A 108625-nucleotide genomic window follows, 5' to 3' on the forward strand; every position below is an offset into this window, starting at 1 on the left:
TCCAGCCGGAGCCGTCCTGAACGAGCGAGCCGTCGTCAACATAGGCGAACCCGGTGTCGTCGTGCGTGATCTTGCCTGCCACGCTCACCAGCAGGCCGATGTTGTTCACGCCGATGCCGCCGGTGACGCCGATCGTGTACGCGTTCAGCGCGCCTCCGCCGAGGTGCTTCGCGCTCATCATCGGCACGAACGGCATGACCCCCGCCCCGGCCGAGACCGCCGTCGCGCCCGCGACGTACCTCTCGCCGTTAGCGTTCGTCTGGATGACGCCCGCCACGTCGGCGGAGTTCCCGACGGCCGGGCCGGATGCCTCCACCCGGATGCCGGACGAGCCGTCCGCTTCCTCGACGTAGATCGTGCCGCCGAAGTTCGCCGTGACCGTCTTGGCGGCCAGCGCGACCTGCTGACCGTCCGAGAGCGCCTTCGCCTGCGCGATCGTGCCGGTCGGCTCGGCGTAGACGTACGGGCCGAGGTCGAGCGAGCCGTTCGCGGCGTTCTCGGCGTTGTAACCTCTCACGTGCAGGTACCAACTCCCGGCCGACGACGCGGCGAGCGGAAGCGTCCCGGCGCTCCACTGAGTCTCCGAGCCTGTCCACGCGTGCGTCGGGCTCTGGTCCCATGCGTAGCGGTAGTACTGTACCTTGCCCGCGCCGAACCCTCCGACCGCCGTGAAGACGAAGGCCGGATCGGCGTAGGCGGTGGACGACGCGCGGTCGCAAGCGACCGTGGACGTGGTGGGAGCGACCGAGAGCGTGTACCTCGACGCGCTCGCCGAGGGCTGGCCCTCGATCGTGCCGTTCCGCGCGTGGATGTGCCTCGTGTACTGGGTATTCGCGGCCAGCCCGCCCTCGTCTATGTAAGAGGCGTTCTTGCCGGCGGTCCCCTTCTCGACGTGCCCGCCGTCCTGCAGGGAGAACGCGGACTCGCAGTCCGACGCGTCGGTGAAGCTCCAGCGTATGGAGGAGGCGCTCTGCGCGGCGGCCGCGCCGATCACCGGGGCGTTCGGAACGGGTACGGAGAACCGCAGGTCGTCGAACCAGCCCTGCTGGTTGACGCTGTAGTTGTGCCCGATGTTGTTTCTCGATATGCCGTAGGTCTCCAGGTTGCCGAAGCGGTCCTGGCTCGCCTTCAGCGCGTCGTCTATGTAGAACTTGATCGCGCCGCTTCCGGAGGGCAGCACGTCAATCTGGTACTTGTGCCAGCCGATGGCCCTCGGCACGATCTGCCCGTTCCAGACCCACGCCGAGCCGTTGAAGACCCCGGCGGAGTAGGTGCTGAAGCTCCCTGGCGCGGCCGAGTACGTGCCGATGTAGATCGAGAACGCCAGCGAGGATCCGTTGTAGCCCCTCACGAACATCCCCTGCCGGCTGTCGTTGTTGGCGGCGGAGTCGTAGAAGTAGCCCTCGTACCTGCCGCTCGTGAACGGCGCCGCGAAGCCCCTGTAGCTCAGGCAGCCGTTCGTGGTGCCGGTACCCACCGTGGCGGTGGCGCTCCCGGCCCCGGTGTACGAGCCGTGGTTCGTGCCGCCGTCGTAGGCCAGGCCGCGGGTCGAGCCGTCCGCGACGACGTCCGCCGTCCACCCGCTCAGGCTGCCGACGCCGTCCTGGTAGATCAGCGCCCAGGTGGTGGCGGAGACGGGGGCGCACTGGGCCGACTCGTTGCCGGAGCCGTCGTAGGCCGAGACGGCGTAGCTGTACGGCGTGTTGCTCGACAGGCCAGTGTTCGAGTAGCTCGTGCCCGTCACGCTGGTGAGGTACGTGCCGTTACGGTAGATCTTGTAGCCGGCGACCCCGACGTTGTCGGTGGAGGCGCTCCACGTCAGGTTCACCTGGGTCATGTTCGGCGCGCTCGCCTGGAGGTTCGTCGGGACGGTCGGCGGCTCGGTGTCTATGACCGCGCTGTTCACCGTGACGTTCTTCGAGCAGGTGGCGCCGAACCAGGCGACTCCGTCGCGAACCATCCGCCAGTCGGTCGTGTAGACACCCGGCGTCGCCGGCGCGGTCATCGTGAACGTGAATGTGTACGTGTTCCCGGGCCTCACGTCGCCGGAGATGGTCCGGCGGGTGGTGCCGGTGAACGGGTCGCTGTCGCCCACCGCGCCCAGCCGGAAAGCCCTGCCCTCGCGCCAGAGGACGCCCCGGTTGCGGAAGGTGATGCTGACGCTGTAGCTCTGGCCCGCCGTCATGGTGGCCGGGATGGTGTCGCTCACGAACTCGTCGGAGTACTTGCCCCACGTCGGCGAAGTCCCGAAGTACGAGCAGATGCCGTTGTACATCCCCCACATCGCCACCGACCGGAAGAAGTCGTCCATGAGATAAAGGGCGTCCTTGTCGCACTTGTCGTGGAAGGCGAGCTCGACGAGGCAGGCCGGCCGGTTCGGGATGCGGATCTCGCCGAAGCCGCCGGCCGAGTCCTTCACGCCGCGGTTGGCGAAAGTGCCGTCGTACATGTCGTAGATGGCGTTCAGGGTGTTGTTGTGCACCGCCAGGGCGAGGTTGTAGCTAGCGGCCTCTTGCTCGGGATGTTCCATCGCCGTGTCGCGGAAGGTCTCCATGCCGGTGCCGCCGCCCGCGTTGGTGTGGTGGGCGATGTAGATCTCCGAGCCCCGGTAGTCGGCGAACAGCGGCCTCGCGCGGATGTCGTCGCTGCTCCGCCCGACGGCCGTCTCCTCGCCGCAGTTGCCGGTGTAGCTCGCCCACACCGAGCAGGGCAGGCCGTTCGACCGCAGCCACGAGTACGCCGCCATCTTCCAGTACGGAAGCCCCTCGTACGGGTTGCAGCAGTGGCTCTCATTGAGCTGCCTCGGAACGTGAACCGTCGCGCCGTCCTGCGTGAGGTACTGGTAGAGGAACTGCATCAGCCGGATGCTGTTCGTGTCTTCGAGCACGGCCTCGCCGAACCCGCACGGGTCCGACCTCTGCCAGTACCAGCCGGAGCCGTTCCAGAAGCGCCCGTGGGACGGGCCGATAGTGATGTTCCGGCCGCCGAGGCCGCTCGCCGTGATGCCCTTGACGAGCGGTTTCGCGGGCTCGCCGACGGTCGGGGCCGGCGGGAGGTATTCCGACAGCAGTTTGCCGTCGTACATCAGTTTGACCTGCGCGATCTTCGGGAAGTCGCCCAGGGTGGCGGTGAACTGCTTGTAGATCAGCTCCAGCGCACCCTCGTCGAACCCGGCGAGCACTCCCGCGGAGAGGCTCACCTCCACGCTCTCCTCGCCGATCACGAGGCCCAGGACGGTCGTTCCGCCCGGTATCGCCGAGGTGTAGCCGAGGACCTTCTCCTCCACGGTGGGCCCCTCGACGAGCCCGCGCACGGCGGCCTCGACGAGGTTCTTGCCCGCCGGCACTTCCCGCTGGACCATCTTCATCCGGTCCTGCAGGTAGAACCGCAGGCCCACGGTGTCGGCGGACGCCGCTGACGCGCACAGAAGCGCCGCGGCGGCGAGTATCATCGCGCACAGTCTGCTCATCTTCACGTCGGTCTCCTTTCCGGTACAAGGCGGAACAGCCGCCGGGACGTTTCACCGGCGGCCATGGTGAGATGCGGCCCGCGCGGGATTGCGCGGGCCGGATTGACTCCCGTTTCTACGGGTATATCACCGCGTCGGCGTCGTTTCTCGGCCTCAGGACGGGTATGTACGCCTCGCCCTGCTTCAGTATCGAGCTGACGCCGGTTATGACGCACTGCTTGCCCTCGGTGAAGGCGGCCGTCAGGCCGGTCTTGTCCACGCGGACGCCGATCCAGCCGGAGCCGTCCTGAACGAGCGAGCCGTCGTCAACATAGGCGAACCCGGCGTCGTCGCGGGTGATCTTCCCGGCGACGCTCACCAGCAGGCCGATGTTGTTCACGCTGATCCCGCCGGTGACGCCGATCGTGTACGCGTTCAGCGCGCCGCCGCCGAGAGCGCTCGTTCTGAGGAGCGGCACGAACGGCATCGCCGCCGCGCCTCCCGCGGAGACTGTCGCGCCCGCGACGTACCTCTCGCCGTTCGCGTTCGTCTGGATGACGCCCGCCACGTCGGCGGAGTTCCCGACGGCCGGGCCGGATGCCTCCACCCGGATGCCTGACGAGCCGTCCGCTTCCTCGACATAGATCGTGCCGCCGAAGTTCGCGACGACCGTCTTGCCGAGCAGGACGACCGCCTGCCCGTCCGAGAGCGCCTTCGCCTGCGAGATCGTGCCGCCCGCGCCGACTACCGTGATGCCGTCGCTGATGGTATCCGTCGAGACGTTACCGGCGGCGTCCCGGAGCTGGGCGTAGACGGTCTTCGCGCCCTCGCCCGCGCTCAGCGACCAACTCTTCGTCGGTGCGTAGGCCTGCCAGGCGCTCCACGCGCCGTTCTCGTTATTGAAGCGCATCTCAACCGCGTCGGTGAACGATACTGCCAGCGTGACGGAGCTCGAGAACGCGTAGGTGTCGCCGTCGTTGATGGTCAGCTCGCCCGTCGGGGGAGAGGTGTCGAGCGTTATCGTGTCGGAGACGGCCGCGGACCAGTTGCCCGAGACGTCCTTGTACTTGACGTAGACGGTCTTCAGCCCGTCGCCCGCCGGGAGCGTGTAGCTCTTGGTGGTCGCGTATGCCTCCGGGGTCGAGTAGTTCACGCCGTCCGCGCTGAACTGCATCTGGGACATCCCGCTCGGGAAGTCCGACGCGGAGAGGTTCAGCGTGACGGACCGGCTGGTGGCGTAAGCCGCCCCGGCGTTGATGCTGATGGTGCAGTTCGTCGGCGCGACGATATCGTAGTAGTCAATCTCGAGCCTCGGGTAGATCCCGACGGCGCCGTAGTTCTCCATGTCGTTGAAGATCTTCGCCATCAGGTTCTCTGTCTCGGCCTGGTTGTAGACCTGGACGCCGCGGTTCTGCTCCGGCAGCCCGCCGGTGTACCCGTTCCACGACCACGTGTAGTCTCCCACCGCGCCGACCGAGCAGGTGGCGAACGTGGTCGAGTAGTTCGCCGCCATGTTGTTCCAGGTGGCGGACCCCTCGTTCCAGTCCGCGGTGACCTTGCGGAGGTCAATGTTCCTCGCGGTGTTCGACGAGCGCAGGTAGCAGTACAGTTTCACCCGCACGCTTCCGGCGGCGTTCACGACGGCGGCCTGAGCGGGCGCGCCGGTCATGTCCCAGCGAACCAGGCCGCGGCGGGCCGCGATGGTCGTCGTCGAGCTCCAGCCGGTCTGCACGGCGGTGTTGTCACCGGCGGCGTCCGGGGCGCCGCTCCGGATGTAGCAGTCGGCGTTGCTCGTCGAGCGCGTCCATGTGTAGTAGGACGGGGTCTGCGTGCTCAGAACGACGGATGCGCTCTTGGCCGAGTAGCTCGGCACGCCGTCATAGGCGTCCACCTGGTAGGTGTAGGACGTCGTGTAGTTCAGGCCGGTGTCCGTGTAGGTCGTGCCGGCGGTCGTTCCCACCTGCGCGCCGTTCCGGTAGACCCTGTAGCCGACGACGCCTATGTTGTCGGTGGAGGCGTCCCATGCCAGCGAGATGCTGCTGGTGGTCGAGCCGGTGCCGCGCAGGTTCTGCGGGACTGTCGGCGGCGACGGGACGGGCGTGGTGGCCTGCGCCGGGTCGCTCCTGCCGGACTCGTTGAAGAAGTCGTCGTAGGCGCTCACCTCGTAGGTGTAGGTGGTGCTCGGCACGCAGCCGCCGTCCGAGTAGGAGGTCGTCGCGCTGGTGCCTATCTTGACGTTGTTCCGATAGATGTAGTAGCCGATCACGCCCCTGTCGTCGGTCGAGGCGTTCCACGTCAGGTTGACGTGCATCTCGTCCTGCGCCGCCGCGGAGAGGCCGGTCGGCACGGTAGGCGCCTGGGTGTCCGGCGTGCCGGTGACGTTTATCGTCTGAGAGGCGACCGGGCCGAACCACTGGAAGCCGTCGCGGACCATCCGCCAGTCGGTGGTGTAGGTCCCGGTGGAGAGCGGCGCCCTCAGCACGAAGGTGAACGTGTAGGTCGAGTTCGGGCCGACCTCTCCGGAGATCGGCTGTCGGGTGGTCGTCGTGCACGGGTCGGAGTCGTCCACCGCGCCCAGGTGGAAGCCCTTCGCGTCGTTCCACAGCACGCCGCGGTTCCGCATCGTGACGTGAACGGTGTACCGCTCGCCGACCGTCATGTTCGCCGGGATGTCGTGGCTCACCAGCTCGTTCGAGTAGTAGGCCCAGGTGGGCGTGGTGCCGAAGTAGTCGCAGACGCCCTTGTACACCGCCCACATGGTGGTGGATCGGAAGAAGTTGTCGCGCAGTTTCACGGCGTCCGTGTCGCAGGAGTCGTGGAACGCCAGCTCGATGAGGATCGCCGCGCGGTCCGGGATGCGTATCTCACCGAACCCGCCGTCCGAGTTGAGGACTCCCCTGTTCGACCAACCCGCGTCGGGGTACTTCGTGCGGATGGCGTCAATCATGGAGTTATTCACGTTGGTGGCGAGAGACTGGCTGACCGCGCCCCAGGCGGCGTGCTCCGTGCCGGCGTCGTAATAGGTGCAGGTGCCGGTGGGGCATCCCGTTCCGAAGCAGTCGCCGGCCGAGCCGTTCGTGTGCATGGATATGTAGATGTCGGAGTTGTCGTAGTCCGACGACAGCGGGCGGGACTGGATCTCGTTCGTGTCGTCGCTGCCGCCCTCTCCGAGGTTGCAGCCCGCCGGGCCGTACACCGAGCAGGGGTACCCGACGTGCTGGAGCCAGTAGCTGGCCCCCATGTGCCACCAGTCGTCGCCGCCGGCCCAGGGAGACGCGCCGTAGCTCTTGTTCGTGCAGCGGACCATCTTGACGGTCGTGCCGTCCTGCGCCAGGTAGGTCTCCAGGTACTGGCAGAGTTCGAGGTTGTGGTAGTCCTCCTGGTTCAGGGGCGAGCAGTAGACCGGCCGGGCCGTCGCCCAGCTGCTGCCGTTCCAGCGCTTGCCGTGGCCGGGGGAGACGGTGATCTTCCGACCGGAGAGGCCGCTCGTGGTGACGACGCGGTCCTTCCCGTCCGCGAGTGCCTGCGCGCTCGGCTGAACCGGGGCGGGCGCCGGGACGAACTGCGAGAGCGCGGTCCCCTCGGCGAGCACCCTGACTTCGCCGGGTATGCCGAACTGCCACAGGGTGCCGCGCACCTGCTCGTAGACCGCCTCCAGCCGGACCTCGTCGAGGCCCGCGCCGACGACCTCCTTCGAGAAGTTGACGACGGTCGTACCGCCGTCCTGGTGCATGCCTATGAGTTTCGTGCCGGGAAGCACCGCGGAGGTGAGCTTCTTCCCGGCCTCGGCCTCCGACGGCGGCGACGCGAGCAGGCTGAGCGCCGAAACGGGATCATAGGCGTCAGCTCGCTCGTAGAACGTCGGGTAGCCCGTCTCGTCGAGGTACATCACCGCCGCCGAGCGGGCGCTCGCGGCCGGCAGCAGCAGGCACAGACAGATCAGCAGCAGCGGCCATTTTGACCCGTGCTTCATTCCGAAACCCCCTTGTACTCCGAAACCTGCGGCCCGCGGCTTCCCTCCCGCCGAGGAGAGGGGCCGCGAGCCGCACGTCGTGTTGATTGCCGGGAGAGCCTTGCGGCCGTCCCTACGGATATATCACTGCGTCGGCGTCGCCTCTCGGCCTCAGGACGGGTATGTAGGCCTCGCCCTGCTTCAGTATCGAGCTGACGCCGGTTATGACGCACTGCTTGCCCTCGGTGAAGGCGGCCGTCAGGCCGGTCTTGTCCACGCGGACCCCGGTCCAGCCGGAGCCGTCCTGAACGAGCGAGCCGTCGTCAACATAGGCGAACCCGGTGTCGTCGTGCGTGATCTTGCCTGCCACGCTCACCAGCAGGCCGATGTTGTTCACGCCGATGCCGCCGGTGACGCCGATCGTGTACGCGTTCAGCGCGCCTCCGCCGAGGTGCTTCGCGTTCATCATCGGCACGAACGGCATCGCCGCCGAACCGCCGGCTGCCAGCGTCGCATCGGCGATGTACCGCTCCCCGTTCGCGTCGGTCTGAATGGTGCCGACGAGACCGGCGGGTGTGCCGGCCGCGGGCCCGGCCGCGTCTACGCGGATGCCGGACGAACCGTCGGACTCCTCGACGTAGACCGCGGAGCCGAAGTTCGCGACGACCATCTTGTCGAACAGGCCGACTGCCTGGCCGTCGGGAAGCGCCTTGGCCTGCGCTATAGTGCCGGTATCCTCGGTGGAGTAGTAGTACGGGCCGAGGTTCAGGGTGCCGTTTGCGGCGTCCTCAGCGTTGTAGCCGCGCACGTGGAAGTACCATGCGCCGGACGCGGAGGCGGTGCGGGCCGTAGTGTCCTCGTCCCATATCTGCTCGCTTCCGGTCCAGGTGTGTGTCGGGGACTGGTCCCAAACGCACCTGTAGTACTCGACCTTGCCCGCGCCGAACCCGCCGACGGCGGTGAACGTGAAGTCGGCCGAACTGCTCCAGGAGCCGGGCGCCTTGTCGCAGGTCACGGTCGAGGTGGTGGGCGGCGCGGAGAGCGTGTACCTGCTCGCCGTGGCGCTGTAGTCGCTGTCGAGCGATCCGTTCCACGCCCGCACCTTGCGGGTGTACAGGGTGTTCGCGGCGAGCCCGGTCTCGGCCCAGGAGGTCGCGGTCCTGTTCTTCCAGCCGGAAGCCGGCCACAACGGGGACTTGATCGCCCCGCCCGCGTCGGCGATGTCGAAGCCGAACACGTTGTTGTCGGCGCGGGTCCACGTCCAGGTTATCTGGCTCGCGGAGTTGGCGGTCGCGCCGCCGACGGCGGGGGCTCCGGGCTTCGTGGCCTCGACCTTGATGTCGTCCCACCTGCGGTCGCCGGTCGTCGAGGTGAGGTTCAGGCCGAGGTACACCCGCCCGACGCCGTTGTTGAAGAAGTCGGTCTGGAGGTTCGGGGTCGCCGAGACGGTCCCTGCTCCGTCCGTCGCCTTCAGGGTGACGGTTCCGACGGGGGATGCGCCGGGGTTGCCGGGTATGACGGTGGTCTCGTAGCGGATCCACGCCGGGTTGCAGTTCGTTGTGGGGTTGCGGCTGCCGATCGCGGTCCAGGCGATGCCGCCTCCGCCTACCGTGCGGTAGTTGTAGGTAGCGTAGCTCGGCGCGTTGTATATGCCGTGCTCTATGAACATGCTGATCGTGCCGTCGGCGGTGAGCCTCAGGGATTCCCTCTGGCTGACGCCGCATACGCCCGACTTATAGCCGCCCTTCAGGTCGTAGTAATAGGCGGAGACCCTGCACTCGGCAAACGGCCTGCTCGCCGCAGTGCGCCACATCTGGCTGGCCGCTGTGCCGGGCGCGAACGCGGAGCCTGCGCCGGGGATCGTGCCTTTGCTCTGGGCCGTGTCGTACACGTAAGTGTTGACGACCGTCCAGTTGTTGAAGCTGGCGGCCCCGTCGAACCCTTCCTCCCAGATGACGGTGTAGGCGGCCGGCGTCATTACGGGCGCGGCCGAGCTCTTGCCGGACTCATTGAGCATCGCGTCGTACGCGGTGACCTCGTAGGAGTAGCCGGTCGCCGCCGACACGGTGCTGTCGGTGTAGCTGGTCCCGGCGCTCGACCCGATCTTGACGCTGTTCCGGTAGATGTTGTAGCCGGTCACGCCGTAGTAGTCGGTCGAGGCGTTCCATGCGAGCGAGACGGCGCTGGCGGTGACCTGCGTGCTGTGCAGGCCGGTCGGCACGCTGGGGGCCACCGAGTCGGGGTCCTGCGTGGTCAGCAGGGCCGCGTCGCTCCTGGCGGACTCGTTCGGCACGACGTCGCAGGCGGTGACCTCGTAGGTGTAGGTCGTGGACGGCGCGCAGGTGTTGTCCGTGAAGCTGGTCGTGGCGCTCGACCCGATCTTGACGTTGTTCCGGTAGATGTTGTAGCTCACCACTGCGACGTTGTCGGTGGCCGCGTTCCAGGTGAGGTTCATGTTGTAGGAGTAGTTCGAGACTCCCGTCAGGCCGGTCGGGGCCGCGGGCGCCTCGTTGTCGGGAGTGCCGGTGACCTCGATGTCCTGGCTGACCGTCGGGCCGAACCAGGTGAACCCTTCGCGGACCATCTGCCAGTCGGTTGTGAACGTGCCGACGGCGTTCGGCGCCTTCAGGTTGAAGGTGAACGTGTAGGTAGCGTTAGGGCCGGCCTCGGCGGTAATGGCCTGCCGGGTGACGGCGGTGAAGGGATCGCTGTCGCCCACCGCGCCGAGCCGGTATCCCTTGGCGTTCTGCCAGAGTACGCCCCTGTTCCTGAGCGTGACGTGGACCGTCCGGATCTCGTTGACCGACATGGCGGTCGGTATGTCGTGGCTGACCAGCTCGGCCGTGTAGAAGTCGTACGTGGGGGTCGTGCCGAAGTACTCGCAGATCCCCTTGTAGACTCCCCACATGGCGGCGGAGCGGAAGAAGTTATCGCGCAGCTTCATAGCGTCCGTGTCGCAGGAGTCGTGGAACGCGAGTTCGATGAGAACGGCCGCGCGGTCCGGGATGCGTATCTCTCCGTAGGCGCCGTTCGAGTTGATCACGCCTCGGTTCTGCCAGGTCGCGTCCACGTACTTCGTGCGGACGGTGTCTATGATGTTGTTGTTCACCGCGGTTGCGAGGGACTGGCTGACGGCGCCCCATGCGGCGTGCTCCGAGCCGGCGTCGTAGTAGGTGCAGCAGCCGACCGGGCAGCCCGTGCCTGAGCAGTCGCCCGCGAGGCCGTTGGTGTGCAGGGATATGTAAATGTCTGAGTTGTCGTAGTCCGACGAGAGCGGGCGGGACTGGATCTCGTTCGTGTCGTCGCTGCTGCCCGAACCGATCGGCGGTGAGGGAGCGTACACGGCCTCGGGATAGCCGATGTTCTGCAGCCAGTAGCAGGAGCCCATGCGCCACCACTGCTCGCCGCCCGCCCAGGGAGACGCCCCCTGGCTCTTGTTCGTGCAGCGCACCATCTTGACGGTCATGCCGTCCTGGAGCAGGTAGGCCTCGAGGTACTGGGCGTTCTCCAGGTTGTGGTAGTCCTCCTCATTGAGGGGGGAGCAGTAGACCGGCCTCGCCGTGGACCAGTAAGAGCCGTTCCACCGCTTGCCGTGGCCCGGGGAGAGGGTGATCTGCCTCCCGGACAGGCTGTTCGTGCTTATCAAGCGGGTCTTCGCGTCGGCAAGCGCCTGGGCGCTCGGCTTGACGTCCGGCGGCTTCGGGACGAACTGGGAGATCAGGTCGCCGTTCACGAGGATGCGGATCTCGCCCTTCATCTCGAACTGCCAGAGGGTGCCCCGGACCTGCTCGTAGAGGTCCGCCATCCGGGCTTCCGAGAGGCCCGCGCCGATGATGTCGGCCGAGAAGTTGACGACCGCGGCGCCGGCGTCCTGGTGTATGCCGATCAGCTTCGTGCCCGCGGGCACGGCTGAGGTCAGCTTCATCCCCGTCTCCTCCTCGGAGGGCGGGGCGGCCAGCAGCTCCAGCGCCGAGACGGGATCGTAGGCCTCGGGGCGCTCGTACGCGGTCGCCGTTCCCGCCTCGTCCAGGTAGACGACGACGGCGGCCGAACATGCGGGCGCGATCAGTGCGAAGGCGGCCGTCGCGGCGACGAGCGCCACGACCAGCCGGTAGAGACGGGTCTTCATCGGAAATCCTCCCTTGCTGTCAACGCGGTTGCGCACCGTAACGATGCGCTCGGGAAAGGCGGCCGGCCAGCGGGTCCTTCATGTGGCCGGCTCCACGTCATGTGCAGTCAAAAAGATCGCGGGCGCCGACTGCGGTCCGAATCGGGGTGTCGGGCCTTCTACGGCACTCTATCCCAGTATAAGTGCGGGCATCCGGGCTGTCAAGGAAACGAGACGAAAACTGGTACTTTTACCTGCGGAATCAGAGCCCCCGACCGGCATGCGCCCCGCGCGCCCCCTCCGAGAGGGATTGTTCCACATCTCCCGCCGGAATCCCAGCATTTCTGCGGGGAGGATTCGCAATCGGCCGGAGGGAGCGGGCGCCCGGGCGGCGAAGAATACCGGAAGCGGGTGCGCGACCGACATTTTCGATCCCGCCGGAGACGTATCTCATGCCGCAACCGAACCTGCGAATCGCACTGGTCATTCTCGCCGCCTTCCTCTCGACGGCCGCCCGGGCGCAGGGCCCGACGCTCCCCGCCGTGCTAGTCCCGGAGCCGCCCGCGCTCGACGGCGACCTCTCCGACGCCTGCTGGAAGCTCGCCCCGTCCGTGACCGACTTCTACGCCACCACCGACGGGTCGCCCGCCTCCGAGCAGACGACCGCGTGGCTCTGCTACGACCGGGAGAACATATACGCCGCCTTCCACTGCAGGGACTCCCGGCCCGGGGAGATCGTCGCCCAGCAGAAGAAGCGCGGGGGCGACGTGGACGGCGACGACTGGGTGGCCTTCACGCTCGACTGCTACCGGAACTACGTCGGCTCCGTCTGGTTCAAGGTCACCCCCGCCGGCGTGCAGGTCGAGTCCCTGCCGAACCGAGGCGAGGTCAGCAAGATCGAGTGGAAAGGCGACTGGAGCGCCGCCGCGAAGATGGTGGACGACGGCTACATCGTCGAGATGGCCGTGCCGTTCTCGATCCTCAACTACGACCCGTCCAGGACGAGCATGGGCGTGTCGCTGAACCGCAGACACGCGCGCTCCAGGCTCCAGTGGCGCTCGCCGGACTGCAGCCCGGACCTCGACCCGCGCAAGTTCTACGTCTGGGACGGCCTCCAGCTTCCGAAGCCGAAGATCAGGCCGATGGCGATGGCGTATGCGCTGATCGGGGCCGGGGACGGCGAGGACGTGGCGGAGGTCGGCCTCGACGTGAAGCACTCCGTCTCTCCCACCATGACGGGCGTCCTCACTCTGAACCCCGACTTCCGCAACGTCGAACAGCAGGTGGACAGCGTGGACTTCACCTACACGGAGCGCTACCTGTCGGACAGCAGGCCGTTCTTCCAGGAGGGAGGCGACTACTTCCCGGACTCCGAGATCTTCTACTCGCGGCGGATAGACGAGATAGACCTCGGCGCGAAGATGTCGGGCATGATCGGGAACTACGCCCTCGGCTTCCTCCACGCGCGCGATTTCGGATCGGACGACCACAGCGTGCTCCAGCTCCTTCACCGGTGGCCCGCGAAGGGGTACGTCGGCGTCTCAGGCGTCCGAAGCGGCGTCTCCGGCGTGGAGCGGCTCTCCGGCGCGGCTTTCGGCCAGTACCGCCTTTACGACCGGAACGACACGAAGATCAACCTCGACGCGGAGTACTTCTCAGCGGACACGGCCCTCGGATCGGGGAGCGCGTCGAAGCGCAGGTTCCAGCTCTCCTCCTACGGGCCGCCCCGCAAGCTCGAGTGGGGCCTGGGCCACTCCTCCATAGACGGCGACTTCGACCCGTACCTCGGCTACGTGCCTGAGAAGGGCATCCGCAGTTGGAACGGATACGTCGGCATAGGGGACGAACCTTCTTCCGGGAGGATACACGACTGGGGCGCGGACCTCAGCTTCCAGACCGCGGACAACGAGGACGGGTCGCTCTACCAGGAGGCCGTCTCTCTCTCGGCGGACCTCGAGTGGGTCAACGGCAGGGAGGCCTCAGTCGGCTGGATGGAGTCTCACAGGCCGCCGTACCGGGACCGGAACATCGGCTTCGGGTTCGGCTGGAACGCCACCGACCTGTACCGGAGCGGCGGGGTCGAGGTGAACCTCGGCCGGATGGCGGGCGGCGACTACCTGTCTTATGAGGTGTGGCAGGGATGGAACGCGGGCGACAAGCTGAGCGTCCAGGCGAGCTACGAGTACAGCCGCATCAGGCCGCCGAGCCCGGAGGCGTTCTCCGCGAGCCAGCTCATCGCCGGGCTCTCGTACGACCTCACCGAGGAGCGCACCGTCGGCGGAAGGCTGATAGCCGAGGACGGCGAGACGAACCTCTACCTGACCTTCAAGCAGCGCGTGCGTTCCGGCACGGACATCTGGCTCATCTTCGGCGACCCGAACGCGGACAAGACCAGGAGCACGGTACTGCTGAAGGTGATAAGATTGCTCTGAGTGCGAGAGGATTTCAGTGTGGCACGTGACCAACTGACGATGGTTCATCGAGACCTCGGCGCGCTGCCGGAGATGCAGGTACCGGAGGGATACGGCCTGCGGACCTACCTTCCGGGGGACGAGCGCGCCTGGGCCGACATCATGAACACCGGCGTCGGCGAGTGGGACGCCCGGACGGCGAGGGAGAAGCTCACCGGGATGCCGCAGTTCGAGCCGGACGGCCTGTTCTTCGCGACATTCGGGGGAAGGCCGGTCGGATCGGCCTGCGCGTGGCGGAAGGACGCCGGGGAGCGGAGGACGGGCTCCCTGCACATGGTGTGCGTCCTGCCGGAGCACCGGGGGAAGCAGGTCGGCTACGCGCTGACGCTCGCGGTGCTCCACTGGTTCCGCGGCCGCGGGTACGAGGAGGTCACTCTCTCGACGGACGACTTCCGCATCCCGGCGATCAAGTCGTACCTCCGCCTCGGGTTCGAGCCGGTGATCCCGGACGACTCCCACCGCGCGCGCTGGGACGCCGTGCTCGAGGCCGCCGGCCCAAAGGAGTGACGCGGCCCGACGGAGTATTGGGGTGGTAGGGCGGATCGGCCCGGCCGTCCTTCGATACACGCGCCGGAGCGCGCACTCAGGACCGGCGGATCTGTGATGCCGGGGGCAAGAAACCGACAGCCCTGAGTGATCCTGGTGAATGACAGGATAGTATCGAAGGGCGTTCCTGCCCGCGCGGGGCCGCGCCGCTCCGATGTCTCACTGTCGAGGAGAAACCATGGACTACCTATCCGCAGTTGCCGAAGAGATACGGGCCGAGCTGGACGCGAAGAACGCCGCGAGGGACAAGGCGCTCGTCACCTCACGCGAGGCGATCAGGTTCTGCGCGAACTCGATCCGCGCCGTCCACCGCGCCGAGTGGGAAGAGGCCGCCGAACGCCTGAACGAGGCGAAGGTGCGCGTGCTCGAGACCGCCGGGGAGCTGAAGGACTTCCCCGACCTCTACTACGCGGGCTACGTCCAGGACGCGCAGAAGGAGTACACCGAGGCATCCGCCGTCAACGCCATCATGCGCGATCAGCCCGTCCCGAGCCACAAGGACATCGGCGTCGAGTCGGCCCCGTACATGAACGGCCTGGCTGAGGCGGCGAGCGAGCTTCGGCGCGACGTGCTCGACCTGATCCGGGCGGGGAACATCGGCCGCGCCGAGGAGATCCTGAAGGCGATGGACGACCTCTACTACATGCTGGTGACGTTCGACTACCCGGACGGGATCACCGGCGGGCTGAGGCGCACCCTCGACGCGGCGCGCGCGGTCCTGGAGCGGACGAGGGGCGACCTGACGGTCACGATCCGCCAGCGGGAACTCGAACTCGCGCTCAACAAGGCGGTCGAGGCCTTCGGAAAGTGACCGTGCGTCAGTGGTGAGTGATGGGTGACGGGTGTCCAGTAACCGGTGATCAGACCCGCCAGTCCTGAGTGCGCGCTCCGGCGCGTGTATCGAAGGACGGTGGCACAGGCAAGAACGCCCTTCGATACACTCTCCGCTTCGCTCCGAGCACTCAGGGCTGTCGGTTCCCGTGCTGGGAACCCCCTCGGCCCGGAGGCCGGTCCCCCTTGGAAAAGGGGACAGCCCGGAGGAGAAGCGCTCCAGAGGTAACCTATGCCTGAGTGGAACGGGCCGCTGCAGAAAGCCGGCGAGGACCGCTGGCTCATACCGAAATCGTACAAGCCCGGCATGCGTACGGACGGCATGATCTACGCCTCCGAGCGCCTGCTCGCGAGCATCCGTGAGGACCAGGCGCCGGAGCAGGTTGCGAACGTAGCCTGCCTCCGCGGGATCCTCGGGCGCTCGATGGCGATGCCGGACATCCACTGGGGCTACGGGTTCCCGATCGGCGGGGTCGCCGCGATGGAGTGGGACGGCGGCGTGGTCTCCCCGGGCGGGGTCGGCTACGACATCAACTGCGGCGTGCGGATGCTCCGCACCGACCTCGATCGCGCGCAGGTCGAGCCGAAGATGCAGGACATCGTGAACGCCCTGTTCAGCGACATACCCTCGGGCGTCGGCTCTGAGGGGCGGATTCGCCTGAACGAGCAGCAGCTCAAGGACGTCATGCGCAAGGGCGGCAAGTGGGCGGTCGAGCAGGGCTACGGCTGGGCGGAGGACATCGAGGTCACCGAGGAGAACGGGCAGCTCCAGATGGCCGATCCGTCCGCCGTCAGCGACAAGGCGATCAAGCGAGGCCAGCCGCAGGTCGGCACTCTGGGAAGCGGGAATCACTTCCTCGAGATCCAGTACGTCGAGGAAATCTACCATCCCGACCGGGCCGCGATCATGGGGATAGACCACGTCGGCCAGGTGACGGTCATGATCCACAGCGGCTCGCGCGGGCTTGGGTATCAGGTCTGCGACGACTACCTGATGGTGATGCAGGACGCGATGAAGAAGTACGGCATCACCGTGCCGGACCGCCAGCTCGCATGCGCGCCGATCCAATCGCCGGAGGGACAGCAGTACCTCGCCGCGATGGCCTGCGCCGCGAACTACGCATGGGCGAACCGCCAGGCGATGGCTCACTGGACCCGCGAGGCGTTCTCGCACGTATTCGGCAAAGGCCCGCACAAGCTGGGGATGAGCCAGATATACGACGTGGCGCACAACATCGCCAAGATCGAGGAGCACGAGGTCGGCGACACCGTGAAGAAGGTCGTCGTCCACCGCAAGGGCGCGACTCGCGCGTTCCCTCCCGGCCATCCGGACGTGCCTGAGCAGTATCGAGGGATCGGCCAGCCGGTGATCATCCCCGGCGACATGGGGCGGTACTCGTACCTCCTCGTCGGCACGGAGCAGGCGATGAAGGAGACGTTCGGCTCGACGTGCCACGGCGCCGGCCGCCTGATGAGCAGGAAGGCCGCGACGAAGAGCGCGCGCGGCTCGGACATCCAGGCCGACCTGGCGAAGAAGGGGATCATCGTGAAGGCCGCGAGCCGAGGCACCCTCGCTGAGGAAGCGCCCGAGGCCTACAAGGACGTCTCGCTGGTCGTGGACACGGCACAGGAGACGGGCATCTCCCGCAAAGTCGCCCGCCTCAAGCCGATGGGCGTGATCAAGGGCTAGGAAGTCGATAGCGAACGCCCGCTGTTGGCATTACCATAGGAGGGACTGATCGATGCTTATGGAATCGTTCGGCTATTTTGCTCTGCAGATGGCAATCATCGGTGCAGTGTGCTGGGGATTTGGAGTCTCGGGCCTGATGGACAGGTGGTTCGGAGACAAGTGGAAGGCATTGTCGGTAGAGATACCGTGGCCTGTCATGGTAGGTATCGCCGTGGTAGCGGGAGCTACAGAGTACCTCATCCAAGGTGTGCTCCACCCGCCGTTGGTTGATGCCTCCGCTTGGCAGGTACGAGCATTTGCATTCCGATTCGCCATGGCACGATTTTCCGGAATAGCGGTGTTCGGTATACTGGGCGGATTTGCGTTCAGGAAGATCGGACTGGCTGCTGTAGGTCAGATAGTCGGTGCTGTCTTGGGCCTGGGTGGTCTCGGGTACAACCTGGCGTCACTGCTCTTTCCGACAGGATGATTCGCCAGTTCAGGCAACGACAGAGCGCCCAGCGCTCGATGAAATAACGAAAGGGGACAGTAAGTGGGAAGAAAGGTCAAAGTAGGGCTGATCGGGACAGGGTCCATCAGCCAGAGCGTTCATATTCCGGCGTACGAGAAGCACCCGGATGCCGAGGTCGTCGCCGTCTGCGACATCAACCTCGAGACCCTGAAGAAGGTCGGCGATCGGCTGAACATCCCTGAGAAGTTCAGGTTCGAGAAGTACGACGACCTCCTGAAGCTGAAAGAGATCGAGATGGTTGACGTCTGCACGCCGAACTACGTACACATGGACCCGACCATCAAGGGCCTGGGGGCGGGCAAGCACGTCATCTGCGAGAAGCCGATCGCGCTGAATGCCAAAGAAGGCCAGAAGATGGTTGATGCCGCGAAGGAGTCGGGCAAGAAGCTGATGATCGCCTACTGCTGGCGATGGAACTCAGGCGCGCAGGCACTCAAGCGGTTCGTGGACGCGGGACTGCTCGGCGATCCGTACTACGCGCGAGTCCAGGCGCTCAGGCGGAGGGGAGTCCCGAGCTGGGGCGTCTTCATCGACAAGGCCAAGCAGGGCGGCGGACCGCTGATTGACATCGGCTGCCACGCGCTCGACCTCACGCTGCATCTGATGGGCCATCCGAAGCCCGTCGCGGCGTCCGGCAAGACGTACACCAAGTTCGGCACGAAGAAGGGCACGTTCGGAGTCTGGGGCCCGTGGGACTACGACAACTACACGGTCGAGGACTTCGCGGTCGGCCTGATCCGCTTCGAGAACGACGCGACCCTCGTGCTCGAATCGAGCTTCTGCGCGAACCTCGAGAAGGACATCTTCAACACGACGATCCTCGGCACGGAGGGCGGCTGCCAGATGGACCCGCTCAAGATGTTCCGCGAGGAGAACGGCACGCTGATCGACACAACGCCCGTCTGCCTGCCGAACGTCGGCACGCACGAGGCGGAGATCTACGCGTTCATAGACGCGATCCAGACGAAGAAGCCGTCGCCCGTGCCCGGCGAGGACGGCCTGATGGTCGCCAAGATCCTCGACGCGATCTACAAGTCGTCCGAGGTCGGCAAGGAAGTGGCGATCAAGTAGGGCGGTCATTCGTGATGAGTGATGAGTGACCGGTGATTGGTGACGGGTGACCCTGCCGTCATGCTGAGCTTGACTCAGCATCCATCCGGAGGGCTCCGGATCCTGAATCTGGTTCAGGATGACGCGGCGTCGGGGGGCTCGCGGGTCCGGTCTCGGACACCGGATACTCATCACGAATCACCGATCACTTCCCCAATGGAGGTCCGCTTGCGCGAGAACATCCGAGGGCTGCTCGGGAAATACCGGGCGCTGGTCGCCCTGAGCATCGTGGCGGGGATGGCGGAACTGGGCTACGGAATCGTGAACCAGTCGGCCATCCCTCCTTACGTCAGGGAACTGGGCCTGGCGCGGCACATAGGGATCATCTTCGCGACGTTCCTCGTGGCCGAGACCCTGCTCAAGTCGCCGATGGGGAGCCTGGGCGACCGGATCGGCCGCAGGCCCCTGCTCGTCTCGGGCGCGCTGCTCTCCGCGTGCGTCTCGCTCGGGATAGTGGCGTTCCCGCGCCTCTGGTCTCTGCTCGCGCTGAGGGCGCTGGACGGCGTCGCGGCGGCGGCGGTCTGGCCGACGATGGTGGCGGCGATGTGCGCGAGCGTCCCCGAGGGCAGACGGACGACGGCGATGAGCGCGCTGACGGTCATGTACATAGGCGGAGTCGCGCTCGGCCCGCTCATCGGCGGCTACGCGAACGACGCGACCGACTCCCGGGCGACCTCGTTCTACCTGGTGAGCGGGATCTTCCTGCTGACGGCCGCGTGCGCGTACCTGCTGGTGCCCAGGCGGTTTCACGAGGAGCATCACCTTCCACCTTCCCCCTCCCTTCGAGGGGAGGCGGCGGCGGCGCCGGTACCCGAGCGGCCGTTCCGAATCGGAGACCTGCTCGTCGGCCTGAAGGCCCTGCCGGACATGATGCTGATGGCGTTCTGCGCGTTCTTCGCGATCGGCCTGCTGATGCCGATCATCAAGCTCTTCGCCATGGAGGAACTGCGCATGACCGAGACGCACTTCGGCGGCCTGATCCTTCCGATCGCGCTGGCGGTGGCGGGCGTGAGCCTCTTCTCGGGGCCGCTCACCGACCGGTGGGGGAAGGCGCGCTCGGTGAAGCTCGGGATCTTCCTTACGGCGCTGGCGATGTGGACGATAACCGTGATCAGCCGCCCGCTACACTTCGCGATAGCGGGGGCCGTCCTCGGGATAGGGTTCGCGGTGGCGATGCCGGCGTGGTTGGCGATCGTCTCGGGGATGTCGGCTTCGAGGACGCGCGGCGCGGTCGTCGGGGCGCTCGGGACGGCGCAGGGCATCGGCGCGATCGCGGGCGCGGCGGTCGGATCGTACCTATACCGGTCCGTGCCGCTTCGGCTGGGCGGGGTGGTCTGGGGGGAGCGGTACGTGCCGTTCGTGGCGAGCGCGGTGATGCTCACGGTCGCGCTCGCGCTCTGCGTGCTCTTCGTCCGGGACGGCGACCGGCGGGGCGTGCACTAGGGATGCCTGATGCCGGATGCCCGCACCGTCAGCCCTGAGCGACCCTGGTGAATGACAGGATCGTATCGAAGGGCGTTCATGCCGCACGAGGCCGTCCTTCTCCTGAATCAAGTTCAGGACCGCGCCGGAGCGCGCACTCAGGACTGGACGGTGTGCTCTCCCGTCTCCACGTCTACCTAATGCGGTATCGGCGCCGTCGTGTGCATCGCGACGATCATGATCGCAACGTAGCACGCGACGAGCACCGCCCCGTGCCACTTCACGATGCGCCCCCTCGCCAGCATCCCCGACACCAGCACCGTCATGAAGGTCATTATCAGGAACATCGGCGACATCAGCCCGTGGATGCTGCCGTGCTCCTTCGCCCAACCGACGAACGGGATGATCGCCAGGAGCAGGCTGTTGTGGTTCACCTTCGAGCCGATGAAGTTGCATATCGAGAGCTGGGCGAGCGCGCCGTTCCTCAAGACGGTGATGTACGCGGTCATCTTCTCCGGCATCTCCGAGGCGATCGGGCCGAGGACGATCGCGATGACGACCGGGCTCACCCCCATGGCCTTCGCGATGCCGATCATCGAGTCCACGAACGGCTCGGAGACGATGAAGATCGCCGCGCCGCCGATGATTATCTGCACCAGCGCCGTGTAGAGCCTGCGTTTCGGCACGTGCTCCAGGTCCTCCTCGTACTTGCCGGACATCCGCACCACCATCACGACGTAGGTCAGGAACACCGCGGCGAGGAGAATGCCTTCGAGCAGGCTCAGGGAGTGGTCGTTCCAGACGAAGAGCAGTGCGACCAGGGCGGTGATCAGCAGGAAGGCGGCGTCTATCCGGGTGGCCTTGGTCAGGCGGATCTCCTTCACGGGGTGGCGGCTGAGCTTCGATGTGGCGATGAGGATGACCAGCCCGTATCCGAGGGTCACGAGGAGCGTGCAGGAGCCGATCGCGGAGCCGATCGCCATGTCGTAGCGGCTCTTGACCGCCGCCCAGTAGACGAACGTATACTCCGGCAGTGTCGTCAGCAGGCCGAGGATCAGGCTCCCGGCGACGGTGGTGCCCCACTTCTCGGCCAGCACCTCGGCGCCGTGGCTCAGGAGGTACGAGGCGATCACTATCACGACCAGCAGGCCGGAAAACTCGACGAATGCCATGGTTTCAGCGCCCCCGTTTCATCAAAAAAGACCCTTGGCTTGCGCATCGAAATCGGTGATGCGGCCAAAGGTCTTGCATTGCATCTCGACTTGCGAGCTGCAGGAGGGACCAGCCCTATCGGGCATGATGTTGACCCCGTCCGCACCGCCGGTCGGCGGCGTGCTACTCCCCTTTGTGCGGGATGTCCGTAACGAGGTATACTTTAGCGATTCGGGTCGAGATTGTCAAATGGCAGGATTTGCCGGATTTCAGGGAGGGCACATGGCTTACTGCAAGTGGTGCGGGATGGAGAGCAAGACCGACCGGAAATGCGAGTGGTGCGGCAGGGATCTCGTGGCGGCCCCGGCGGCGGCGGGGCCTCCTCCGGCGCGGGACCACGTCGCGGAGTTCGAGGACGAGAACAGGGGGCTCCGTACGGCCTTCTACATCAGCAGCGCCGGCATCCTGATCCTTTCCGTCGTGCTGACCGGGTGGAGGTTCCTTCTTCTGCCGTGGATCGCGGTGGGCGCGCTCTTCGTGACCGGGATGCTCCTGGGCGCGCTGCGGATACTCCCGGCGATAGAGGACGAGTGGCACGAGTTCGTCATTCCCCTGGTGCTGGTGCTGGTCGCGGGGCCGGAACTCGTCTTCGTTGGCTATCTGATCTACGGACTGGTGACGAGGGAGATGGACCTGACGGTGATATGGCTGCTCGCCAGCTACTTCGGCATGCTTCTGCTGATCGAGATCATGGCGTTGGTGCTGATAGCCGCCGGCATCGGCCCCGAGCGGCTTCCCATGATGTTCATGTTCCAGATCCGCGCGGCGGCGGTTCTGGGCATGGTCGCCATCATCTTCGGGTGGGGCGCGAGCGGCCTGTTCCGCCGGATGGACCGGTAGGCGAGGGCGGGTCGCGGCGAAGGGGCTGCTCGGGGGCCTGGGCCGAATAGAGCCGGGAGCTCGGCTGATCTGTCACGCGCTTGCGGCCGGGCATCCCTCTGCTTCTTTTCGCATCCGCCTGATCGCTGTGGCTCAGGCCCCCGAAAGCGAAGGTGATTGCCGCCTGTATGACCGCTTTCGGCCCGGAGTTGTTCCATCCCCGGCGTGACCTTCCCCTCTCATTGACACCGCCGCCCCTCGAACCTATACTTAGACGCGTCATGTCCAGCACCACCAAGACGGTAACGAAGGCCGCCGGGATCATGATGGCGGCCATACTCGCGAGCCGCCTGCTCGGCCTCGTCCGGGAGATGGTCATCGCGAGCAAGTTCGGCGCGGGCGGCCAGGTAGACGCATACGCCGTCGCCTTCCAGCTTCCGGACCTCCTCTACTTCCTTCTTTCGAGCGGCGCACTGAGCGCGGCGTTCATCCCCGTCTTCACCGAGTACCTGACGAAGGGCGAGGAGAAGGAGGCCTGGAGGGTCTTCAGCATCGTCGGCACGTTCATCTTCACCGTGCTGACGGGGCTCATCATCCTCTGCGAGGTGCTCGCGCCGGTGCTCGTGCCGCTCGTAGCTCCCGGGTTCGCCGACAAGCACAGGGACCTGCTCCCGCTGGCGGTCCACCTGACGAGGGTCGTCCTGCCCGCCCAGCTCTTCTTCCTGATCGGCGGGCTGGTGATGGCGACGCTCTACTCGCGCCAGCACTTCCTCTCGCCCGCGGTCGGCCCGGTCATCTACAACATCGGCATCATCTGCGGCGGCCTGCTCCTTGCCGGGACGATCGGTATCGCCGGGCTGACGTGGGGCGCGCTGGTCGGGTCGTTCGTCGGCAACTTCCTGCTTCAGGTGGTGGTCGCCCGGAGGTTCGGCGCGACGTACCGCCCGAGCCTGAACCTGAGGCACCCGGGTGTGGTCAAGGTCGGGAAGCTCGCCCTGCCGGTGATGCTGGGGCTCTCCCTGCCGTACGTGGACGTGATCGTGAACCGGGCGTTCGGATCCCTGCTCAACGAGGGGGCGGTCGCGGCGCTGAACTACGCGAACCGGCTGATGCAGATGCCGCTGGGGGTGTTCGCGCAGGCGTCGGCGGTGGCGCTCTTCCCCACGCTCGCGGCGCACGCGGCGAGGAAAGAGATGCCGGAACTCCGGTCGAGCATCAACTTCGGGCTGAGAGGCATACTGCTCCTGACGGTCCCGTCGTCGGTGCTGATGATCGTGCTCTCGACGCCGATCGTGCGGATGCTCTTCCAGGGCGGGCAGTTCATGCCGGAGGACGCGCCTCGCGTGGGGTACGCGCTGATCTTCTACTCTCTTGGGCTCGCGGCATGGGCGGGCCAGGCGGTCATCTCGCGGGGGTTCTACGCCCTCCAGGAGTCGCTGACGCCGGTGATAAGCGGCACGGCGGTGACGTTCGTCTTCATCCCGCTGAACTGGCTGCTCATGAAGCCGCTCGGGCACGGCGGGCTCGCACTGGCGACCTCGATCGCGGTGACGCTCCACCTTCTGGTCATGCTGGAGATCCTCCGCCGGCGGCTGGGCGGGCTGAACGGCGGGCTGATACTGAAGTCGTTCGGGAAGGTCCTGCTCGCGTCGGCGGGCTCCGGTGCGGCGGCGTGGGGGGCGATCGCCCTGATCGGGCGGCAGGTGGACGTGGTGACCCGGGGCGGCGCGGGGATCGGGGTGCTCTTCGCGGGAGGCGTGGGCGTCGGGGTCTATGCCGGGCTGATCGCGCTGCTCAAGGTTGACGAGGCCGACCAGGTCTGGGGCCAGATCACGCGCCGCTTCCGGAGGAAGAAGGCGGACGCGGGGACCGGTGAAGAGTGATTAGCGATGGTTGACGGGTACGCGTTCGGGCCGGAGTTGCACTCCGGCCCGATTGCTTGCCGCTCCAGTTGCATCTGAGACGTCATCCTGAACTTGATTCAGGATCCATCCGGCGTCATGTGCGCCGGTCGGGCGCTCCAGACCCGCCGTGTCGAGCCACGGCCCGAAAAGGCGGTATCAAGCCCTAGCACTCCATGCGCCTACGCCCCGAGCAGCCCGCGCAGCTTGCCCGCCGCAAGCAGAAGCCCCAGGCCGGCCGCGCCGACCGTCGCCTCCAGGGGATTCCGTGAGGGCAGCGCGCCCGACGAGGGGTTCCCGCCCACGATCAGGCGCACCTCCGCGTCGGTGAGGTCCTCCCTGCCCTGATCGCCGATCTCGACCGCCTGGTTGTTCACGAAGACCCGCACGTTCCCGAGAGACTGGTACCGCGCCAGGTCCGGGCTCGCCGCCAGCAGCTTGAAGTGCGCGTTGCTGAACTGCTTGATCTGGACCGCCTTCAGCCCGGGGTCCGCCGCGAGGTTGTCCACCCACTGGACGCCGCGCTGATAGAACGTCCGCGTGCCGATGTTCTGCACGCGGGAGACGTTGACGGCCCCGCCCGATGCGCCGTAGTATCCGCGGACATTCCCCATCCGCTCGTCCGCACTCACGGCCCCGGGATTCGCCCAGACCTGGTTCTGGTTCCTGAGCGAACCGGAGTTGATGCTCTGAGAGACGCCCCACGAGCCGGACTCCGCCTTTCGAGCGCTGCCGATCGCTTCTTCACTTCTCCTGAACGCATCCTCCATTGCGATCTGAGGCTCGTCCACGAAGTACGAGGTGAACTCGGTCGGGATGCCCCACTCCTTCGAGAGCCGGACGATCTCCTGGATCAGCTCGTCGTTCCGATGCAGGCGCACCTGGTCGAGCAGGTATCCGATCTTCCGCGCGGCCCATATCTGCGGGATGAAGTCGCGCTCCGTATCTTTCTCCGGCAGGTTGACCCTGGCGGTCCATGTTTTGAGGCCGTCCGCCGTCTTGCCCGTCAGCTTGATGAATGCCGTGCCGGACGCGTTGTATCGGCCGAGGACGATGAGCTGCGATCCGTTGAACAGCGCCGGTATCGGATTGCCGGGGAGCATGTCATACGCGGCAACCTCGCCCGAGGCGGTCTTCGCCGTGATCTCGATGTCGGTCAACGCGGGCTGGCTGATCCCGGCGAAGAACGTGGAGACCGACGCCTCGATGTTCTCGTTCGGGAGCACGTAGGACGACTTCCCGCCGCTCTGCTCCCCCAGCAGGTCGAGGAGATGCGCGTTCACATCGTACCCGACTCCGAAGCCGAATACCCTGGCCTTCGAGCCGTTGACCTCCTTGGCATTGCCGAGGATCTTCTCGATATTCTGCTCTCCAACCGTCGGCAGTCCGTCGGTGAGGAACACGACGTAGTTCTGCGTCTGCCCGTACTGACGGAATTGCGCGAACGCCGCCCTGAGCGCGTCGTTGATGTTAGTGCCTCCGGTGGCGTCTATCCGGTCAACCGTGTCGAGCGCCTTCCTCAGCCGTTCCTTGGTCGGCTTCTCGAGTTCGGCGAAGAGCGTCTCCTGCGATTCGTTGAAGGAGATCACGTTGAACTGATCCTCCGGCTTGAGCGAGTTCAGGCAATACTTGAGCGCGGCCTTCGCCTGATCTATCTTGTCGCCGGCCATGCTACCGGTCCGGTCGAGCACGAAGACGACGTTCTTCGGGATGACCTTGCTCTCGGTGATCTTCGGGCTGGCGAGCAGCATGAAGTAGCCCTGCTTCCCGTTCTCGCGGAATGTGAGCACGTCAACCGCCATCTCGCCCGCGGCCTGACTGTAGTAGAGCACGAGGTCGGTATCCGGCTTGACGTTCTTCGCGGTCCAGTTGACGATCGCCTCCTTCGGCACGGTCTGCTCGACCTTGACGATGTGCGACGGCGAGTAGATGTTGCTGATCGGCGTCGCGGACTTCAGGCGGATGGTGACCCGCACGTCGTCGAGCGGCCTGGCGGAGAACTTCTCGGTGCTCAGAGGGTAGACGTACCGGCAGATGCTCCCGGTCTTCGGGATGACCTCGGTGTACTCGAGCCGGATGCGCGTGTCTCCGTTCGGCGGGATCGGGAAGACCCTCGCGCGGAAGGTGTTCCGGTCCATGTACTCGAGCAGCGCGGGGTCCTTCCTCTGCCGCACGATGGACTCGTAGAGCCGGCGCGCCTCATCGCGGTCGAGGATCTTGCCCTCGTGCTCCTTCTCGCCGACGAACATCGAGAACTTGTGGATCGCGGCGCCTTTGGGTAGCGGGAAGATGTACGTCCCCTCCTCCTGGCGGCCGGTCTCGTTGTGGAAGACCTGGTCCACCTTGGTGGTGGCGGCCTGTCCGTCGATGAAGATGTCCACGTGGTGGTACTTTACGGAGAAGACGTTCACCGTCGGCTGGTGGACGGGCACCATGAAGCCGTCCGCGAGCGCGGGAACGCTCATCGCGCAGAGGGCGGCGAGGATGATGCCTGTGCTGAGAAATCGTGTTTGTCTGTTCATGGAAATCGCCTCCTGAGAGTCCGGATTGGCTTTCTACCCTCTTTAGACACCCGCCCGGCGCGGAACCTTCACTATCCGTGTCCCACCCCCCTCCCCAACCCTCCCCCTCTGAGGGGGGAGGGAGCGCCTATTCCCCCTCCCCTGAGAGGGAGGGGGTCAGGGGGAGGGACGCACGTATCGGGCCGAACCACCCTTGCCCAACTTCCGCCCGCATGCTATCCTGTCCGCAGTCCGATACCGGGAGGTCACTCATGCGTATCCTGACATTGGCACTGATCCTGATCCTATCCGTGCCGTTGGCGGCAGAGGTTCCTAAGGGCGTCTCGGCGAGGGATTTCGGCGCGGTGGGCGACGGAGTCGCCGACGACACCGCCGCGATCCAGAAGGCGCTCGACTCGGTCGCGCCCGGCGGGGGAGTCGTGAATCTCCCGGCGGGGAAGTACCTGATCACCGACAGCCTGAAGGTCCCACCGCACTCGACCCTGCTCGGCGAGGGCGCTCGATGGGAAGGCGGCGCGACCCAGCTCGTCATCGAGAAGCCGGGGTTCGTGGGGGTCAGGCTCAGTCACGGGAGCGGCGTCAAGGGTCTGGCGATCGTCTATCCGAACAACGCCGACAACGCGAACCCGACGCCCTATCCGCCCGCGATCCAGCTCGACGGCATCAACCCGTCGGTCGAGAACATCGTCTTCGGCAACGCATGGATCGGCGTCTCGACTCCTCCCGGCGGCGGGAATGCGGGCCAGGGGATGTTCCGCGACCTCACCGGCTTCGTGCACCATGTCGGCATGCACCTTTCCGGCTGCCGTGACGTGAACCGCATCCTGGACGTCCACTGGTTCGTCGGCGGCAAGGACACGCCCGGCACGCAGTCGTACTATCGCAAGAATCGCGTCGGCTTCGAGTTCGGCGATGTGGACGGCGTGATGATGGACCGGTGCTTCATCATCGGCGGCAAGACGTTCCTCCACCAACTGCCGGTCAAGGACACCCCGGACGGATCGAAAGCGGGTGCGCACTCGCTCGGATTCCAGATCGACGAGTGCTGGATCGAGGATGTGGACAACGGGTTCATCTTCGAGGGCGCGTGCGGATTCACGATCAACAGCACGAACATCCTGGTCCGGGACAAGGGCTTCGGCGTGAAGGTGAATGCGAACAGCCTGTTCTACAACGCGGTGATCGAGGGCGTTCAGGTGCGGGGGTTCGGAAAGCCGTTCACCGGCTTCGAGTTCAACTGCGCAAACCCGCATCCGCGCAACCGCCTCGTGATTGCCGACTCCCAGGTGACGGACGGAGCGCCTTCCGTCCACCTCATGCCGGGCGCACAGAGGGCTCAGGTCCACGGCTGCCATCTCACGGGCGTCGACGGCCGCCCCGCCGTTCTGATCGACAAGGGCGCGGACTTGCTGACGATCACCGATAACATCCTCAACGGCAAGATCGAGGACAACTCGGGTTCGAAGACCAGGAAGACGATCCGCGGCAATGTGGAGGAGTGAGGTCCTATAAGTCCCATTCGACCCATGGGACCTATAGGACCTATAGTGGGGTCTAGAGCTTCCACCCCTTGCGATACGGCGTGTTGATGAAGTAGTCGGCCTTCGGGCAGTTGATCGCCCGCATGTTCTTCGAATCCCAGTAGATCGGCTCGCCGACGATGACCGCCAGGTTGCCGAGCAGCGCGAACTCCGTCAGCGCGGACGCGTAGTCGAAGTTCGACATCGCGGGCTCCCCGCCCTTGCAGGCCCGCAGGAACTCGGCGTAGTGGCCGGGCGAGCGGGGTAGCGTCGGGACGGGCTTCTTGTAGCCGTCGAACTTCTCCTGCGGCAGGAGCTGGTACTGCGAGCCGTAGTCGTCCGGCGTGAAGAGATAGCCTTCCTCGCCGATGATCACGCAGCCGCTTCCGGGCATGTCCCTGCCGGGGAGAACGCGGGCCGGCGGCTTCATCCCTCCGTCGTACCAGGTCAGTCGGCGCGGCTGGAGCGCGTTCGCCCGCGCGAACGTGTAGCGCACGGCCGATTTCGCCGGGTAGCTCTCCGCCGTCATCTCGTGGACTTCGGCCTCGACGGAGATCGGGTCGCTGAGATCGAGGGCCATGAAGGGCATGTTCATCGTGTGGCAGCCCATGTCGCCGATCGCGCCGCAGCCGAAATCAATCCAGCCGCGCCACTTGAAGGGCAGATAGTCGGGGTGATAGGGCCGCACGGGAGCGGGGCCGAGCCAGCAGTCCCAGTCGAGATCCTTCGGCACGGGCGGCGTATCGGTCGGCCGGTTGAGCCCCTGAGGCCACACGGGCCGGTTCGACCAGATGTGCACTTCCTTGATCTTCCCCAGCGCGCCCGCCTGGATGACCTCGACCGCCTCCCGGAGGCCGCTCTCCGCGGTGCCCTGGTTGCCCATCTGCGTGGCAACCTTGTACTTGCGGGCGGTGTCGCGCAGGAGCCGCGCCTCGTAGATCGTGTGGGTGAGCGGCTTCTGGACGTATACGTGCTTGCCCATCCGCATGGCGGCCACCGCGGCGACCGCATGCGTGTGATCGGGCGTACTGACGTTCACGACGTCTATCTGGTCGTCCATCTCGTCGAGCATTCGCCGGAAGTCGTGGTACTTCTTTGCGTTCGGCCAGTCGCGGAAGGCGCCCGCGGCGCGGTCGAAATCGGCGTCGCACAGGGCCACGACGTTGCCGCCGTCGCTGGCACAGCCGGCGACGTCGCTGTGGCCCTTGCCGCCGACTCCGATGCCGGCGATGTTGAGCCGCTCGTTCGCCTCGTAAGTGAAGGCCGTGCGGCTGTTGGTCAGGAACAGGATGCCCATCCCGCCCGCCGTCAGCGCGCCTTTCAGGAAATCTCTGCGTGTCGTTCCAGACATATCAAATCCCTCCGTAGTCGCGTCTACGCGTCCGGCGTTTCCGCCGACTCGAGGAATCATTCCATGCGTCGGAAGAAGAGTCCTGCTTCGGGGAGACGCGGGGACCAGTAATCAGTGATTAGTGATGGGTGATGGGTGATGAGTGATTGGGAATTGGTGACCGAAAAAGAACCCGCTAGTCCTGAGTAGCGCAGCGTATCGAAGGACGGCGGCATCCGTAGTGGCCGTGCCTCCGTGCCGGCCAAGACGCCTGTCACCTCGCCCCGGGAAGCTCAAGCGCCCAGGGGATGGCTTTGAGCGCCTCGGCGCGCTCCCTGGTCGGGTGGTCGAGGCATTCGAGGATCGCCGCTCCGCGCACCTGCCTGTTCGGGCTCTGCAGGAGGTCGCGGACCTCCGAGGCTGACAGTTTCTGCTTCATCAGCGACTTGGTCGCGCCGACATACATCTGAATGCCCAGCTTCCTCGCCGATTCCTCGTCGAGCCGCACGTATGCCGAGAGCGCCGACTTGCCCGCGCCGCACGGAAGTTCCCCCAGCGCCTGCACGATCGCGCCCTTGATCCGCCAGTCGAGGAACGCGGGCGGGGTGTCGGGGTACTCGGGGTTCCGAGCCTTCGCGAGCGCAGGGTCAACCTTCATCAGCACGTCCGCCAGCATCGGCGCGGACTCCACCGCCCCGAGCGAGGCCAGCGCGTAGACGGCCATTGCCCCGTCCATGCCGTGATACCGCCAGTCGCGGTCGAGGCTCCGGTGCCGCACCTGGTACTCGAGCAGTTGGACGATTTCCGCCCGCGGTAGACCCTGAATCAAGTTCAGGGTGACGTCGGTGTTTTGTCCGATCTCTCCGAGCCGCTGAGCCGCCCACGCCCGCGCGAGGATCTTCTCCCTGTGCGCCCGGCCACCATCGGCGTCCTCGCGCCCCGCCTCGCTCCGGTCTAGCAGTTTCAAGGGGTCGGTCCCGGCGAGCGACGCCACATATCTCGAAGGCACGAGTTCGCCGTCCTCGGGAGTATTCGGATGAGACGGCGGCCAGTACCTTCGGAGGCCCTTAGGCAGCGGGACGGGCGCATACCCCGGCCGTCCGAGTTCCTTCGCCGCCACCCGCGGGTCATCGAGGATGATCATCTCCCCCGGTTTAGCGAGCGCCGCGCGAACCGCCTCCGGGTCAACGTCGGACATATCTTCATAGAGGCCCGGCGCCTTGAACGCCAGCAGCTTCAGCTTCGGGTTGTCCATCAGCGCGCCGGCGTTCGAGGTGTTGACCGCGACCACGGCGTCCCACATGTCGGCCTCGTCGAGCAGCCCGGCGATGTCATTGTCCAGGCCCGGCTCTTTGATGTCGAGGTGGAGTAGCATCGCCCGCCGGCGCGCCAGGGCGAGCAGGGAGGCGAACGTGGGAATCCGGGCATCGCGGGCCGCCGTTCCGTAGACCGACCGGCGCTCGAGGCAGAGAAGCTCGTAGTAGGTGAGATGGTTGACCGACCCGAAGCCGGTGGTGAGGTTTTCGAGCATGTCGTCGTGGAAGAGAACGAGCACCCCGTCGGCGGTCCGGCGGATGTCAATCTCGCAGCCGTCCGCGCCGTAGTCCATCGCGGCGGCATAGGCTTCCATCGTGTTCTCCGGGGCGAACGCGGACGCGCCCCGGTGCACGATCACCGCGGGGCCCTTACGCCGCTCGGCGATCTTCGCGTGCCTCGCCTCGCGGTCCTTCGCGGACTCCGCCGGAAGCGCCGCGATGTATCCCTTCACCGGCTTCTCCCCCGCGGACGCGACCCCGCCCGCGCACAGGATCAACCCGATCACCGCCGCCCGGAAACAGCTCATGCCCTGCTCCTCTCCCGCGTTGCGGGAGCCGTCACCCTGAACTCGCGACGCCGTCCTGACCCTGAACTCGATTCAGGGGATTCAGAATCCGCGCTCTCCATGAATGCTGAGACGAGTTCAGCACCGTCTCACAGGATAGCAGTATCGGGTCGGGTTTTCAAACTCATCCCTCGAAATCCGATTCCGCCGTGCAGTTCCGGCCCGAACGTCATTCCCAGAACCCTGAACCTTCAGCCTCGAACCCTCCTTTTCCCCTGTGGACACATCGCCCCCGGTAAGGTAAACTGTACCTGCCCCGGGGCTGTTAACTTTCGATGCTCCCGGACGTATACACCAATGAAGCACACGGCGGCCGATATGCGGCGAGAGACGGATGAAGAGCTGATGGCTCGGTTCCAGGCCGGTGACGCGGAGGCGATGGAAGTCCTCTTCGGCCGGTTCCAGAAGCCGCTCTTCAACTTCTTTCTCAGGATGGTGGGACGGCGCGAAACTGCCGAAGATTTAGTGCAGGAGACGTTCCTGAAGCTGTGCCGGTTCGGGCACTCCTTCCGGGGGTCCGAGGCGAAGTTCACCACCTGGCTCTATTCCGTCGCCGGGAACCACTGCCGTGACCACCTGCGGCACATGTCCCGCAGGCCGGAGAGCTCCATGGTGGAGCTCGGCGAAGAGGAAGACGACTTCCTGGAAACCCGGGTGACCGATACGGAGTCGTTCGGGAGTACCTCCTCGGTGGAGGAGCACATCCTGCGGGTGGAGCTCCACTCCATCGTGAAGGAGGCGATGGCGACCCTTCCCGAGAAGGAGCGCGAGGCGATCATCCTGCGGGAGTACCAGGGCCTCGAGTACAAGGAGATCGCCGAGGTGCTGAGCTGCCCGATAGGCAGCGTGAAGGTTCTGATCTACCGCGCGAGGCAGAGGCTTCGCGAGAAGCTCCGCGACGCGGACCTGGGGATCTGAGCCGGGTACAAGACAATGAGATGCAAGAACGCAAAGATACTCATATCGGCGGCGCTGGACGGAGAGCTCTCGGAGCGCGAGCAGCGCATCCTTGAAGAGCACCTCGCCCGATGCGCCGACTGCGCGGCGGAGCGGACGTCGTCTGCGAATCTGCGCGACGTGATGGCCGCCTGGGCGGACGACGAACCGTCCGACTGGCTGGCGCAGAGCTTCGCCTACAAGCTGCAGGATGAGATGGCCCGCGCCGGGAAGCCCGTCCGCAGGCCCGTTCGAGCGATCGGCGCGGCGGTGGCCGGCCTTGCCACGGCGCTGGTCGCGTTCGGGATCATCATGCACAGCCAGCTCGTGCCGGACCAGACGGTCGCCCCGAAGCCGCATCCCCGGATCGAGACCGCGGCCCCGGACAGCGCCCCGTCGGATGTCACCGCATCGTCGGAGGCCGCCACACCCGACACGCCCTCGATCACCACGCCTCCGAAGCCCAAGCGGGCGTCTGTGAAACCGAAGGTCTATCGGCAGGCGCGGACGACCTCGCCGAGACAGAGAGCGCCGGTACTCGCGTCGAGAGGAGCGGACCAGAGCGACGCGGAGATCAAGCGTAAGGTGATGAGGCACATCATGCTCGCCAGCGCGACCGAGGGGGACGCGGAGTCCGCGGTCGCAGACAGAATTTCCAGGGCCGATATGGCGATGAACGGCTCGATAGAGGAACTACGCGGCGTCCTCCGCAAAGCGGTGGACGTGCTCGCGACAAGCGATGCCGGAACTTACTAAGGAAGGGATTTCCGTCGCAGGGATTGCGAAGGAGGAACGCTTCATGGATTTCGAACTCATGAGAAGCGCGGCGGGCGGCCTGAGGAGAAGCCTCGCGGCGTGCCTGGTCGGTGCGGTGGCGGTCTCGCTGCTGGCGTCGGCCTTGCTCGGCGCGCCTAAGAAGAAGGGCCTGCTCGAGGAGCTCGGCCTCCCTCCGATCCCGGGCGCGAAACTCGTTGATGAGGTGAACGTCACCCCCGGCAAGCTGCTCGACGACCTCTCGGAGGAGATCGTCGGCAGGTTCGGCATCGAGCAGGTAAGGCAGATCAACACCCTCACGATCTCGACCGACAAGGACGCCGAGGAGGTCTTCGCATTCTACGAGAAGCCTTTCGCCGACCAGCAGTGGAACGTGCTGGCCCGCGCGATGGAGCGCACCGGCGAAGGGATGGGCCTGCTCTTCAACGAGAAGAAGGGCCTGCTGATCGTCGCCGTCGCCGGCTCGAAGTCCGACGAGGCGGAGACGACCTTCATCTGGATACAGGGCAAGATCAACCCGGCCAAGTTCGGCGCGGGCGAAAAAGAGATATCCGAGGAGCTGAGGAAGATGCTCGGCGGGTTCTCGGACGAGGGTCCGCTCGATCTGAGGAGCAGGTCGAAGATCCCGGTGGACCGGCCGATCTCCGTGCCTCCTTCCGAGAAGCTCGTCATCAAGGCGACCAAATCCGACATCGCCGCGACGATACTGGACAGGAACACCGCTGAGATACGGCTCGGGCGCGGCGGACCGTCGGAGCCCGGCGAACTGCTGCGGGTGGACGACCTGCTGGTGCTCTCACTGACGCCGTCGCTGGCGGTGGAGGAGTTCGAGCTTCCCGGCGCCGCCCCGATCGCGTTCGACCTGACCGACGGCTCGCTGACCATCAAGACGGGCCCGAAGCCGGCGGACACCCCCGTGCGGCTGAGTATCGTTTCGACGAGTGCGAAGATCACTCTGGAGGACTTTGCGCTCGTCTCCGGCACGCACATGATCAAGGTGCTCGGCGCGGAAGCGGACCTCGGCTTCTCCAGGATCGAGGCGGGCGAGTTCGTGATCAGCGCGACGGGCGACGACGTGACGATCGGCCTGCCGAAGGAGGCGTCGGTTAAGGTGGACGTGACCGTGTCGAACGGTAAGATCGAGAAGCTGGTCGCGGGCGAGACGCAGAAGGATGAGCCGGACCACCTGGTGTTCCAGATGGGCGCGGGCAAGGCGAAGATCGCGGTTCAGGCGGTAAAGGGCAACGTGAGGATCACGCCGTCGGACTAGGCCTGATTTTGAAGCATCAGGCAGGGGCGCTTCGAAGCAAGCTGACAGGTTTTTGGCACAAAGGCCGTCGGGAAACCTCCCGGCGGCCTTCGTTATGAGTCAGGTTGGCTACTGTCCACAAACACCATCCTACCCGCGGATATGAAGCGATTCCATGCCTCTTCTTTCCAAGCTCCACTCCGGATTGTGCCAAGCGATCACACCACGCTACCATATCTCATCGGAGATGACCGGGGGACGCCATCCAAACCCCCTGCCCAGGCACAGAGGGCTGGGGAGAGATCTGGACGCCCTGTCTCATCGAATCTTAATTCTCGAACAACTGCTTCATCCATTCACCCAAGTCGACCTGCTCTGAATGCGCTCGCACATCCGCCGAAACAGCCGCCGAGCGAGTCCTCCCGGTCAACACCATTGTGAGGTTCATGGTGAAGCCCTCGTCGGTAAAGGAAACCTGTAGTTCCTGTTTTACAGCAGTGCTGAGATGTGGAGCGTACCAGTACATGCCGATGGCCGGGTAGCCGGAGAAGCTGCCACTGGAGGTGATTCTGAACGTCTCGAACCTCCCTGCCGGTACGGAGATCGTCTCGGTACCGACAACCACGTAAGCGTTATTACTCGACTTGCCATTCGTGTAGTGGCAGTAACCCCCCCAACTCGTGCCGTTGTACATCGGGCTGGGAATGCGGAGATCCCTTCCAGCCAGCGGGACGTCTACCCAGAAGACGCCGTCATCGTCGTCTCCGCCGTAATCCCACACACAACCCGCCGCGTCTTGGTACTCGTAGCTACGTCCTGTAAAGACAATTGGGGCCAGACCCTCGGCCGCAAGGGTGATGTTGTTCAGGTGGATGTGGCACACAGTCAGGTCCGGTGCGACCGTTGTCTGCGCGCTCCATGTGTCCTGCCACGTGCCTGTGATGTCAATTGTCTCTAGTCCATCTGTTGCTGTGCCGGTGATGTCGTACGTGTACTGATCGCCGGGCAGCATCTGCCGCGTGACGTTCTCCAGCGGCAGTGTAGCGGAACCGCCACCGCCCCCGCATCCGGCCAAGCACGCCAACGTCGAGATGCACAGCAGTAGAACAATACTTCGCGTCACCTTGTGACCTCCTTCTTGAAACTCCTGCGGTAACGATGTCATTCTACAGCACTGGTATTTATCGATCATTGTGATCACCACCTCGCCCACCTGGCAGCCGATATAGCGCTGTCGGCCACGACCACCTTATCGGTAGGATGAACCAGCGAACACCTTCGGTGGACTAACTGCATAGGGGTTGTTCCAACTCTGCGAGCCGTACCGGCTTCCATATTGGCTGTAGGGATTCATCAGGTTGTTCCCAAACCGCGAACCGTACCTTCCATATGGGTTAGTTATGCTGTCAGGGTCATACTTGTTGCTGGAGAGCTTCCCCAGGTAGGTGCCATCAGCGGCGTATATTCGAGGCGTATCGGTTGCGTACGGATTACGCCATGAGTGGCTTGAGTAGGCCGAGCCGTATTCGCTGTAGGGGCTTGTTAGAGTGTTGCCGTAGGGGTTGCCGTACGAGCCGAAACGGTTTGAAATACTCTCCGGGTCATATTCGTTTGACGAGAGATCACCGAGGTATCTGTTAGTTCGCATGGGTACAGGCTCAGGTTGTCCCACCGGTGCTATGTTGAAGCCTGACAGCGGCTGAACGACCAGTCCAGTGCCACGATCCTGGGTTGCCGCTTCCTTGATCTTGTCCAGTGTGCTCTCGAACTCGATCATCTCTAGAACGCTCGCGCCTGCAGGGGCGTCGAAGTCGTACTGCTCTCTGAGTACTCTTCTCCAATAAGACTGCCCGTCCTCTACATTAGAAATGACTGTATTCGATTCTTCCGCACCGAAGAGTGGCGGTTCTGGATTCCGAACGAAACCTGTCTCGAATGGAGTGGTCGCCTGTATCCCATCCGGCCGAGTACGTTGCTGCGATATCCGTGCCTGCTCCAGTTCCACACGAAGTCTCTCGAGGCGGAGGTGCTCCGCCTCGAGCTGGTAGGCCCGCTCGGCAGCCTCTTGCTTAGCCTTCGCGTCGCTGTAACCGCGCAGAAAACCCGCCAAGAAGCTACCTGCCGCATTGGCACTACTGGGTGTCGCCAAAGCAACCATAATCGCCAGCATCACGATGCATGTCACAAAGCAGCGCATGAGTAGACCCTCCTGATAGAACAGACTCTAGGAGACTGTAGTGCCGCTGAGGAACTAGAGTCTCCTGTAGATTAGCAGATGGCGCTGGAAATGTCAAGTCACGTAGGTTGTCTGGTAGGGCGAACGCATCTAACTGACGAGTATATGTTCGAGCGAGGCATTGAGATACGCGGCTCGTTTCATTGCCCTGCGGATGCTTGGCCTACCTTTCATGGGTGTCTTGTCCTTCCTGACCATGTTTACGGCGATTCGTCTGAGGGTGGCGAGATTCTCCGGAGCGCTGTCCTTGCGCACTCTGCTCATGTCCTCGTTCAGGGTGACATCAAGCACGTGGTGCAGGCTGTTCTCTATCGCCCAGTGTTCCCTGACTGCCAGAGCGATTTGCTTTGCGTCCCCAGGCAGGCTTGAGATGTAGTACCGTGTCTCCTTGCTGCTTACACCTCGTATGATCCTCTCAGCCCGGAGAGCCGCCATGGTCCTGAGTCCTTTCCATTCCTTGTCGAACCCCAGCCACTTCGCCTCCCCCTCAACCGTCCAGCACTTCCTGATCTCTATCCGCCCATGGTCTTTCTCTACGCTTTCGTAGTAGCTATGATCAACATTTCTGAAGTCCTCGCACTCGTCGAAGAACCACGCCACATCCTCGCGAAGACTTCCCTGGTTGCCTTTTACACACAAGACGTAATCCCCGCCCTTGTCCACTATCTGCTCCGCAAGCTCCTTCTGGCAGCCCATGGCATCCATGGTTATCGTCCTGCCCTTGATATCCAGCATCTCAAGCAGTTTCGGGAGCGCCTTGATCTCGTTGCTCTTGTTGTCTACTTTGACGTGACCGAGCGCAACCCCGTTCTCGCTCGCCCACGCGCTTACGATGTGAAGCGCCGGCTGCCCGCTCGCAGTGTCGAAACTGTGGCGGATCGTCTTGCCATCCAAGGCTATTACCTGACCCTCCGTAGCCTCATGCAGCGTCTGACTCCAACGCATGAAGCAGGCATTGAAGGCATCAGGGTCTATCACGGAGAAGACCCGGCGGAAGGTATCATGGCTCGGTATGCCCCCAGGCAACTCCAGATACTTCCTGAGCCACTCCTCTTTGGCGTTGGCGAAGTCTTCCATGTCCGTGAAGCCGTCTCCACCGCAGATGGTCGTGCAGACGCCGATGAACAGAATGTCGATCAGGTTGTGCCTCCTCGTCCTGTCCACCCTCGGGTCAGGAAGGATCGAGAAGTGCTCGATGAACTCTCCAAACTCGGCCATGGATACCTCCAGCAAGTGTTTACCTTACTGGTTAGCATCCGACCACCCAGGTTCCTACCACTAGTAAGCCCTAAAAGCCCGGCCAAGGCTATCTAGATGCGTTCGCCCTGGTTGTCTGGCCTTTTCTCTTGCCATCCGATGCGCCGTGTGTTATAATGCCGCCGTAGTACGCTAGTGTCCGCCAACGAGAGACCACGATTCAGCGCCGAGCGTGATTTCCCTCAGCAATGCCGCACGCCGGACGACTGTGCGTGAATATGCAATCGTTTACATCATAGGAGGTCTTACATGGCTGAAGTCAAAGTGCCGTTCTACGGCCACGTAAAGCAGTATCTGAACCACAAGGAGGACTTCGATCAGGCGATCCACGACGTCCTCATGAGCGGTGTATACACCCTCGGGCCCCAGGGCAAGGAGTTCGAGAAGGAACTCTGCGCCTACACGGGCATGAAGCACTCCATCGGGCTGAACTCCGGCACCGACGCGCTCTGGTTCGCCATGCTCGCCCTCGGCATCAAGCCCGGCGACGAGATCATCACCACCTCGAACACGTTCTTCGCCACCGCGGAGGCCGCCTGGCTCATCGGCGCGACCCCTGTCTTCGTGGAGATTGATCCGAAGACCCGCAACATTGACGTCTCCAAGATCGAAGAGAAGATCACACCGAAGACGAAGATGATCGTGCCGGTCCACCTCTACGGCCAGCCTGCGGATATGCCCGCGATAGCGGAGATCGCGAAGAAGCACAACCTCCTCGTGATCGAGGACTCGGCGCAGGCGTTCGGCGCGGCGGGCGACTCCTGGAAGCTCGGCGACTACAGCGATGTGGTCTGCACCAGCTTTATCACCGCGAAGAACCTGGGGTGCTGGGGCGACGGCGGTGCGGTCTTCACGAACCGCGACGACATCGTGGAGCCGATCCACCGCATGAGGAACCACGGCTCGGTCGAGCGCTCGAAGCACCGCCCGGGCTGGAACAGCCGGCTCGATGAAATCCACGCGGCGGTCCTGCGCGTGAAGCTGCGGCTGATAGATCAGTACAACGACGCGAGAATCGCCCGCGCGAACGACTACGACGAGTTCCTTACGGGCGTGAAGCACATGACTCTGCCGTACCGGACTCCCGGCTACCGGCACATCTTCCACCTGTACGTAGTGGAGGCCGAGAATCGCGACGGCCTGCAGGAGTTCCTGAAGGAACGCGGGATAATCGCGCTCACCAACTACCCGATAGCGATACACGAGCAGGAAGGCTTCCCCTTCGGAAACGGCGACCCGAAGCCGATTCTGCCGCTCACGGAGAAGCATTCCGCGCGGGTGCTCTCCCTGCCGATTTATCCCGAGCTGACTCGGGACGAGGCGAAGTACGTGGCCGACGCGGTCCTGGAGTGGGACGGGTCTCAGGGCTGAGTCGGTCGGACCAGGGCAGGCGCGATGGGGCGGGAGGGCGACCTCCTGCCCCATCCGTGCTATAGTGGGATATCGGAGGGCGCGTAATGGACACGATACGGATCGGCAGTCGGACGGTGAGCCGCTTCATCCTGGGGACGAACCCGATCAGCGGGTTCAGCCACCAGAGCGTCGAGATGGACCAGCAGATGGTCGGCTGGTACACGCCCGAGCGGATCAGGGCGCTCCTGCTGGACGCGGAGTCGCTGGGGATCAATACCGTCATCGCGCGGACCGACATGAACGTGATGCGCTTCATGCGGGAGTACTGGGACGACGGCGGCACGATGCAGTGGTTCGCGCAGACCTGCCCGCCTGAGGGACCGCCCGAGGTGTGCATCCAGCGGGCGATAGACGGCGGCGCGGTGGCGTGCCATCTGCACGGCGGATACATGGACCACTGCCTGGCGAACGGCGACCTGGAGCAGATCCCGGGGCTGATCGAGATGATCCGCTCGGCGGGGATGGCTGCCGGGATCGCGGCGCACGACCCGAAGGTCATCGAGTGGGCGGAGGGGCGCGTGGACGTGGATTACTACATGTGCTGCTACTACAACTCGATGCACCGGGTGGAGCGTCCGGAGCACGTTCACGGCTCGGCGGAGTGGTTCCTGCCGGAAGATCGGGAGATCATGACGCGGCTCATTCAGATGCTCTCGAAGCCTGCGATCCACTACAAGATCCTGGCGGCCGGGAGGAACGACCCCGCAGAGGCGTTCGAGTACGCGGCGAAGGCGATGCGTCCCGGCGACGCGGTCTGCGTGGGAGTCTACACCGGGCAGAACCCAGGGATGCTTCGAGAGGATGTGGAGCTGTTCGAGAAGTGCTTGGGAGCACAATCCTGAATCCTACTCGTACTCGTGCTCGTAATCGTACTCGCGAGTCGGTTGGCCGCTAAATGCCGAGTACGATTAGGAGTACGAGTACGGCAGGAAGCGCAGGAGTTCAGCGGAGGAATCATGTCTGATAAGATCTACACCGTCGCAATCACGGGTTGCGGCAAGCGTGGGAAGGTCCACGCGGATTACTTCACCAGGAACGGCCGGTTCAAGGTCGTCGGCCTGAACGATATAGACCAGGCGCGGATGGACGAGTGCGGCGCGCTCTGCGGCAATCCCCCGCAGTTCGCCGACACAGCCGAGATGCTGAAGACGACCAAGCCCGACGTCTACTGCTTCTGCACGCCGCCGGCCGTCCGCCTGCCGCTGATCAAGCTCGGCGTAGAGAACGGCGTCAAGCTCATCGCGTACGAGAAGCCGATGGCGACCAACATGAACGAAGCCATCGAGATGCGCAGGCTGCTCAATGACGCAGGCGTCAAGTCGGTCCAGAGCCATCAGCGCAAGTACAACATCCAGTTCAAGCGCGTCAAGGAGATCGTCGAGAGCGGCGAACTCGGCCACATCCACACGATCTACGCCCACTGCCTCGGTTGGATGATGCACATGACCACCCACCTGGCGGACTACATGCGCTGGTTCAACGACTGGGACGACGTCGAGTGGGTGATCGGCCAGGTCCACGGCCGCGAGAAGCTTGCCGACAACCATCCCTCGCCCGACTACATGAGCGGGTTCATGCAGTTCGCGAACGGCGTCCGCGGGATCATCGAGGTCGGCAGCCTCGCGCCGGACACCCCCGAGGTCGAGTACTGGTGGCGCAAGGTCAAGATCAGCGTCCAGGGTACGGAAGGCTTCGCCGAGTGCTTCGTCGGCGGCGGCTGGAGGGCGTGCACGAAGACCGGCGGGTTCCGCGAGGACCTCGAAGAGGGCACGTGGGACGGCGACTCCGAGCAGGCTCCGTACATCCAGGACATCGCGGAGTACCTCGACGGCGCGAAGGAGCATCCGTGCAACGGCGAGCAGGCGTACAAGGACGAGGAGATCATGTGCGGGATCATCCGCTCGGCGGCCGAGAGAAGGCGGATCGTCCTCCCGCTCGGCCCCAGCCGGGAACTCGAGCTCGACACGCTCGACCGCATACTCCCGAAGGAGTAACTTAGCGGTCAACTGGGTACAATGTCATGTAGGATTTCGCCATGGGGTGTCCGGCGGGAAATGCGCGGATACTGCTCGTGATCGCCGATGGCGGAGGCGCCCTCGCGCGCCTCACGGGGATGCCTTATGGTGCGATTCGCCTTGAAGAGCCTCATCGCCCTGCTGCTGATGCCCGCGGTCGCGTCGGCGGCGCCGGACTACGCCCTCAGCCTCGTCAGCCCCATCGTTCGAGTCGTCATGGGGCAGACCGCCGAGGTGATCGTGAGGGTGGACTTCCTCGACGGCTTCGCCACCCCCGGGATCACGCTTCAGGCGCCTCAGACTCCGCCCGGCACGTTCGCGTTCACTCCCGCGGTCCTGACGCGCGAGGGCGGCTCGCTTCTGCGGATCGAGACGGCCGGTCTCGCCGCTGGGCAGTATATCTGGTACGTCCGCGCGAGCGCTCCCGGCGCGGTCACCCGGTCGGTCGGCTTCCGGCTGGAAGTGACGACGACCTCCGACGTCGAGTTCTACACGAGAGATTCCCGGGGAGCGGCGGTCCCTCTCGCGGCGTTCAACCCGACGGCCCAGGACTTCACCGATATCTACGTGCGCGGGGTTGACGCGGGTGGCTACCACGAGGCGCTCGCGGGCGAGGTCGCCCTGAGCACGGGCAGTTCCTCCATACTCACGGTCTTCCCGAACGGGCCTGACTGCTTCCGGGTCTACGCCGTGGCGAGCGGAGCCACGACTTTGACCGCCGCCGCGCCGGACGGATACACGAAGAGCATCCCCGTCACCGCCAGCATTCCCGCTTCGCCGCGAATCCTGAGCATCGGCATCCGCCTGGAACCCGAGCCTTTGCCGCCGGAGGTCGTCCCCATCACCAACAAGGGCGACCAGATGATCGTCTTCCAGGCGACCGCCAACGCGCCGCTCAGCACCCTGGACTTCGGCACGACGCCCCTGGTCAACGTCGAGAGCGCGCTCTACAACAACGGCATGTCCTACATCGCCACGGCCAACCTGGTGGAGGGCTGCGAGCCGGGCGAGTACAGGTACCTCTTCGAGGCGGAGTCCACGAGCGGCGGCATCGCGAGGAGGGCAGTCCCCCTCAAGGTGGTGAACGACCCGTCGCGCGGGGAGATCACGGGCCTGGTCCGGCCGATGCTCGCCAACCTGACCGACGCCGAGGGCACGGTGGAACTGCACGACCTCTCCGGCGCGTTGGTGAAGACCTGCGAGGCCGGGCGGGCCTTCCGCATGAGCTACGTCGCCCCGGGGACATACCGCCTGAGGTTCGTGCCTTCCGACCCGGATGCGCTCGACCCGCAGTGGTGGGCGAACTCGAACGATTTCGGCTCCGCGACCGACGTGGTCGTCACGGCGGGCGGATCGGTCGGCGGCATCGTCTTCTTCCCCGCGCCTCCGGGAGGCGTCAGCCCTCCCTGGGTGGTCTCGACGACCCCGGCGGCGGACGAAGTCGGCGCGGCCGCGTCCGGAGAGGTTACCGCGACGTTCAGCAGGCCGATGGACCCGTCCACGATCAACTCGAACACCTTCCGAGTGCTCGACGGCGCTGGAGTCCCCGTCTGGGGGACCGTCTCATGCGCCGACGGCATAACCGCCCGGTTCGTCCCTGCGCCCGCGCTCGCGCCGGGGGCGTCCTACACCGCGATCATCACCACCGGGGCGGCTGACGCGCAGGGAGTCCCGCTCGCGGGAGACTACCTCTGGGGGTTCTCGACCGCAGCCGACGCCGACACCCTCTCCGAAGCCCGGGCGGTCGCGGACGGCGTATCGGTCTCGCTGTCGGGCAAGATCGTCCACCTCAAGCGGACGGCGTTCGCGTACGTCGAGGAGGCCGATCGGTCGTCCGGCATGAGGATACAGGGCGAAATCTCCGCCGCCTCGGACGGCGCGGTGGTGTCGCTGAGGGGCTGGATGGCGACGAGCATCGCGGGCGAGCGGTTCATTGAGGTTCGAAGCCTCGCCGTCACGGGGACCGCGCAGGTCGCCCCGCTCGGCACGGTCGTCCGGGGCGTCGCCAGCCGTCTGCTCGACGGACTCAGCGTCACGGTGTGGGGCAGGGTCGGCGCCGGGCCCCTGGCGACGTCCTTCACGCTCTCCGACGGGTCGGGCGGCCCCGGAGTGCCCGTGTTCACGGTGTCGCCCCACGGGTTGAGCGAGGGCGAGCTGGTCACGGTCACCGGCGCGGCGGGCTGGGACGGCATCCGCGTAATCCACGCGCGCGCGATCGGATCTCCCTGATACTCGCGCCCGCCTGAAGGATATTCCCCGCCCGTGAGCTAATGGAATCTGGAGCAGGCGCTCGAGGATCGTCAGCGCGCCCGCTCCGGAGGCGCTCGTGCAGGCAATCGAAAACGCAATCGCGGCGGCCGGCAGCTTCCTGTGGGGCCCGCCGATGCTCGTGCTCCTTTTCGGGACGCACATCTTCCTGACGGTCCGGCTCCGCTTCATCCAGAGATACGTTCCCCTGGCGATCAAGCTCTCGATGTCCCGCTCGAACGAGGGCCACGGCGACGTGAGCCATTTCGGCGCGCTCGCCACCGCGATGGCGGCTACGGTCGGCACCGGGAACATCATCGGCGTGGCGACGGCGATAGCGGGCGGGGGCCCGGGCGCGGTGCTCTGGATGTGGCTCACCGGCGTATTCGGCATCTCGACGAAGTATGCGGAGGCCCTGCTGGCCGTCAAGTACCGCGTGCGGACCTCCGACGGGAAGATGCTCGGAGGCCCGATGTACGCGCTCGAGCGCGGGCTGAAGATGAAGTGGCTGGCCGTGCTGTTCTCGGTGTTCACGGCGATCGCCGCGTTCGGCATCGGCAACATGGTGCAGGCGAACGCGCTCACCCACCTGCTCTCGGAGTCCGTCCGGCTCTCGCCCTGGGTCTCAGGAGCGATCCTGACCGCGCTTACCGGCACGGTGATTCTCGGGGGCATCAAGTCCATCGCCAGGGTGTGCGAGTCGCTCGTGCCGAGCATGGTCGTCTTCTACGTGCTCGGCTGCGCGACGATACTCGCCGCCAACTACCATGCCGTCCTGCCGTCCGTCGCGCTCATCTTCAAGTCCGCGTTCTCGGCCAATGCAGTCGCGGGCGGGTTCCTCGGCGGACTCGTGGCCCGGACGATCCGTTACGGGGTATCCCGCGGCCTCTTCTCCAACGAGTCCGGCCTCGGCTCCGCGCCGATAGTCGCCGCCGCCGCTCAGACGAAGAACCCCGTCAGGCAGGCGCTGGTCTCCTCGACCGGCACGTTCTGGGACACCGTCGTCGTGTGCGCGATGACGGGGCTTGTGATCGTGAGCACCGGCGCGTGGCAGACCGGCGCGGAGGGAGCGGCGCTCACCAGGTCGGCGTTTGCCTGCATCCCGACGATCGGCCCGTTCATCCTGACGCTGAGCCTTGCGGTCTTCGTGCTGTCTACTATACTCGGGTGGTCGTACTACGGCGAGCGCGCGATGGAGTACCTGTTCGGCAAGAGGTCCATCGGGCCGTATCGAATCGCCTGGGTGGTGTTTGTGATGGTCGGTTCCGTGGTAAAGCTACAATTGGTGTGGGATTTCGCCGACGCCGCCAACGCGCTGATGGCGATCCCGAACCTGGTCGCGCTCGTTCTGTTGAGCGGAGTGGTGCTCGACGAGACGAAACGTTTTCTCTGGCACGGCTGCATTGACGACGAATGCGCCGAAACGATGCGCCGTGACGGAGTCGAGTCAGTCAGCGGGAGGTCGAAATGAACATCTGCTCGAAGATCGTCAACGTAGTCTGCCTGATAGGACTCTGTGCGGGGACGCTCGCGGCGGCCGAGGTCGCGCCCGTCCGCGCGGTCGCCCAATGGGCAGCGAAGCCGCCGGTCATTGACGGCAAGCTGAGCGATTCCGCCTGGTCGAAGGCGCGGGCGTATTCGGATTTCCGGGTCCTGTACTCGCGTGAGCAGGCGAAGGTCCAGACATTCGTCAAGGCGCTCGCCGACGGAGATGCGCTCTACTTCGGCTTCCGTTGCGTGGAGCCCGGCGTCGGCCAGATCGTCGCGAAGCAGACGGAGCGCGACTCGCCGGTCTGGACCGACGACTGCGTGGAGGTGATCATTGACCCGACGAACGACCGCGAAGGGTTCGTCCACCTGATAGTCAACACCGCGGGAGTCCGTTACGACGCGGCGGGGACCGTGGCGTCCGACGGGTCATGGCAGGAGAGCGCCGATTGGAACGGTGACTGGACGGCCGCCGCCTCTCTGGGCAAGGGTGAGTGGTACGCGGAGATCAGAGTGCCGCTCTCCGCTCTCGGCCTGACGCGCTCGGAGAGCCCGACGATGGGCGTCAACTTTGCCCGGGAGCGCCTCGCGGGCGAGCGCGAACTCAGTTCCTGGTCGCCGGCATCGGACCAGTTTGCGAACCCGGCGACTTACCGGGAACTCGTCGTGCCCGGGCCGGGCAACGACCACATCCTGGTGGGCCTGACCCTGCCCGAGTCGCTGTACATCGGAAAGCAGACCACGGATTTCACGATCGCCAACAAGTCCCGGTCGAGCAAGCGGCTCCGCTTCGTCTATCACGTCACCGGCACCGCGAACATGATCGGCAACACCGAGTACGCGTCGGTCCGCCGCGGAGGTGAGGCGCTCGGCTCGTTCGCGCTCGATATCGGGAGCCCCGGCGAGCTGAAGCTCGTCGCGCAGGTCGAGGACGCGGACGGCAACATCCTGTACTCGGCGGGCAGGCGCTACGGGGTACCCGCCCCTCTCACGCTCGAGGAGGGGCTCTACGCTGTGAACCACGGGAGGGCCGAGGCCTCGATCTCGGTCAATGTCGGGGCGGAGCAGTCCTCCGCGTCCGAGCTGCGGGTCTCCCTGCTCGCTGCCGGGTCCGACGAGCCCGTCGCCGCGCGCACGATCAAGCCGCTGACGAACGGCCCGGTCACCGCGAGCTTCGACCTTTCGAGCAGGCCGGCGGGCAACTACCGGATCAGGGCGGACCTCGTGCAGGCCGGCAAGACTTACTACGCCCTCAAGAGCCGGGCCTTCCCGTTCGAGCCGAACGCCCCGGTGCGCTTCGACAAGGACGGCTTCCTGCTCGTGGACGGCAAGCCGTACTTCCCCGTCGGCATGTACACCCTTCAGGACGGCAGGGGCACGGACCACGACTCGGTGCTTCGCGAAGCGAGCGAGGCCGGGTTCAACACGACCGTCTTCTACGCGCTGACGAACGAGACCGTCATCCCGCTCATGGACGCCGCCCATCGGAACGGCATCAGGGCCTTCGTCTACCCGACCTCGCCGTTCAGCGTCGCCGGCGTGGAGAACACCCTCGCGAACGCGGGGAAGGACGTCTTCGCCAAGAAGGACCATCCCGCCCTGCTCGGCTGGTACATCGTTGACGAGCCGGAGGGCATCGGCAAGGGCGCGGTGGACAAGACGCGCCTGCTATACCAGACCGTGCGCGAGGCCGACCCGAAGCACCCCTGCTCGCTCGTCATCATGAGCCCGGGGGCCGCCGCGAAGTACCGCGCGTGCACGGACATAATGTGGATTGACCCGTACCCGATCCCTCACGCTCCGGTCACCTTCGTCACCGATTCCGTGGCGGGGGCGGTGAAGAACGTCGAGAAGGACAAGCCCGTCTGGGTGATCCCGCAGGCCTTCGACTGGAACGTCTGGAAGACCGGCAAGGTGGACCAGGTGCACCGCCCGACGAACGAGGAGGAGCGCTGCATGACCTACCTGGCGCTCGTCCACGGCGCGAAGGGGGTCATCTACTGGGCGCACACCGCGTCGAAGTACTACATCCGCGACTACCCGGAGCACTGGGCATACATGAAGAAGCTCGCCGGCGAGATGCACGACCTGACGCCCGTCCTGCTCACGGTGAACGCGGACGTGAAGCCGGAGGTCTCGCCTAAGGACGCGCCGATTGACCTGATGGTGAAGCGGCTCGGGGGCGAGACGTATGTCTTCGCGGTCAACCACTCGGGCGAGGCGCAGTCGGTGACGTTCTCCCTGCCGGGGGTGACGGCGTCGGCCCCGGTGGAGGCGCTCTTCGAGTCGCGCTCCCTGTCGGCGAAGAGCGGCTCGTGGCAGGATCAGTTCAAACCGCTCGAGGTGCACGTGTACAAGACGGCCTCACGGTAACCGGCAGCCGGTCCCCTTGGCAAGGGGGACAGCCGGGACTCGCCGCGCACCCGCTCGCGTCATCCTGAACTTGATTCAGGATCCAGGACCCCCGGATGGATGCCGGATCGAGTCCGGCATGACGGGGTGAGGCACCCGGTGACTGGCAGCCTCGATCGAGAGACGGCCGCGAAAAAAAGTCTGCGAAAGATGTTGACAAAACGCAAGGATTCGGGTATAAGAGTACCTGAATACTCTAATCGCCCGGGGGATGCCCTGATGACTCCGAAGATGCTCCACATATCCGAGGCCGCCGCGCTGGCCCTGCACACGATGGCCGTGCTCGCCCGAAGTACCGACCGGCTTGCGTCCACCCACGAGATCGCGGAGGAGCTGGCCGTGTCGGAGAACCACCTCGCGAAGGTGCGCCAGCAGCTCGCCCGCGCGGGTCTCGTGGAGGCCGTCCGGGGGCCGAGCGGCGGCTTCCGGCTGACGAGGCCTCCCTCCAAGACGAGCCTCATGGAAGTCTACGAGGCGATAGAGGGGCCGTATCACCCCAGCGACTGCCTGCTCGGGCGCCCCGCGTGCCGGGCTTCGCGGTGCGTGCTGGGAGGTCTGGTTCATTCGGTAAACGGGCAGGTACGGAAATACCTGGCCGAGACGACTCTCGCCCATCTGGCGAAAGCGTGCGAGTCCGATTCGCAGGAGTGAAGCAACCGTGAGCCCTGAGTGCGCTTTCTGAAGCGTGTATCGAAGGGCGGCCTGATTGCACAAACATCGGCCGCATCCGACCGTCCTTCGATACACGTCCCAGAGGACGCACTCAGGACCAGACGGTTTCGGCTCCGAACGTATCACGAACTCATCAACAGAAAGGATGATCGAACGAATGGGAATGTTCTGCTACCAGTGCGAACAGACGGCGAAAGGGACGGGATGCACCGTCCAGGGGGTCTGCGGGAAGGACGAGACGACCGCGAGGCTCCAGGACCTTCTAGTGTACGCGGCGAAGGGCATCGGGATGTACGCGCACCGCGCCCGTCAGGCGGGAAGGTCCGCCGTCGAGATAGACCGCTTCGTGATCGAGGCGCTGTTCACGACGGTCACCAATGTTGACTTCGACCCCGAGCGAGTGAAGGGCTTCCTCATGAAGGCCGCGGAAATGCGCGACAGGGCGAAGAAGCTCTGCGGCGATTCGTGCGAGGCCCTCGGCGGGCCGGCGGCGTGGGTGCCGGAGGCGACCATTGAGGGGCTGGCCGCTCAGGGCGCGCAGATCGGCATCGAGTCGCGCAAGGCCGCCAGGGGGGACGACGTCGTCGGCCTCCAGGAACTGATCACCTACGGGCTCAAGGGCGCGGCCGCATACGCCGACCACGCGCGCATCCTCGGCCAGGAAGACGACGGCGTGTATGCAACCTTCCACGAGGCGCTCGACTTCCTGACGAAGCCGGACCCGACGGTTGACGAACTCACCGCCTGGGCGTTCAAGGTCGGCGAGATGAACCTGAAGGTGATGGAGCTGCTCGACGCCGCCAACACCGGCGGATACGGGCATCCCGAGCCGACCGCGGCTCACGTGACCCCGATCAAGGGCAAGGCGCTGCTCGTCTCCGGGCACGACCTGAAGGACCTCGAGCTGATCCTCCAACAGACCGAGGGTAAGGGCGTCAACGTGTACACTCACGGCGAGATGCTCCCGGCGCTCGCATACCCGAAGCTGAAGGCCTACAAGCACCTCGTCGGCAACTACGGCACCGCGTGGCAGAACCAGCGCACGGAGTTCGACGAGTTCCCCGGCTCGATCGTGATGACGACCAACTGCATTCAGCGGCCGAGTGAGAGCTACAAGGGGCGGATCTTCACGACCGGGCTCGTCGCCTGGCCGGGCGTGACGCACATCGAGGACAAGGACTTCACCCCGGCTATCGAGGCCGCCCTGGCGGCCCCCGGGTTCACCGAGGACGCGCCGGAGAAGACGATCATGATCGGCTTCGGGCGGAATGCCGTCATGAGCGTGGCGGGAACGGTCATCGAGGCGGTGAAGAGCGGGGCGATCCGCCACTTCTTCCTCGTCGGCGGCTGCGACGGAGCGAAGCCCGGACGCGACTACTACACCGAGTTCGTCGAGAAGACGCCGAAGGACACGGTCGTTCTGACGCTGGCGTGCGGCAAGTACCGGTTCAACATGCTCGATCACGGCGACATCGGCGGGATCCCGAGGCTCCTCGACATCGGGCAGTGCAACGATGCCTACTCGGCGATCCAGATCGCGGTGGCGCTGGCCGGCGCGTTCGAGTGCGGCGTGAACGACCTGCCGCTCTCGATGATCCTGTCCTGGTACGAGCAGAAGGCGGTTGCGATCCTGCTGACGCTGCTGGCGCTCGGGATCAAGGACATCCGCCTCGGCCCGAGCCTCCCGGCGTTCGTGACTCCTCCGGTGCTGAACGTGCTCGTCGAGAAGTTCGGCATTGCGCCGATCACGACCCCGGACGAGGACCTGGCGGCGATCCTGGGCTGACGTCGGATACCGGATGGTGTTGGGGCAGGAGTTGTACTCCTGCCCATTCTTCTTATCCCCTGGCGGTTGAAACCGCGGCAAGGACTGCACGAAGTCCACCTGCGTGGACTGGGGAGTCTAGTGTCCGCAGGGACACTTTGTGCCCTTGCAGCCGCGACTTCAGTCGCCCGGGCAGGAGCCATCTCTCCCGGCGGTTGAAACCGCGGCAAGGACTGCACGAAGTCCACCTGCGTGGACTGGGGAGTCAAGTGTCCGCAGGGACACTTCGTGCCTTTGGAGCCGCGACTTCAGTCGCCCGGTCGGCAGCCATCTCTCGCGGCGGTTGAAACCGCGGCAAGGACTGCACGAAGTCCACCTGCGTGGACTGGGGAGTCAAGTGTCCGCAGGGACACTTCGTGCCTTTGGAGCCGCGACTTCAGTCGCCCGGTCTCGGGAGACTACGGCGCCTCGATGCTCGGCACAGCCTCTTCCCAGGCCACTTCGAGGTCACGCTCCGTCGTGTGGTCACGGTGGTGCTGCTCCTGGTTCAGAACATAGGCCTTCACCCTTCTAACGTCCGATCTGGAGACGCTGAAGGCCCCGTATCCGCCCTGCCACTTGAGGAACTGCTCCGTGCCCTCCAGGTGGGTCACCAGATGCGAGGTTGATCCCTTCACCTGCTTCGCCAGTTGGGCTACCGTGATGATCGTCGGAATCCTCGTCAGCAGATGGACGTGGTCCTCGGTGCCGCCGACGGCGCCAACGTCCGCCTTGAGCTTCGCACACTCAGCCTGGATTGCGGCGTAGACCAGGGGCTTGATCTCAGGGCCTAGCATCGGGATGCGGTCCCACGTGGACCAGACCAGGTGCAGGTATAGTTGAGTGAAAGGCCTGCGCATAGGGTTGCTCCATCATGGACAATATCGAATCAAGGTTAGTTGGGCCGTCCGGGGAGTCCTTCAAGGTGCACGGCGGTTGAAACCGCGGCGATTACTGCACGAAGTCCACCTGCGTGGACTGGGGCCTGCAGTGTCCGCAGGGACACTTCGTGCCTTTGTAGCCGCGACTTCAGTCGCCCGGTCGGCAGCCATCTCTCGCGGCGGTTGAAACCGCGGCGATTACTGCACGAAGTCCACCTGCGTGGACTGGGGAGTCAAGTGTCCGCAGGGACACTTCGTGCCCTTGTTGCCGCGACTTCAGTCGCCCGGGCAGGAGCCATCTCTCCCGACGGTTGAAACCGCGGCGATTACTGCACGAAGTCCACCTGCGTGGACTGGGGAGTCAAGTGTCCGCAGGGACACGTCGCGCCTTTGGAGCCGCGACTTCAGTCGCCCGGGTACACAGGAATCCCCCGCTCCTCCGCCGAACCGGTCACTCAGAGGTAGATCACCATGCCTGATCGGCGCATCACCCTCATCGTGTTGTCGCTCGTCATTCTATCGTCCGTCGCCGCAGGGAAACCGATTCCGAAAGACGAGTATCTGGTCGGGGTCTACTACTTCGCCGGGTGGTGGAGGGACCTGCCGAACAAGTGGAACGTCGGCGGGAGGGACTGGCGCGCGGACTTCCCCGCCCGAGTGCCGACACTCGGTGAATACAACACCCAGCTCACGATGAACCGTGAGATCATCGCCGCGTCCTCGCACGGAGTTGACTTCTTCCAGATCCTCTGGTACCCGCAGTCGGGCGAGCCGCACAAGCTCAACGAGGGCCTCCGCACGTTCATGGCCTCCCCGAACGCCCGGCGGATGGCGTTCACGATCGAGTTCGTCAACCACCCGCCGTTCGCACTCGACACCGACGCGAAGTGGGAGGCCGCCTGCCGGGAGTGGGCCGCCGCGATGAAGCACCCGAGCTACCTCCGCGTCGGTGGGCGGCCGGTGTTCAAGATCCACGGCGCGCACTTCTTCCTCCAGCAGAATGGGAACGACCCGGCGAGGGTGACCGCCCGGCTCGACGCCTTACGGCGCATTGCCAGGGAATCCGGCGTGCCGGCGCCGCTCATTGGCGGCGGAGTGATGTCCGGCCTGACGACCGGACAGGTAGTCTCCCCTTACGACTTCCTGACGACCTACATGGACATGCCGAACGTCCCGCAGAAGCCCGAGCCCTATCCCTACGAAGACCTGATCGAGCCGGCGCAGGACGCCTGGAAGGCATACGGCGAGAAGAGCGAGAAGCCCTACGTGCCGTACGTGCCGTCGGGATGGGACCCGCGCCCGTGGAAGGACCCGCGGCCGTCGTTCGACCTGCCGAACCGCCTGCAGTGGACCGCCGCCCTGAAGAGCGTGAAGTCGGCGCTCGACACGTACCCGAAGCTCGGCTTTCCCATCGAAGGCGGGCGACAGAAGGCGCTGCTGATCTACGCATGGAACGAGTTCGGCGAGGGCGGGATCGTGGCTCCGACGAAGGGCGACGGGACGATGAAGCTGGAGGTCGTGAAGGCCGTATTCGGCAGCCGGTGATCAGCGGCCCGACGCCCAAACGCAGCGAAGCCCGGCGGGTCGTCCGTCGGGCTTCTGCTCGAGTGGTGGGCGGTATTGGATTTGAACCAATGGCCTCTTCGGTGTCAACGAAGCGATCTCCCCCTGATCTAACCGCCCATGTACAGGTTCGAGGCAGGCGTATTATACACGATTCCGCCCCACCTGTAAAGTGGCGCAAAAACCCCAATCCTCGGTCCAAACGACTGAAGGAAACGGCCGCCGCCGGCCCGAACAGGTTGATATACACTCCCTGGGAAAGCACACTGAAATGCCGAAGGCGCCGTTCGTACACCTGCACACGCACACCGAGTTCAGCCTCCTCGACGGGGCCTCCCGCATCCCCGACATACTCGACCGGGCCGTCGAAATGGAGATGCCCTCCATGGCGATCACCGACCACGGCGTCATGTACGGCAACATCACCTTCTACGGCGAGGCGAAGGCCCGGGGCGTCAAGCCGATCCTCGGCTGTGAGGTCTACGTCGCGCCGCGGACCAGGTTCGACAAGGACTCGAAACTCGACAGGGACCAGCACCACCTGGTCCTCCTGGCCGAGTCGGAGAAGGGCTACAAGAACCTCATCAAGCTCGTGAGCCTCGCGTACTCGGAGGGCTTCTACTACAAGCCGCGCGTGGACAAGGAACTCCTTGCCCGGTACCACGAAGACCTGATCGCGCTGACCGGGTGCCTGGGCGGCGAGATACCGTACTGGATCATGCGGAACGACCTCGGCCGGGCGGAGCGATCGCTCGCTGAGTACGTCGAGATATTCGGCCGCGACGGCATATACCTCGAACTCCAGGAGCACGGCCTTCCCGAGCAGAAACAGGTCAACGAAGGACTGATCAGCCTCGCCGGGACGACGGGCCTCAAACTCGTGGCGACGAACGACATCCACTACACGGCCCGCGCGGACTCGGCGGCCCACGAGGTTCTGCTCTGCATCCAGACCGGACACACGCTGACCGATCCGAAGCGGCTGAGCTTCGGATCGCAGGAGTTCTACATGAAGTCGCCCGAGGAGATGGCGGCCCTGTTCGGAAGCATCCCCGGCGCGCTGGAGCACACGCTCGAGATAGCCGAGCGGTGCGACCTTCAGTTCGATTTCAGCAGCACCAAGCTCCCCGATCCCGGCATTCCCGCCGGGGCCGATCCGTGCGACCACATGCGCGAGGAGGCGCGGCGCGGCCTCGCCGAGCGGATGGGCGGCTCGATCCCGGGCGACTACGAGAGGCAGCTCGAGTACGAGTGCGGGATCATCGGGCAGTGCGGGTTCGCCACATACATGATGATCGTGCGCGACTTCACCGATTTCGCTCGGCGTCAGGGGATCTTCGTCGGCGTCAGGGGGTCGGCCGCGGGGAGCATCGTCTGCTACGGACTCGGCATCACGGACGTGGACCCGATCGAGTACGGCCTCACCTTCGAGCGGTTCCTGAACCCCGAGCGCATCGAGATGCCCGACGTTGACCTCGACATCCAGGACGACCGCCGGGACGATCTGATCCGGTACGTCATTGACAAATACGGCCGCGAGCGCGTCGGGCAGATCGCGACGTTCGGCAGCCTGAAGGCCCGAGCCGCCATCCGCGACTGCGGGCGCGCCCTGGGAGTCGAGCTTCCCGAGGTGGACCGCATCGCCAAGATGATCCCGACGGTGCCCGTCGGCGTCACCATTGACCAGGCGATGAAAATGAACCCCGAGCTGCATGACGCCTACAATCGCGACCCGAACGCGCGGACCCTCATTGACACCGCCCGGACGCTGGAGGGCCTCAACCGCAACTCCGGGGTCCATGCCGCGGGCGTGCTGATCTCCGACAGTCCGCTGACCGACCACGTGCCGGTGGAGTCGAAGGAAAAGGGCGAAGCGGTCGCTCAGCTCGCGAAGAAGGACGTCGCGAAGATCGGCCTCGTGAAGATGGACTTCCTGGGCCTGGCGAACCTCACGATCCTCGCGGAGGCCGTCAAGAAGGTCAGGGAGTGCCGGGGCGAGGAGATTGATATCCTCAACATCCCGCTCGACGACCGGAAGACCTTCGAGATGCTCGGGCGCGGCGACACGAACGGCGTCTTCCAGCTCGAAAGCGCCGGCATGCGGCAGAACGTCATTGACCTCAAGCCGACCTCGGTACGGGAACTCGCGGCCATAATCGCCCTGTACCGACCGGGCCCCATGGGGGCCATCCCGGACTTCGTGCGGGGTAAGTCCGACAGGGACAAGGTCTCATATCTCCACCCGGATCTCGAGCCGATACTGGACGAGACCTACGGAGTCATCACCTATCAGGATCAGGTGCTGCGGATCGTGTGCGCGATGGCCGGCTTCACGCTCGGCCAGGCGGACGTCCTGCGCAAGGCGATGTCGAGCAAAGACCCTGAGAAGATGCACGAGGTCCGCGTGAAGTTCCTCGAAGGCGCGAAGAATCGAGGCGTGGATGAGGATGTCGCGGCGAAGATCTACGAGCAGATCGAGCCGTTTGCGGGCTACGGGTTCAACAAGGCCCACGCGGTCTGCTACGCCTTCGTCGCCTACCGAACGGCCTATATGAAGGCCAACTACCCGGTGGAGTACTACTCCGCGCTCCTCTCGGCCAACATGGACGACAAGGACAAACTGGCCATGTACGTCGAGGACTGCAAGCGGTTCGGCATCAAGGTCCAGCCGCCGGACGTCAATACCGGCAGCGCGGAGTTCGACGTGCGCGACGGCGCGATCTGCTTCGGGCTGGCAGCCGTGAAGGGGCTCGGCCGCGCGGCGATAGACGCGGTCCTCGCGGCCCGGAGCGAAGGCGGCCCGTTCAAGTCGCTCCACGAGTTCTGCCGACGCGTCTGCGACACAATCGTCACCCGGAGCGCGGTCGAGAGCCTGATAAAGTGCGGCGCGTTCGACTCGATCAACAAGAACCGCGCTCAGCTGCTCTTCGTCCTCGACGACGCGATGGGCATGGCGCTTCGGGCTCAGAGGGACAGGAAGGCCGGCCAGCACTCCCTGTTCGGCGGCATTGATTCCGCCGAGGACTCCGGGGACAGCCTCGAGCCGAAGACGCTCCCCCAGGTGAAGCCGATGTCGCGCGACGAACAGCTTGCCTTTGAGAAGGACCTGCTCGGGCTGTACGTCTCGGATCACCCGCTCGCCCAGTTCCAGGAGAGGTTCGCCGCGTTCGTCACCGCCACGAGCGACAAGATCAGGGAGATGGCCGACAAGCAGGAGGTAGTGATCGCCGGCGTGATCTCCCGCATGCGCAAGCACTTCACCAAGAAGAACAACGAGCCGATGGTCTTCCTCACTATCGAGGACCTGACCGGCTCGGTGGACGTCACCGCGTTCCCCCAGGTCTACAACGACTACAGGGACGTGATCGCGCAGGACGCGGTCGTCGTCGTGCGGGGGAGGACGAACCACCGCGAGCGGCCCGGCGCTGACGGCGAGACGACCTGCGAGATCGGGATCATCTGCGAGTCGATCCAGGCGCTCGGGAACGGCAAGAACGGCAACGGAAACGGCTCCGGCGTCAAGTGCGTGACCATACAGCTCGCCAGGTCCGACCGCGAGAAGCTGAAACTGCTGAAGGGCATCTTTTCCAAGCACTCCGGCGAGAGCCCGGTCTACTTCGTCGTGACCGCCGGCGGGAGGCCGACGAAGGTCTCCGCCGAGTCGAAGGTCGAGCCGTCCCCTAAGCTCATCCAGGAGATCGAGAAGGTCCTCGGCAAGGAAGCGGTGACGGTGGAGCAGGGATAGTTGCGTACGGAATACTGATTCCCCCTCGCCCTGAGAGCGAGGGGAAGTCACTCATCATCCCCCCTCCCCTGAGAGGGAGGGGGTCAGGGGGAGGGGTTTGAGGCGTCCGGCCGAACCGAACCCCCCTCCCCGGCCCTCCCCCTCACAGGGGGGAGGGAGTGAGTATTCCCCCTCCCCTGAGAGGGAGGGGGCCAGGGGGAGGGGCGTGCCACGTGAGGCATTACGACAGGGACCTGGTCCTGCGTGCAAGGCAGCTTCGCTCGGGCGCAACCTCCGCTGAGAACATCCTCTGGCAGAAGCTTCGGCGCAAGCAGATCAACGGCAGGAGGTTTCGGAGGCAGCAGCCGATCGGACCATTCGTCGTAGACTTCTACTGCCCGGAACTCACAATCGCAATCGAACTCGATGGTGACTCGCACGGCGGTAAGGAGTCGCAGGATAAATCGCGGCAGGAGTTCCTGGAGGCGCAAGGTCTAGCCGTGCTGAGGTTCTGGAATTCCGATGTCTGGCAGAACCTCGACGGCGTGTTGCAGACCATATACTCTGCGTGCGGCCGCGAGCCGGAGTGAACGCGCCTCATCCCCCCTCCCCAGCCCTCCCCCTCAGAGGGGGGAGGGAGTACCGCTTCCGGTTGACAACCCCATCGCCCCGCGCTAGACTGGCGGCAACGACCCTTGGAAGGAACTCCTCATGAAGACCGCCTGTTTCGCCCTGATGCTTCTACTGACCGCCAACGCCGCCCGCGCGGGAGCGCTCGCCGGGAAGTCCATGACCCTGTCGCCCGGCCACGGCCTCGTGTGGAACGGCAAGGAATACGGCACCCAGCGGCCCATCACGTGCGGCGGCGAACTCCGCGCGGAGGACGATCGGAACGTCGAGCACGCGGCGTGGCTCGAGACGTACCTGCGGAACGACGGCATGACCGTGCACACCATGCGCTGCACGGACAAGAACTACGGCGACCACCCCAGCGGCAATCCCTGGTGGCGGATGGCCTCGGTCTACTGGCTCGAGCACAAGGGCTACCCGTGTACCGTCTGGGGCAGCCTCTCGGACTGCCAGACATCATCCGGGGAGAGCGAATGGAACGATGACGTCCGCGCCCGCCCGCTCGCCTCGAACCAGGACAAGACCGACATCTACATCTCGGTCCACACGAACGCGTCGTCCGGCCACTGCGAGGGCCCGAACTGCCCGACCGGCTCCGTTATGTACTACGACTGCGGGAGATCGCACGCGGAATGGTGCGACGGCAGCCGAAGGCTGGGCGAGATGGCCAACAGCGCGATGATCGATGCCATCCACCACGGTATACCGATGCCCGAGTGGAAGGACCGTGGCGTCGCCGACTCGAACGGCCGATTCGGCGAGATCCGCATCCCCGAGCGCCCGGCGGTCCTGCTCGAACTCGGCTTCCACGACAGCTGCGACACGGACGTGCTCAACCTGAAGGACGACTTCTTCCGGTGCGCGGCGATGTGGGGGCTGTACAAGGGCGTCTGCGACTACTTCGGCGTCGCGCCGACCAGGGACTTCTACTCGAGCGAACTCGTGAGCCACACGATCCCGAACAGCATGGCGCCGGGCGAAACGAAATCGGCCAGCATTACGTTCAGGAATATGGGCGTGCTCTGGAACGAGGAGCGCGGGTTCAAACTCGGGGCGCTGGGCGGCTCCGACCCGTTCGCGGACGCCCTCTATCAGGACGTGATCGCTGAAGTCGGCCCGAACGGGACGGTGACGTTCACCTTCGACCTGACCGCGCCCAACGAGCCGGGGTTCTACGCGTCGGGCTGGCGGATGATCCGCGAGGGCGGGCCCTGGTTCGGCGACGTGGCCGTCTCGGCGGTGAGGGTCCGCTAAGATGTAGTCCGAATGGAGGCCGTGAGATGAGAAACGTCTTGTGGGCCGTGTGCGGCGTAATCATCGTCCTTGTTCTTGCCGCGGTTCTGTTTCCCTTCTCCGTACACGATGGCGGTCGTCCGTCGCTCTCGACACAGTGCATGCGGAATCTCAGCAAGCTGGGCATGGCGACTGAGATGTACATGTCCGAGCATGATTACCGCTTCCCTCCGGTGAAGACCTGGAACGATGCTCTGAAAGAGCCTCTGACACGGATCTCCCGGTCGCCCAGTGACACCGACAAGCTGTTCATATGCCCTTCAGAGGTGAACGACCGGAGCGCGCCCTCCTACGCCGTGAACGCTCGGCTCGATGGGCTATCCGAGCGCGACGTAGCCGATCCTACATACACGGTGCGCTACTTCGAGTCGATGCCCGGCCGCAACCTCCACGGAGGCCCCGAGCTTTTCCCGCCGGAACCGAGGCATGAGATGGGATACGCGGTCTGCTACGCGGACGGCCATGTAGGATTCGTGCCGAAGTCCGAGATCGGCAAGCTGAAGTGGGAGCCGCAGTCCGCCAAACCGCGCTCAACCGAGAGACCTCCTGTAGGGCCGGGCGGTTGAAACCGCGGCAACGAAGGCACGAAGTGTCCCTGCGGACACTGGGAGGCCGTTGAACGGCTCCCCTGGGGTTCCAGTCCACGGAGGTGGACTTCGTGCCTTCGTTGCCGTGACTTCAGTCGCCCGGATGCTGAACTTGCTTGCATTCCCCTCGCACATCTGGGTATAACTATCCCAGCACATGGAAAAGACAGAACTGCCGATAACGGCTATGGCATGCTCGCACCGGGCGATCGGGGCGAGTCGGTGTTTTCGAACGGAGTGGTGAAATGAGCGAAGACGAGAAGGTGCGCGTCGAGGTCGGCGGCGGGTCGGTCAACGTGACGGGCGAGAAGGGCGAGCAGGTTCACGTCGGCCCCGGCGGGGTCTACGTCAAGGACAAGGACTCGGAGGTCAGGGTGAACTGGACCGGCGTCCGCGTGCGGGATGGCGAGACGAACATTGACATCAGCGTGTGGAAGCCGCTGGTGTGCTGCGGCGTCGCGGCGATCGTGTTCATCGCGATCCTGACTGCCGTGGTGGTGAGTATAGTGAAGTACTTGATGTAGAGCGACCTGCATGGAAAAGATTGATCTCCCCGTCACCGGTATGACGTGCGCGCACTGCGCCGCGCGGATCGAGAAGGGCCTCCAGGGATTGGAGGGGGTCGAGTCCGCCGTCGTCAGCTTCGCGACCGAGCGGGCGACGGTCACCTTCGACCCCGGCGTGGTCAGCGTCGAACAGATCATCCAACTCATCCGCGACACCGGCTACGACGTCGCGGCCGAGCAGATGACGCTCCCCGTCGAGGGGATGACCTGCGCCTCATGCGCCGCCAAAATCGAGCAGGTCCTCAACAAGCTCGACGGCGTGACCTCCGCGGCCGTGAACCTCGCCACCGAGCGCGTTACGATCGACTACATCCCCGCCGTCATCTCGCCCGACGAGTTCAAGCGGATGATCGAGGAACTCGGATACACCGTTCCTGATGAGCAGATCGAGGCCCCGGACCGCGAGCGACTCACCCGCGAGGCGGCGTACCGGACGCTGCTAACCAAGACCGTCGTGTGCGCCATCATCACCGTCCCGATCGTGATCGGGAGCCTGACCGGCATGCTTCCTGCGTGGCTGCTGTGGGTCCTCGCGACACCGGTCCAGTTCTGGGGCGGCCGGCAGTTCTACAACGGCGCAATCGCCGCCGCGAGACACCGCACGACCGACATGAACACGCTGATCGCGGTCGGCAGTTCGGCGGCGTACTTCTACAGCGTCGGGGTGATCCTATTCCCCGGCTTCTTCGCCCATGCGAAAGGCATCGAAGCCGCGCTCTATTTCGACACGTCGGCGGTCATCATCACGCTCATCCTCTTCGGCCGGCTGCTCGAACTCCGGGCGCGCGGGCGGACCTCGGAGGCGATCCGGCGCCTCATCGGCCTCCAGCCGAAGACCGCGCGAGTTGTCCGCGACGATCAGGAGTCGGACATCCCGGTCGAGCAGGTGCAGGTCGGCGACATCATCATCGTCCGGCCCGGCGAGAAGATCCCGGTCGATGGAGTCGTCGTAGACGGGCGCTCGGCGGTCGATGAGTCGATGATCTCCGGCGAGCCGATCCCCGTCACCAAGCAGGAGGGCGATGAGGTCATCGGCGCGACGATCAACAAGACCGGCAGCTTCCGTTTCCGCGCGACCCGCGTCGGGAAGGACACGACCCTCGCGCAGATCATCAAGCTGGTCGAGCAGGCGCAGGGCTCGAAGGCGCCGATCCAGCGGCTGGCGGATGTGATCGCGAGCTACTTCGTCCCGACTGTCATCGGGATCGCTATACTGACCTTCATCGTCTGGCTCGCATTCGGACCGCAGCCGGCGTTCAACTACGCGCTCCTCAGCTTCGTGGCCGTGCTGATCGTCGCGTGTCCCTGCGCGCTCGGGCTGGCGACCCCGACGGCGATCATGGTCGGGACCGGCAAGGGCGCGGAGAACGGCGTGCTGATCAAGAGTGGCGGGGCCCTGGAGACGGCGCACCGGCTGAATGCGATCGTGCTCGACAAGACCGGCACGCTCACGGAGGGAAAGCCGGTCGTGACTGATATCGTTCCGATCGATATGGATGAGGCCGAACTCCTCCGGCTGGCCGCATCCGCCGAACGGGTCTCGGAGCATCCGCTCGGCGAAGCAATCGTCCGCGCCGCCGAGGAGCGCGGGATCGAGACGGTTGCCCCGACCGAGTTCGACTCGGTGACCGGGGCGGGCATCCGCGCCACGGTTGATGGGCATGAGGTGCTGGTCGGGAATCAGAAACTGATGTCCCATTCGTCCCATGAGTCCTATCAGTCCCATGGGACCGATGAGACCTATGAGACGTATGCTGCTCAGGGCAAGACCCCCGTCTTCGTCGCGATAGACGGCAAGCCCGCCGGGGTGATCGCCATCGCCGACACGCTCAAGGCGCACTCGTCCGATGCCGTTCGGGCGCTGCGGGATATGGGCCTCGAGGTCGTCATGATCACCGGCGACCACCGGCAGACGGCGGAGGCGATCGCGCATCAGGCGGGCATCGAGCGCGTCATGGCCGAGGTGCTCCCTCAGCAGAAGGCCGAGGCGGTGAAGTCGCTCCAGGATGAGGGCAAGGTCACGGCGATGGTCGGCGACGGGATCAACGACGCCCCGGCGCTCGCACAGGCGGACATCGGGATCGCGATTGGCACCGGCACCGACGTGGCGATGGAGACGGCGGACGTCACGCTGATCAGTGGCGACCTCCGCGCGGTGGTGACGGCGATCGCCTTGAGCAGGGCCACGATGCGCACGATCCGCCGGAACCTTTTCTGGGCGTTCTTCTACAATGTGATCCTCATCCCGGTCGCGGCGGGGGTGCTCTATCCGCTCTTCGGCGTCTTCCTCGACCCGATGTGGGCGGCGGGCGCGATGGCGCTCAGCTCGGTCTCGGTCGTCAGCAACTCCCTCCGCCTAAGGCGCTTCCGTCCGTCCACTTTGTAACCGCCGATGAACGCGGATGTACGCTGATTCGGAGTGCGGAAGCGGAGTTCTGACGGAGTTCTCGCCACGGCAGGCGGTCGTCATGCTGAACTTGGTTCAGCATCCATCCGGAAGATTCTGGATCCTGAGTCGAGTTCAGGATGACGCGCGACAGTTTTCGGCAGGCAAAAACGGCCGCGCGCGGCGTCTATGTAAGTGGAGAGGACGATGGACGACGCCGACGCACAGGTCTCGATGAGTATCGGAGCGACAGCGGTGCGCGATCATGCGGACAGGGAAACGGCGCTGGAGGACGCGTACGACGAGTACGCGCTCTCCCTATACCGATACGCGCTCTCGATTCTCGGTTCGGCCGACGATGCCGAGGACGCGGTGCAGGAGGTCTTTATCCGGCTCGCCCGGGACCGCAAACTCCTGCGCAGAGCCCGGAGCGTCAAGGCCTACCTGCTGACCGCCGCACGCAACTCCGCCTACAGCATACTCCGCGCCCGACGCTGTCGCGACTGGCTGACCGAGGACCTGCGGTGGGATTCGCATCCGCCCGCCTCGGGCGTCGCGGAATCCGTCGTCCAATCTAACGCGCTGCGCGAGGCGCTTGCCGAACTCCCGGTCGAACAGCGCGAGGTGCTCGTGCTGAAGGCATACGAGGGGCTGACGTTTCGGGAGATCGCCCAGGTGTCCGGCGCTTCCGTGAGCACGGTCACGAGCCGGTACCAGTACGGGATCGCCAGGCTGAGGCGCGCGCTGGGGGAGGACCAGGATGGATGACAGACGGATAGAGGAGATGCTTCGCCGATCGTGGCAGCCGCAGCCGCCGGACGGCATGCGGGAGCGCATCCTTCGCCGGAGCCGGCAGGAACTCGAGCGCCGGCGTCCGATATGGCGGTTCGCCCTGCGCAGGCCGGTGTTCGCCGCGCTGGCGCTGGCGGTCTTGCTGGCGGTCAACGTCTCCGACCACTACCGTCAGGCGCGCATCTCCGCGATGACCGAGGCGGGCGGCGCGAGAACCGTCCCCGGCGGCCTGCTGAGGCAGCGCAGGGATATGGAGAAGCTGCTCGTCCAGGGCTTCTCGGACCGCTGGACTACTCAAGAGGGAGGCGAGCGACTATGAAACGGACTGTGAACGGCGACTGCTTCCCCACGTTTCGGCGGATCGGCGGGAAGCTCGTCCGCGCGGCGAAATGGACGGGCAAGGCCCTGGTGATACTGGTGATCCTGCTCGCGGTTGCGCACGGGATCGCCACCTTTATCACCGGCCGAAAGCTGGAGTCGGACATCAGGGCGTTGAAGGCGAAGGGCGAACTCCCCTCTATCACCGAGCTCGTCGGTCCGAAGGTCCCGGACGCCGAGAACGCCGCGCTGGTGTACGCCGAGGCCTTCAAACTCCTGCCTTCACCGGGAACCGACCGCGAGGACTACGAGCAGTTGGCGGATTTCGCGGACGCCGAGAAGCGGAAGGCCGACCCGGGCAGTTGGGACAAGGCCCGCGCGGCGATAGGGGCCTATGACAGAGCCTTGGAGCTAGCAGAGCGCGCGGCGTCCATGGAGCGTTGCCGGTTCCCGGTCAAGTGGGAGGACGGGTTCGCGGCCCTGTTTCCGCACTACCGTTCGCTCAGGGGGCTGGCCCGGCTGGCGAACGCACGCGGGCTGATCGCCGCAAGGGACGGCAAAATGGACGAGGCCGCGCGGTTCATGGGGCTCAGCCTGCGAATCGCGCGTTCCGTCGAGGGCGAGCCCACCCTCATATCGGTGCTCGTGCGCGCCGCGATCATCAACATGACCTGCCGCAACCTTCGGGACGCGGCGCCATACGTTAGCCTGACCGAAGACCAGACGGCTCGGTTGTCCGAATCACTCGCGGAGGCCGACCTCCGGCCGCATTACCGCCTTGCAATGCAGGGGGAGAGGGACGCGGGGCTTCTGGCGTTCCGGGAGCTGCGCGACGATCCGTCCGCGTTCGGCGAGCTGACGGACGTGCAGATTCCGCTTGCGCGGCTGACAGTCTTCGCCGCGCGGCCCGTGCTCTATGCGGACGAGCGGTTCTACCTGGGGCTGATGGGCAAGATCATCGCCGACGCGGAGAAGCCGATCAGGGACTCCGGCCTGAAGGACCTGGAGGGCCTGCATCTGTTGTACAGACCCGTCACGAGCATGATCCTGCCGGTAGTCAGCGGCGTGAAGTCACGGGTCTACGAAGCTCTGGCCGAGACGCGCGTCTGCCGGGTCGGCCTGGAACTCAGTGCGTATGAGCGTCGGCACGGGACGTACCCCGACAGCCTGGCCGGGTTGGGCGTTTCCGACCCTGAGATGCTCGAGGACCCGCTCAGCGGAAAGGCTCTTATCTACAAGAGGCAGGGGAAGGGCTTCGTCCTGTACAGCGTCGGCAAGGACATGAAGGACGACGGCGGGAAGCCGCTGAGCGACGGGCGGAGCGGTCCTTCGAAGGGGGACATCGCCTGGCGGGTGGAGAAGTGATCGGCTGCCGGTGACGAGCGGCCTGGCCGTCATGCCGGACTTGATCCGGCATCCACGCGGCGTGGGCCCCGAGTCCCCCTAGCTCCCGGCCTCACCTGGAAGCCGTCTCTCGATACGGTTTCTCCGAAACCTACTCGAGACTCTCGGCTCCGGTCTCCGGATACCGGTTACTGATCGCACATCACTCCCGGTGGGCGGGGCCCGTGTTCCATCCCTCCGCCGTGAAGGGGCCGGGCGCCTTCGCACCCCGCTCCCGCGGAACGCACTTCACGACTACCGTCTCCGAGTCGCCAGGTGCGATCAGCAGGTAGTTCCGCCCGTAGTAGGCCCCCCAGCCCGGGCAGTCCGTCGTGACCTTCACGAAGAACGCGTAGTTCCCGCCCGTGTTGCGCACGGTGACCGGCACCTCCGCGTGCCCGTCCTCGAGCCCGACCGCCTTGCCCTGCTCGACCTCGATCGTCGTCGGCGGGAGCGCGAGCAGCCTGTCGAATATCGGGGGCGGGTTCGCGCTCATCAGGTAGCTGTTCCTCGAAAGCTCCTCCCCGCCCGGGCCGACCAGCCGCGCCTCCAGCACGAAGAGCCGCTCGAACCCCGGCTCGATCCGCCAGGAGACGTCACCCGCGATCACCGCCGCGTTCTCGGCCAGGTCGAGCCTCTCGCCGCCGGACAGGAACACGTCGCCCTCCGTGCCGACGATCGTCCAGACCACCGCGCAGTCTCTCAGCGCCGGGCCGGAGTTGTTCGCCCACAACTGCGCGCGGAACTCCTCGCCGGGCTTCCATCCGAGCCTGTCGTACTTCGCGCTGACGTGGACCGGCTCGTAGGCCGACTTGACCGCGTAGTAGGCGGGCTTGGGGCGCAGGAAGTAGTCCACCGCGTTCGTGCAGGTCAGGTTCGGCCAGGGCTCGTTGAACTGCCAGGGTATCGTGCCGCCCGACGCGTACTTCCGCCGGCGGTTCTGCTCGACCGCGTACCGGAGGCCCTCCCACTGGACGAACCGGCTCATCCGTGCGAACGTCTCGACGTCCGGCAGCGGGCCGAAGATCTCCTCCAGTACGCCGGTGTTGATCCACCACTCGCCGCGGTGCGCCCACAGCTCGTTCCGCGGCGAGATCGGAGTCGGGTCGGAATGCTTCAGGACCTCGCGGATCGTCTCGATGTTCGCGGCGCCCTCGCACCCGAACTCGCTGTGGAATGCGGAGCGCCGCGCGTTGTTGATCTCGTAGTGCTTCTCGGGGCCGAAATACTGCCAGTCGCCGTGGATGTCTATCTCGAGGGGCTCGCCTTCCTCGAACGTGCGCATCGGCGAGGTCGGGAGGTAGATCTTCTGCGGGTCGAGCACCTCCACGGCCTCGCGCATCGTCCGGAGGGCCTCGTCGTCGCGGCCTTTCCAGGTCAGCTCGTTCCCGCCGCACCAGACGGCGTGGCAGGCCCGGTTCCTCCGGCGGGGGATGATGTTTTCCGCCGCGCGCCGGATCATGTTCAGGTACGCCGGGTCGTTCGGCGGGTCGTTGTCGAGGCCGGACGAGGAGAGGATGAACTCCTGCCAGACCATGATGCCGAGCCGGTCGCAGGCGGCGTAGAACTCGTCCTTCTCGATGAGGCCGCCGCCCCACACCCGCAGGAGGTTGACGTTAGCCTCCTTCGCCAGCCTGACGAGTCGCTCGTACCGTTCCGCCGTCACCGTCCCGTACATCGAGTCCGCCGGCACCCAGTTCCACCCCTTCAGGTAGATGCGCTTGCCGTTCACCTCGAAGTTCCAGGGCAGGAGGCCCTCGTCGAGCCCGGGGTTCGGGACGAGGCGCACCCGCTTGAAGCCGAAGTGGAACTCCCGCCGGTCCAGCTCAACGCCGTCCTCCGATACGACCAGCACCTCGGCGAAGTAGAGGTTCGGGTCGCCGTGACCGTTCGGCCACCACAGGCGGGGGTTTTTGACGGCGAAGAGCTGAGAGACCTCGGCAAGCCCGGAGACCCGGACGACCTCGCTCTGCCCGGCGACCTGCGCGTCCTCGAGGAGGATCCTCGTCTGCACGGTGACCCGCATCGGCCGCTCGGAGCGGACCTTCGTGCGCATCATCAGGTTCGCGGACTTCAGGTCGTCCGAGAGCTCGGAGTTCGCCCAGGAGTCCTCGATGCGCGCCCCGCCGGTCACGACCAGCTTCACGTCGTCCCACAGGCCGAGCGGGATCAGGCGCGGGGCGAAGTCCCACCCGTAGCTCATCCGGGTCTTGTAGGTGCGGACCCCGCTGGTGCGGCCGATCTGCCCGTACTCCGCGGGCGCCGGGTCGAGGATCACGACGATGCGGTTCTCGCGCTCGCCGTCGAGGATGCCGGTGACGTCGAACTCCGCCGGGACGAACATGTTCTCGCTTCGGCCGAGGTGCGCGCCGTTCAGGTAGACGTCGCCGGAGTAGTCTATCCCCTCGAACCGGAGGCCGACCCGCATGCCCTCGGGGATCGGGTTGATCGTGAACGCCTTCGTGCAGGCCCATTCGCGGGCGGCGACCCACTCGATCAGCCGGGAATTCAGGTCCTGGTAGGGGTCCGGGATCAGACCGGCGCGCAGGAGGTCGGCCTGCACGGCGCCGGGAACGGTGGCGTCCGTCCACCAGGACATGTCGTACCCGGGGGCGAAGGGCTGCTTGCCGCGCGCCTCCCCGGGGTTGAAGTGCTTGATCTTCCAGTCCGAGCCGTTCAGTGAGATTTCCATGGGGTTCTCCTCCGAGGGTTCTGTTCGCCGCCGGGGGGCGCGCTCCCCTCCTTATCACGGAGGGTCGGGGGAGGGGCCCTGGGAGGCCGGCCTTCTCCTGAATCAAGTTCAGGACCGCGCCGGAACGCGCACTCAGGAATGGCGGCGTCTGGACACCTGTCACCGTCAGCCCTGAGTGCTCGGAGCGGAGCGGAGAGTGTATCGAAGGGCGCGGAAAGGCACAACCCCCTCGGCCCGGAGGCCGGTCCCCCTTGTCAAGGGGGACAGCACGAGCCGTCTACTCCCCCGCGCCGTCCATCTCGCAGACGCGCCTGCGGTAGTGGAGGTAGTTCTCGAAGCTGACCTCGAGCGGAACGCCGTGATCGCACGTCGGATAGTACCCTCCGCGCTCGACCATCGGCGGCATGATGTGCGCCAGGTGCGCGTCAATCGCATCCTTCCCCGCCGCCAGCGCCCGCTTGTCTATCCCGCCGGACATCATCATCTCCGGGTACTGCCTGCCGATCTCCACCACGTCGCATCCGCTCGCGACCTCGAACGGCGACATCCGCGTCATCCCAAGCTCCAGGTAGAGCGGGATCGAGGGTCGGCAGTCGCCGTCGGTGTCAATGTGCAGGCCGATCGGGCGACTCTGCCTGGCCCGCGCGTTGCCGAGGAGCTGCTGATAGTAGGGCATCAGGAACTCGTGGAACGTGTCGGGCGAGATGAGCAGCCCGTGGTTGTAGCAGATGTCCTCCGCCATGAAGACCTCGTCGATCACACCCCCCCTTGCCAAGGGGGGGATTCTCTTTGCTGTTCCCCTTGGCAAGGGGAGGATTCTCTCCGCTCCCCCCCTTGCCAAGGGGAGGATTCTCTCCGCTCCCCCCCTTGCCAAGGGGGGGTTAGGGGGGGTGCCACCGCCTGCACCCTCGCCAGCCCGGCGTCCATCAGGTCGAGCCATCCCCTCATCGCCGCGTGGATGACCTCGGGCTGGTCGTAGAACATGTACAGCAGGTCCTCCGGGCCGATCATCGAGCGCAGGTACATGTATCCGCCGATGAGATGCTGGCTCATGATGCCATCGACCGCATCGGCCGTCCGCCGCGCATCCATGACCCGGTCCGCGAGGCCCTCCCAGCGCGCCTCGACCGTCGGATCGAGCCTCGGCGCGACGGTCTCCCAGTCGGCCATGTTGCTGACGGCATGTTTGAGGTAGTCGGGCATGAACCCGTGCCGCCTGCCGGTGAAGACCTTCAGGTGGCGGCCGGCGACGTCCTGGATGATCTCGTGGTCGCCCTGTACCTCGATCACCTTCTTCTCAAATAGCGGGAGGAACGGCGGCTCGCACCATCCGAGTCCGAGGCCCGTGCCGAAAACGGCCTGGGGGTCGTACATGAAGAGGTTCGTCTCCTGCCAGTCCTCCGGCAGGCCCTCGCACTTCCATTTCTCGATCGCTTCCGGCCAGATCGAGAACTCCGCGCGGTGGAGTCGGTCCACCGGCCGGAACTCATACAAGGCTCTCATCCGCTCGCCCGGGGTCATGGTGTCTTCGGTCATAGTGTGCCGATTATAGCACGATGGTCCGCCCCGGGGAAGGCAGGTACTTGTACCAGTTTTCCGGTCAATCTCTTGACAGATGCCGTCATCGGCAGTAAACTGGCGGTAGTTCCGTTCTTCCCACCGCAGCCCATTGGAACCACCATACTTACTTCCGTTTGCCGTCAGGCAAGGAGTAACAACATGCGTTCAACCGGCAGGTATATCCTCATCATCGTCCTCGCGCTCATCATCGCGTCACCCGCCGGCGCGCAGTACGAGATATACCGCGCCAATCTGCATGTGCACACCCTCCAGGCCTGTGAGTCGTCCGGGGTACCAGACCATTGCGGCACCCAGACGCCGGATGAAACGATGGCAGCCGCCGCAGACCCCGGCCATCCGCTCAAGGTCGTTGGTCTGAGCGACCACGGCGGATCGCTCACCAACGGCGAGTGGCTCTATCCTTTTACGGGCGGATCATACTCAGGCCCTGGCGGAGTGATAGCGCTTCGCGGTTTCGAGTGGACCGCATCAGACCATGTCAATGTCTTCGGATCGAGTGACTACACGGACGCGGCGGTATTCGGTGATGGCACTCCGCCGACACCTCTCAGAACACATTTTGCCCCCACTGGCCCGGATGACACCGCCAGTCTCGTCAACTGGCTCAAGAGCGTAGGCAGCGCTTCAGGTTACGGTTCTCCACCCGTTGCACAGTTCAACCATATCGGCAGCTACAACCATTTCAGCGGATTTCCAGGCTGGGATGAACAAGTGGACCAGATAATGTGTCTGGCCGAACTCGGGGCAGGAGACCTGGCTTATTCATCACCGAGCGCGTCGGAGACCTACTTCCGCACAGCATTGCAGGCCGGATGGCACGTTGGGCCGTCGATCGGGATTGACAACCAGCAGCCGCTGGGCGATCAGGCCGCAACCCGTCACACCGGCATATGGGTCACACCAGGAAGCGGGCGGGCGGGCGTCATGGATGCGCTGAGACACAGGCGGGTGTTCGCCTCGGAGGACAAGGATTTCAGTCTGCGTTTTCGCTGCCAGGTTGATGGACAGTCAAGCTGGTACTGGATGGGAGATGTCATACCGGCGGGCGCTGGAGGCTTCACGTTTGAGGTGACCGCGTTCGATCCCAACCATATTGACCCCTGGAAGGAGTATTTCGCATCAATTGACTTGATGTGTTCGGGGCAGCCAGACCCCGTCAAGAGATGGGGCAGCCTCAACGACACCTACTTCTCCGACACCTTTCACTTGACCTATCAGGAAATCCGTGCCCTGCCCATGACCTCTCAGGGTCAGACGGCGCTCTATCTGCGGATACGGCAGACGGGCATCGCTGGCGCGGAGCGAGACTACATCTACTCCGCACCGATCTGGATACACCACTACACGCCAGCTCCCGGGACGATAACCACGAACATCACATGGAAAGCCAGCGGCAGTCCGTATGTCGTCAGCAACCTCACGATTCCCGCAGGTACGCGGCTCACCATCGAGCCCGGCACGGTCGTGAAGTTCGACAATAGGGCGTACTTGAGTGTCCAGGGCGAGATCCTAGCTCAAGGCACGGAATCTTCGCCGATCTACTTCACGAGCATCAAGGACGACAGTGTCGGTGGCGATACGAACGGTGACGGCAGTGCGACCGCCCCTGCTGCAAGAGACTGGTCTTACGTCTCGGTAAAGGGCGTCGGTGCAAGCGGGATCTTCGAGCACTGCGTCGCGAGGTATGGTGGATACCAGTACTGCAACGGCTACTGTTATTTCTACGGCATCCTCGACAGCAGAGATGGTGCCAGTTTGAGCATCGCGGACAGCAGCATCAGCCACGGTTCGCCCTACGGCATAACGTGCTGGGTGAGTCCCGGTTCGTCGCAGCCTGCAGCAAGCCTGCAGGTTGCAGACAGCGTCGTGTCGTCCTGTGTGTCAACAGGCATCTCGGTCAGCATCGGTTCCTCTCTCAGCATCACCGGCTGCACGGTATCAGGTTGCGGGGGAGGCATCTCGGTCAGCAACACTCCGTCACCCACTATCACCAACTGCACGGTAAGTGGCAACAGCGGGGGCGGGATATCCGTTAGCAGCAGTTCTTCTCCCAGCGTGACTGGCTGCACGGTGAATGGTAACGCGGGTAACGGATTGACTGTGTCGACCTGTCCGTCGCCTACCATCATCAATAACACGTTCACCGATAATGCAGGGTGGGCGGCTAGCGTGAGCTGCAGCCCCATGGGGGTCTTGACCTTCGACGGGAACAGCGCCTCTGGTAATGACCTGAATGGCCTTTGCGTAAATGGCAACATGGACTTGGACAACCGTTGGCATCCGACGGCGAACCTTCCGTACGTGGTCGGCGGTGGGTTGCAGGTCGCTGCCGGCGCACAACTGACCATCGAGCCCGGCACAGTCGTGAAGTCCCAGTACAGCTACAGCGACATCACTGTCGGCGGCAGTCTTGTGGCTCAAGGCACGGAATCTTCGCCGATCTACTTCACGAGCATCAAGGACGACAGTGTCGGTGGCGATACGAACGGTGACGGCAGTGCGACCGCCCCTGCTGCAAGAGACTGGTCTTACGTCTCGGTAAAGGGCGTCGGTGCAAGCGGGATCTTCGAGCACTGCGTCGCGAGGTATGGTGGATACCAGTACTGCAACGGCTACTGTTATTTCTACGGCATCCTCGACAGCAGAGATGGTGCCAGTTTGAGCATCGCGGACAGCAGCATCAGCCACGGTTCGCCCTACGGCATAACGTGCTGGGTGAGTCCCGGTTCGTCGCAGCCTGCAGCAAGCCTGCAGGTTGCAGACAGCGTCGTGTCGTCCTGTGTGTCAACAGGCATCTCGGTCAGCATCGGTTCCTCTCTCAGCATCACCGGCTGCACGGTATCAGGTTGCGGGGGAGGCATCTCGGTCAGCAACACTCCGTCACCCACTATCACCAACTGCACGGTGAGCGGCAACGCGGGTCATGGCATATCCTCCAGTTCGCTCGGACAGGTCGTCAAGAACTGCATCGTCGCGAACAACGGCTCGTACGGCGTGTACCTGACCGGAGCGTCGCCGAAAGTGCTTTACTGCGACCTCTGGGGCAACTCGACCAACTACTACGGCAGCCCGGATCTGACAGGCACGATCTTCGCCGATCCGCTCTTTGTGAACGCCGCTGCGGGCGATTACCATCTCCAGGCCGCATCTCCCTGCATAGACACCGGCGATCCGACGATGTTCGATCCGGATGGCACGCGCAGCGACATGGGCGCGCTGCCGTATGTGAACCCCATTCCTCTCGTCACCGTCGCCGGTTTGAGGGCGAAGGCCGATGCCGACGCGATTCGAGTCAAGTCCGCTATCGTGACTGCGGCGTTCTCCGACTGCTTCTACGTCGAGGCCGATGACCGCTCATCCGGGATGCGCGTGGAGATGCTCGGACACGCGCTCTCCGTCGGCATGCGAGCGGACGTGAATGGGGTCATGAGCACAAGTTCCTGGGGCGAGAGGTACATAGAGGCCGCGACAGCGGTGCAATCGGCTCCGCCCGGAGACACGGGCATCGTGGATCCGCTGTTCCTGCATGTCGGAAACATAGGCGGGCGGAACTGGAGCTACGACCCGGATACCGGAAGCGGGCAGATGGGCGTCAAGGACGGTTTCGGCCTGAACAACATCGGACTGCTCGTCTCCACCGCAGGCCGCGTGACATACAGTCCCGCGGGCTCGTATTTCGTGATCTCCGACGGCTCGGATATGACCGACCCCTCCGGATACACAGGGGTCAGAGTGTTGGTTGTCGGGCTTACGAAGCCGGAGGTCGGGCAGTGGGTGAAAGTGACCGGAATCAGCTCCATCTTCAAGTCGGGGACGGACTACTATCCGCTCATCCGCGTGCGCACCCAGTCGGACATCCTGCTGCTGAACTGACCCCTACCCCCCGATCGCCTTCTCCGCCGCCTCGATCGTGCGGGCGATGTCGTCGTCCGTGTGGGCGGTCGAGACGAACGCCGCCTCGAACTGGCTCGGCGCGAGGTAGATCCCCTGATTGAGCATCGCTCGGAAGAACGCCGCGTATCTCGCCGTGTCGGAGGTCTTGGCCGTCGCGTAGTCCGTGACCGGCTGGTCGGTGAAGAACGCGGTCATCATCGAGCCGACCCGGTTGATCCGCATCGGGATGTCACGGCTCACGGCGGCCTCGAGGAGCGCGTCGGCCAGGCGGTACGTCCTGCGGTCGAGGTCGTCGTAAGGCTTCTTCTCCCGGAGGATTCGGAGCGTCTCGATGCCCGCCGCCACCGCGACCGGATTGCCGGAGAGCGTCCCGGCCTGGTAGACCGGCCCGAGCGGCGCGACCTGCTCCATGATCTCTCGCCGTCCGCCGTATGCGCCCATCGGCATCCCGCCGCCGATGATCTTCCCCAAAGTCGTCATGTCGGGGGTCACGCCGAAGAGTTCCTGCGCGCCGCCGTACGCCAGCCGGAATCCGCTGATCACCTCATCGAAGATCAGCACGACGCCCCACTTGTGCGTCAGCTCGCGGAGGCCCTCCAGGTAGCCGGGCTTCGGGATCACGACGCCCATGTTGCCCGCGACCGGCTCGACCACGAGGCATGCGATCTCCCCGCCGATCGCGTCGAAGAGCGTCCGGACGGCATCGATATCGTTGTACGGGAGCACGATCGTATCGGAGGTCGCAGATTCGGGCACACCGGCGCTGTCCGGGATGCCCAAAGTCGCCACGCCCGATCCGGCCTTCGCCAGGAGCGAGTCGCCGTGCCCATGGTATCCGCCCTCGAACTTGACGATCTTGTCGCGGCCGGTGAACCCGCGCGCGAGGCGGACCGCGCTCATCACGGCCTCGGTCCCAGAACTGACGAGGCGCACCATCTCGACTGAGGGCACGGCCTCGACGATCATCTTCGCCAGCACGACCTCGCCCTCGGTGCTCGCGCCGAATGTCATCCCGCGCCCGGCGGCCCTGGTGACCGCTTCGACCACACGCGGGTGGGCGTGGCCGAGGATCAGGGGCCCCCATGAGCCGACGTAGTCTATGTAGCGGTTTTCATCGGCGTCCCAGATGTGGGACCCCTTGCCCCGGGCGACGAACACCGGGCCGCCGCCGACCGCCTTGAACGCGCGGACGGGGCTGTTCACCCCGCCGGGGATGTATTTCTGCGCCTCTTCGAAGAGCTCTGCCGATGTGTCTCTGTTCATGCGGTTTCCCCGGAACCTCCCCCAGTCGCTCCTTGACAAGGAGGGGAGCTAGATGTGCTGTCCCCCTTGCCAAGGGGGACCGGCCTCCGGGCCGAGGGGGTTCTGCTCCCCGCACATGCGGCCATATAACGATATACTCAGGGCTAACGGAGCGGGATATCACTCAGTCTCTTCGGGCGCGGCCTCCACGGTCGCGATTCGGACCGTCACCGCCGCCGTCCGGCCGTTCGCGAGCGACGTCCCCGCGGGCGCGACGAGGTTCACGCGCCTCGAAAAGGTCTCGGTCCGGTCGTCCAGCAGGATCGGTTCCGTGGACACGGTGCTGATCTCGATCAGGCGGGCCGGGCGGCCCGTGAGGGTGACGGACTGCGGTTCCACCTCGATGTCGAGCACCTTGTGCGGATAGGGCGGCTTCCCGGTGGTGACGGGGGAGATGAAGAGCACCTTGCTCACGTTTCCGCCGGACGCGTTGCCCCGGTGGTCGGCATACTGGTTCACGTAGACCCACACCAGTATGGCGATCGCGAGCGAGAGCAGCTTGTAGCCGATGTTGTGCCTCATCATCTAGTCCTGTGCCCGACGCCGCTGTCCCCGGTCCAGACCCGTGAGAGCGCCGAGGAGACCTTCCGGCGCAGATGCGACCTCGCGTCCTCTCCGGCGCCCGCCTGGAGGAGATAGAGCAGCTTCGCCTTGACCTGATCCGGGGTCAGCCCCCGCATCAGGCGGCCGTCGGCGGAGATCGAGATCGTGCCGGTCTCCTCGGACACGACCAGGACTATCGAGTCGCTCTGCTCGGTGATCCCGACGGCGGCCTTGTGCCTCGTGTGTATCATCGTGCCGATGCGCGGGCTGTCGCTGAGCGGGAGGATGCAGCTCGCGGCCACGATCCGGTCGCCGCGGATGATCACCGCGCCGTCGTGCAGGGGGCTTCCGGGGTGGAATATCGTTCTCAGCAGTTCCGACGAGACCTCCGCGTCCACTTCCTTGCCGGTGCGGATGGTGGTGTCGAGGCCTACCTCGCGCTCGACGACGATCAGCACGCCGGTCCTGGAGTTCGACGCCTCGGATGCGACCCTGGTAAGCTCCTCGACCAGCTTGGTGATGTCCTCGCGTCCCAGCATGACGAACCCGTCACCGAGGAACTTGAGCCGCCCGACCTGCTCGAGCGCGTGCCTAAGCTCGGGATAGAAGAGGATCACGAGGGCCACGGGGCCGAGGGGGAGGAAGACCTTGAGCAGCCAGTTGAGCGCGCGCAGGTTCAGCCACTCGCTGATGATGACGAAGAGGAAGAAGACGCCCAGCCCCCAGAGGATCTGCCACGCCCTGGTGCCCTTGACGAGCATCATCAGCTTGTAGGTGACGAACGCGACGACGGCTATGTCCGCGACGGTGGTCAGCAATCCGACATAGTCAACGCTGCCAAGCTGTGCAAACCAGTTTAAGACGGCCGACATTAGCTACGCGCCTGAGTGCAGTTATTTGGCCCGTGAACGAGGGGTTGGACTCGCTGAGAAGTATAGCACAGGAGCCGTGCCCGGTCAACACGAAACGCCCGTGACGAATCGCCTCCCGCCGGAAATGTTGACCGATGGGCCTTCTGTGGGTATAATAATCAGACCCCCCGGACATACTGCCACGCCTCCCGGAGGCGGCCCGACCGAGCGACATCCCCATGGACGGACTCAGGCTTTCTTGCCGACTCAACTCGAGACGCATTTGCGGACACCGGCGCTCGCCGGCGGCGTTCCTCGTCGCCTTGCTGACGGTCCTGTCCTGCGCGACCGCCTTCGCGGGCGGCGGACGGCACAATGTGCTGCTCGTCGTGAACGAGAACAGCGCGGTATCGAGGGCCATCGGCGAGCACTACCGGTCCGCCCGGAAGATTCCGGCGGCGAACGTCTGCCGCATCCGCTGCACCGCGGGCGAGAGCATCAACTCGACCGACTTCAAGAACGCCATCCTGTACCCGATCGAAAACTACCTGACCGCTCACAACCTCGTCGAGCAGATTCAGTACATCGTGCTCACGAAGGGCATACCCCTCATAGTCACATCCACGGGCAACTCGGTGGACAGCAGCCTGACCCTCGCGTTCCAGCGCTGGACCGACGGCGTCACCCCGTGCATCGAGGGAGCCGGCAATCCCTACGTAGGGAAGGAGACCGGCTTCGCCGATTTCAGGGCTTCCGACGCCAACAAAGTGTTCTGGAACGATCCCCGCTCGGTGAACGATATCGCCGCGAGCGCGGACGGCGCGATCTTCGCGGTGGGCGGCCAGTACATCGCCCGCAGCGACGATGGGGTGAACTGGCAGAATATCAGCGAGGAGGGCTGCCTCGGCGTGCTCACGGAGCTGACCAGGGCCTGTTTTTCGGACGACGGGAACGGCTGGGCCGTCGGCGTGCGGGAGAGCATCCTGAAGACGACCGACGGCGGCAAGACGTGGAAGAGGACCAGGGGCGGCCCGTCCTCCCCGGACGTCCTGTTGAAGGGAGTCTGGTTCACCTCGGAGAAGGACGGGTGGATCGTCGGCCGTGACCAGCGCGGCGCCCCGCTGGCCCTCAGGTCCGGCGACGGCGGCGACACGTGGATGCCGCAGTCTGTCGGAGCCGCCGCGGAGCTGAATGACGTGTTCTTTGCCGACCGACGCAACGGATGGATCGTCGGCGACGGAGACATGATGCGCACGACCGACGGCGGAGACACCTGGACGCCCGCGCGGAACGGAGTCCCGAACGGCTCGCTGACGAGGGTGTTCTTCGCGGACTCCAGGTACGGATGGGTATGCGGCTACGGCATGCTCCTCTGCCGCACGACCGACGGGGGCAGGACCTGGTCGCGCGTTCGCATCGAGGGAATGCTCGATCAGAACATCACGGACTGCCATTTCATCAACCGCAAAGTCGGATGGATCGTCACGACCTGCGGATACGACAGCGCGGACGAATCGTCGTGGAGCGGGCGGCTCCTGTACACCGACGACGGCGGCCTCACCTGGAGCACCGTCAGGTCGGGGGAGCAGGACAGGCAGGCCGTCTATTTCGCGAACGAGAAGACCGGCTGGTTCGCCCAGCCGAACTCCGACGAGCAGCCGTGGAGAGGCGTCATCTACCGGACCTCGGACGGGGGCAGGAGCACCGAGCGGGTGTATACCACCGTGCCGTACTCGGTCAGGCTGATGTACCTCGTGTGCAGGCTCGACGCCTACGGTCGGGACACCGCGGGCGGCGGAAACGGCGTGCCGGACGACGTCGAGGCCATGATAGCCGCCTCCCTCTCGCCGGATACGACGGGCCGGTTCGTGATGGACGAGTCCGCCGGCAACTACCCGGTGGGCAACGAGATGCTCGCCAGGACCGCCGCCGCGCTGGGCGAGCGCGGGCGGGACGTGCTCTGCGACACGGAATGGGGATTCGTGACCGGGGCCTGTCCCGGCCTCGGTCCCGTCGCCGGTTACGCCGGGTGGGGCAGCAACGACGGCGCGTCGAAATGGAACACCGAGTGGGCGAAACCGAGCTTCTCCTGGAAGCCCGGCTCGATCGCCATGTGCTTCGTGTCCACCGACGGCAGGTCGCTCGATGAGCCGCCCGCGTACCTGCGCTGTTCCGCCAACTCGATAGTTGACGAGGGCCAGGCATGGGGCGATCCCGGCTCGATACGCATCTACGGCTGGGTCTACTCGGGGTGGACCGCCAGGCTCCACGCTCCCGACGGCTCGGTCGTTTCGAGCGCGTGCTTCGAGGGCGGGACGATCTGCCTGCCGTGCTCCGCTCCGGTCGAAGGCTACATCCAGATATACCGCCCGGACGGCGTCACCCCCGTGTGCGGCGCGAGGTTCCCGGCGTCCGGGACCGCCGCGCTATCCGGCGGACGGGCATACCGGTTCGCAACCGGGCAGTCGCTGATCGCGGACTACCTCGCGGAGGGCTGTTCCGGCGCGATCGGCTCGGTCTCGGAACCGCTCTTCGGGAACACCTGGCCGGAGTACACCTTCCCGAGGTACGTTGACGGCTTCACCTGGGCGGAGAGCGCCTGGATGGGCATCGCCGCGACCCCGTGGACCTTCATCGTCGCCGGAGACCCCCTGATGGCGCCGTATGCCACGCCTCCTTCGGTGGCCATAGTCCGTCCCTCCGCCGGCGAAGCCGCGCTCAGGGGCATCGTCGAGGTGGAGATCGCCGCCTCGGACGACAAGGGCATATCGAAGGTCGAACTCTGGGTGGACGACCGCTTCCGCGGCACGGCTTCGGGCGCCGGGCCGACTTACACGATCTCCCTCGACACCGCCTCGCTCGCGGACGGATACCATACCATTGAGGCGATCGCATATGAAGCGGGTGCAGTCGCCACCCAGGGGAGCGCGTCGCGAAGGGTCATCACGGTGAACGGGAACCGCGCCGCATCGGTCGCCGACCTCTTCGACGTGCCCGGCGGAAGCTGGGTGTACGTGCGGTCGGCCGTCGTCACCCGCGTCTTTCCCTCCTACGGCTGCTTCTACGTCCAGGAGGGCCGCGCCGCAGGCATCAAGGTCGTCGCGAAGGACATGCCCGCAGACGGTGACGTCGTGTCGGTCGCGGGGATCATGCTGAGCGGGAAGAACGTCGAGCGGTGCATCGAGGCGAAGTCGCTCTCGATCGTGTCGCGCGGTGGTGCCTTGCCCCGGCCGATCGGGTTCACGAACAGGCTTCTCGGGGGAGGTTCGATGCGAACCGCCGCCGGCATCACGAGCCCGTCTCGATCGCTGACCCTCTACAACATCGGCCTGCTCTCTACGATATGGGGGCGCGTCGTCAGCGTAGGCGAGGACTACTTCTACCTGAGCGACGGCAGCGACGAGATCGGCGTGAGGGTGATGTGCCACGAGTTCGCGCCGCCGTTCGGCGTGGGCGAGATGGTGAGGGCGACCGGCGTCAGCTCGATGATCGCGGGTTACCGGGCGCTTCTCGTCGGCAGGTCCGGTGACATCGGGCTTCTTTCACCTACGAATCCGTAGCGATAGGCGCGGCCGTCTTGTCAGTATCTGGCGACTGAAGTCAGGGCAACTGGTTTACAGAGCGCCCCTGCGGGCAATGGAGACCCCAGTCCACGGAGGGGGACTTCGTGCCTCTGTTGTCGCGGTTTCAACCGCCCGGACAGCGGAAGGCTACTCCCGATTCTTCCCGTTCTGCCTGATGAGAAGCATGAGGGTGTACGGGTCCACGATCTCGACGTCCGCGCCCCTGGGGGATGCCTTGATCGCCTCGAAGAGCTGCTTCTGGGCGGTCGGCGTCCAGAGGATGTCGCGGAAGATGAAGAATACCGGCTCGGCGGCCGGGGCTTCGCTCCGTGACCGCTCCTGTTCGACGCGATCGAGTACCACCTGCGCCGACTGCTCCGGGCCGTGCACCAGGTCGTCCGACATGCGGATGTACGGCACCCCCTTGCGGACTCCCCAGCGGCCGATCTTCTGCGCCACTATCCCCGCCGGCGAGAACTCGGCGTAGGCGTCGAGCGTCTCGTCCGACATCGGCGGCGCGTACCCGTCAATGATGAACCCCGTGAGCGAGAGGTCCCACTGCCGATAGTACCGCCTGCAATGATCGGCCCACGTCCGCACGCCCGACGGGAGGCCCGAGTACTCCCTCGGCTCCTGGAGATGCCCCGGGTTGACGTACCCCGCGCCGACATCGCCCGCCACGAAGAAGTCGAGATCCGACTTGTGCTTCCGCGAGTATGCCATCCCCGGCGCGAACCGGTCCGCGAGGTTCGGGTTGAACGCCCAGCCCAGCGGAATCGTGCCGCGAGCCGGGTCGTCCCACATCTCAGGGAGCTTGTGGTAGAGCCACGCCGCCGAGTCGTAGTCGCCGACGTAGATGGTCACATAGGACTTATGGGACACTTGACCATCGGCATCGATGTAGCCCTTGGCCTTCAAATCATCCAGGGCAGGCAGCTTCTGCGGATAGCGCGCATCGAGCGGATAGTGCTGGTAGACCGAGGCGTTCGCCATCGCCGAGAGCCCGAGCGCATCGGCGTCCACGAATGCGTTGAAGCAGGAGGTGACCTCGGCCATCCGCCACTCAGTCGGCACGCCGCCATGCTTTCCGCCCGAGGCGTGACTGTCGGTGTACTTCTTGTCCCAGGGGGTGAAGCCGCCGATGTGGATCATCTTCTTGCCCTTGACCTGCTCCCACGCCGAGCGCAGGATCGCTTGGAGCGTCCTCAGGTCGGCCCCCAGCGGCTGATTCGCGTCGTCAACCGGCGTCTCGTCGTCCCACGGCCCGAGGTCGAAGAAGAATCCCTTGTGCGCGATGAAGTAGTCGTGGTTCGAGAGCGTGTGGTTCGGGACGTACCCCTCCGGCCGCTTGAGCCAGTAGGCGTCCAGGTAGTAGCCCATCCTGGTGGGATCGCACTTGCCGGTGTCGAGGTACTTCTCCTTCGCCCAGATCAGGGCGTCGCACTTGGCGCTCCCGGTCGAGGGGGTCTTGCTGCCGGGGATCGCGCCCTTGCCGGTGAAGATGCTCGTGCCGTCGCGGTTGACGAGCCACTCCTTCACTGGGAGCTTCAGGTCGGCGGTGAGATGATGGTAGAGAGAGCCAGGCTCGAGGTCGAACCGGACGCACGCCAGGTCCTCGACGCCGGCGATGGTGGATGCGACGTTGGAGGTCGCGGAGACCTTCTCATCGTAGACGACCAGGCCCTCGATGTCGCCCCGGAACCGCCGGATCAGCGCGTCGAGGTCGGGGATTGCCTCGAGTTGGTAGTCCGCCAGCCACTCACCCTTAGCCTGAAGCTTATCGAGCCAGTAGCGGTCAATGCTCCCGTTCTCGCCGCCCACGAAGTAGAGGTAGAGCCTCGGCTCCTTGCGGTTCACGATGCCCTGAATGGATGAGACGAAATGCGCGTCGTCCCATGCCTTCCGGCGCTGGTTCGGGTCCTCCCGATTGAGCTTGAGGGTGTAGGTCAGATCGTAGGTGTAGAGGGGCTTCGCCTCCGATCGAGGAGCGGCCAGGCACAGGGCGAGCAGGATGAAGAATATGAACATGAGCGACAACATGGGCCTCCGCGGGTGAGTCTGGCCCAGTTGTATCATGCGCGGGGGCGGTAGGGCAAGGAGAGGGAGGAAACCGATCTTAGCTATCTGTTGAAGTGTTGACTGAGTTCTGCATCTGTGTGATAATCTATGCGTAGAGACACGACTGCAGTCCAGTGTTGGGAGGCCGAGTTGAAACACCAATGTGGTTGCGCCGAACCCGCAGAGCATCCGGCCATACTCCACCCGTTCGAACGTGAGCTCATGGTGCCTTCGGAGGAGTTGGAGGTTAGCCTTACGGGCGGTTCCCACTGCCCCTGGGAAGACCACTTCCTCAACCCGCGAAGGCTGCGCGGAAGCGACTTTCTGATGCGTTGGTCTCAGGGCCGATGGAGCGAGGACCGCATCATGCAGGCCGTCAATGCAAGTCGCAGATACTATGCCATACCATACGGGCCAAGCGATACCGCACCAGACGACGACATCCGAGAGTTTGAGCTGTACTTCGAGCGTCTCGAAAAGGCAGGACTCGGCAACATCAAACGTCCGGATATTCTCGTGTTCCGAATTGACGACAAGGCGGACGTTGGCAGTCTTCTTGAAAGCATCGGAGGAACTCCCGAACTGCCTTTCACCAGTGAAGACGATCCCAGAATGCGCCGCATTCTGTCCATGGCCGTTGTCGCTGTGGAATGCGAAAACAGCCTGTGAAAGGCCCGAATGATGCCGGATTATGGCAGGGATCTCACCATCCAGAAGCGCCTCAACGGTCAGGTTGGACTGAAGAAGACGGCGATTGTGCCCACGATCATCATCAAAGAGGAAGACAGGGCCCCACTGGACTCGTGGCAGTCCCAATCGCGGGTGCCGATTCACATATGGCATGTGTTCCATGATCTGGCATTTGGCATTTCTCTGAACAAGATCGAGCGCCTTATCAGCTCGGGGCAGATCGAGCCGACGGTTCAGGTGTTTCAAGCTCCCAACGGAATCACTACCAGGAAGATCATTTACAAGGTTTACTATCAGCACGCGTATGTTCTGGGCGAAACAACCAAGGAACCTGTGTTGACGGCAGACAGCATAACCGATAAGAACGGTCACATAATGCCCTACGTGCGCTTCGAGGGAGGACGATTGGCGCTGTCACCCGAAGCCGTCTTTGAGCTGGACAAACTGTCTGTGAGCAAAGGGTAGAACAATAGTGGCAACATCACATCAGAGGCTCCCGACTATCTGGCATGAGCGAGAAGCACTGAGGGCCAAGGGTCAGTTCTGGACGCCCGACTGGGTTGCGTCCGCCATGGTCGCCTATGCCGTGGGCGACACCTCTGACCATGTATTCGACCCTGCGGTTGGCGCCGGAGCATTCTTCCGAGCGGCAAAGGCACATGGGTATGGAACCGGTACGACACTGAGGCTAATGGGATGCGAGATTGACCAGGCGGCGCTGAACGAGGCTCTGACAACCGGGCTCATTGAGGAGGATTTGTCGGGGGTTGCGATGTCCGATTTCTTGCTGCATCCCCCTTCGGTCCGGCCGCATTCCATAGTAGCTAACCCACCGTACATCCGACATCACCGCCTTTCCTCTTCCTTGAAGCAAGAGATGAGATGTCTGTGCCAGAGACTGCTGGGGCGGAGTCTGGACGCGCGAGCGGGCTCACATGTCTACTTTCTGGTCCGAGCACTGGAAATACTGGCTGACGGCGGGCGACTCGCGTTCATTCTCCCGGCGGACACATGTGAAGGAGTGTTCGCAAATACGTTGTGGAGTTGGATAGCACTGAATTACCGGGTGGACGCGGTGGTGACATTCACCCCTGATGCGACGCCGTTTCCAGGGGTTGATACGAATCCTATGATTGTTCTCATTCAGAAGTCCCGCCCAAGAGCGGAGTTCTGTTGGGCCCGGTGTGCAGTTTCACAGACCGACGACCTGACTCGCTGTATTGCCTCCGGCTTCAGCGACGACAGGAATGGGGCAATCTCTGTCCACATACGCAGCATCGCAGAAGGCCTGAAGACTGGAATGTCGCGACCGCCGATGGAGGAAGGCATGGATACAGGCCCCACCCTCGGTGATTTCGCCAGGGTTATGCGCGGGATAGCCACAGGAGAGAACAGCTTCTTCTTCCTTACGAAGCAGCGGGCACAGGAGTTGGGCATCCCTCCGGAGTTCCTGACCCCCGCGATAGGGCGCACCCGCGATGTGCAGGGTTCGTGCATAACAGATGAGACGATCACCGATCTGGAGAGACGAGACCGACCTACTCTCCTTCTGTCTGTGAACGGTCAGCCTTTCGAGTCGTTGCCCGAGACTCTGCGCGACTATATACGAGCCGGAGAAGAAGAAGGCTTCCACAGAAAGGCTCTCATATCCACGCGTCGGCCTTGGTACAAGATGGAGTGTCGGTCTGTTCCACCGCTGCTGTTCGCCTATCTGGGACGGCGTAATGCGCGATTCATACTGAATACTGCAGGTGTATTGCCTCTGACGGGCTTTCTCTGCGTATATCCGCGTATCGATAGTCCGCTTCTCGTGAAGAAGCTGTATCAGGTCCTACAGCACCCACAGACTGTGGCAGGATTGGCATTGGTGGGCAAGTCCTACGGCTCGGGTGCAGTCAAAGTAGAACCGCGTGCCTTGGAACGCTTGCCGCTTCCGCGGTCGGCTGTGGAAGAGGCTGGCCTGTGGGACTTCCGACTGGGCGAACAACTCGGCTTCGTAATGGAGAAGAGGGCGGACTACTCGGTCTCTCCTGAATCCATATAACGCATAGGACGGCAGCTGTCCCGTTCTTCACATCTTCCTCTGCCGCGCTTCCAGGAGAGACTCCGATATTTCTTCCGAGATCACGCCGAAGTCCTTCGAGGCGATGCTCTTCCAGTCCTGTGGGTACTGCGACTCGTCAGGCCGCATAGAGCACCTTGCCTCTCCTCATGATCGTCTCGATGAACTGGTCGCCGATCTCCAGCCGCCGGCTGATCTCTTGAGGCGTGAGGACGAGAGTCTCGAGGGGCGTCCTTCGCTGAGGGTCTGAGAGGATGCGCCTGACAGTCGTCCAGCGGTCCATGAACCGCTCGGGCGTGTCCTTGATGATGAGGAGGTCTATGTTGCTCTCCCCGTCAGGCGTTCCGTAGGCATACGAGCCGAACAGGATGATCCGCTCCGGCGAGTATTCAGCCGCCAGCTTGCGCACCATGCTCAGGATGAGTTTCTGGTTAGTCTGACGATCGCGCCTGGTCATGTCCGTACCGGACTCCATGTTAGCCGTGTGGACGAAACCTGTCAAGGTCGGGCCACCGCGGATGCTCTCCTGTCACAGCTTACCCCCGTGCTCGATCAGCAGCTTCTCGATCGGCTTGAGTTCCGGCTTCAGGGGGACCGGGCCGCCTTGCGGCAGGCGGACCGGCGACTGGAACTTGTAGAGGTAGGCGAGCGGCGTCTGGCCGTTCCTGTCCTTCGCATTCACGTCCGCCCCGCGGTCGAGCAGGAGCTTCACCATCTCCGTCTTCGCCCGCACGACGGCCGTGTGCAGGGGCGTTTCCCCCTCGCCGCCGCGGATGTCCACCGGCGTCCCATGCTCGATCAGCAGTCGCGCCGACGCCGTGCATCCATGCCTGGCCGCGAAGTGCAGGGCCGTCTGCCCGTTGATCAGCTCGGTGGCCGCGGAGGGACGCTGCGCGATGATCTTCGCGGCGGCGGCCGTGTCTTCGAGCATCACGGCGTCCACCAGCGCCCAGCGGTTCGACGGCCTTGCGCCCAGGCTCTTGAGGGTCTTGATCGTCTCGGCCGCGCGCGCCATCGCCGCGGAGTCATACGGGGTGTACCCGTCGTCCGCCGCCGCGTTCGGGTCCGCCCCGCCGGCTATCAGCGCCTCGACCGTCTTGGTCCGCCCGTAGGCCGCCGCCCTGTGGAGGGCCGTCTCGCCCGTCTTCGACCGCATACCGACCTTCGCTCCGCCCGCGAGCAGCGTCTTCGTCATCTGGGTGTAGACGGATTCAGCGGCCAGGTGCAGGGGCGTGTGCCCGGCCCCGTCGGCGAAGTTCGGGTCCGCCCCGTTCCTGACGAGGAAGTCCACCATGTCCGGCCGGTTGGCGACGACCGCCGCGTGCAGGGCGGTGCTGTTTCCTCCGCTCTCGGACTTCGCCCTGTCGTTCACGTTCGCGCCTTCCTTGAGCATGAACTCGGCCGCGGGAATATGCCCCGCCCACGCAGCGCGCCTGAGCAGCCTGCCAGGGTCATCCTTCTTCGCGCCGAATGCGATCAGGGTCTGGGCGACGTCTACCGAGCCCCGGCAGATCGCGTCCTCCAGCGGACTGTCGCCCTGGGAGTTCGGGGTGTTCGGGTCGCCCCCTGCCAGCAGAATCGCCCGCACCATCTCCTCGTCGCCCGTGCGTATCGCCGCGTGGAGGATGGTGTTGCCGCCCGCGTCCTTCTGGTTCGCCTGCCCGGGATGCTTCTTCAGGATTCTCTCGACGGCCCTCACGTCACCTTCGAGGACCGACTTCGTGATGTTCGGCTGGCTGCACCCCGCGAGCAGAACACCCGCGATCAGCCCCGCGACGATCACGCGCTGATTCCTGGTTCCATCAATCATGCTTCCGCCTCCATCCGACACCCCGTAGTTCTATCGCTGAATCCTCGATCCGCCGCCCTCGAGGAGCGCCTCGACTTCCTCGAGCGTCGCCCAGTTCAGGTCGCCGGGGATCGAGTGCTTGAGCGCCGAGAACGCGACCCCGTAATCCACGCCCTTGCGCCAGTCGCCGGTCAGGTAGCCGTAGACGAACCCGGCGGTGAACGAGTCGCCGCCGCCTACGCGGTCTATCAGCTCGCATGGGTACTTCGCGCTCTCGTGAAACGCGCCGCCCGAGTAGGCGAGAGCGGACCAGTCGTTCCGCAGGACTGACAGGTCCTCGCGCAGCGTGATCGCCACGACCTCGAAGCCGAACCGCTCGTTCAGCCTGACCGCGACGTCATGGTAGCTCTCCTCACGTATGCCGAAGACGACCGCCGTGTCCTCCTCGGTCGTGATCAGGATGTCCACGTACTCCATCATCGGCACCTGGCAGACATTGGCCTCGTCGGGTGTCCAGAGTTTCTTGCGGTAGTTGACGTCGTAGCTGACCTTCGCGCCGGCCGCCTTCGCCGCCCGCATCGCCTCGAAGGTCGCCTCCGCGCACGACTTGCTCAGCGCCGGGGTGATGCCGCTGACATGGAAGAGCCTGCACCCGTCGAGCGCCTTCGCCCAGTCCACTTCGCCCCGCGCGAGCGTGCTGACCGCCGAGCCGGCGCGGTCGTACAGGACGCTCGACGCCCGCGGGTTCGCGCCGAACTCCAGGAAGTAGATGCCGACGCGCCCGGACTTGCTCCACACGATGTGGGACGTATCCACCCCCTGCTCGCGCGCCTTGTTGCGGACCATCCGGCCGATCGGGTTCTCCGGCAGCTTGGTCACCCACGCGCTTTCGAGCCCGAGCCTCGACACGCCGACAGCGACGTTCAGCTCCCCGCCGCCGATCTTGGCGTCGAACGAGTCCGTCTGCTCCAGCCTGTGAAAGTCCGGCGGCGAAAGCCGAAGCATCGCTTCGCCGAGTGTGACTACCTGTGCCATCCTGTCCTCCTACTGGTCTCATCCGTCTCATCTGTCCTACAGGTCCCATGGGACGCATGCGACAGATGAGACCTATGTCAAATCCGCAGGTATGCCTCTTCGACCGTGTCCGCCGTCGTCTCGACCGTGCGGGCGTCGAGCACCCTGATGTCCGGTCTGGCGAAGCCGTTCTGGACGGCGATCCGCTCGACCATCTCCTTGCGGAACGTCACCGGGCGCTCGATCGGCATCGGTGGGATCGAGCCGATTCTGCCGATCGCCTCTTTCGTCTTCTCCGCGATCAACCCGTGCGCCGAGTCGAGCGAGAGCATCCTCGCGCCCTGGCACGACAGCCCGACCTTCACCTGGCAGGTGACGACGCCGGGTATCCAGTCCGAGGCCTCCGCGCACGCCTTGTCGTCGCCGGAGACCATGATCACCGGCTTCCCGAAGTCTGACGCCACGCCGGCATCGAGCCCGATTTCGCCGACCTTCCGCCCGTTCAGCCAGTAGTTCTGCACCGTTTTGGAGGACATCGTGTGCTCCAGGAGCGCGCCGGGAGTGCCCGCCATCGCGTGGTAGCCAAGCAGGATCATCGCGTCGCACTCCTCGATGCCCGGCAGCCGTCTGGGACTCTGCCCCTGGACGACCTCTGCGCGAGGATCGAGTTCGACGGTGATGAAGTGGTTCCCCGATCCATGACCGTCCCGAAGGATGACGCCCTCAGCGCCCGCGTCGAAGCACGCCCTGATGCACGCGTTCGCGTCCCATGTGTAGTAGCGTCGCGCGTCCTGGTAGAGCTTGCCCTCGGACAGAACGTGATCGCTGCCCGATATCCCGCTGATGCCCTCCATGTCTACGAAGACGAGTATCTTCATGTAACCCCCAGTGGTCAGTAATGAGTGATTAGTGATGAGTGATGAGTGAGTGGGAGTGGTCAGGCCAGGTAGTCGGCGATGTCCTCGCGTACTCGGTCCGACCTTGCAGTGCAGAACAGGTGAGACTTCTGTATCATGGCGCTCAACATGCGTCCTATCGCGTCCAAGTCCGCCATGAGTTGTTCAGACTGCTCCTGCGAAACGTACCCACACTCACGCGCCATCTCAACCCAGTGTTCCGTCTCGAGTTCCTCCGCGCAGGCATCGGTCAGCTTGCTCACGAAGTGCTTCTCATAGCGCCTCTTGCCCCATGCCTCAGCTATCTGGGCCCCTATTGAACGAGAGGAGCGCCGGACCTGATCGGTCAGTGAGTAGACCTCGTCTTTGGGGAACAGCTTGCTCAGCCGAAAGATCGCGGAAGTGACTGCTCTGGCTCTCTGATATACCACGAGGTCGCGAAAGCTATCCGCATGGCCGTGCTCCGTCATCGCTATCCTCCCTCACGACTAATCACAAATCACTCATAACTCATAACTAATCACTCACCGCTCTCCACTCCCGCACTATCTCCCTGAACCTGCGCGCGCGGCTCGTGATCTCGGCGTAGTCGCCGGAAGCCATCAGCTTCTTATCAATCAACGCTCCTCCGACGCCCAGGCAGACCGCGCCCGCTTCGAGCCAGGACCGAGCCGTGTTCAGGTCTACGCCGCCGGTCGGCATGAACGGTATGTCGGGGAACGGGCCGTGCAGGTCCTTGAAGTAGCTCGGCCCCATCACGTTCGCCGGGAAAATCTTGATGATGTCGCCGCCAGCCTGCCACGCGGTGATGACCTCGGTCGGGGTCAGCGCGCCGGGGAAGAACGGGACGCCCCTCGACTTCGCCGTCTCGATGGTGGCCAGGTTGGTGCTCGGGCTCACGATGAACTGAGCCCCCGCGTCCACCGCGCTCGATGCCATCTCGGGCGTCAGGACCGTCCCCGCGCCGAGGATCACATCGTCGCTTACCTTCTTCGCGAGCGCCTCGATGATCTGCAGGGGGTTCGGACAGGTGAACGTCACCTCGATCACGTTCACGCCGCCTTGAAGCGCCGCCTCGATCGCCTTCAGTATCTGCTCGTCCGACTCGCCGCGTACCACCGCCGCGATGCCGCACTCGAGTATGCCGTCGAGAATCTGCTTCTTGTCCGTCATCATCCTACCTCCGGGCTGACGTAAGGGTATCACCCAGGCGGGTGCTCAGTCAACCGAAACAGAGCGTACCCAAAACAGGCAAAACGTGGTAGAATGGGGCACTTTGCAGGCGACTTCCCCCGCCTCGGATACACGCAAGGAGAGCCATCATCATGAGATCAAAGGTAGTCGCGACGGCGATGCTGCTGTCACTCATCGCCGCCGCCGGAGCCGCCGGCGCCGCGCAGCCGGAGTTCCGTTCGATTCAGATCCACCACTGGGTGGACGGCGGGCTCAGCCCGGAGCAGATTGACCAGACCGTCGCGTGGGCGAAGAAGGCGAACGTCAACGTCCTGCAGTTCCAGGTAAGGCGCGTCGGCGACGCATACTACGACTCGGCCTACGAGCCGCGCGCGACCAACATCAAGGGCGGCGCCGACTTCGATCCGCTCGGCTACATCCTGAAGAAGGGCCGAGAGAACGGCATGCAGGTCCACGCATGGGTCAACACCTACCGCACCTGGACGGGCAAGAACCCGCCGACGGACCCGAAGCACGTAGTGCTCCGGCACCCCGAGTGGCTGACGAAGGACGTGGACGGCGTCGTGGCCGGCGGTGAGGGCACCTTCCTCGATCCGGGCGCGCCCGGGGTGAGGGAGTACCTGGTCGGCATAGTCGCGGACATCCTGAAGAAGTACGACGTGGACGGCATCATGCTCGACTACATCCGCTACCCGGGCCGGAAATACGGTTACAGCGACGCCGCAGTAGCCGCATTCAACAAGCGTTACGGCCGCACCGGGAAACCCCTGGAGGCCGACTACCTGTGGTGCCAGTGGCGCCGCGACCAGGTCACGGAAACCGTCAAGGCGATCCAGAAGGAGATCAACGGCACGAAGCCGTGGGTGGTGCTCTCCGCCGCGACGATCCCGTGGGGCGCGTGCCCGGACGACTTCCTGAAGACCGACGCCTACGCCCACGTCTTCCAGGACTGGCGGCTCTGGATGGAGAAGGGCCTGATAGACATCAATATGCCGATGAACTACAAGGACCCCGCGAACGAGAAGCACGTGCCGATGTACCTCGGCTGGCTCGACGGCATGAAGCGCTGGTCGTACGGGCGGACGGCCGTGAATACCATCATGCTCTTCAAGGGCAATGTGGACGGCGCGGTGACTCAGGTCCGCCAGACGCGGGATAAGGGCCTCGGGGTGGCGGGTTTCGCCTTCAGCCAGGGATCGAGCGCGAACGCCTTGGCGGACAAACTGGCGGCGAGCGTCTGGAAGGAGCCTGCCCCCGTGCCGAAGCTGCCGTGGAAGCCCGACAGGCCGTCCGAGGCCCCGAAGTAGGATCAACGGTTGTCGAGACGCCCCGGCGGCCGGAGCCGCCGGGGCGCTCACCGTTCCCCGACACGAGATGAACGATTCCCCGAGAGAGATACTGATGTCAGGGGCCGCGAAGCTCGGCATCGCGCTCGACGACGACCAGGCCGCCCGGTTCGACGCCTTCACCGCCCTCCTGCTGGAGTGGAACGAGCGCGTCAACCTCACGCGGATCGTGGAGCCGTCCGAGATCGCCCTCAAGCACTACCTCGACTCGCTCTCCCTGCTCTCCGTGCTGGATGTACCCTCCGGCGCGTCCCTTCTCGACGTCGGCTCTGGCGCGGGCATCCCTGCGATCCCGCTCGCAATCGCCCGGCCCGACCTCAGGATCACCGTGCTCGACTCCGTCCGCAAGAAACTCGCGTTCGTAGAGGTCGTCCTGCGCGAACTGGGCATCTCCGAGGCGCTGACGGTCCACGCCCGCGCCGAAGACGCCGCCCGCGATAAGGCGCATCGGGAGCGGTACGGCCTGGTCGCCGCCCGCGCCGTCGCCCGCCTGCCCGTCCTTGCCGAACTGTGCATCCCGTTCTGCAGGGTCGGCGGGTGGTTCGCCGCGTACAAGGGGCCGGCCGCCGCCGGGGAGGTCGCCGATGCCGGGAACGCCATCCGAGCGCTCGGGGGAGGCGCGCCGCGCGCCGAGGCCTTCTCCCTCCCTGGGACCGGCGACGGGCGGACGATCGTCCTGGTCCGGAAGGAACGCCGGACCCCGCCGGCCTACCCGCGCAAGGCGGGCGTACCGTCCGCCGATCCCCTCTAGTTCCCGGCGCTGTTGCATTGCCGCCGCCGCTGTGGTAGTATCAGGCGGTTGTGAAATAATGCACGAACTTGCCGCCGACTCGAGGAGGAGAACTGCGTCATGCCTCGAAGCCTGAGAGTCCCGGTCCCGACGCTGGAGCGTCTGGCGACCTATCTACGTTACCTGAACGACCTGGAAGCGACCGGCGTGGATACCATATCCTCGTCCGAGATCGAGCAGGCGACGGGCATCCATGCGGCTCAGTTTCGGAAGGACCTCTCGTACTTCGGGGAGTTCGGGCGGCCGGGCATCGGCTACAACGTGTACGACCTGCAGTCCCGCCTGGCGAAGATCCTGAAGGTCGAGAAGGAACAGCCGGTCATCCTGGTGGGCGCGGGCAACCTCGGCTCGGCCCTGATAGGCTTCCCGGCGTTCCGGCGTCACAACTTCCACATCGTCGCCGCATTCGACAACGACAAGAACAAGATCGGCCAGCGCCTGTGGGACCTGGACGTCCTGGACGTGGACGCCCTGAAGCAGGTCAACGAGGCCTTCAAGGCGCGGATAGCCATCATCGCCGTTCCCGCATCGGCGGCCCAGGTGGTCACCGATCAACTGGTGGAGGCGAATGTCCGGGTGATCCTGAACTTCGCCCCGACGACCATCCGCGTCCCGGAGGACGTGGTCGTGCGCAACGTCTGCTTCATCCAGGAGCTTGCCGTTCTCTCCTACCACCTATCCGCCGACGGCCCGGATCGCTGATTTTCCCGCCCGTCCCTGAGGGGGTGCGAAAAAACGGCCCGGCTGAGCAATCAGCCGGGCCGTCTTGCTGTCTACCGTTCTGCGGAGAGTTCCGCTTTACGGAGCTACGGGGGCCTCAGGAACGATCAGAGCGAGATCCTTCTCGTATGCCTGCAGCCAGTAGCCATGCCACGGCAGCAGAGTGTCCGTGGAGCCCCAGCAGTCAGGTATGCCGACGTCAATCAGGCTCTGTACCTGGTTGTCCCACCAGTAGCCTACGCAGTCTATCCAGTTGTTGGTCAGCACTGCGTCGGTCATGCTGTACACCGCGCCGCCGTCATGGACGATCAGGTCGGCCATGTACGTGTTGTGCGGCTTCGGATGTCCGATGATCATCCATCCGGTGTTGCAGACACCGATCCACTGGTCGAGCGTGCTCGCCTTGCCGCTGTAGCTAACGGCCCACGGATCGCTGAGCTGCATCCAGTAGCCGTCGCCCAGCAGAGCGCCGCCAAACGGGCCGTGCGAGCCGACCTCTGTCCAGTAGTCCCAGTTGTAGAGAGAACCGGAGCAGTTCTCCCATCTGTACATCCGCCCGTCAATGTCGAACGGATCCTGGGTCGGGCTGAGAACCATGTACGGCTCCCACGCCTTCGGGGTCCACTCGTCGCCGTCGCTGACGGCGGCCGGCGCGGCCGGCAGGCCGAGCAGGTTCCAACCGGCCGTCAGGGCGGTGCCGGACGGAGCAGCGATCGTGTCGAACGACGTCACCTTCGCAGCCGAGATCGGGACGATCGTCGGGGCAATCACGCCGCCGCCGAGGTCCTTGGCGCCGACTACGCCGGTCACGTCTACCCAGTCTGTCCACGGAGCCACGTCTGCAGGCGGGGCAGCCTCAACGAGCACGCCCGTCCCTGCGCCGTCGCTGACCGGCATGTCGGACCGGTTCGCGCCGTCCCACAGGTAGTAGGAGTTCGCAGCGGCCGAGGTGACCATGCCGAGGAAGTGGATCTTCAGACCGACGTTCAGCGCGCCGCGCCCGGTGCTGACGCCCGGGGTCGTGCCGCTTGCCTTGCCGCCGATCTCTCTGGAGCGCATGTCGAGCGCCGCGGGTGCGGTGGTGCCGTTCACAAGCTCCGCGATCGCCGTCGGAACGATGACCATCTCGCCGTCCTGGAGGTCGAGAGCGCCCACGACCTGTGCGTCGTCGCCGACTTCCACGGCGCTCGAGGTACCCTCAACACGGATACCGACGCTTCTGTCGGGGGCCTGGATCCAGATGGCGGCCCCGATCTTCGCCGAGACGATGCCGTGGACGTTGATCGGATCGCCGTCGTTCTTGGTCCGTATGACGGCCATCCCGTCCGGCGCAGGCAGCGAATCGGAGTAGGTCGCCGTCTGGTTGTTCGCGGTGGCGGCGACTATGGTGACCGCCAACGGGGCCGGCGCGGTGAAGCCCGAAATGGGCTTGAACTCGACCGTGTAGTTGCCAGGAGGCAGGCTCTCGCTCGCCGCGCTGTTCAACCAGGTGGTCTGTCCGACTCGCCTCCACTGCGCGCCCGCGGTCACGGCTGCCGCCGGCAGCAACGTCACCTTGAGCGTTCCGTACTTGGTGTAAGTGCCGGTGACGGTCGTCACCGCGCTTACCGTTACGGAGACGTTGGCGTTCGCCGGGGTAACGTAGTTCGTTACCGGCTTGAACTCGATGTCGTAGGAGCCGGCGGCCAGGAGTTCCAGCGCGCCGCTGTTCAACCAGGTCGTCTGTCCTACGCGTCTCCACTGTGCGCCGGTGACTGCGCCGGCTGCCTGGTCAACCAGGTTGACCTTCAGCACCGCCTGCGCGGCCGCCGTCTCCACCATGTCGCTCGCGCCGCGGACGCGGATACAGCCGCTGCCGTACCGCTCTCTGCGGCCCGCCGCGCCGGTGAAGGTGTAGACGCTGCCTATCGAGGGTATCGCGGGATTCCCCAGGGTGGCAGGCTTGTCTATCGCGATCTGGGCGGTGTGTCCGGCCAGGTCCGCGACCGTGAGGTACGGGACCGCGTCAACCGGTGTCATGCCGGTCTCGGTGCCGTCGGCCGTGTAACCGAGCACGATCGCATTCTCGGTCTTTGCGAACTTGCCCCACGCCTCGTGGAAGCTCTGCGTGACGCCGTGCATGAAGTCCGTGATGGCCAGATTGACCGGGGCTGCCGGCAGTCCGCCGAGGTTGCCGAGGTTGGAGTACGTCGGCAGGATGTTGAAGTTCGCCAGGCCGGTCTCGATGTCGGTGTTCTGGATGAGCACTCTGCGCTCGTGCCCGCCCGGGATGTCGAGAAGGCCGGTGATCATGATCGTCTCACCGACTGCCGGGCGCTTCCCGAAGTACGTCGAGTTGCCCAGGAAGTCCTGGCCGTCGACGTCGTCCCACTGGAACGGGAAGGTATCGCTGGGCGCCGTGACCATAAACAGCATGCCGTTGCCGGCGCTGTTCGGGTCGCAGACGTACCACTGGCCGCGCTTGTAGGTCGTGTCGGTCCTCGTCTCGAGGCCGTCCGCGGCGGTCGGGGCCAGGCCCTTGGGCTGAGCGTAGCAGACGCCCTCGACGTTGACCTTAGTGCCGTTCGGGGTCGCTCTCGCCTCGGCGATGGTCAGCGGCCTCAGGTAGAGCTCTACAGTGAATCCGGTGTAGGGCGCGGTGATGTTGATCGGCGCGGTGCTGCCGAAACCCACCTTGGAAGCGCTCACCGCATACGATCCCGCGGACAGCTCGATGTTCGCGTATCCGCCGACATCGCTGAGGGCCGAGTAGTAAGTGAACGGGCCCTGCGCGCGCGGATCGGTAGCGCCGGGGATTCCTCCGCCGACAGCCTTGATCTGCGCTCCGCTGATGAACCAGGTTGATACCCTGGTGTGCCTTATGTTGGCGTCGAAGTACGGGTCGCCGGTCACCTGGAGCTTCAGCTCCTCGGGGTCGGCGTTGCTCCCCATGGCCGCGTCAACCGGGGTGGCCGTCAGGAAATGAACCGGCTGGCCGAAGCCGGTCGTGCAGCGAGTGCCGACCTTGGCCTTGATGCCGCTCAGCGTCGCGATCGCGGTCTTGCCGGTCGCGTCGGACACATCCTGCGAGAGCGAGCACGGCGCTGTCCCCGAGTAGCCGATCGGCCTCAGGTCAACCGTGCAGCTCATGATGTCCGCCCAGCCGTTGACGTCCATGATCTTGAACGACACGGACGCCGTGTCATAGTCGTCGGCCGCGATCGTGTTGTCCGGGGTCCACACGGCGCTGCCGGGGACTACGACCGGGGAGGGGGTCGCGGTGAGCTGGAAGGCGGTCGTCCGCTTCGTGGAGCACGTGTAGGTGCCCGCCTCCGCGAAGAGCGCCCAGTAATGGTTCGCCCACGTCCAGGTGGAGTGGCCCCAGTTCGCCGCGATGTTGCCGACGCCGTCGTTGGAGATCATCAGTCCCCAGTTCAACGGGCTGCCGAACTCACTTATCATCGCGTTGGTGGCGGGGTCGGACTTGCGCACCGGGAAGTAGGTCGAGGAGACCTGGCGGTTTATCCACAGGGAAGGAACCGCGCCTCCGACGAACGTCACGTCCGTGGTGCCCTGCTGGCCTGCCGCCGGCGTCGGGGGACCCACGGCGAAGGCGCCGTCCTGGACCCATGCGCCGCTGACGAGGTTCCACTTGCTGACGCCGTTGTAGTCGCCGCCGTTCGAAGCGACGTACACGGTAGTGTTGTCGGCGTTCGCCCACATGCCGCAGTTGCTCGCCCCGGAGGCCGCGAACAGCGTGTTGCCGCCGAACGGAGTGGTCTGCCAGGTGACGTGGTCTGCATTGACCGTCATCTTCTTTATGACCGTGCCGCCGGAATGGTATATGTGAGTCTTGCCGTCAGGCGTCTTGCGCGCGAAGATCGCGCGGTGGTTGGTCTGCGTCGGCGACTGGGAGACGAACTGGCCGTCCGGCGTGAAGCAGTAGGCGAACATCATGCTTCGGTCGCAGACGTAAACGTAACCGTCGTCGGCCACGGCGACGTCCCACGGAGCGCTGGCGCCCCACGAGATTGCTTCATCCTGGAACTTGCCCAGGTACGTCCCGTCCGGGCCGTACATGTAGATGTCCTTGTTCGTCTTGTGGGCGGCGTAGATGCGCCCGTAGTACTGGCCGGTGGCGGGATAGCAGTTGACCGCCGTGCCGTAGAAGCCCTCAGTCGTCGCGGGGTCTGAGCCGCCCTCTACGGTCGGGTTGACGCCGGTGAATGGGCCGATGATCGGGCCCCAGGCCGCCCGGGTGGACGTGGCGGAAAGCTCGGCCACGTAGTAGCCCATCGGGGCGGTGGATGCGTCGTCCTGCTCCGCGAGCCAGATGAATCTGTGGAAACCTCTGGCCAGCCCCGTAAACGTTACGGTGCGGACTGCCGCGCCGGTAGGTGTGCCTCCCGCATCGGAAGGCCTGATCTGGATCGTGACGTCGGCTTGACTATTCAGTGTATAGTCAATGAACGCAGGGACGTACTGGGACGCCTTAGCGCCGTAGATCTCTACGGCGGCCTGCGCCGAGAGCGCCAACGCCAGCATCAACGCCAATGTGATGACGCCGATTGCAGCTTTGTGCTTCAAGGTGAATCCCCCTTTCAGGTGTGGTTGTTGCCGACTCTAAGTCTACCATACAAATGAGCATTCGGCTACCATTTTGGGTAAAAACAGGTAAATTTACCGAGCCGAAATGCCCCGCGAAACCGCCCGCGCGGGCGGTTTCCACGCATTCCTGCGGGGGCGCGCCCGGGTCCGCCGGCCTGGGGACGCAAAAAGGCCCGCCGGACGGCGGGCCTTTCGATGCAATCCTGTGAGGTCTTTCGGGCGAGCCTAGCTCGCGGCCGGCACGATCAGCGCCAGGTTGTCCTTCTTGCTCTCCACCCAGTATCCGTGCCATGGGTCGAGCGTGGTGGTGTCGCCCCAGTCGTCGTCGAGGCCCATCTGCTTCAGGTTCTGCGTGCCGCTGTCCCACCAGTAAGCGATGGTCTCCAACCACGCGCTGCCCCTCGCGGCGGCCAGCGGCAGAGTCACCGTGCCGTCCGTGATCTCGACGGCGTTCCAGTCAACCTGGTAGGAGTAGGGACAGCCGATGATCGTCCAGCCGGTCTTCGGCAGGCTGATCCACATATCCGTCGTGTCGTTGTCCGTTATCCCCTCGAAGCATAGCTGAGCGGGCGCGCCCGCGGGCAGCGCCAGCCAGTACCCTTCGGTGATCAGCATGTTCCCGAAGGCCTCCGGGGTCCACTCCGAGTAGGCTACGAGGTTCTGCAGGGCGGCGTCCCAGCGGTAGATGTTTCCCTCGAGTGAAGATCCGTACTCGTCGAGCACGGCCGCAGGCGTCGGGTTCGTCGGGATCGCGGGCAGAGACATCAGGTTCCATCCGCCGTTGATCGGGCCGGGCGAGGGGGCGCAGACGTTCTGGATCGCGGCCGACGCCGGGAGGCAGATCGAGACTGCGGCAATAGCGATGAGAAAAACCTTTGCGGATTTGAACATTTGCTGACCTCACTTCGTTCGACGTTAGCGCAGGCGCCCGATACCGTCAGGCCGCCCGCGCCGGATCGCGCGGAGACTAGTTACCCTTGTCAGTTTATCGCTTTTCCGCCTCCGGGTCAACTGGTAATAATACCTGAATGACTCCGGAGGGCCGCCATGGACCGCGGTTTCGAGGGCGACGCCCGCATGTATTGGACGCCGCGCGCGGCCGCTCTGTTCCCGGCGCGTGAATCCGATCCGCGAAAACCTGATAGATTATACCCATCTTGTCACGCTTTCAATCACAGGATTGATAAGTTTTTTAGCAGACAAGCAAGCGTTTGCGTTTGTCGGACGCGCGTGACGGGTATGGGGGGAATGGTGGGCCCACTCGGATTCGAACCAAGAACCAATCGGTTATGAGCCGACCGCTCTGCCGTTGAGCTATGGGCCCGCATCTCGCGAAGCGCGGTTCGGAGCATCGTCAGGGTATCAGAAATCGGCCCCGGCGTCAAGTTCGGAGCGCGCCGGGCGAAACCTTTCCGATGCAAAACCAGTCTATGCAGGTGTGGGCGCCGCGTTCCGCTTCAAATGAGGAGCGCGGCGGGAGGAATAAGGAGATGGTCAGGCTTCGAAATGTCCTGTTGTTCGTCTTGCTGGCCGCAGTCGCTTCCTCGACAGCCCTCGCCGCCGAGGACAACTGGCGCATAAGCCTAAGAGCCGATAACGGTTCTGGTGGTGGCTCCGGTATAGATATGCAGGCAGGAGCGCTTCCCTTAGCCATCGACGGTCCGCGCCCAGGGGCGTGGGAACGAGAGGACTTGGAGGCTTACTACCTTACTGACTTCCCACAGGTGGTTCGGTGGATATCAACGGTCATTGCGGAGGATACACGGACCTGGACGAGGGATATACGCTCTCCAGCGACCCCAGCCTCATACCCGGGCGGCACGAAGGTCTGGGACCTGCGCATCGCGGGGATGCCGAACGCCACCCCCGATCCGATCCGGCTCTTCCTGCGGACCCTCAGTTCCGGATCGCTCCAGCCCGCCGCAGTCGGCGGCGTCGAGGTCGGCTACCGGCTAGTCATGGTGGATAACCGGGGCGTCCCCGGCGCTCCCGCGAACCTGCGGGTGTGGGACCTGCCGATCCCGACCGCCCACGCCTCCGAGCCGTACTGGTATCTCCCACAGGCCGACTGGCTGCCGATGCTGAGGGTCAGTTCTCCCACGCACGAGGCGATGATCGCGGAGGGTTACGTGATGCGCTTCGAGCAGTATGTTCTGACCGGCGAGTATCCGGTCCCCGAGCCCGCCGCGATGCCGGCACTGGGGATGGGGCTCGCGGGCATCGCCGCGTCGGCGTTGCGTAAGCGGCGCGCATAAGACAAGAAGGGCGGCTCTCGCCGCCCCTCCGACAGGTCTACGTCAGGTACTCCTCGAGCTTCTTGCGCCGCTTGGCGTGGCGGAGCTTCTTCAGCGCCTTCGCCTCGATCTGGCGGATGCGCTCGCGGGTGACCGCGAAGTGCCGGCCGACCTCCTCCAGCGTCCTCGGGTAGCCGTCGTCGAGCCCGAACCGCATCCGAAGCACGTCGCGCTCCCTCGGAGTGAGCTCGGAGAGCACCTCCACGATCCGCTCCCGCAGAAGCTGATGGGTCGCCGCGTCGTCGGGCGATACGGTCTCCTGGTCCTGTATGAAGTCAGCCAGGTGGCTGTCTTCCTCCTCGCCGATGGGAGTCTCCAGCGAGAGCGGCTCCGGCGCGATGCGGTAGATCTCGCTCACGCGCTCGACCGGTATCTCCATCTCCTTCGCGATCTCGTCGAGCGTCGGGTCGCGCCCGAGCTCCTGAGTCAGGTGGCTCTGGGTCTTCATGAGCCGGTTGATCGTCTCGACCATGTGCACGGGTATGCGGATCGTGCGCCCCTGGTCGGCGATGGCGCGGGTGATGGCCTGGCGAATCCACCATGTGGCGTATGTGCTGAACTTGTAGCCCTTCAGGTAGTCGAACTTCTCGACCGCGCGGATGAGGCCGATGTTCCCCTCCTGGATGAGATCGGGGAACGACATCCCCCGGCCGCCATTGGCACGAATCTTGCAGTAAGAGATTACAGGGCTTCTCCAACCTTTTCCCTGAAGGGCGTAACTCTTGGCGAGCCCAGAACGTTATGGTAATAGTGCTCGGTTGACGATAGAGGAGAAATGTTGCGGGCCCCGAATTGGGAGTCACGCAGCTTTGAGGTTCACATACGAAGTACACCCATACGGAAGGTGGTACGAGCTTTGAAGACGATACGCACCGCACTCACAGCCTTGGCGCTCCTGGCGCTCCTCGCGGGGCCTGCTCTCTGCCAGGAGATATGGCAGGAACAGAGGATCACAGATGATCACACGTGGTTCACCGGGGCGACTCTCCTGTGGGAGGACAAGATCTACTGGACAGACCGACGGAACGGTTACGGCGAGATATACACGTGGGACCAGACAGGAGGAGAAAGACGGCTTATCGGAGGCGATGGGATCAGCCGCGGCTCTGCTGCCATCTGGGGAGACCAGATGGTAGTATCAAGGTATGTCAGTGGGCAGCGTCATCTCTACCTATGGGATCCTGTGAACGGAGAGCGTGCTATCACCCCCACGCCTACCAACCAACTGAATCCTGCTATCAGCAATGGAGTGGTCGCCTGGGAAGATTACCGTTCAGGCATACCACAGATCTATGTCTGGGATGCAGTCAACGGCGAGAGGCGAGTCTCACCGACAAACAGCGATCAGACGAATCCCAGGGTATCAGAGAACGGCACTGTCGTCTGGGAAGATCGGAGGAACGGACGCTCGGACGTGTACATGTGGAATCTCGCGGATGGTGAGAAAAGGCTCTCCACGTATATCTCAGACATGTCGGCCCCCGCGATATACCAAGACAGGGTGACCATGTGGCTGATTGGGGGCAGCTTCCCGGAGGACAGAGGCCTCTGGGAGTGGACGTCCGACCACGGGCTGCGACAGTTGGGCCAGATCAGCTATACAGATCCATACAGTATCATGTACGCCAGGATGTGGGGAGATCTTGTGGTTTGGCAGTCTGGAAATGGGCCGAGTGGCGTTATGGCTTGGGACCCTATGCACGGCTTCATCCGAGTTAACCAAACTGCCTTCGGGTATGCCAGGTCTCCATCAGTGTTCGAGAACAAGGTGGCTTGGGTGGGAAACTACGACATCTATCTTTCCACTCTCGTCCCCGAGCCGTCCGGCTTGGCAGCGTTGAGCCTCTCCGCATGTCTCCTCTGGCCTATAATGCGCCGAAGAACTCGGCACTGATGCGTTGACCACCCTAGAGTAAGGAGGTGATGCTAGAAGACAGAATTCCAAGACGGTCGTGCAGTACAGACAGTTGATATCACGAAAAGGAGCAGGAAATGCGAAAGGAAGCATGTTTTCTACTGTTGTTCTGTCTGTCAGCCCTCATGACCCCCGCGGCTTTGGCGGATAGCATCACGGTCAACGCCGCCCCGCATCCGCCGTCGGAGAAACCAACCACAGCATTTTCGGCCAGAACCTCAGCTACTACACCAACGCAGGCAACCTCTGGGACCCCTCAACTCGGACCGTCGATACAAGCGCTAAAGATGCCCTCATGGCGGACGAGACACACTTCGGAGCCGGTATCGGCGACTGTGCACTCGTTCGTTTCCCAGGAGTCCCGGACACGTACCACTGGCGCAGAGGTGTGGGACATTTCGACGCAAATCCCGCGTACAACAAGAGGCCGAAGACCCAGAGAACAGCCGCTGACACTGACAACAACGCAGTCGGCACCGACGAGATGATGGCAGTGATTCGTGATCTCTACGGCTCAGAGCGCAAGCCCCTCATCCAGGTGAACTGGTGGGGCTTTAATGATCCGGTCAAGGTGCTTGCGGTTCCCACGTTACCGGCCCAAGGCGCACAGGAGGCCGCGAACTGGGTCGAGTATTGCAGCGGGAGCGTTAGCCAGACCGTAGAGAGAGAGTGCCTGGTCGATCAGCAGGTAGAAAGCCGCACGGTACTGGAGTGGGCGATACATGAGGATTGGCAGCCGACGCAGTTCGTAGACAGTTTTGGCGACCCATCCTTGGATGCCACTGCACACGAAGCCGTTGCTGCCACTGGTCGCAGTTGGCTTTCCACCGAAGAAGCGCCGGCGGGTTACTTCGCCTGGCTGAGGCGCTATTTCGCGTGGCAGAGGGCGGGCAGCGAGACTTATGGAGACCCAGCGCAGCCCAAGTGGAAGAGCCTGACCGAGTTCACCGAGTCGTCCTACGGCGCGCCGTACGGCGTCACATACTGGGAGATCGGGAACGAGGAGTTCGTCCACCAGGGCGACGGCACGGGAGGGACTATCACACCCGCTGACTATGCCAACGGTGTGATCGCCTACAGCAAGAAGATGAAGTGCAAGGACTCCACGATCAAGGTCGGCGGGTCGTTGGACAACCGCAGCGTGTATACGGACGGCGTGAGCACGTGGGACGAAACGGTGATCGAGTGGGCCGGTACGTTTGATGAGACGTTCAGCATCTACCCCTTGGACTTCGGCTCCTCACACCTATACGCCTTCGTCGACACCGACAACCGCTATGCGCGGTACATCTACGGCAGCCGCTACCCGGACGAGCAGGACTGGGTCGAGCCAGTGTATCTGGAGGCCGGGGATTACCGGTTCCGGTTCAGGGTCAGAGGCACGCCGATCAACGATGGAGAGGCTATGTCGGACTACCCCATAATGGCGGCATGGCTGGTGACCTGCGACGGGAACGGACAACCCCAGAGGCCAATGTTCACCGGCAATGTTGTGATACGAGACGGCTGCAACGGGTTCTGGATGGACGCGGACATCAATCCGCCGATCGTCATGGAGGCTGCGCCGAAGATTACGCCGGATGCGCGAAGAGACTCGCAATATATTGGAACGCTCGATGGGATCGGGCAGAACCGATATATGGTGCGCTGGCCGATCAACGGGGGCGGGGCCGTCCAGAGATACACGCCTTTCAACTATGATTACACGTTCGATGTCGAGGTCGCCACTGCGGGATACTACATTCCCTGGCTCACCATGCCGAATAATCCGAACGCCGGCAATTGTCCAAGCGAGTGCTGCGACAACGGCCGCAGGATGGAGCAGTATTTGATGAGCTGCGTTCCTCTCGATAGCCAGGGGGAGCCGGTCGGGAGCGAGCAGCTTGTGGAGAATTGCGATGCCTCGGAACAGACAAGGGCCATTCTCGCCACGCCTACGCTCGTGGGGAGGCACATCGAAGACCTCAAGGCCCTCATCGCGCACGCCAAGAGCGTCCATGATGCCAACCCAGATATGGAGCTTGGTGTCACCGAGTTCGGCCATGCTATCGGAGGCACGGGTGTATTCGCTCAGATACGCAATCTGAAAGGAGCCGTCGCCTCCGCGTGCATTGTCCAGGAGATGCTTCGTCACGAGGTAGATTTCGGCTGTTTCTGGAACCTCAACAACTGGTTCTACCACATGGCCCAGCCCACCTGTTCGGCGGCATACGATCCCATCGAGAACCCTTCGCCCAGTTGCACGCCAGAGTCGTTTATCATGTCGCCCGCTGCCCAGGTTTACCGGCTCTTCCTCCAGCACACGGGGACAGAACTCCTGGACGACCCCGGCGTTACGACAGGCACGTTCACGACTCCGACCCCGATGTATGACAGCATCCCGACAGGTGAGTCCGCTCCCTACCTCAGCGCTCTCGCAACCGCAACGGACACGGACAGCGGGAACGGCTACTACGAGAAGATCTACGTCACGGTCGTCAACAAAGACTGGGCCGCGGACCGGGAGTGCACGATCACTCTGGACAACCTGGGAGCAGCACCCACGGGCGTCACCTGGCACACACTCAAGTCGTGGGATGCCACCGTGGCCGATCCGCTCGCGGCGCAGAACGACGGTGGCTATCCCGGCCGCATCAGCACGGTGAGCGTCAGCGGGGTCGCGCCCGAATATGACCCGCAGACGGACTATGATATCACCCACGTATTCCCCTCCGGCTCGATCACCGTGATGGAACTGACGGTAGGTAAGCCTGCTCCGGTCTATTCCACCGCCGATCTGATCAAGATGCCGGACGACTCCAGCGTGAGCCTGGACGGGAAGATCGTGACGGCGGTGTTCGGCGACGAGGAGGTCTTCTACATCGAGGAGCCGGATCGCACGGCGGGCATAGCCGTCGCATGGGATGAGACTGAGACTATGCCGACTGTGGGCCAGAAAGTCAGCCTTGAAGGAACTCTGGGCACGAGCGACGGCGAGCGCGTCCTCACGCCCGGTAGCCAGCCGACATACTCAGGCAACTCTCCCCTGGCACCGCTCGGCATGCGCAACCAATGGCTGGCAGGCAGCCCCGCCGGATCGAGCACGCCCGTTCCCATCACGGGATTCGGCCTCTACAACGTCGGGCTGCTGGTCCAGAGTTGGGGCAGGGTCACCGGCGTGGATACCGCCAACGGCGACTGGTTCTACATTGACGATGGTTCCGGCGTCTACGATCTGAGCGGACTGGGCACAGGCATCCGCGTGCTCTGGCCAAGCGGCGTCAACGTGTACGCTGACGACTACGTGAGGGTGACCGGCATCAGCGGGGCGACCGAGACGGCCAACGGAGCCATCCCGTTGCTGAAGCCGCGAAGCGATGGCGTCGAGGTCGTGAGTTCGTGGACCAACGAGAACGTCCCGCTCACCGCGGGATGCTGGAATCTTCTTTCGCTGGCGGGGATACCCAGTCTACCCGGGCCGGAGGATGTGTTTGTCGGCAACACGGCAATATCGCTCTCGGGCTGCCTGTACCGCTACGATGCGCCTTCGCAGACATGGGTGACGTACCAGGATTGCGGAGGCTCGGTATTCGGGGGCTGCCTCGTCGGCGAAGGCTACGGTCTGTATATCCCATCCGGCGGTGCAACTTCGTACAATCACCCACGGCTGCCGTTGGGCGGGGATCAATGGATAAGCCTGCCGTACGGGTCGGATCCCCCGGGAGATATGTCGCTGATAGGCAACCCGTTCACCAGCGATGTCAAGTGGTCTGAATGCAAGGTCACTGACGGAGTAACTCTGCTCAGTCTGCCGGAAGCGGTCATGGCCGGCTGGATACATGCTATCGGCACGCGGACCGGTTCGGCTTGGGAAGCAGTGGATGATCTCAGCACGGGTGAGATGGCGGCAAGCACGGCATACAAGGTCTATCCCGCCAGGAACGACCTGGCATTGATCATACCGGTCCCGCCGGCTCAGTAGGGAGAGGAGGAGAACAATGAAGAAGCTCATTGCGCTGACGATTCTGGCGTGTGCCGCCGTGATTCTCGCCGCTCCCTGCGGGGCGGCGGAGATGCGCGGCCTGTGGGTGGATGCGTTCCATCCCGGCTTCAAGAACGCTGAACAGACTGTCGATATGGTAGGCAAGGCGAAAGACTGCAACTTCAACGCCTTGTTCGTACAGGTACGGAAGCGCGGCGACGTGTATTACAGCTCCGCCATCGAACCGAAGGCAAGCGACTGCGCGGCCGGATACGATCCGCTGGCCGACATCATCGCAAAGGCGCATGCGAGCGGTCTGCAGGTCCATGCGTGGCTCTCGCTCTTCGAGGTTTATCACGACAACTCGTGGGTGAAGGTGGATGCCAACCAGGTTCACCTGACCCATCCCGAATGGCTGATGAAGGACGACCGAGGTCGGACGAAGTTCCCCGGCGACAAGGTCTTCCTCGACCCCGGAGTGCCGGCGGTCAGGGACTACCTCGCGGGACTGGCGGAGGAGATCGTTCGGAAGTACAACGTGGACGGAATCCACCTGGACATCGTGCGGTATCCGGCAAGGGAGGCCGGCTACAACGAGACCAGCGTCGCCCTGTTCAACCAGCAGACGAGCCGTTCCGGCAAGCCGGACAAGAACGATGAGGCATGGTGCAACTGGCGGAAGGCGCAGTCCACCCAGTTCGTGCAGGCGGTCTATCAGCGCGCGACCGCCATCAAGCCGGCGGTGAAGATATCGGCGGCGGTCTTCGCAAACCGGTCCGATGCGGCGGACTATCGCTTCCAGGACTGGGAGGCGTGGCTTCGAGCGGGCATCCTCGACTTCGCCGTGCCGATGAACTTCGCGCTCGACAGCCGGGTGTTCCTCACCAAGAGCGAGGAGACCTCGTCACTCTCGAACACCGGTCGGGCGATCTACATGGGTCAGGGCGGCTACAAGATGAGCGCGGATGCGGCGGTGGACCAGATCGCTATGGCCAAGAGCGCGGGCTACAGCGGAGTGGTGGTCTACAGCTACGCCTACTGCTCGATCCCACGGGGCGACGATGCTGTTTCGCTCATGGATGCGCTCAAGGCGGGCCTCTTCGCCAAGCCGGACACAGTCCCGACGCTCGCGTGGAAGCAGTAGCGATCCGAAGCGCAGCAGAATAGACGATACAGCAGGGCAGGCTCCAAAGGGCCTGCCCTTCCGCTTATATCGGTTACGTCAGATACTCCTCGAGCTTCTTGCGCCGCTTGGCGTGGCGGAGCTTCTTCAGCGCCTTCGCCTCGATCTGGCGGATGCGTTCGCGGGTGACCGCGAAGTGCCGGCCGACCTCCTCCAGCGTCCTCGGATAGCCGTCGTCGAGCCCGAAACGCATCCGGAGCACGTCGCGCTCCCTCGGCGTGAGCTCCGAGAGCACCTCCACGATCCGCTCCCTCAGCAGCTGATGGGTCGCCGCGTCGTCGGGCGATACGGTCTCCTGGTCCTGTATGAAGTCAGCCAGGTGGCTGTCTTCCTCCTCGCCGATGGGAGTCTCCAGCGAGAGCGGCTCCGGCGCGATGCGGTAGATCTCGCTCACGCGCTCGACCGGTATCTCCATCTCCTTCGCGATCTCGTCGAGCGTCGGGTCGCGCCCGAGCTCCTGAGTCAGGTGGCTCTGGGTCTTCATCAGGCGGTTGATCGTCTCGACCATGTGCACGGGTATGCGGATCGTGCGCCCCTGGTCGGCGATGGCGCGGGTGATGGCCTGGCGGATCCACCATGTGGCGTATGTGCTGAACTTGTAGCCCTTCAGGTAGTCGAACTTCTCGACCGCGCGGATGAGGCCGATGTTGCCCTCCTGGATGAGATCGGGGAACGACATCCCCCGGCCGCTGTACCGCTTGGCGATGCTCACTACCAGCCTGAGGTTCGACTGGATGAGCTTCTCCTTGGCCATCTGGGCCTCGACGGTCCTGCTGTCGTCCTCGGCGATGATCTTGGCGAGCCGGACCTCCTCCGCCATGTTCAGAAGAGGCGTCTTGCCGATCTCCCTCAGCCACATGCGCACGGAGTCGTCTATCGGCAGGCCCTCGATCGCGGCGATTTCCTTGTCGGGAGCGTCGGGCTCCTTGGCGGGCGCCTCATCATCTATGCCGACCGGCTCCTCGATCGCATCCTCGACATCCTTGCCCTTGTCAACCACCTGGATGCCCTCGTCGGCGAAGGTCTGAAGCAGGTCCTCGATCTGCTCGGCGTCAATATCCTCCTGGTGGCTGAGCGCGTCGCTTATCTCGTCATAGGTAAGCACACCCTTGCGCTTGCCCTCTTCGAGCAGCTTCCGCACTTCCACGTTGTCCTTGATCTCTTCAACTGTCACTGTCTTTATTCCCCTCACGGGCGCCCTCTTCCGAAAGCTTTCCGGACTCCTTCAGGTACGCCCTGAGCCGCTCCCTCGTCTGTTCGGGGCTGTCTCCCGCCTCGATGATCCCTTCCCGTATGAACGGCTGCATGACGTCCTGCGTGCGAAGCCTCTTCAGACGGGCCTTCTTTACGGACTCGGCGCATCCCCGCAGCCATTCCTCGGTCAGCGGCGGGCCTTCGTCGTCTACGGCCAGTTCCGAGATGATCTTCCCTGCGCCGCCGCCGACCGCCGCGAGCAGTTCGGGCACGCTGACGGTCCCTTGCTCCGCGATCATCCCCATCAGCGCCGATGCGGCCTCGCGCCCGGACTCGGTCGAGAAATCCTCCGGCGAGACCGACTCGGCGAGCACGGCGGTGTATTCGCTCCCGTGGATCAGCGCTCGGAGAATGCTTCTCTCCGCGCTGCCGATCCGCGCTTCCGGCTCGGACTCCGGCTGTTTCCTGTCCTCCTCGACGCGAGGGGCTCTGTGCGGGCCGGCGCCCCTGCGGCGGAGTATCTGCTCGATCTCGCGCCTGATGTCAACCTCGCCGATGCGCCCGCTCTCCCAACTGGGGTGGAAGCGGCCGACCGCCAGGCTCCGTATGTATTCTTCCCTCTGGAGGGTAGACGGAATCTCCGCCAGGATCCGCGCGATCTCCCTGAGCATCGAGGCCTTGCCCGCCGGCGTCGAGAGGTCGTGAGACTCCCTCAGCAGGCCCAACCTGTAGTCCACTATCGGCTGGGCGTCCGACAGCGCGGATGCGAACTCCGCCGTCGCCCCTCTTCGGAGCATGCTGTCCGGGTCTTCCCCCTTCGGCAGCCGGGCGATCCGCACGTCGAACTCCGCTTCGAGGAACATCGCCGCGCTCCGCAGGGCGGCCTTCATGCCGGCGCCGTCCGCATCGTAGGCCAGCACGATCCTCTTCGTGTAGCGGGACAGGATGTTCGTGTGCTCGGTCGTCAGGGCCGTGCCGAGCGTCGCAACGCAGTGGCCGAAGCCCGCCTGGTGCGCCGCGATGACGTCCATATACCCTTCGACGACTACCGCCGCGTCCTCCGCCGCGATCTTCTTCCGCGCGAGATTCAGGCCGTAGAGCGCCCGGGTCTTGCTGAAGAGCGGTGTCTCCGGCGAGTTCAGGTATTTCGGCTGATCGTCTCCGATCGCCCTCCCGCCGAACCCGATCACGCGCTCCTGGATGTCAAGGATCGGGAAGACCACCCGATGCCGAAACCGATCGTAATAGCCGCGATCGCCCTTGATGAGAAGCCCGGCCAGCGCGGCGTCGCCCTCGCTCACCTTCTTGCCGGCCAGATATGTCGCCAGCCCGTCCCATCCGGGCGCCGCGTACCCGAGCCTGAACTCCTCGATGGTTTCTTCTGCAAGCCCGCGCCCGACGAGGTACTCCAGGGCCGCCGGATTGCGTTTCAACAGGGCGGCGTAATAAGCCGCAGCGAGACCGTTGATCCTACTCAGGAGCTCTCTGCGGCTTGTCTGTCGGTCTTTGGAGCGCTGCAGCTCTACTCCGGTTTTCTTTGCCAGCCGTTCCAGCGCCTCCGCAAACGTAAGGTTCTCGATCTTCATCAGGAACGAGAACACGTCTCCGTGCTCGTCGCAGCCGAAACAGTGCCAGGACTGGAACTCCTCGCTGACGTTGAACGAGGGTGTTTTCTCCGCGTGGAACGGGCAGAGGCCCTTGAAGCTCTTGCCGGCGCGTTTCAGCGACACATACTCGGATATGACATCGAGGATGTTGATCCGCCCGCGGATCTCTTCAACTGCGTCGCGCGAGTCAACCACACGGAGCCACCGCTAGTCCATGAAGGCTATCGTTATGCTCACTACCTGGTTGCCGACCAGGGTGAACGCTACTCGATCGGAGTCGGCATACCTGGTGACGAGTTCGATCCCCGACCGTTCGTGCGACTCCGGGAAACCGTAGGCCATGATGACCTGCTTGTAGGTGCTGCCCAGAATGATGCCCTTGGCAGTTCGCAGGCCGGACCACTGCGCGCCCACAGCGGTGATCTGAAGCACGCGGCCCTCGGGGTCTATGATGAACTCCAGGGTCCTGTTCTGGGAGAACCGGTAGATCCAGGTAATCTCTCTCGCGTTCGCCTGCTGAGCCTGCGCCTGAGGAGCGCCCGGCATAGCGAGACCCGGAGGCATCTCGATACCCATACCGGGAGGCACCTCCATGCCCATGCCCGGCAGCCCACCCGGCATCTGCGCGCCGCCCGCCTGCGGGTCGCCCTGAGCCCGCGCGCCGACTCTGACCTCCGACGGGTCGCCGTATTTCTGGAGGACGTTCAGGCACGATCGCCCGAGCCTGATGCCGGCCAGGGATATCTCGGCCGCCGAAGCGGCCGTCGTCATGGCGCAGAACGCCGCGGCGATTATCAGGATTGCTATTCTAGGTTTTACAGACACGAAACCCCCTCGCTTTCCGCTTCCATACACGCAAGAAGCTTCAACAACCGACGCCGAATCTCCTTCCTGAAGCGTTAACATTTTTCCCGCCGCGGTCACATTCCTAACCTTCTGAAGCGCCGGCGGATTGCCAATGATAATAATAGGACGAGAATTCCAGATATGCGGTTCCG

General features: G+C 64.5%; 70 protein-coding genes, 2 tRNA genes and 2 pseudogenes. 42 read left to right on the forward strand and 32 right to left on the reverse strand.

Annotation, left to right across the window (positions count from 1 at the left end):
* The 3 genes from KBC96_05785 to KBC96_05795 all read right to left on the reverse strand — a co-directional run.
* Positions 1 to 3469: GerMN domain-containing protein (locus tag KBC96_05785; protein ID MBP6963901.1), on the reverse strand; the 3469-nt coding region annotated here is incomplete at its 3' end.
* Positions 3470 to 3584: 115 nt separating this feature from the next.
* Positions 3585 to 7421, reverse strand: a complete 3837-nt coding sequence (locus KBC96_05790) for an N-acetylmuramoyl-L-alanine amidase (protein MBP6963902.1) — start codon at positions 7419 to 7421, stop codon at positions 3585 to 3587.
* Between the two features lie 112 nt (positions 7422 to 7533).
* Entirely contained in the window at positions 7534 to 11529 is a 3996-nt protein-coding gene (locus KBC96_05795) for an N-acetylmuramoyl-L-alanine amidase (GenBank protein MBP6963903.1), read from the reverse strand.
* Between the two features lie 431 nt (positions 11530 to 11960).
* Here KBC96_05795 and KBC96_05800 point away from each other — a divergent pair, with 431 nt between their 5' ends.
* The 7 genes from KBC96_05800 to KBC96_05830 all read left to right on the forward strand — a co-directional run bounded on the left by KBC96_05800 (position 11961) and on the right by KBC96_05830 (position 20110).
* A complete protein-coding gene (locus tag KBC96_05800; GenBank protein MBP6963904.1) occupies positions 11961 to 13940 on the forward strand; it encodes a carbohydrate binding family 9 domain-containing protein in 1980 nt (659 codons plus the stop codon).
* Positions 13941 to 13958: 18 nt separating this feature from the next.
* Positions 13959 to 14486 carry a GNAT family N-acetyltransferase gene (locus KBC96_05805; protein ID MBP6963905.1) on the forward strand — a complete coding sequence of 176 codons (528 nt, stop codon included), beginning with the start codon at positions 13959 to 13961 and terminating at the stop codon, positions 14484 to 14486.
* A gap of 217 nt (positions 14487 to 14703) precedes the next feature.
* Complete coding sequence (locus tag KBC96_05810; GenBank protein MBP6963906.1) at positions 14704 to 15336, forward strand: haloacid dehalogenase; 633 nt, start codon at positions 14704 to 14706, stop codon at positions 15334 to 15336.
* Positions 15337 to 15588: 252 nt separating this feature from the next.
* The gene (locus tag KBC96_05815; GenBank protein ID MBP6963907.1) at positions 15589 to 17046 is read left to right on the forward strand and encodes an RtcB family protein; all 1458 of its coding nucleotides are present in this window, start codon (positions 15589 to 15591) and stop codon (positions 17044 to 17046) included.
* Between the two features lie 52 nt (positions 17047 to 17098).
* The gene (locus KBC96_05820; protein MBP6963908.1) at positions 17099 to 17515 is read left to right on the forward strand and encodes a hypothetical protein; all 417 of its coding nucleotides are present in this window, start codon (positions 17099 to 17101) and stop codon (positions 17513 to 17515) included.
* A gap of 63 nt (positions 17516 to 17578) precedes the next feature.
* Positions 17579 to 18628, forward strand: coding sequence for a Gfo/Idh/MocA family oxidoreductase (locus tag KBC96_05825; protein MBP6963909.1), 1050 nt, complete (start codon positions 17579 to 17581; stop codon positions 18626 to 18628).
* Between the two features lie 207 nt (positions 18629 to 18835).
* A complete protein-coding gene (locus KBC96_05830) occupies positions 18836 to 20110 on the forward strand; it encodes an MFS transporter (protein MBP6963910.1) in 1275 nt (424 codons plus the stop codon).
* 176 nt (positions 20111 to 20286) lie between these two features.
* Here the strand turns inward: KBC96_05830 and KBC96_05835 are convergent, their stop codons facing one another.
* On the reverse strand, positions 20287 to 21261 hold the full coding sequence (locus KBC96_05835; GenBank protein MBP6963911.1) for a sodium:calcium antiporter: 975 nt from the start codon (positions 21259 to 21261) through the stop codon (positions 20287 to 20289).
* A gap of 262 nt (positions 21262 to 21523) precedes the next feature.
* Here KBC96_05835 and KBC96_05840 point away from each other — a divergent pair, with 262 nt between their 5' ends.
* Entirely contained in the window at positions 21524 to 22141 is a 618-nt protein-coding gene (locus tag KBC96_05840) for a hypothetical protein (protein MBP6963912.1), read from the forward strand.
* A 260-nt stretch (positions 22142 to 22401) separates the two neighbouring features.
* Positions 22402 to 24003, forward strand: a complete 1602-nt coding sequence (gene murJ / locus KBC96_05845) for a murein biosynthesis integral membrane protein MurJ (GenBank protein MBP6963913.1) — start codon at positions 22402 to 22404, stop codon at positions 24001 to 24003.
* A 200-nt stretch (positions 24004 to 24203) separates the two neighbouring features.
* On the opposite strand, the gene KBC96_05850 is transcribed toward murJ, so the two are convergent.
* Positions 24204 to 26543, reverse strand: coding sequence for a VWA domain-containing protein (locus tag KBC96_05850; protein ID MBP6963914.1), 2340 nt, complete (start codon positions 26541 to 26543; stop codon positions 24204 to 24206).
* Between the two features lie 251 nt (positions 26544 to 26794).
* On the opposite strand from KBC96_05850, the gene KBC96_05855 reads away from it, so the two are divergent.
* The gene (locus KBC96_05855) at positions 26795 to 28045 is read left to right on the forward strand and encodes a hypothetical protein (protein MBP6963915.1); all 1251 of its coding nucleotides are present in this window, start codon (positions 26795 to 26797) and stop codon (positions 28043 to 28045) included.
* Between the two features lie 52 nt (positions 28046 to 28097).
* Here the strand turns inward: KBC96_05855 and KBC96_05860 are convergent, their stop codons facing one another.
* Both KBC96_05860 and KBC96_05865 read right to left on the reverse strand, forming a co-directional pair.
* Entirely contained in the window at positions 28098 to 29414 is a 1317-nt protein-coding gene (locus tag KBC96_05860; protein MBP6963916.1) for a Gfo/Idh/MocA family oxidoreductase, read from the reverse strand.
* Between the two features lie 253 nt (positions 29415 to 29667).
* Positions 29668 to 31236 (reverse strand): glycerophosphodiester phosphodiesterase family protein, encoded by a 1569-nt coding sequence (locus KBC96_05865; protein MBP6963917.1) that lies wholly within the window; start codon positions 31234 to 31236, stop codon positions 29668 to 29670.
* A 336-nt stretch (positions 31237 to 31572) separates the two neighbouring features.
* On the opposite strand from KBC96_05865, the gene KBC96_05870 reads away from it, so the two are divergent.
* Genes KBC96_05870 through KBC96_05880 form a run of 3 tightly spaced genes read left to right on the forward strand, consistent with a single transcriptional unit; the run spans position 31573 to position 34255 of the window.
* Positions 31573 to 32193, forward strand: coding sequence for a sigma-70 family RNA polymerase sigma factor (locus KBC96_05870; GenBank protein MBP6963918.1), 621 nt, complete (start codon positions 31573 to 31575; stop codon positions 32191 to 32193).
* A 15-nt stretch (positions 32194 to 32208) separates the two neighbouring features.
* Positions 32209 to 32967, forward strand: coding sequence for a zf-HC2 domain-containing protein (locus KBC96_05875; GenBank protein MBP6963919.1), 759 nt, complete (start codon positions 32209 to 32211; stop codon positions 32965 to 32967).
* Positions 32968 to 33010: 43 nt separating this feature from the next.
* Positions 33011 to 34255, forward strand: coding sequence for a hypothetical protein (locus KBC96_05880; GenBank protein ID MBP6963920.1), 1245 nt, complete (start codon positions 33011 to 33013; stop codon positions 34253 to 34255).
* Between the two features lie 307 nt (positions 34256 to 34562).
* Here the strand turns inward: KBC96_05880 and KBC96_05885 are convergent, their stop codons facing one another.
* The 3 genes from KBC96_05885 to KBC96_05895 all read right to left on the reverse strand — a co-directional run bounded on the left by KBC96_05885 (position 34563) and on the right by KBC96_05895 (position 37688).
* Complete coding sequence (locus tag KBC96_05885; GenBank protein ID MBP6963921.1) at positions 34563 to 35357, reverse strand: hypothetical protein; 795 nt, start codon at positions 35355 to 35357, stop codon at positions 34563 to 34565.
* 126 nt (positions 35358 to 35483) lie between these two features.
* Complete coding sequence (locus KBC96_05890; protein MBP6963922.1) at positions 35484 to 36431, reverse strand: hypothetical protein; 948 nt, start codon at positions 36429 to 36431, stop codon at positions 35484 to 35486.
* A gap of 129 nt (positions 36432 to 36560) precedes the next feature.
* On the reverse strand, positions 36561 to 37688 hold the full coding sequence (locus tag KBC96_05895) for an ISAs1 family transposase (GenBank protein ID MBP6963923.1): 1128 nt from the start codon (positions 37686 to 37688) through the stop codon (positions 36561 to 36563).
* A gap of 288 nt (positions 37689 to 37976) precedes the next feature.
* Between KBC96_05895 and KBC96_05900 the strand changes: the two genes are divergently transcribed.
* The 8 genes from KBC96_05900 (at position 37977) to hcp (ending at position 49760) form a co-directional block, all read left to right on the forward strand.
* Positions 37977 to 39098: a DegT/DnrJ/EryC1/StrS family aminotransferase gene (locus tag KBC96_05900; protein ID MBP6963924.1), complete on the forward strand. Its 1122-nt coding sequence runs from the start codon at positions 37977 to 37979 to the stop codon at positions 39096 to 39098.
* An 86-nt stretch (positions 39099 to 39184) separates the two neighbouring features.
* The gene (locus tag KBC96_05905; protein ID MBP6963925.1) at positions 39185 to 39982 is read left to right on the forward strand and encodes a hypothetical protein; all 798 of its coding nucleotides are present in this window, start codon (positions 39185 to 39187) and stop codon (positions 39980 to 39982) included.
* A gap of 114 nt (positions 39983 to 40096) precedes the next feature.
* Entirely contained in the window at positions 40097 to 41134 is a 1038-nt protein-coding gene (locus tag KBC96_05910) for a Gfo/Idh/MocA family oxidoreductase (protein ID MBP6963926.1), read from the forward strand.
* A 141-nt stretch (positions 41135 to 41275) separates the two neighbouring features.
* Complete coding sequence (locus tag KBC96_05915; GenBank protein ID MBP6963927.1) at positions 41276 to 43384, forward strand: Ig-like domain-containing protein; 2109 nt, start codon at positions 41276 to 41278, stop codon at positions 43382 to 43384.
* Between the two features lie 154 nt (positions 43385 to 43538).
* Positions 43539 to 44873: a sodium:alanine symporter family protein gene (locus KBC96_05920; GenBank protein ID MBP6963928.1), complete on the forward strand. Its 1335-nt coding sequence runs from the start codon at positions 43539 to 43541 to the stop codon at positions 44871 to 44873.
* On the forward strand, positions 44870 to 47263 hold the full coding sequence (locus KBC96_05925; GenBank protein MBP6963929.1) for a hypothetical protein: 2394 nt from the start codon (positions 44870 to 44872) through the stop codon (positions 47261 to 47263). The genes KBC96_05920 and KBC96_05925 overlap by 4 nt, the downstream gene beginning before the upstream one ends.
* Before the next feature lie 258 nt (positions 47264 to 47521).
* Positions 47522 to 47953, forward strand: a complete 432-nt coding sequence (locus KBC96_05930) for an Rrf2 family transcriptional regulator (GenBank protein MBP6963930.1) — start codon at positions 47522 to 47524, stop codon at positions 47951 to 47953.
* A 184-nt stretch (positions 47954 to 48137) separates the two neighbouring features.
* Positions 48138 to 49760: a hydroxylamine reductase gene (gene hcp / locus KBC96_05935; GenBank protein MBP6963931.1), complete on the forward strand. Its 1623-nt coding sequence runs from the start codon at positions 48138 to 48140 to the stop codon at positions 49758 to 49760.
* A gap of 506 nt (positions 49761 to 50266) precedes the next feature.
* Here the strand turns inward: hcp and tnpA are convergent.
* Positions 50267 to 50638 (reverse strand): annotated as a pseudogene (gene tnpA / locus KBC96_05940) (IS200/IS605 family transposase).
* 492 nt (positions 50639 to 51130) lie between these two features.
* Here tnpA and KBC96_05945 point away from each other — a divergent pair.
* Positions 51131 to 52204, forward strand: a complete 1074-nt coding sequence (locus KBC96_05945) for a hypothetical protein (protein MBP6963932.1) — start codon at positions 51131 to 51133, stop codon at positions 52202 to 52204.
* Positions 52205 to 52267: 63 nt separating this feature from the next.
* On the opposite strand, the gene KBC96_05950 is transcribed toward KBC96_05945, so the two are convergent.
* Positions 52268 to 52342, reverse strand: a tRNA-Val gene (locus tag KBC96_05950).
* A 151-nt stretch (positions 52343 to 52493) separates the two neighbouring features.
* On the opposite strand from KBC96_05950, the gene KBC96_05955 reads away from it, so the two are divergent.
* The 9 genes from KBC96_05955 (at position 52494) to KBC96_05995 (ending at position 63883) form a co-directional block, all read left to right on the forward strand.
* Positions 52494 to 55967, forward strand: a complete 3474-nt coding sequence (locus KBC96_05955) for a DNA polymerase III subunit alpha (protein MBP6963933.1) — start codon at positions 52494 to 52496, stop codon at positions 55965 to 55967.
* A 212-nt stretch (positions 55968 to 56179) separates the two neighbouring features.
* Complete coding sequence (locus KBC96_05960; GenBank protein ID MBP6963934.1) at positions 56180 to 56536, forward strand: endonuclease domain-containing protein; 357 nt, start codon at positions 56180 to 56182, stop codon at positions 56534 to 56536.
* Positions 56537 to 56657: 121 nt separating this feature from the next.
* Positions 56658 to 57830, forward strand: a complete 1173-nt coding sequence (locus KBC96_05965; GenBank protein ID MBP6963935.1) for an N-acetylmuramoyl-L-alanine amidase — start codon at positions 56658 to 56660, stop codon at positions 57828 to 57830.
* Positions 57831 to 57856: 26 nt separating this feature from the next.
* Complete coding sequence (locus KBC96_05970; GenBank protein ID MBP6963936.1) at positions 57857 to 58435, forward strand: hypothetical protein; 579 nt, start codon at positions 57857 to 57859, stop codon at positions 58433 to 58435.
* 266 nt (positions 58436 to 58701) lie between these two features.
* Positions 58702 to 58980, forward strand: coding sequence for a hypothetical protein (locus KBC96_05975; GenBank protein ID MBP6963937.1), 279 nt, complete (start codon positions 58702 to 58704; stop codon positions 58978 to 58980).
* Between the two features lie 10 nt (positions 58981 to 58990).
* Positions 58991 to 61408: a copper-translocating P-type ATPase gene (locus KBC96_05980; protein MBP6963938.1), complete on the forward strand. Its 2418-nt coding sequence runs from the start codon at positions 58991 to 58993 to the stop codon at positions 61406 to 61408.
* 207 nt (positions 61409 to 61615) lie between these two features.
* A complete protein-coding gene (locus KBC96_05985) occupies positions 61616 to 62176 on the forward strand; it encodes an RNA polymerase sigma factor (GenBank protein ID MBP6963939.1) in 561 nt (186 codons plus the stop codon).
* Positions 62169 to 62519 (forward strand): hypothetical protein, encoded by a 351-nt coding sequence (locus KBC96_05990; protein ID MBP6963940.1) that lies wholly within the window; start codon positions 62169 to 62171, stop codon positions 62517 to 62519. The genes KBC96_05985 and KBC96_05990 overlap by 8 nt, the downstream gene beginning before the upstream one ends.
* Positions 62516 to 63883 (forward strand): hypothetical protein, encoded by a 1368-nt coding sequence (locus KBC96_05995; protein ID MBP6963941.1) that lies wholly within the window; start codon positions 62516 to 62518, stop codon positions 63881 to 63883. The genes KBC96_05990 and KBC96_05995 overlap by 4 nt, the downstream gene beginning before the upstream one ends.
* Before the next feature lie 181 nt (positions 63884 to 64064).
* Here the strand turns inward: KBC96_05995 and KBC96_06000 are convergent, their stop codons facing one another.
* The 3 genes from KBC96_06000 to KBC96_06010 form a co-directional block, all read right to left on the reverse strand.
* The gene (locus tag KBC96_06000; protein MBP6963942.1) at positions 64065 to 66593 is read right to left on the reverse strand and encodes a hypothetical protein; all 2529 of its coding nucleotides are present in this window, start codon (positions 66591 to 66593) and stop codon (positions 64065 to 64067) included.
* 277 nt (positions 66594 to 66870) lie between these two features.
* A complete protein-coding gene (locus KBC96_06005; GenBank protein MBP6963943.1) occupies positions 66871 to 67335 on the reverse strand; it encodes a hypothetical protein in 465 nt (154 codons plus the stop codon).
* 14 nt (positions 67336 to 67349) lie between these two features.
* Complete coding sequence (locus KBC96_06010) at positions 67350 to 68129, reverse strand: hypothetical protein (protein ID MBP6963944.1); 780 nt, start codon at positions 68127 to 68129, stop codon at positions 67350 to 67352.
* 183 nt (positions 68130 to 68312) lie between these two features.
* Between KBC96_06010 and KBC96_06015 the strand changes: the two genes are divergently transcribed.
* Entirely contained in the window at positions 68313 to 72047 is a 3735-nt protein-coding gene (locus KBC96_06015; GenBank protein MBP6963945.1) for a right-handed parallel beta-helix repeat-containing protein, read from the forward strand.
* 3 nt (positions 72048 to 72050) lie between these two features.
* Here KBC96_06015 and hemL read toward each other — a convergent pair whose 3' ends face one another.
* The 3 genes from hemL to cdaA form a co-directional block, all read right to left on the reverse strand.
* Positions 72051 to 73331, reverse strand: coding sequence for a glutamate-1-semialdehyde 2,1-aminomutase (gene hemL, locus KBC96_06020; protein MBP6963946.1), 1281 nt, complete (start codon positions 73329 to 73331; stop codon positions 72051 to 72053).
* Positions 73332 to 73490: 159 nt separating this feature from the next.
* Entirely contained in the window at positions 73491 to 73895 is a 405-nt protein-coding gene (locus KBC96_06025) for a YbbR-like domain-containing protein (GenBank protein ID MBP6963947.1), read from the reverse strand.
* A complete protein-coding gene (cdaA, locus tag KBC96_06030) occupies positions 73892 to 74785 on the reverse strand; it encodes a diadenylate cyclase CdaA (protein ID MBP6963948.1) in 894 nt (297 codons plus the stop codon). The genes KBC96_06025 and cdaA overlap by 4 nt, the downstream gene beginning before the upstream one ends.
* Before the next feature lie 302 nt (positions 74786 to 75087).
* Here cdaA and KBC96_06035 point away from each other — a divergent pair, with 302 nt between their 5' ends.
* On the forward strand, positions 75088 to 78324 hold the full coding sequence (locus KBC96_06035) for a TIGR03790 family protein (protein ID MBP6963949.1): 3237 nt from the start codon (positions 75088 to 75090) through the stop codon (positions 78322 to 78324).
* A 150-nt stretch (positions 78325 to 78474) separates the two neighbouring features.
* On the opposite strand, the gene KBC96_06040 is transcribed toward KBC96_06035, so the two are convergent.
* A complete protein-coding gene (locus tag KBC96_06040) occupies positions 78475 to 80367 on the reverse strand; it encodes a hypothetical protein (protein MBP6963950.1) in 1893 nt (630 codons plus the stop codon).
* 126 nt (positions 80368 to 80493) lie between these two features.
* Here KBC96_06040 and KBC96_06045 point away from each other — a divergent pair.
* A pseudogene (locus KBC96_06045) lies at positions 80494 to 81540 on the forward strand (AccI family restriction endonuclease).
* Positions 81541 to 81547: 7 nt separating this feature from the next.
* Positions 81548 to 83119, forward strand: a complete 1572-nt coding sequence (locus tag KBC96_06050; GenBank protein ID MBP6963951.1) for an N-6 DNA methylase — start codon at positions 81548 to 81550, stop codon at positions 83117 to 83119.
* A 136-nt stretch (positions 83120 to 83255) separates the two neighbouring features.
* Here the strand turns inward: KBC96_06050 and KBC96_06055 are convergent, their stop codons facing one another.
* The 6 genes from KBC96_06055 to eda form a co-directional block, all read right to left on the reverse strand.
* Positions 83256 to 83594, reverse strand: a complete 339-nt coding sequence (locus tag KBC96_06055) for a nucleotidyltransferase domain-containing protein (GenBank protein ID MBP6963952.1) — start codon at positions 83592 to 83594, stop codon at positions 83256 to 83258.
* Positions 83595 to 83666: 72 nt separating this feature from the next.
* Positions 83667 to 84947 carry an ankyrin repeat domain-containing protein gene (locus KBC96_06060; protein MBP6963953.1) on the reverse strand — a complete coding sequence of 427 codons (1281 nt, stop codon included), beginning with the start codon at positions 84945 to 84947 and terminating at the stop codon, positions 83667 to 83669.
* Between the two features lie 30 nt (positions 84948 to 84977).
* Positions 84978 to 85961: a sugar kinase gene (locus KBC96_06065; protein MBP6963954.1), complete on the reverse strand. Its 984-nt coding sequence runs from the start codon at positions 85959 to 85961 to the stop codon at positions 84978 to 84980.
* Between the two features lie 77 nt (positions 85962 to 86038).
* Positions 86039 to 86818: a M55 family metallopeptidase gene (locus KBC96_06070; GenBank protein MBP6963955.1), complete on the reverse strand. Its 780-nt coding sequence runs from the start codon at positions 86816 to 86818 to the stop codon at positions 86039 to 86041.
* A gap of 59 nt (positions 86819 to 86877) precedes the next feature.
* Positions 86878 to 87306, reverse strand: a complete 429-nt coding sequence (locus KBC96_06075; GenBank protein ID MBP6963956.1) for a four helix bundle protein — start codon at positions 87304 to 87306, stop codon at positions 86878 to 86880.
* Positions 87307 to 87352: 46 nt separating this feature from the next.
* A complete protein-coding gene (gene eda, locus KBC96_06080) occupies positions 87353 to 88009 on the reverse strand; it encodes a bifunctional 4-hydroxy-2-oxoglutarate aldolase/2-dehydro-3-deoxy-phosphogluconate aldolase (protein MBP6963957.1) in 657 nt (218 codons plus the stop codon).
* Positions 88010 to 88161: 152 nt separating this feature from the next.
* Here eda and KBC96_06085 point away from each other — a divergent pair, with 152 nt between their 5' ends.
* From KBC96_06085 to KBC96_06095, 3 genes are all read left to right on the forward strand, one after another.
* Positions 88162 to 89337 (forward strand): family 10 glycosylhydrolase, encoded by a 1176-nt coding sequence (locus tag KBC96_06085; protein ID MBP6963958.1) that lies wholly within the window; start codon positions 88162 to 88164, stop codon positions 89335 to 89337.
* Between the two features lie 94 nt (positions 89338 to 89431).
* Positions 89432 to 90127, forward strand: coding sequence for a 16S rRNA (guanine(527)-N(7))-methyltransferase RsmG (gene rsmG, locus KBC96_06090; protein MBP6963959.1), 696 nt, complete (start codon positions 89432 to 89434; stop codon positions 90125 to 90127).
* Between the two features lie 99 nt (positions 90128 to 90226).
* Positions 90227 to 90868 carry a redox-sensing transcriptional repressor Rex gene (locus KBC96_06095; GenBank protein MBP6963960.1) on the forward strand — a complete coding sequence of 214 codons (642 nt, stop codon included), beginning with the start codon at positions 90227 to 90229 and terminating at the stop codon, positions 90866 to 90868.
* 96 nt (positions 90869 to 90964) lie between these two features.
* Here KBC96_06095 and KBC96_06100 read toward each other — a convergent pair whose 3' ends face one another.
* The 3 genes from KBC96_06100 to KBC96_06110 all read right to left on the reverse strand — a co-directional run bounded on the left by KBC96_06100 (position 90965) and on the right by KBC96_06110 (position 96797).
* Positions 90965 to 95452 carry a hypothetical protein gene (locus tag KBC96_06100; protein ID MBP6963961.1) on the reverse strand — a complete coding sequence of 1496 codons (4488 nt, stop codon included), beginning with the start codon at positions 95450 to 95452 and terminating at the stop codon, positions 90965 to 90967.
* 246 nt (positions 95453 to 95698) lie between these two features.
* Positions 95699 to 96364 (reverse strand): hypothetical protein, encoded by a 666-nt coding sequence (locus KBC96_06105; protein ID MBP6963962.1) that lies wholly within the window; start codon positions 96362 to 96364, stop codon positions 95699 to 95701.
* A 358-nt stretch (positions 96365 to 96722) separates the two neighbouring features.
* Positions 96723 to 96797, reverse strand: a tRNA-Ile gene (locus KBC96_06110).
* A 166-nt stretch (positions 96798 to 96963) separates the two neighbouring features.
* Here KBC96_06110 and KBC96_06115 point away from each other — a divergent pair.
* A complete protein-coding gene (locus KBC96_06115) occupies positions 96964 to 97728 on the forward strand; it encodes a PEP-CTERM sorting domain-containing protein (GenBank protein ID MBP6963963.1) in 765 nt (254 codons plus the stop codon).
* A 37-nt stretch (positions 97729 to 97765) separates the two neighbouring features.
* Here KBC96_06115 and KBC96_06120 read toward each other — a convergent pair whose 3' ends face one another.
* Entirely contained in the window at positions 97766 to 98410 is a 645-nt protein-coding gene (locus KBC96_06120; GenBank protein MBP6963964.1) for a sigma-70 family RNA polymerase sigma factor, read from the reverse strand.
* Positions 98411 to 98623: 213 nt separating this feature from the next.
* Here KBC96_06120 and KBC96_06125 point away from each other — a divergent pair, with 213 nt between their 5' ends.
* The 3 genes from KBC96_06125 (at position 98624) to KBC96_06135 (ending at position 104787) form a co-directional block, all read left to right on the forward strand.
* Positions 98624 to 99661, forward strand: coding sequence for a hypothetical protein (locus tag KBC96_06125; protein MBP6963965.1), 1038 nt, complete (start codon positions 98624 to 98626; stop codon positions 99659 to 99661).
* Positions 99662 to 99977: 316 nt separating this feature from the next.
* Entirely contained in the window at positions 99978 to 103643 is a 3666-nt protein-coding gene (locus tag KBC96_06130; protein MBP6963966.1) for a hypothetical protein, read from the forward strand.
* Positions 103644 to 103659: 16 nt separating this feature from the next.
* Positions 103660 to 104787, forward strand: coding sequence for a family 10 glycosylhydrolase (locus tag KBC96_06135; protein ID MBP6963967.1), 1128 nt, complete (start codon positions 103660 to 103662; stop codon positions 104785 to 104787).
* A gap of 73 nt (positions 104788 to 104860) precedes the next feature.
* Here KBC96_06135 and rpoD read toward each other — a convergent pair whose 3' ends face one another.
* Genes rpoD through KBC96_06150 form a run of 3 tightly spaced genes read right to left on the reverse strand, consistent with a single transcriptional unit; the run spans position 104861 to position 108452 of the window.
* The gene (gene rpoD / locus KBC96_06140; GenBank protein MBP6963968.1) at positions 104861 to 106000 is read right to left on the reverse strand and encodes an RNA polymerase sigma factor RpoD; all 1140 of its coding nucleotides are present in this window, start codon (positions 105998 to 106000) and stop codon (positions 104861 to 104863) included.
* Positions 105990 to 107822 (reverse strand): DNA primase, encoded by a 1833-nt coding sequence (locus KBC96_06145; GenBank protein ID MBP6963969.1) that lies wholly within the window; start codon positions 107820 to 107822, stop codon positions 105990 to 105992. Before KBC96_06145 ends, rpoD begins: the two co-directional genes overlap by 11 nt.
* Before the next feature lie 12 nt (positions 107823 to 107834).
* On the reverse strand, positions 107835 to 108452 hold the full coding sequence (locus KBC96_06150) for a hypothetical protein (protein MBP6963970.1): 618 nt from the start codon (positions 108450 to 108452) through the stop codon (positions 107835 to 107837).
* Between the last annotated feature and the right edge of the window lie 173 nt (positions 108453 to 108625).

Source organism: Armatimonadota bacterium, assembly GCA_017993055.1.
Taxonomy (GTDB): domain Bacteria; phylum Armatimonadota; class UBA5829; order DTJY01; family DTJY01; genus JAGONM01.

What these genes read in the sequence shown, in the direction of transcription:
- KBC96_06115 (MBP6963963.1), top strand. Translation starts at nt 96,964, where the DNA reads ATGGTCAGGCTTCGAAATGTCCTGTTGTTCGTCTTGCTGGCCGCAGTC.
- KBC96_05985 (MBP6963939.1), top strand. Translation starts at nt 61,616, where the DNA reads ATGGACGACGCCGACGCACAGGTCTCGATGAGTATCGGAGCGACAGCG.
- KBC96_05850 (MBP6963914.1), bottom strand. Translation starts at nt 26,543, where the DNA reads ATGAACAGACAAACACGATTTCTCAGCACAGGCATCATCCTCGCCGCC.
- KBC96_06130 (MBP6963966.1), top strand. Translation starts at nt 99,978, where the DNA reads ATGGCGGACGAGACACACTTCGGAGCCGGTATCGGCGACTGTGCACTC.
- KBC96_06085 (MBP6963958.1), top strand. Translation starts at nt 88,162, where the DNA reads ATGAGATCAAAGGTAGTCGCGACGGCGATGCTGCTGTCACTCATCGCC.
- KBC96_06040 (MBP6963950.1), bottom strand. Translation starts at nt 80,367, where the DNA reads ATGTTGTCGCTCATGTTCATATTCTTCATCCTGCTCGCCCTGTGCCTG.
- KBC96_05875 (MBP6963919.1), top strand. Translation starts at nt 32,209, where the DNA reads ATGAGATGCAAGAACGCAAAGATACTCATATCGGCGGCGCTGGACGGA.
- KBC96_05855 (MBP6963915.1), top strand. Translation starts at nt 26,795, where the DNA reads ATGCGTATCCTGACATTGGCACTGATCCTGATCCTATCCGTGCCGTTG.
- rsmG (MBP6963959.1), top strand. Translation starts at nt 89,432, where the DNA reads ATGTCAGGGGCCGCGAAGCTCGGCATCGCGCTCGACGACGACCAGGCC.
- KBC96_05980 (MBP6963938.1), top strand. Translation starts at nt 58,991, where the DNA reads ATGGAAAAGATTGATCTCCCCGTCACCGGTATGACGTGCGCGCACTGC.
- KBC96_05815 (MBP6963907.1), top strand. Translation starts at nt 15,589, where the DNA reads ATGCCTGAGTGGAACGGGCCGCTGCAGAAAGCCGGCGAGGACCGCTGG.
- KBC96_05795 (MBP6963903.1), bottom strand. Translation starts at nt 11,529, where the DNA reads ATGAAGACCCGTCTCTACCGGCTGGTCGTGGCGCTCGTCGCCGCGACG.
- KBC96_05925 (MBP6963929.1), top strand. Translation starts at nt 44,870, where the DNA reads ATGAACATCTGCTCGAAGATCGTCAACGTAGTCTGCCTGATAGGACTC.
- KBC96_05835 (MBP6963911.1), bottom strand. Translation starts at nt 21,261, where the DNA reads ATGGCATTCGTCGAGTTTTCCGGCCTGCTGGTCGTGATAGTGATCGCC.
- KBC96_05920 (MBP6963928.1), top strand. Translation starts at nt 43,539, where the DNA reads ATGCTCGTGCTCCTTTTCGGGACGCACATCTTCCTGACGGTCCGGCTC.
- KBC96_05790 (MBP6963902.1), bottom strand. Translation starts at nt 7,421, where the DNA reads ATGAAGCACGGGTCAAAATGGCCGCTGCTGCTGATCTGTCTGTGCCTG.
- KBC96_05930 (MBP6963930.1), top strand. Translation starts at nt 47,522, where the DNA reads ATGACTCCGAAGATGCTCCACATATCCGAGGCCGCCGCGCTGGCCCTG.
- KBC96_06055 (MBP6963952.1), bottom strand. Translation starts at nt 83,594, where the DNA reads ATGACCAGGCGCGATCGTCAGACTAACCAGAAACTCATCCTGAGCATG.
- KBC96_05820 (MBP6963908.1), top strand. Translation starts at nt 17,099, where the DNA reads ATGCTTATGGAATCGTTCGGCTATTTTGCTCTGCAGATGGCAATCATC.
- KBC96_06000 (MBP6963942.1), bottom strand. Translation starts at nt 66,593, where the DNA reads ATGGAAATCTCACTGAACGGCTCGGACTGGAAGATCAAGCACTTCAAC.
- KBC96_06010 (MBP6963944.1), bottom strand. Translation starts at nt 68,129, where the DNA reads ATGACCGAAGACACCATGACCCCGGGCGAGCGGATGAGAGCCTTGTAT.
- KBC96_05865 (MBP6963917.1), bottom strand. Translation starts at nt 31,236, where the DNA reads ATGAGCTGTTTCCGGGCGGCGGTGATCGGGTTGATCCTGTGCGCGGGC.
- KBC96_05995 (MBP6963941.1), top strand. Translation starts at nt 62,516, where the DNA reads ATGAAACGGACTGTGAACGGCGACTGCTTCCCCACGTTTCGGCGGATC.
- KBC96_06105 (MBP6963962.1), bottom strand. Translation starts at nt 96,364, where the DNA reads ATGTTCAAATCCGCAAAGGTTTTTCTCATCGCTATTGCCGCAGTCTCG.
- KBC96_05990 (MBP6963940.1), top strand. Translation starts at nt 62,169, where the DNA reads ATGGATGACAGACGGATAGAGGAGATGCTTCGCCGATCGTGGCAGCCG.
- KBC96_05955 (MBP6963933.1), top strand. Translation starts at nt 52,494, where the DNA reads ATGCCGAAGGCGCCGTTCGTACACCTGCACACGCACACCGAGTTCAGC.
- KBC96_05895 (MBP6963923.1), bottom strand. Translation starts at nt 37,688, where the DNA reads ATGGCCGAGTTTGGAGAGTTCATCGAGCACTTCTCGATCCTTCCTGAC.
- KBC96_05880 (MBP6963920.1), top strand. Translation starts at nt 33,011, where the DNA reads ATGGATTTCGAACTCATGAGAAGCGCGGCGGGCGGCCTGAGGAGAAGC.
- hemL (MBP6963946.1), bottom strand. Translation starts at nt 73,331, where the DNA reads ATGAACAGAGACACATCGGCAGAGCTCTTCGAAGAGGCGCAGAAATAC.
- KBC96_05905 (MBP6963925.1), top strand. Translation starts at nt 39,185, where the DNA reads ATGGACACGATACGGATCGGCAGTCGGACGGTGAGCCGCTTCATCCTG.
- KBC96_06060 (MBP6963953.1), bottom strand. Translation starts at nt 84,947, where the DNA reads ATGATTGATGGAACCAGGAATCAGCGCGTGATCGTCGCGGGGCTGATC.
- KBC96_06075 (MBP6963956.1), bottom strand. Translation starts at nt 87,306, where the DNA reads ATGACGGAGCACGGCCATGCGGATAGCTTTCGCGACCTCGTGGTATAT.
- KBC96_05910 (MBP6963926.1), top strand. Translation starts at nt 40,097, where the DNA reads ATGTCTGATAAGATCTACACCGTCGCAATCACGGGTTGCGGCAAGCGT.
- KBC96_06070 (MBP6963955.1), bottom strand. Translation starts at nt 86,818, where the DNA reads ATGAAGATACTCGTCTTCGTAGACATGGAGGGCATCAGCGGGATATCG.
- murJ (MBP6963913.1), top strand. Translation starts at nt 22,402, where the DNA reads ATGTCCAGCACCACCAAGACGGTAACGAAGGCCGCCGGGATCATGATG.
- KBC96_06025 (MBP6963947.1), bottom strand. Translation starts at nt 73,895, where the DNA reads ATGATGAGGCACAACATCGGCTACAAGCTGCTCTCGCTCGCGATCGCC.
- hcp (MBP6963931.1), top strand. Translation starts at nt 48,138, where the DNA reads ATGTTCTGCTACCAGTGCGAACAGACGGCGAAAGGGACGGGATGCACC.
- KBC96_06135 (MBP6963967.1), top strand. Translation starts at nt 103,660, where the DNA reads ATGAAGAAGCTCATTGCGCTGACGATTCTGGCGTGTGCCGCCGTGATT.
- cdaA (MBP6963948.1), bottom strand. Translation starts at nt 74,785, where the DNA reads ATGTCGGCCGTCTTAAACTGGTTTGCACAGCTTGGCAGCGTTGACTAT.
- KBC96_05810 (MBP6963906.1), top strand. Translation starts at nt 14,704, where the DNA reads ATGGACTACCTATCCGCAGTTGCCGAAGAGATACGGGCCGAGCTGGAC.
- KBC96_05975 (MBP6963937.1), top strand. Translation starts at nt 58,702, where the DNA reads ATGAGCGAAGACGAGAAGGTGCGCGTCGAGGTCGGCGGCGGGTCGGTC.
- KBC96_06065 (MBP6963954.1), bottom strand. Translation starts at nt 85,961, where the DNA reads ATGGCACAGGTAGTCACACTCGGCGAAGCGATGCTTCGGCTTTCGCCG.
- KBC96_05870 (MBP6963918.1), top strand. Translation starts at nt 31,573, where the DNA reads ATGAAGCACACGGCGGCCGATATGCGGCGAGAGACGGATGAAGAGCTG.
- KBC96_06015 (MBP6963945.1), top strand. Translation starts at nt 68,313, where the DNA reads ATGCGTTCAACCGGCAGGTATATCCTCATCATCGTCCTCGCGCTCATC.
- KBC96_05945 (MBP6963932.1), top strand. Translation starts at nt 51,131, where the DNA reads ATGCCTGATCGGCGCATCACCCTCATCGTGTTGTCGCTCGTCATTCTA.
- KBC96_06005 (MBP6963943.1), bottom strand. Translation starts at nt 67,335, where the DNA reads ATGGCGGAGGACATCTGCTACAACCACGGGCTGCTCATCTCGCCCGAC.
- KBC96_05970 (MBP6963936.1), top strand. Translation starts at nt 57,857, where the DNA reads ATGAGAAACGTCTTGTGGGCCGTGTGCGGCGTAATCATCGTCCTTGTT.
- KBC96_05890 (MBP6963922.1), bottom strand. Translation starts at nt 36,431, where the DNA reads ATGCGCTGCTTTGTGACATGCATCGTGATGCTGGCGATTATGGTTGCT.
- KBC96_05800 (MBP6963904.1), top strand. Translation starts at nt 11,961, where the DNA reads ATGCCGCAACCGAACCTGCGAATCGCACTGGTCATTCTCGCCGCCTTC.
- KBC96_05965 (MBP6963935.1), top strand. Translation starts at nt 56,658, where the DNA reads ATGAAGACCGCCTGTTTCGCCCTGATGCTTCTACTGACCGCCAACGCC.
- eda (MBP6963957.1), bottom strand. Translation starts at nt 88,009, where the DNA reads ATGACGGACAAGAAGCAGATTCTCGACGGCATACTCGAGTGCGGCATC.
- KBC96_05840 (MBP6963912.1), top strand. Translation starts at nt 21,524, where the DNA reads ATGGCTTACTGCAAGTGGTGCGGGATGGAGAGCAAGACCGACCGGAAA.
- KBC96_05860 (MBP6963916.1), bottom strand. Translation starts at nt 29,414, where the DNA reads ATGTCTGGAACGACACGCAGAGATTTCCTGAAAGGCGCGCTGACGGCG.
- KBC96_06120 (MBP6963964.1), bottom strand. Translation starts at nt 98,410, where the DNA reads ATGTCGTTCCCCGATCTCATCCAGGAGGGGAACATCGGCCTCATCCGC.
- KBC96_05900 (MBP6963924.1), top strand. Translation starts at nt 37,977, where the DNA reads ATGGCTGAAGTCAAAGTGCCGTTCTACGGCCACGTAAAGCAGTATCTG.
- KBC96_06095 (MBP6963960.1), top strand. Translation starts at nt 90,227, where the DNA reads ATGCCTCGAAGCCTGAGAGTCCCGGTCCCGACGCTGGAGCGTCTGGCG.